A 115343-nucleotide genomic window follows, 5' to 3' on the forward strand; every position below is an offset into this window, starting at 1 on the left:
CATTTTTACTAGAAAACGCTTCATAAATTACATTTAATTGAAGAAATAAATCTGAGTTTTACGATAGAACAATTTGTAGTTGATTGGGCGGCTTCGAGGAAGCTCCATGCACATGGTTTATGTGAGATCAGTGTTTTATATAATCGATTATTTACGATGTTCTATTGTTTTATTTCAAAATCAAATTAAATAATTAAAATGAAGAATAGATTTTTAGTAACAGTAGTTTTTATCGCTCTGACAGCTACCACTTTTTTATCTTGTAATAACAATAAGCAACTAGATACTCCTGAAGAAGAGGTTATTGTTGTTGTTGAATCAGAATATGACAAAACTATTGAAGGTAAAGAATTAGGTACCTGGACAGAAGTATTTAGAGACGATTTTACCGATAGTAGTAGTTCTGGTATGCATTGGATTTTTGAAAATAATCGAGCAGATTATAATTCTACTCAAACTGCTGATTACCGTGCTAGTCAGGTAAATTATATGGATTGGGATAATCGAGAGGTAATAGCGCTCTCAGCAATAAGGAGCGGTGATAGATTCCAGGCGGGTCATATTAAATCGAAGATTAAATACGGCCCGGAGCAAAATGAGGAAATAAGGTTTAAAGCCAGCCTGAAGTTATTAGCCCGGGATGGTGAAAATTCTGACGGTTCACCTCGTTTTGTAAATTTTGATCAAACTTACGGATTATGGCCTGCCTTTTGGACGGTGGATGAAGATGGATGGCCAACAAAAGGTGAAATAGATATTATGGAAGGATACTCCTATGGCAATAGTGAAAAGTTCACAAGTAATATTTTTTATGGAACTACTGTAGGAGTAAGCAGTTTGTCTCATGACAATACAGTTTATGAGTATAATTTGGAAGGAGATTCTACAGATGGCTGGCACACCATAGAAATGCGTTGGATGAATGACAGTGGAACCAGATCAATTCATATTTTTGTTAACGACCAGCACGTAAAAACTTATAATAAAGAGACAGATCCAAATCTTGAATTACAGAATTTTACTCCTCATAACATTATTTTCAACCTAAATGTAGGCCATGATGGTGAAATTTTTAATAACAATTTAATAGATGGATTTACGAAGGCTTATTATTTTATTGATTGGGTTGAGGTTTCTAAAAGAGATATAAAAAACCAGTGATGAGCTTTATCATTTTAAGATTTATATCGAATCTAAAAATCAGATTATACGATGGGTTATGGTTTGTTGCTGACTTTCAGATACATATAGTAGATTCTCGTGTAATTGCCTAATAGGCTCTATTGAAGTATGAATTAGTTAATACTTTTATCGTTTAGTTATGATATATCCATTGAATAGAGGAAACCTTAAAGAGAATTATAGCTCACTTAATTTTTATCCAAAAGAGTTCATTAAGAAAATCATGATCGGTTATATAAATCAGAATAAATTATTTCAACTTAAACCGAATTAGCCTGTAATTTCGCAAATTATGAAGCGGGCGTATTTGTATAGTAAAATTAAAGATGTATAATTATTTTATGATAGATAAAAAGAGAGCCAAATATCTAATCGTCATATATCTATGTACCTTTAATCTATTATTTTCTCAGAGTAAATTTGAAAATTACCAATTTAGGAGCATTTCGGAAGCTACCTCAAAAAGAGCTATAACCTCCATTATAAAAGATGAAAATGAATTTATCTGGATTGGAACTGATGGTTCTGGACTATACAGGTACGATGGCCTCAATTATATAAGCTATAAATACGACTATAATAGTAGTAAGGGAATTAACAGTGATTTTGTTTATTCATTATTTATAGATAGTGATGGCAAATTATGGGTGGGGACAAAAGAGGGCCTATGTTTCTATGACCGCGATTTGGATGCTTTTATTCGTGTAAATATTAAAGAGGCAATTGAGAATGACTATGGTCAACCTGCTTCAGTTAATAGTATTATAGAAGACAACGAGGGTAATTTAATAATAGGGACTTATGGTTTCGGGTTATTTAAGCTGGATAGGGAAAAGCTTAAATTTACCAGAATTGCATTAGAGCTTCTTCAGAGAACTGATTTTCAGGTCTCAAGTTTATCTAAAGCTAATTCAGGCTTAGTTTATGTTGGTTCAAATTATGGTTTATTTGGATTGGATCATAATTACCAGGCTCATCAAATATTTAAAGATAAATTTAATAAATCTCCTATTACAGTTCCCATTGAAAGTATGCTATTAGACAAGCGTGGTTTTCTATGGATGGGGACTACATCAAATGGGTTAATGCGAATAAAGCCTGATATTGATAATTACCGGTTTGATGTTTTTCCGATTACGCAAAACAAAATTTTATCTTTAGTCGAAGTTTACCCCAATTTTATTTTTTGTGGAACAGAAAACGATGGCCTGATAATAGTTGATGAAAAGGGAGAAGTCTATCAAAAATATCTGCACAATAAACAAAAAGAGCGAAGTTTAAAATCTAACTCCATTTGGTCACTATATGAGGATGATGAAAATATTGTTTGGTTAGGCTATTATAATAAAGGTTTGGGTACTTTTTACGAATCTAATAACAAATTCAATTCAATTGAGGCATTATCTAATGAGGAAAACTCTTTACAAGCCAGCACAGTCACTTCAGTAATTAAGGATCAATCGGGAAGAATATTTATGAGCAGTGAGGGAGGAGGAATAGATATATTCGATCCTTCAGATAACACTATTATACATGTAAATGAGGAAAATCAGGATTATTATGCGGGGTTGGATGCAAAAGACATACAAACCATTTTCATAGATAGTAAAGAAAACATGTGGTTAGGCAGTTGGAGTCAGGGAATTTATTTGCTTAGGAAGGGGAGTAATTATTTTACGAATTTTAACACTTCCAATACTTCAGGCTTAAAGTCAAACAGAGTACTCAGCTTTTCTGAAGACTCTACTGGAAGAATTTGGATTGGTACCTCTACAAGAGGACTCCATTATTACAATCCGACAGCACAAGACTTTTTCCATTTTAAAGCCATAGCTCCAGATGGCTATGATTTTTATAGAGCTCACATAAGAAAAGTTCTCGTAGATTCTGATAACATTCTGTGGATAGGTACTATTTCCGGCTTATATCGATTAGCGCTAAACGATGAAGATACTCTTAGATTAACTTCTATGCGTGATCAGATGATGAAGGATGTAAAAAATCATAGTTCTATTAATCTGATCCTGTCGGTTTATGAGTCCAACGATAAAATAATTTGGGTAGGTACTGATGGTGCCGGGCTATTTAGTTTTGACAAAAAGAAAAAGACCTTCTTCAGTTATGATTCATTCCCTAATATGGAAGAAAAATCTGTAAGAGCCATCATTACAGATAATAATGAGAATATCTGGGTGAGCGGAGGAAACGGCATCACTAAATTAGATTTTAAGAACAAAAAGAGCACAAATTTCACGCGCGAAGATGGTTTGTTGTCAAATGAATTTAGAAATAACGCAGTTTTCAGAGATAACAGTGGAGATTTATATTTTGGAAACTATGAGGGGTTGAATTACTTTAATCCGGAAGAGGTTATTGAAGTTGAAAATGAACCACATCTGTATTTAATGGATTTTAAACTATTTAACAGATCTGTTAGTCCAAATGAAAAGAACTCTCCGCTATCGAAAGTAATTTCCCAAACAAAGCAGTTAACCTTAAACCATGATCAGTCAGTTTTTACAATTGAGTATGTCGGGATAGACTTTAAAGATTCAAGAAAAAATGAATATGCCTATTTTTTAGAAGGTTTTGATGATGACTGGAATTATGTAGGGAATAATACTTCAGCCACCTATACAAATTTGGAGCCTGGAAATTACCTGTTTAAACTAAAATCTGTCAGTAAGAATGAAGACTTAGACTCGGAAATTTTGACCTTACAGATTACCATTTTACCTCCATGGTGGAAAACATACTATGCTTACGCTCTCTACATTATATTACTTGGTCTATTTTTATTTTTTATAGCCAGGTTATACAGAAACAGGGTTAAATCCAAACAAACAGTGATTTTAGAGAGAGAGAAGGCAGTACAAATTGAAAAATTAAATAATAAAAAGCTGCAATTTTTTACTAACATTTCTCACGAATTCAGAACGCCATTAACACTCATTATCAATCCTTTGGAAGATATTTTGAGAAACAAACAGGAAGTGTTGCCTATTTCAATTTATAATAAGTTGAAAACCATTCACAAAAGTTCTGACAGATTGGCCAGGCTTATCAATGAGTTAATGGATTTTAATACACTTAAGTTTAATACGGTTTCTCTGCAAGTGTCAGAAATTGAGATAGTTGAATTTGTGAGGGATATAGTTAATTATTTTGCTGAAGAAGCCACTCTCAGGCAAATAAATATATCCATGGAAAGCACAAGTGAGGAGTTTACTGATTGGCTGGATCCTAAAATGTTTGAGAAAATCATGTTTAATCTCATTTCTAATGCATTTAAATTTACTCCTGATGGGGGAGCCATTAAAGTGATCATCGAAAAACAGGCGTACACAGCTGAAACAGGTTTATCAAAAGCAGGAATTAATACTGATGAATATTATACTATTTCTGTTGAAGACACAGGTGCAGGGCTGGATAAGAAAAACCTTAATAAAATTTTTGACAGATTTTATCAGGTAAATAATTTAAATAAAGCTTATTACGGAAGTACAGGTATTGGTCTGGAAGTTGTAAAGGAATTTGTAGAATTAAATAAAGGCAAAATAGATGTTGAAAGTACCTTAAATGTAGGCACTACTTTCACCATAACTTTTCCCAGAGGTAAGGATATGTTTGAGAAGGAAGATTTTAGCCTTAAACCATTTAAAAAGGAGCACTTTATTAAAAATTTTGAGCTTCCTTCCATTGAACAGGAAACAGCTGTTAGTGTAGAAAATGCCAAAAAAGAACAGACACTTTTAATCGTTGAGGATCATAATGAATTAAGAAATTATTTACAAAATGAGCTTAAAACGAATTATAAAGTAATAGTAGCTGAGAACGGCAAAAAAGGCTACGATATGGCTGTAGCTAAATTACCTGACATAATAATTACTGATGTAATTATGCCGGAAATGGATGGTCTGGAATTGTGTAAGAAAATAAAGTCTAATATTAAAATAAGCCATATCCCAATATTGATGTTATCCGCGAAAGCAATGGTATCAGACAGGTTACAGGGAATTGATTCTGGAGCAGATATTTATTTGAGTAAGCCTTTTGACATGAAAATCCTAAAATCTAGTTTATCTCAATTAATTAGAAGCAGGCAGATAATTTTTAAAAATTTATACACTGGCATTATAAAGGAAGGTACGCAAAATACCACAACCGTAGACTTAAAATTCATTCAAAAGATATTAGCCATTATTAATGATAATATTAGTAAACCTGAGTTGAATGTTGATTTTTTATCATCAAAAGTCTTTTTAAGCAGAAGCCAATTATATCGTAAGATAAAGTCCCTTACTGGTATATCCGTTAATGAATTTATACGAAATGTAAGATTAGAGAAAGCGAAGCATTTAATAGATGAAGGTGATGACAATATAAATGAAGTAAGTTATAAAGTCGGCTTTACATCTCCTTCCTATTTTACTAAATGTTATAAGTCCAAGTTTGGTCATGTCCCTACCAGGAGTAAAGAAAAAAAGTAATCAAAGCAAATCCTTTCAGAGCAAAGCCTATTTAACGCTTTATTTTGGGAGAGTAAAACAGTGATAATACTCTTCTGCAATTGTGAAGGAAATGACCTAAGATCACCCTGGCTAGTAAGAACTATCTATTTTCAAAAGGCAACATTTTTACCACTCTAGGCAAGTATCCTTATCGAATTAAGGTTTGAAGTAAGAGGGTTAGCCATTGAAATTTTTATGCCAATCGTTTTCATAAATATATAATTATCACTCGCTAATTTTTGCTGTTAGGGAGGTCCTGCAAGCAGGTTTATATAATTTTTTCATTTAATCTTTTTATTGAATTACAACTGTTGTTTAGCGCAAAATGCCTCTTTTATACATTATGAGGACGTTATTGATAAGTGAATGCATCAAATATTCTATAATATGCTTCATCTGTTCTATTTATTAATGTGCCCTTAAGCTACCTTTCGCAAACGTTTTCATGGTTTTGATTTACTGATTTAATTGTAAGCAAAAACTATGTGCAAATTTTAGGTGAATAGATACAATCATTAAACAAGAATAATTTGAAATTAATTTTAAAGGTCTAAATATTATGGGAAAGCATTTTTTACAAGTAATTATAACTGCAGTCATTTTAACGTTGGGGCATGTTGTTTCCGCTCAGGTTGTTGAAGGAAATGTCAAATATGGTGGATCACCCATTCCTGGAGTAAATGTGGTTGTAGAAGGAACAAGTTACGGTGTTATAACAGACGTGGATGGTAGTTTTACTTTGAATAATGTAGCAGAAGATGCAACTATCGTTTTCAGTTTTGTCGGTCTTAAAACCATTAAACTACCGGCAAAATTCGGTTCACCCATGAATGTAACAATGAAAGATGACACCGAAACACTAAAAGAGGTAGTTGTTATAGGTTTTGGTACGCAAAAAAGAGAAGATTTAACAGGAGCTATTTCATCTATTACAGTGGAAGAAATACAAGATCAACCTTTTACATCAATAGATCAGGCTTTAGTAGGTCAGGCCGCAGGTGTGAATGTAACTCAAAATTCAGGCACACCGGGAGGAGGAATTTCTGTTCAAATCAGAGGTATAACCTCAATTAATGGTAATGAACCTTTATATGTAATAGATGGAACTCCGGTATTTCCTGATAGAAACAATGAATCATTTTCTTTCGGACTATTTGGAGGAGGAGACGGTCAGACCAGAAATTCAGCATTAGCAGGCTTGAATATATCCGACATTGAATCCATTGACATATTAAAAGATGCTTCGGCCACTGCAATTTATGGTGCAAACGGAGCCAATGGTGTAGTACTTATTACTACCAAAAAGGGTAAGAGAGGCAAAGCCGTAATAGGATATGAATCTTATGTGGGTATTCAGGAAAACATCAATTTTGTGGATGTGTTGGACTTACCTGATTATGCAAGGTACCAGACAAAACTTTTAGAATTAAATGGAGAACCTATACCATTTCAATATCAAACTCCGGAGTTATTGGGAAGTGGTACAAACTGGCAAAAAGAAATTTTTAGAGCTGCTCCCATTCAAAATCATCAATTATCAGTATCAGGGGGAAATGAAGATACAAGATACTATACCTCCGTTGGCTATTTTGATCAGGAAGGTACCATTCTCAACTCTGATTTTAACAGATTATCGCTAAGAGTAAATGTTGATAGTAAAGTTAAGGAATGGTTGAAAATCGGAAATAATCTATCGATCAATAGATCTTTTCAAAGAGTGGTAAGGAATGATGACAGGGGCGGGTTAGTAATGAATTCATTAAGACAGTCGCCAGAATTGCCTGTAAGGTATTCAGATGGATCTTTTGCTGGTCCGGTAGGTAATTTAGGATCGGGCGGAAACGAAGCCACTAACCCTGTAGCCTTAGCTGAAATCAATAATGCCACAACACAAAGAAGTCAGCTTCTTGGTAATTTATTTGCGGAAATTAAATTTGTTGAAGGTTTAACCTTCAAAAGTGAGCTTGGATATGACTTGGGCTTTGGTAAAATTGCCTCTTTTGCTCCTGCATTTGAATTAGGCGCTATTACAGAAACCTTAAACAGATCTTTTAAACAACAAGAACAAAGTTATTATTGGAACATCAAAAACTACCTGACTTATAACAAGACTTTTGGTGAAAAGCATAACTTAACTGTATTAATAGGACAAGAAGCACAGGAAAGCAGATACGAGTATTTGAGTGGGTTTAGAACAGGTCAATTTTTAAGTAAAGATTTCCCCAATTTAGACCTTGGCGATATAGAAACGGCAGAAAATGGCAATGGGTCTGGCAGATGGGCCATGACTTCTTACATTTCCAGGGTAATTTATGGCTATGGGGATAAATATTCTTTATCAGCTTCTGTTAGAGCTGATGCTTCCTCAAATTTTGGACCTAATAACAGATGGGGATATTTTCCATCCGTTTCCGGTGGGTGGACTATTAGTAATGAGAAGTTTTTATCTGAGAATGGTTTCGTTGATAATTTGAGACTTAGAGCGGGCTATGGATCTGTGGGGAATCAAAATATTCCGGCCAATAGATTTCAAACCATACTATCTTTAGTACCCTCTCCATTTGGAGGAAATTCCCCTACAATTGATAATTTAGGGAATCCCGATATTAAATGGGAATCTTTAAATTCGTTTAACGTAGGTATTGATGCTGCAGTGTTAAATAATAAGATACAACTTACTGCAGATTATTATGTCAAAAATTCCTCGGATTTCCTGGCAAGACGGATTAACGATGAGTCTAACCAAAGTGCACAAGATTTCTTTATCAATACAGGGGTTATCGAAACTAAAGGCTTAGAATTATCACTGACTACCAATAATATTGCTACCCAGGACTTCTTTTGGAAAACCACTGCTATTTTTTCTACATACACTAACGAATTGACCAGTTTTCAAGGTCAGGGCCAGTCTTTGCTTGGAAGAGTACAGTTTGATCAGTTCACTATTACAAGAACAACCGAAGGTGAGCCAGTAGGCCAGTTCTATGGCTTCGTGACTGACGGTATTTACAGAAGTGAAGAGGAGTTAGCTGCTGGTCCTTTTCAGGAAGATGGTACAGCTGTGGGAGATATAAGGTTTAAAGACTTAAACAATGATAACGTAATTGATGGAAAAGATCAGGCACCCATTGGTAACGCCATTCCGGATTTTACCTATAGCCTGATTAATAATTTAGAATATAAAAATTTTAGTTTAGCTATCACGCTTCAGGGAAGTCAGGGTAATGACATCTACAATTTTACCCGACATTATATAGATGGCATTGTACCAGGTTTCGGAGACAGATTTTCAAATGTGACTCCACGAGCACTCAATGCGTTTGAATTAGGTGTAAATGAAGATACCAACGAGCCTAGATTAACCCTCACAGATCCTAATGGAAATGGTAGAATTTCTGACAGGTTTGTAGAAGATGGTTCTTACTTAAGAATACAAAATGTAATGTTAAGTTATAATGTGCCTTCCGGAATAATAGGAAATGGGTTCTTTTCAAGGATAAGGGTATACGCAAGTGTTCAGAACTTATACACTTTCACTAAGTATTCAGGATTTGATCCTTCATTAGGAAGTTTAGATCAAAATGTAACCTTAAATGGCATTGATCTCGGAAGATTTCCTGTGCCAAGGATATCCTCTGTTGGTTTAAATTTAGAGTTCTAAGAAAAATTCGTTGTTAGAAGTATTAATTTTTAAAATGTACAATATGAAAAAAATTATAAATAAATATCGATTAGTATCGCTGTTTACATTGTTGATTTTGTGTTCTTGTTCAGATGAGTTTCTGGATGCACCATCTGAAACTCAACTTACGCCAACTGATTTACCTGATGGTATTACAGCTTTTGATGGTATAGCAGAAACAATGTATTTTGAGCCTTGGTTTACATTTAACGATAAGTTTTTAATAGCTGTTGGTGACATGTATGCCGGTAATATTTACAGCTTCGATGGCGCCTATCAACAATTTAGAGATGCCCAGGTAACTTCTCAAAATCCTATACTTACTGAGGGCTATGTCTCCCTGTTTTCAGTAATTGACCAGGCAAATAATTTAATGAGTTTAGTAGAAGAGAGAAAGGATGAGCTACCCGAAGATGATTATAATAGTTTAATAGGGGTTGGCAGGTTCATGAGAGCAAATGCTTATTTTTATTTAGTCAGATCCTTTGGAGCAGTACCTATTGTGGATGGAATTAATACTGAACCTCAACCGAAAAGAAACCTGGTTGATGACGTATATAAGTTTATTAAATCAGATCTTGAATTTGCTGCTGAAAATTTACCAGAGTTTGCTGCTAAAAGAGGATTTGTAACGCAGGATGTGGCAAAAGGCATTTTAGCAAAAGTGCATCTTACACTTGGTGAATATTCGGAAAGTGCCAGCCTGACAGAAGAAATTATTGGAGGGCAGTATTCACTAATTCAACAGTTTGGTGACCTGTTTAATAGCCCTGAAAATAATAATAGTGCTGAAAGCATGTTCGCGCTACAATGGATATCGCTTGCTACAGTTTGGGGAACACAAAATACTAACCAGGCATATATTGTACCTTTTGGATCAGGTATAACTGGAGGACAAGATGGTTGGGGAGTATATTTACCCTCTATCTCACTTCAACAGGATTTTACTGATGAGGATGGAAGGAAAAAAGCTACGATTATGGAGGATGGTGATTTCTATCCTGAATTACTATCTTCTGAGGGTGGATTTACATATGAAAAGAGCCTTTCTGCCACGTCTGCCAATTTTAGAAAATACATTGTAGGTTCTGCCGCTGAGCGGACTGATGTTTTTTTTATGAAAACATCTCAGAACACCATCATACTAAGGTATGCAGACGTATTATTAATGCATGCTGAAGCTAAATTGGCAGGAGCTTCTTCAACTTCTGATCCTTCTGCATTAAATGCATATAATGAAGTAAGAAGGAGAGCAGGTTTACCCACTAAAACTGTTTTAACTAGAGAGGAATTGTTTACTGAAAGAAGGGTTGAGTTTGCTTTGGAGGGCCAATATTTCTTTGATCTAAAGCGAAGAGGAATTAGCGAGGCTATCTCTGTTATATCCCAACAGGAAGTTGGGTTTTATTCGGATGAGGCAAGGACTGAATTAGTGTCAATTAAGATCACACCTGGTGCTAATTACTTTGAGTTACCTATCCCTCAATCGGCAATCAATACAAACCCTTCTTTATTGGAAGAGCCTGTTCCTTACAACTTTAACTAAAATTACTATGTTAAATAAAATAAAAAATATCGCAATTTTATTGATGTTATTAGTAGCATTTTCTTCCTGTGAGGAGGATAATGCTGAAATAAAAGTAGATGCCATCGTTTCGGCATCCGGAGATTTATTAAATGCTTCTTTTCCGCTTCAGCAGGTTAGAGTAGAGGGAGAAGGGCTTTCAGGTTTAGAAAAGATTACTTTGGACAATACTATTGAGGTAGGCTTTAACCCAGCCTATAATTCTAATAGGGCATTTATTTTTACAGTTCCATTCGATATTTCTGAAGGCAGTAGATTTGGATTACAACCAATAACCTTTCAAACATCAGGTGGATCATTTACAACTGATTTTGAAATTATACAACCTGTTCCTGTTATTAGTAGTATTTCACCTGAAACACCATTAGTTGGAAACTTTGCTACTGTGGAAGGGGAATGGTTTTATGATGTGAGCAGTGTTACATTTGATGGAGAACCCATTGAGTATAGTGTTATTTCCGATGAATCGCTTACAATCCTTATACCTGAAACGGCAACTGGTGGGGCAGATTTAGAGATTACAACCCCGGGTGGTACTGTTACTCAATTTTTAAATGTTAGCTTAGGGTTTGTTATAATAAACATCTCTGATTTTGATGGTGGTGGAGTTAGGCAAGAATGGTTTTCTTTTGGAGATGTTGAATCTTTTGATGCAAATGTTTCAGGTGGACCTTCAGGAAATTATGCGCAATTCACTTGGGCAGGTTCTGATGCAAATGGATATAATGGTACCAGCGCTGGTGGCGGGAATAACTTTGTGGATGAAACTAATACTGACCCAACAGAAGTATATATTGAGATTGACATAAGTGCTAATGTTGTGGGGGCTCATGTAGCCATTCAACTGAACGAAATAGACGGAGCAAACTTTGCTTACAATATGAAAATTGAAGATACTGAATGGAATACGTACTCTATACCATTATCAGAATTTAAGAATAATTACGGTTTTGGTGAGGTGGTTGAAGGTAATCCGGATCCCTCTCAAGTGAATCAAATCAATGTTTCTATTGTGCAGAGTGATACGCCAAATCCTACAACAATTAGTTTTGATAATCTGAAAATCAAATACAGAAATTAATTATCAGAGTTTAATTTTTTTGATTCAATAACTATTTATGACATGATTTTCATAACAGCGAAGGCATAGCCCTCGCTGTTATGAAACTTAATCAAGACAGCTTGGTCATTTTCAAGCCGTTTTAAATATAAGTCATATCAAATCTATTAATTCAGGCATTGTTTCATCATGGAAATTTCTTGAATTCCTGTTCATTAAAAATTCTATTGTGAAATCTTAATTGCTTCTGCTTAGCTATAAAACTTCGCTTTATGTTTTTATAGAATTGATCAACTGTCTTAACAAAATATTTTAATGTGTAAACAACTACTAATGAAAAATCTGATTCTACTATTTTTAACAAGTATATTATTTCTGTTGACTGCTTGTGCCAGTGATGAAGGCGAGGTGGATCTACCTGCGCTTAAAGAACCGATTGCCAATCCTGCCACAGATGTTACTGACCTTAGTTTTACTGCAGGTTGGAACTTTGTATCAACAGCAAAAAGTTACTTGCTGGATGTATCACTTCAAAGTGATTTTTCCAGCTTCATTTCAGGTTATGAATCGTTAGAAGTTACGGGCTTAAGGGCTGAAGTTACAGGTTTAACTCCGGCAACGCAGTATTATTTTAGAGTTAAGGCAGTAAGAGAATCTGCCGAATCGGATTTTTCGAACGTTGTAATGGTCACTACAACAGGAACACTTATTGATACTGATGTTTTTCTAAAAGATAAAGCTGCCAACAACTTTTTTGTAGGTGCGGCTGTAAGCACTAACCGACTCTCAGGAAAGTATAATGAACTACTGACTACTGAATTTAACAGTATTACGGCTGAGAGTGAAATGAAAATGAGAACCATTTTTTTAGGGCCTGGCAATTACAACTGGACAGCACCAGATGCTTTAGTAAACTACGCTACAGAAAATAATTTAAATATTCATGGTCACGCATTGGTGTGGCATGTAGAAGTGCCTGACTGGATGACTACTTTTACAGGTACGGACGAGGAGTTTGAGCAGATTATAGAAGACTATATTAAGGCTGTTGTAACAAGATATGCAGGGAAGATAACATCCTGGGATGTAGTTAATGAAGCTATAAATGATGGTGGGGGTATAAGAAACAGCATATTTCTTGAAAAAATGGGATCCGATTATATTGCTAAATGTTTTCAGTGGGCCAGAGAAGCAGATCCGGATGCCTTGTTGTTTTATAACGATTACAATACTCCGGAAGACTTAACTAAGCAGAACGATGTTTATGCGATGATTGATGAGCTACAATCTAACAATATACCAATAGATGGGATTGGACTTCAGATGCATATAAGTATAGATAACCCAACCAGACAGCAGATACAGGTTGACGTTGACAAAGCTATAGAAAGGAATCTAATTGTGCACTTTTCAGAGCTAGACATCAGAGTTAATCCTGATGGAAGGCAAATTGTTAATTCACTAACAGAGGAACGTGATTTTGCTCAGAGATTAAAGTATAAAGAAGTTGTTGACTTATATAATAGCATCCCCGACTCTTTTAAATATGCAATTACTGTATGGGGTATACGTGATCCGGAATCCTGGATTATAGATCAATATAACAGACCTGACTGGCCATTACTGTTTGATGATTCATTTGATAGAAAATCTGCACATATAGGATTTCTTGAAGGATTAGAGTAACAAAAGAGACTGAATAGTTAGCTATTCAAAAACGTTTAAGTAGTAATTTGAGGAATTGACCTTTTGGTTTTATGCTAATTCCCACCGGTAGCAATAATAAGTTATATAAATTGATGGAATCGATAGTCTGTTTTAAAATAATACTTAATATGAATCCGATCGTCATTTAAATCTTGAAACTGAGGAGCTGACAAAGGAATGGAACCATAGAAAAATGACTATGGAATTCACTAAGTCTCCCAAAATCAAAGTGTTAGTTCTATAAATAATCCAGAGCATATACTTTTGTTGTTCATAAAAATCCTTACCTTTGCAATCCGTTCGAGTGAATGGTTTATCTGAAAGGGTAAGTATTTGTAAACCAAAACGATGGCAAATTAGGTCCGCTTTGCTCATCGAAAATAGAGGGCCCTGACAATTATGGCAGAAAATCAAGAAAACGTAAAGAACGAAGAGTTCGACTGGGAAGCATTTGAAACCAAAGGTTTTGGTGAAGGCTACTCAAAAGCAAAAAAAGATGAATTAGCTTCAATGTACGACAACGTAGCAACTGACTTGGCTGAACAAGAAGTTGTGAAAGGTGTGGTTGTAGCTATTAATGACCGTGACGTGGTTTTAAACGTTGGGTACAAATCAGATGGTTTAGTACCAACCAACGAATTCCGTGACCTTCCTGACTTGAAAGTTGGTGATGAGGTTGAGGTATACGTTGAAGAAAAAGAAGACAAAAACGGTGAGCTTGTTCTTTCAAGAAGAAAGGCTAAAATCGTTGGTGCATGGGAGAGAATCCAGGGTGCATTGGATAGTGATGAAATCATTGAAGGTATTGTTAAGAGAAGAACTAAAGGTGGATTAATTGTTGATGTTCACGGAGTAGAAGCTTTCTTACCAGGATCTCAAATTGATGTAAAACCTATTCGTGACTTCGATGTATTCGTTGGCAAGAAAATGGAAGTAAAAGTTGTGAAAATTAACTACAGCAATGATAACGTAGTAGTTTCTCACAAAGTGTTGATAGAGAAAGATCTTGAAAAACAAAAAGCTGAAATCCTTAATAACCTTGAAAAAGGTCAGGTATTAGAAGGTGTAATCAAAAATATGACCAACTTCGGTGTATTCATCGATTTAGGTGGTGTTGATGGTTTATTGCACATTACTGATATCTCATGGGGTAGAATCAACCATCCGGAAGAAGTATTGAATCTTGACGAAAAAGTGAAGATTGTAGTGCTTGATTTCGATGAGAACAAGAAAAGAATTTCTTTAGGTATGAAGCAATTGACTTCTCACCCTTGGGATTCTTTAGCTGGCGATTTGGAAATCGGATCTAAAGTAAAAGGTAAAATTGTTAACGTGGCGGACTATGGTGCATTCTTAGAAATCGCTCCTGGTGTTGAAGGTTTAATCCACGTTTCAGAAATGAGCTGGTCACAGCATTTGAGAAATCCTCAGGATTTCATCAATGTAGGTGATGAGCTAGAGGCAGTTGTTTTAACACTTGATAAAGACGAAAGAAAAATGTCTTTAGGTATTAAGCAATTGACTGAAGATCCTTGGAACAAGAAAGAAGTATTAACTAAATATGCTGTAGGAACACAGCATAAAGGTGTGGTTCGTAACATGACTAACTTCGGTTTATTCATTGAATTAGAAGAAGGAATTGACGGATTAGTACACGTTTCTGACTTAAGCTGGACTAAGAAAATCAAGCATCCATCTGAATTTGTAAAAGTAAATGAAGAATTGGATGTAGTTGTTTTAGAATTGGATGTTGAAAACAGAAGATTAGCTTTAGGACACAAACAATTGGAAGAAAATCCTTGGGATACCTTTGAATCAATCTTCACTGTAGGTTCAAACCACAAGTGTACTGTTTTAAGTAAGAACGATAAAGGCGCGATCATTGAATTACCATATGGTATTGAAGGATTCGTTGCTCTTAAAAATCTGAAAAAAGCGGATGATTCAATGGCTGAAGTAGGTGAGTCTTTAGAATTTAAAGTATTGGAATTCTCTAAAGAAGATAAAAGAATAGTTTTATCTCACTTACACGTTCATTCTGATATTGAAGAGGCTCCTAAGAAAAAAGCTACTCCGGCTGCTGGTGCAAAAGGCAAGAAAAAATCTGCGCCTAAGCAACAACAAGCTTCTGCTTCTACATTAGGTGATTTAGATGCACTTTCTGCTTTAAAAGAGCAAATGGAAGGTGATGCTAAGAAATCTACTGCTAAGAAAGCTGCAGCTAAGAAAGAAGAGCCAAAGGCTGAGAATGCTGAAAAATCTGAAGCTGAGACACCAACTCCAGCTCCTGATAAGGCTAAAGCTGAGGCTAAAAATGAGCAGGCTAAAGCAGAGAAAGAAGCTTCAAATGAAGACGATAAAGAAGATAAAGAGTAATCTTTGTTTTTAAATAATAGCTAAAGCCATTCCACAGATTGTGGAATGGCTTTTTTTATGGAAGATTTCCTGAGAGATTTGAACTAGCTATAGAGGCATCAGGAAATTTTTAGATAATATTTAAGTTTAGTGTTTGAAGAGCCGCGGAATATCCCTATTTTTGCAATCGCAAATATGAAACGGTCACGTGGCCGAGTGGCTAGGCAGTGGTCTGCAAAACCATTTACAGCGGTTCGAATCCGCTCGTGACCTCACTTTTTTTTAACCTCCTATTGTGTAAAATCAGTAGGGGGTTTTTTTGTGTATAAATTTTCTGAACGGATGAGAACCGCAGGTTCGAAAGCAAGTCTTTAAGACTTTGCTTCGCGAGGGGTTTTAAGTGCGGCATGCCTTTTTGCGGGTACGAGCAATCCGTGGCTGTTGCACAACTCGAATGTTGCGAATTAAAAATGATAGAAATACCTTATAATTTACATGTAATAATTTGATTATCAGTTTTTTATGTTATTTTATTTTGGTATATTATGCCATGCAAGGAAGAAAAAACTATCAAGAGAAATTGTTCACCTCGTTTCAATTATCTGACCGGGTTCCGGAGGAAAATATATACCGCCAGATATTAAAACTCATTGATTTTCATTTTTTATATCGGGCAACAGCACCTTATTATGGTAAGGAAGGGCAAGCAAGCGTTGACCCTGTTGTTTTCTTTAAATTGATGTTAGTTGGATATCTGGAAAACATCACTTCTGACCGGAAAATTATTCAATCAGCTTCCATGAGGATGGATGTATTATTTTTTATAGGTTATGATATTGATGAACCTCTTCCATGGCACAGTACTTTGAGCAGAACCAGAAAATTATATGGTGAAAATGTTTTTTTGAGTTTGTTCCAGGAAGTATTGAAGCAGTGTATCCATAAAGGAATGCTTTCAGGAAGACGACAAGCAGTAGATAGTGTACTTATCAAGGCCAATGCTTCTATGGAAAGCCTACTTGAAAAGGAAATTCTGGCCGATGCGGCCACATATAGCTCAGAACTAAAAGACAATGAAGATGATAATGATGGGAAAACTAGAACAATGCCCATTGTAAAATCAAAAGATGAACGTTTTGGTAAAAGGCAAAAGCGCAACAATAAAACCCATTACAGCCCCTCCGATCCCGATTCACGTATAGCAACCAAACCCGGCAAACCCTATCTATTAAGCTATTTAGGACAAGTTAGTGTTGATACGGGAAGTCATGTAATCACCCATGCCCAGGCATTTCATGCTGATAAGAGGGATAGCCAATGTTTAGGGGAAGTACTTGACCAGACTGTGGACAATCTTGGCAGGGAAGGCTTGATAATGGAAGAAGTTTTAGCAGATACAAACTATAGCAGTACCGAATCCCTCGAAAAAATGGAAAAGATGGAATTGAAGGGCTATATCCCCAATTTCGGAGGTTTTAAGCCAGAAAGGGAAGGGTTTATTTATAATGAAGAACACGACCATTATGTGTGTTCTCAAGGTAAGCAACTTAAATACAGAGGGATAAAAAAGAATCATTCAATAAGCAAGCAATACCTGAGCAAAGCATCCGACTGCAGAGATTGTCCAAAACGATTGTCCTGTATTGGAAAATCAAACCAGAAAATGATTACTGAAACGCTGTCAAGGCCACTGTTCATGCAAATGGAACATCGGGTTAAAAGTAGAAAAGGTCAAAGAATGAAAAAACTAAGGCATAGTACTGTCGAGCCTGTTATAATAGGTACCCTTGTCAATTACTTGAACATGAAAAAACTGAATACTAAGGGATTATCTAATGCCAATAAATGTCTACTTATGTCAGCGATTGCCTATAACCTTAAAAAACTTATCAAATTTAAACCACTACAGGCTCCTAATTGGTCAAGAAAGAGTTTAATTGACAGGATAAACAATAAAATAAGTCAATTCTCATCTGTTTTTTCAGTAATGAGAAGTCCCTACTTATAACAGGGTTCAAAAACGGAAATTATCCAGAAATGAGTTGTAGTTTTAACTTTTATAAAAGGTAGTTGTGCAACAGCCACAATCCGCTCGTGACCTCACTTTTTTTAACTTCCTGTTGTGAAAAATCAGTAGTGGTTTTTTTATACCTTCATCTCATATCTATTATTTAATTTAAATAATCTTCTTTTTCATGTGTAACTATTCTGGTTTTTGAGCGTCACCTTTTTAGTTTAAAATAATTAAGAAATGCGATCCTTACTTTTCCTTTCAGCTTTTATTAGCAGCTTGTTTTTAATTGATGCTGTACATTCTCAAGAAAAAAAGCAGTCCGAAATAACTTATACAATAGTGCCTGATTATCAGGATAACCAACAATTAAATGTTTCATTTATTTACAAAACCGATAAAAAGGGGAATCTGATTTTAAGATATGAAAACGAGTCATGGGGAGATACAGCTCTTTTCAGATGTATAAAGAGCCTGAGCGTAGAGCCTAAAGCAAGAATAATACATTTTTTGCCGGATAGTAGCCAGATAGTAATTAATGCCAAGCCTAATCAGCAACTTACTGTAAGGTATACTATACAGCAGGATTTTGATGATTCTGTAAAAAATTACCATCGCTACAGGCCAATCATCCAAAATACTTATTTCCATATTTTAGGGATGAGACTTTTTATTTATCCGGTACAAATTTTTCCAAATGATGAAAAGAAGGCTCATCTCCATATAAAATACATCAATCAATATGATGCTGAATTGTTTCATAGTAGCTTAGGAGAAAGTACTGAGATGGAGGCTCATCTTACCAGAGAAGAGCTTTATGGAACTTTCTTTTTGGGAGGAGACTTTCGGAGAAGAGAGTTTAAAACTGATGGAAAAAGCGTGTTTTTTATCACACGAGGTAAATGGTTAAATATCTCTGAAGATTCTATTTTTAATATGCTGGAAAAGACTGTTAAAGCTCAGCTTGCATTTTGGAATGAGAGTTTTGCATATGACTTTTCAGTTAGTTTGTTACCAACATATGAGGAATGGACGGAAACCTCTAAATCTTATTCAGTCGGTGGTAGTGGACTTACTAACTCATTTATATCATTTGCTTCCAACAATCCCGGCATAGAAATGGAACGAGTAAGCTGGTTATATAACCACGAATTTCTTCACAGATGGATAGGTCAGAAAATTAAAAATAAGTCTGAAGAAAAGCAATATTGGTTTAGTGAGGGATTTACAGAGTATTATGCCTACAAGTTAATGAACAAAAATGGATTATTAACATCTTCAGAATTGAAAAAACTAGTTATATCTGAGTTTATTATTCCTCATCAACTTTCTCCTGTGAATTCAATAACTAATAATGAAATTACTTACGATAAGTTCTGGAGTGATAGAAATTATCAAAAACTTCCTTACAGAAGAGGCTTTCTATATGCCCTTCTTTTAGATTACAAGATTAATGAGCAGTATAACAGTACAAAAAGCTTAGATAATCTCATGCTTGATTTATTGAATGAAGCTGAAAAGAATGGTTCCTTCCGTTTAGATACATCTACCTTTGCTGAAGTTCTTCTCGAATATTTAGATGCCAGTGCTTTAAACGATTTTAACGAGTTCATTGAACAAGGTAGTCCAATTGACTTTCCTAAAGCGCTACCACAATATTTTTCTAAAGAAAATGACGAAATTACCTTAAATCGATTACCTGGAGAAGGTTTATAAGCACATTTTTCCATCATCTGGTAGAATTATGTAATCACAAGATTATCAATTAGATGAAACCAACCTTTGAATAACTTCGTGCACATTTAAAAGCTTTAGGTGTACATGGATTTAATGTTGGTTATTTTTTTTATCAGCCTTTTTACTGTAGCAGCTGCAACTGTAGTTAAACCTATTCAAAATTTACTTCTTACACAGCCCTTGTTAGCAATGTTGGCTGGGGTACTTTTGGGTCCTCAGCTTTTAGATGTCTTTCATACTGTTTCTTCTGAAGAACGCAATCACATTCTGGAGTTAGCATGTAAAATTACAATTGCCATGGCATTAATGTCTACTGCATTACGAATACCAGTAGATTTTATTAGAAGAAAATTAAGAATGCTGTCTTCACTGGTTTTTTTTGGCATGGTTCTGATGTGGATTGCTAGCGCTGCTATTCTTTATTGGGTGGTTGGGGCTGACACTCTTTCTTTCACAGAGTGTATTATTATAGGGGCTGTTATTACTCCCACAGACCCTGTGATATCTTCCACTATATTAAGCGGAAAAATGGCTGAAAAATTTCTCCCTGAATCAGTTCGCCATACTATTTCTTTTGAATCAGGTGCTAATGATGGTTTAGCTTACCCTATCGTACTTTTTTCAGTATTCCTTTTTAAAGGAAATGATTTTCCTCTTTCCGAATGGCTAAGTCGATCAATTCTGTATGAAACAGTTCTTGCCGGTATTGTAGCATTTATAGTAGGTCATTTTGCGGGACTATTGATGCACAAAACACATGTAAAAGGATATATGACTAACAAATCTTTAATTTCTTTCTCTATAGGTTTGGCTTTACTACTACTTTCAGGGCTAGAGTCATTGCAGATGAATGGAATTATTGGTGTTTTTATAGGAGGCCTGGCCTTCTCCCGACATTTGGAGGAAAATGAAGACCTTAAAGAAGAGAGGGTTCAGGAATCACTGGAACGCCTAGTTACTATCCCCATATTTTTTCTATTTGGACTATTTATTCCCTGGCAGGAGTGGGGTGAATTGGGATGGTCTGCGGTTGTAATAGCCGCTTTAATTTTGTTGCTAAGAAGGGTGCCTGGTTTTCTGTTAATGAAGCCGTTTTTTTCCCAATACAAAGGTAAATTGTATGATATTTTAGTGATGGGTTGGTTTGGCCCAATAGGAGTAGCAGCATTGTTTTATGCTGTTTTTTCTGCCAAGCAGACTGGAATTGATGAAATATGGACTATCACCAGCTTAATAGTATTCTCTTCTACAATTGTCCATGGTATTACAAGCATACCTTTTGAAAAATTATATCATAATCTGAAGACAAACTGAATTTTTCTTAAACTGGGCATCAATTTTATATGAACAAAAGGTAGGTTAGTCTTTATAGATGATGGTCTCAATCATTTCTTCATGAACTTTGGGGTAAGTGATTTCGCCCTGAAGAAGATAAGAATGAATTTTAAGTAAATTCTCAAAAGAGGGTTCTTCTATATGCTTAGGGATTTTAAAAATACGTTCATCTCCTTTATCTAAAACCGTGTTGTCTTTATGAAAAAAATAAGGGATAAGCGTTTTATTAAGGCTCATGGCTATACTTTCTACCTCAAAATAGCTTAGCCAATCATTCATTTTCTCTATTATTTCATCGAAAAAATGTTCTGTATTACTTAACCTTACCCTTGAACCTGCTTTCGACTTTCCTTTCGTCTTTAAATATTTTAGCTGACTTTTTCCCTGCTTTTTCCTAACCATATAGGCTTTAAATACTTTATGTTCTATTATTTGCAGGCCTTCACAGTATGCCAGAGCAGCACTACCAGATTGGATAATAGCAATAATATACGTTAAATCTAAATCATCTAACTCAATTTCCTTACTCAATTTGGTAAGCGTAACAGGTAATGGTAAGCGTAAATAAAACTCATTGCTTTTATCTAATTGAAATATAAAACGATGCTTTTCAGTATCAAAATTAAATGAAAATGCCGTCTTCAGGTTGCTGGCAACCTGGGCTATATTTTGTAGGTCAATTAGTTTACTCGTAGGTGAGTTCATTATTGTGTATGTGCTTTTAAAATGGACTCATTAATTACTTTACATGCAATTTTAATTTCTTCATGACTAATAGTAAGGGGAGGGGCAATTCTGAAGCTATTAGGACAGGATAAAAACCAGAAGCATATAACTCCTTGTTTTAAACATTCTTCAACAATTTTCATTACTTCTTCTTCCGTTTCAAACTCAAACGCAAATAAAAGACCTTTTCTTCTTACCTCCTTAATAGAGGGGTGTTGGATTAAATTTTCAAATAGTGCACCTTTTTCTTCAACAGTTTCAAGCAATCCATCTTCAGTAAGTACTTGTAAAGTAGCAACCGCTGCAGCACAAGCAACGGGATTTCCTCCAAATGTAGTTATATGCCCTAACATGGGGTTAAAGGTGAAATGTCGCATTATTTCTCTTTCGGCAATGAAGGCACCTAGAGGTAAACCGCCTCCTAATGCTTTTGCAGTACATAAGATATCAGGAACAACATCAAAATGCTCAAATGCGAAGAGCTTGCCTGTGCGACCCATGCCAGATTGTATCTCGTCAAAAATAAGCATGGTGCCTGTGTCAGTACACTTTTTTCGTAGCGCCTGCATATAAGATTTGTCAGGTATTCGTACACCTGCATCCCCTTGTATCGTTTCCAGAATTACACAGGCCGTTCGTTCGGTAATTTCATTCAGATCATTCAGATCATTATGAGTAATAAATTTAATATCAGGAAGCAATGGCCTAAAGGCATACTTCTTTTTTTCATTTCCGGAAACACTCAGTGCACCATGTGTGCTTCCATGATAAGCACCTCGGAAAGAAATCATTTCTGTCCGTCCTGTATAGCGTTTAGCTAATTTTAAAGCTCCTTCAATGGATTCTGTTCCACTATTAGTAAAGTAAACACAGTTCAGGGTTTCTGGAAGATGCTTTACAAGTATTTCAGCCAGCTCGTTAGAAGCAGACTGTACAAACTCTCCATATACCATCACATGAAGATGATTGTCTACTTGCTTTTTGATAGCCTCAATAACTTTAGGGTGTTTATGGCCTAAAGCACTTACCCCCACACCGGATATTAAATCCATATAAGATTTGCCGGAAGGTTCATAAAGGTAAATGCCTTCCGCCTTTTCTATTTCAAGTAGAAAGGGAAAAGGAGTTGTCTGGCCGATATGGTCAAGAAATATTCTCTGAGCTGAAGAATGTGACACGATAAATGAATCTTAATTATTTCGAAGCTAATTTATTTACGAGGTCAATATATTCTCGCATAGCATCCTCTTTTGGTTTACCTTTTATTTCTTCCCAGGCATTATACTTTGCGATGGCTTTGAAGTCAAAACCTCCCGGTCTTTCTCCACTTACATCACCTTCGTCTGCTTGCTTGTATAACGCATAAAGCTTTAGTAAATCTTCATTTGATGGTCGTTCCTTTATGTCTGTTTTGGAACGTTCTGCTGCATTTTTAAATTCTTCCTGTAGTGTCATTTGCTTTAATGAATTCTTAAAAATAAAAAAGCCAACCTAATAGAATAGATTGACTTTTAAAATATTGTTTGAGATTTTTTTTATCTTTTGCTGGTTTCCTCGTAAGGTCGGTGATTGTAACCTGTGTAAACTTGTCGCGGACGGCCAATTGGCTCATTATTTTCTCTCATCTCTTTCCACTGAGCAATCCAACCTGGTAATCGGCCTATAGCGAACATAACAGTAAACATTTCTGTCGGAATTCCCATAGCTCTGTAGATAATTCCTGAATAGAAATCCACATTTGGATAAAGCTTTTTCTCTACGAAATATTCATCACTTAATGCGATTCTCTCCAGTTCTTTAGCGATGTCTAACAACGGATCGTTTACCCCTAATTGTTCTAACACATCATCAGCAGCTTTTTTGATAATTTTAGCTCTAGGATCAAAGTTCTTATAAACCCTATGGCCAAATCCCATTAATCTGAATGGATCATTCTTATCCTTGGCTTTCTCAATAAACTTTGCTGTATCTCCACCTGCCTCTTGAATTTCTTCCAGCATTTCTAATACTGCCTGATTGGCACCACCATGTAAAGGCCCCCATAGAGCATTAATACCAGCAGAGATTGAAGCGTATAAACTAGCCTGAGAGCTTCCTACAATTCGTACTGTAGATGTAGAACAGTTCTGCTCATGATCTGCATGAAGTATCAACAGCTGGTCTAGTGCACGTGCTACAACCGGATTAGCCTTATATCTTTCAGCCGGTAAGGCGAACATCATTTTAAGAAAGTTAGAGCAGTAATCTAACTCATTATCAGGATAGTTCACAGGATGTCCCACCTGATTTTTATAAGCCCAGGCAGCAAAAGTTGGCATTTTAGCCAATATTCTTATAATGCTTAAATCTACTGCTTCAGAAGATCTGTTAGGATCAAGAGATTCAGGATAAAAAGCAGTAAGTGAACAAACAAGAGAGGATAAAACTCCCATAGGATGGGCATTTGATGGGAAACCATCTAAAATAGTTTTGATATCCTCATGAACTAATGTATGAGTAGTAATTGTTTTTTGAAAATTTTCTAACTGATCAGATGAAGGTAATTCCCCGTAGATTAAAAGGTAAGAAACTTCAAGGAATGTTGATTTTTCGGCAAGGTCTTCTATTGAATAACCTCTGTAGCGTAAAATCCCTTCCTCACCATCCAAAAAAGTGATTGCACTCTTAGTAGAACCTGTGTTTTTGAAGCCGGGATCTATAGTGATAAGGCCACTCTCCGCTCTTAATTTGCTGATATCAACTGCTTTTTCCTTTTCAGTACCTTCAACTACAGATAAAGTGTATTCTTTTCCTCCGTACGTTAATTTTGCTTGATCTGACATGTATATTAAATTATATTATTTTGATGTTAGAAACATTTACTTTGATTTCTCGAAATTAAGTAAAAAATCGCTGTTTTGAAACAGAGTTTTGATTATGATCAATAAGTAATCTTATTTTTATCTTAACTCAAATTTCAGACAGTTGTTTTTACATTAATTAAATAATATAACGACTAATTACATTTTCAGTTATTACTTTTTTCAGATTGTAATGTAATTTCTTTTGGTATTTTTCTGATAATCCACTTAATAGGTTCAGAAGTTTAAATGGGTCAATCTACCAGCACTAATTTTTTCATGGAAATATTGCCTGTATGGTCTTTGAATACAATATAGTATACGCCTGTACTAAATCCATTCATTGAAAGGGAATGAGTTCTTTCATCTCTGTTGAGTGTATTATTTTTTACAATTTTGCCTGTATTATCTAAAACTAGGTAAGAGATTTCACCTGCATTACCGGACGGACTTTCCAGATAGAAGATGTCTTTGGATGGATTGGGGTATATCTTTATTTCCGAAATACTAAACTTTGAAAGGTTGCTCAATACTGCACCAGAAACTTTCGGCTCTTCTACAGTAGTATAAGCAGTTTGGAGTATTTCATTTGTATTAAGGTTTTGGACAAGTGTAACAATACCTAAATCACCCGTAAATATTGAATTTACGTTCCAGCTGTAATCTTTAATTAATGAGTTTTCAGTGCCTAAAAGCATTTCTCCGGAAATATCAGGTAGGGTCTGAACTGCCACATTTGTTAATTCTGTACCATTCAGACTCATTTGCTTCTCAACTATAAAATGATAAATAGCCAGGTCTTCTTTATTAGTAATGGAGGTATCTATGGTTATATCCGCATTGAATTTAACTGTATGTTCATTGGAGTTGAGAACATTTACTTTTATTTGTACTAATGAATCAACAAGGGAATAAAGTAATGACTGCTTAATTATTTGTTTCCTATTCTCACCAGAGGTAATTGTTCCCTCAATCACATTTCCATCTACTACTATTTGTGAAGATTCACTGATTCCATAAATATCGGTTCTGGAATCTAGTTGAGAACGATTATTCTTATTAACTTCATCAGGGAAAGGGTAGGAAGTGTGGAACTCCAGCTTTATTATATCCTGAGCGTATACAGCGGTATCGCATAAGGATTCTACCGTATTTATGGTTTGATTAAAGTCAGCACTATTGGTATTTGTAAATAACTCAAGTAATACATTTTTACTTCTCTCGCCCAAGTAGAAATTATCAATAGCCATTCCCCTGGAGCTTTCATTTGTAAAACCTAAGAAATTAAACCTTAATGATATACTTGATAAAGTTTTTAGCTCATCTAATGGATAGGCTACTCTTACCCATTGCCAATTCTCATTTTGGGAGGCCGACCAGGCATATTGCTGTTCATTGGATGCACCTCCAATTCTGGCAAAAGTGGTGATATTATTATACCAATTAATAGGATCATCAATTTTTCCAAGAGGCTTCCAACCTTCACTTCCTGATGAGTATTCTAAAATAGCACCAGATCTGTTTAGTTCCTCTATATCAAGATACATATCGAAGGAAAGCATTGGCTTATCAAGTGTATCAAGATTGAAATTGGCTATGTTCAGATATGAATTTTCATCTTTTTGGTAACCGGCCGAGTTTGCGTTAATCATAGTGCCCCAGTATTTTGAAGTGTTTTTCTCACTTTCAAAAGGGTTTCCAACTTCAATATAAGTCCATGAGGAGTTTTGTTCTATATCCGCAGCCTCGGTATTCCATCCTCCGGGCCCATTCTCAAAATCTTCAAAATAGGGATATCTTAAAACTGAATTAACAACATCAACATTTTTAACTATTGTATCATAGCATATTCCAACTATGGTATTGCCATCTTTAATTGCAGCGGTAATTATAAGGCTGACATTATATCGTCTGTCCTCTTCAAAATTATGTTGCGGATTTTGCAAATTAGAACTATTAAAGGAACCTGAGTTGGGATCGTCAAAATTCCAAAGATACTCTTGAATCTCAACATTCCCACTTAATTGTATTTCAGAGGTGAACTGAGTGCCATTTGAAGAACCAGTCTCACTAGTAATAGGTTCTGTAAAGCTAAAATCTGTACGATCAATATTTCCTACTTCAATATTTACTGTGCGTCTAAAGCTACAGCCTAAAGCGGTTACAACTTCAAGTGTGATTTCGTTTCTTCCAGCTTGTTTAAAAGTCACATTATTCCCCTCTATCAAACTGGTATTCCCAATAAGGTCCATCCATCTCACTTCAATAATGGAGTCATTGGCAGTCTTATAGCTGCTACCATCATAGTTAAAAATTATACGGTTTTTGACATCGCAATCATTTTCATATGTAAACTGAAGTGTAGGTGAAGGGATTACTGTAATTGTATCGGTATAAACAGAAATACAATTTAAAACAGGGTCTTCAACAGAGTAGGTAACCAACGTTTTTTCAGTCACTCCTGGTAATCTGGGATTGAATATCCATTGAGCACCTTGCTGTGATACACCGGAACCCGAAAAAGTGCCTCCTCCTGTATTAATGAAATTAAGATTAACAATATTTGATGCACAAATTATGTTGTTTCCTTGTTCTCTATCATCAATCCTGAACCTTTCTTCTGCTTTAACTATTACCCTAACGTCTTTTGAGGGGCCAATACATATTCCGTCATTTAAAGTAGGTGTTATTGTATAAATAACAGTATCTCTCTGTGGAAATGGTTTAGAGTTGGATAGCACACCACCTACTTCACTTCCCTGTCCGTTAACGGCTCCCGCTGAATTTGAAGATACAGTCCATTTATAGATTATATTTTGCAGATTATTCTGTGTAGAAAGAGGTATTGTAAAAGCTGAGCCTGTGCAAACAAGTACAGTATTAGGTATATCCGATGAAAAATTTATTTCAGGGTAGACTGTAATGCTCAAATTCCTTGAAGTGCCTTCACATCTCTCATTATAGGGTGTTATACGGTATACAATTGTTTTTGTAGTGGATGAGGTATTCGCTACTGAAACAAGATTAATATCCCCAGTTCCTAAAGCGGTGGCGCCTGATACAGAATCCGGAAGAGAAATTAACTCCCATTCAAAAACAGTATTGCTTAAATTTGCCTGAGGAGAGAAGTTGAAATTATCTCCTGAACAAATTGTGGGGTTATAATTAAGAGATGAAGATAGTACAGGTCTTGGTTTTACTCTAATCTCAAAGGTTTCAACGGGGCCTGCACATCCATCTTTTACAGCATATACTTCAAAAACAGCTACATTATCATTTAAAGGATCATTGTTGAGAACCTGAAAATCGTTAGGGGTTATTTTATCGTTTGTGCTGCCTGTTAGATTGTTGATACCTATAGTTGTGTTTCCACTGATGTTTGTCCAGTAATAAGTTTCATCTCCTGAAGTATTCGCAAAGAATTCATAATTAACAAAATCACCTGCACAGAAAACGGTGTCTTTTACTAAGCTTACAGGTGAAGGTTTCAATGTAATCTTAAAAGAGTCTGCTTCACTTAAGCATCCATTACTAGTACTGAAATACTTTATATATCCACTAATTTTCTCTCCGGTTAAATTCTCTGCTAAATGGAAACCAGGGAAATTACCTGAACCGGAAAGAGGAGTAGAGCTAACGAAAAGAGATGGTTCAGTAACCTGCCAGGTAAATGTTCCTGAGCCACTACTATGTGAAAAATTACGTTGACTAGTTTTAGTTCCTGCACATAGTTCTGCTTCATCTGATTGCGAATTTACCACAGGTTTGTTCTTCAGCGTTACTATAAAACTTTCAGTACCAACACAACCAGCTTTTGTAGATGACAATACGAATGTACCCGTTAAGTCTGAACCAGTAGTATTGATGGCAGTAGTAAACTCAATAGCGTTTCCATTAATTACAGGAGCATTAGTTACTATTGCAGAATTTGAATTAGAGATACTTAAAGTTGTACCTGATAAATCAATGTTGAATGGAATAGAAACAAATTCTTCTGAGCAGACTTCAAGATCAGCTATTGGTGAAATTTGTGGAGTTGGATTAACAGTAATTTTAAATACTTCTGAAGGACCAGTACATCCATTATTAAGAGCAACTACTGCTATATTAGCTTCAATGGGCACACCAGTAGTATTGGTAGCAGCAGAAAAATTTAAATTTCCAGTGCCCGAAGCAGCTAGACCAATGGCGGTATTATCATTTGTCCAGCTGTAACTTGAACTGGCTCCCAGACTATTGCTAAAAGTAGTCGTAATCATATCAGTACCACAAGCCACTTTATCAGCCACAGGATTCATCAACGGTGTAGGCTTCAAACGAATTCTGAAAATTAATTGGTCACTCTCACAACCTTCCCAGGTACTTGTTACTGTAACAACAGAAGTAATAGTATTTGTTGTATTGTTGGCAGCCATTGTAAATTGAGGGATACTTCCCGTGCCAGAATTAACGGATAACCCAATATTTGCTGAGTTAGTAGCTGTCCATGAAATAGTACTGTTGCCAGATGAGTTATCACTGAATTCAATTTCAGAAATTAGATCTCCCGCACAAGCATTAATGTCCGTAACAGTGGCTAAAATAGGTTTAGGCTTCACTGTTATTGTAAAAGTTTCTACATCCCCTTCGCATGAGTTGGCTGTACCTTTTACCTGAATGGTGCTAACCTGATCTACACCCGTTAAATTTTCTGCGGCATTAATATTTATATCTCCTGTTCCTGAGACTGCTATACCTGTATTTGTATTATCATTAGTCCAGCTGTAGGTTGTGCCTGCAACATTACTTGAGAAGTTTGTCTGAATAGGATCGAAAGAACAGACTTCCATGTCCGTTACAGGGTTTATAACCGGATCGGGGTTTAAAGTAACCTTGAATGTTTTTGTAATACTTGAGCAACCATCCAAAATAGCACTGTAGGTAAAGTTACTCTCTACAGGACTGCCGGAATTATTTGTGGCTGCAATAAAATTTAAATCTCCACTACCGCTTGAAAGCAGACCAACTCCAATTGTATTATTATCCGTGCTCCAGGAGAAAGTTTCTCCGGTAGTATTTGCGTTAAAGCTAACACTTACAGATTCGCCGGGGCAAATACTAACATCGCTTACATCATCAATAACAGGAGTTGGTTTTGTGAAAATAGTGAAGCTTTCACTGGCACTATTACAGTTATTTAGTTCATAATTAATAGTTACAACTGAAGCAACTGAAGTACCGCTAGTATTTGGTTGAGGCGTAAAAGAAGGAAAACTTCCTGTTCCGGAGCCTGAAGAAAGACCAAGTTGAGTAAAATTAGTTACTGACCAGCTAAAGCTTCCTCCGGATAAATCAGCGCTGAAAGTAATGCTACTTTCGCTTTCACCAGGACATAGATACATGTCGCTTATTGGAGAAATTACCGCAATTGGGTTTATTGTCAATTGCATTGCATCAGTAAAGTTTGAGCAGGTATTGCTGCTAATTCCTTCAAGCGTTAATGTAATAGGGCTGTTACTTAAATCATTCGGTCCGGGTGTATAAACTGGTTGTAGTTTGCTTGAGTCATCAAAAGTACCGTCTCCAGAGCTAGTCCATTGGTAGGTAGTAGTATTTTGTGCACTTGGAGTAACAGAGGATAAACTTAAGTCTAAATCTTCTCCATCACAAATTGCTTCATTGGATCCTGCATCAACAAATGATTGGGCATCAATTTGAAAGTCAACTGTAGAAACATTAGTACATCCTGTTGACTGAAATATTATTTGAGCATAGTAAGTAGCTCCATTACTTACTTCTTCAGATGTTTCGTCACTGACTAAAACAGTTAAACCGCTGTTTGTGTACCAGAAAATATCTACCGAACCTAGTGATTCAGAAGTAAGATCAGTATGCAAAGTAGTTAAATCTATTTCTGCTGTACCTGTATTTAAGAGATCTTCACAGTAAGTATAAGATCTGGATATAGCAGATGGTAGCGGATTAATTGTTAATAACTTTGTATCAGTTACAGTGGCACAAGACCCGTTTCCGGTTACAGTTAAAGTAAGCGTAACGGTATTACCCGCATCAGCAGGGTCAGGAGTATAAGTAGGGGCGTCCGTAGTTTCATTGGAAATTGAACCATTACCATTGTGAGTCCATGCAATAGTATTTTGATTGGTAACCGCTGCATCATTAACAGTAAAAGCAGTGTTCACGCATGTTTCGCCAGCTATTCCAGCATCTGCAGTAGGGGCTGATGTGATAGAAATAGCTTTTGTATCAGTTACAGTGGCACAAGACCCGTTTCCTGTTACAGTTAAAGTAAGCGTAACGGTATTACCTGCATCAGCAGGGTCAGGAGTATAAGTAGGGGCGTCTGTAGTTTCATTGGAAATTGAACCACTACCATTGTGAGTCCACGCAATAGTATTTTGATTAGTAACTGCTGCATCATTAACAGTAAAAGCAGTGTTCACGCATGTTTCACCAGCTATTCCAGCATCTGCAGTAGGTGCAGGGGTGATAGAAATAGCTTTTGTATCAGTTACAGTGGCACAAGACCCGTTTCCGGTTACAGTTAAAGTAAGCGTAACGGTATTACCTGCATCAGCAGGGTCAGGAGTATAAGTAGGGGCGTCTGTAGTTTCATTGGAAATTGAACCACTACCATTGTGAGTCCATGCAATAGTATTTTGATTGGTAACCGCTGCATCATTAACAGTAAAAGCAGTGTTCACGCATGTTTCGCCAGCTATTCCAGCATCTGCAGTAGGTGCAGGGGTGATAGAAATAGCTTTTGTATCAGTTACAGTGGCACAAGACCCGTTTCCGGTTACAGTTAAAGTAAGCGTAACGGTATTACCTGCATCAGCAGGGTCAGGAGTATAAGTAGGGGCATCCGTAGTTTCATTGGAAATTGAACCACTACCATTGTGAGTCCATGCAATAGTATTTTGATTAGTAACTGCTGCATCATTAACAGTAAAAGCAGTGTTCACACATGTTTCACCAGCTATTCCAGCATCTGCAGTAGGGGCTGATGTGATAGAAATAGCTTTTGTATCAGTTACAGTGGCACAAGACCCGTTTCCTGTTACAGTTAAAGTAAGCGTAACGGTATTACCTGCATCAGCAGGGTCAGGAGTATAAGTAGGGGTGTCTGTAGTTTCATTGGAAATTGAACCACTACCATTGTGAGTCCATGCAATAGTATTTTGATTGGTAACCGCTGCATCATTAACAGTAAAAGCAGTGTTCACACATGTTTCACCAGCTATTCCAGCATCTGCAGTAGGTGCAGGGGTGATAGAAATAGCTTTTGTATCAGTTACAGTGGCACAAGACCCGTTTCCGGTTACAGTCAAAGTGAGCGTAACGGTATTACCTGCATCAGCAGGGTCAGGAGTATAAGTAGGGGCGTCCGTAGTTTCATTTGAAATTGAACCATTACCATTGTGAGTCCACGCAATAGTATTTTGATTGGTAACCGCTGCATCATTAACAGTAAAAGCAGTGTTCACACATGTTTCACCAGCTATTCCAGCATCTGCCGTAGGTGCAGGAGTGATAGAAATAGCTTTTGTATCAGTTACGGTGGCACAAGATCCGTTTCCGGTTACAGTCAAAGTAAGCGTAACGGTATTACCCGCATCAGCAGGGTCAGGAGTATAAGTAGGGGCGTCCGTAGTTTCATTGGAAATTGAACCATTACCATTGTGAGTCCACGCAATAGTATTTTGATTGGTAACCGCTGCATCATTAACAGTAAAAGCAGTGTTCACGCATGTTTCGGCAGCTATTCCAGCATCTGCCGTAGGTGCAGGGGTGATAGAAATAGCTTTTGTATCAGTTACAGTGGCACAAGATCCGTTTCCGGTTACAGTTAAAGTAAGCGTAACGGTATTACCTGCATCAGCAGGGTCAGGAGTATAAGTAGGGGCGTCTGTAGTTTCATTGGAAATTGAACCACTACCATTGTGAGTCCATGCAATAGTATTTTGATTAGTAACCGCTGCATCATTAACAGTAAAAGCAGTGTTCACGCATGTTTCGCCAGCTATTCCAGCATCTGCCGTAGGTGCAGGGGTGATAGAAATAGCTTTTGTATCAGTTACAGTGGCACAAGATCCGTTTCCGGTTACAGTTAAAGTAAGCGTAACGGTACTACCTGCATCAGCGGGGTCAGGAGTATAAGTAGGGGCGTCTGTAGTTTCATTGGAAATTGAACCATTACCATTGTGAGTCCATGCAATAGTATTTTGATTAGTAACCGCTGCATCATTAACAGTAAAAGCAGTGTTCACGCATGTTTCGCCAGCTATTCCAGCATCTGCTGTAGGTGCAGGGGTGATAGAAAGAACCAGATTGTCAGAACTATCACTACAGGAAGCATTTCCTGTAGCTGTTATAGTTAAGGTTACTGTTCCGGATAGCCTGTCGTTACTACCTGGAGTATAAGTTGGTGTTAATAATGAAGTATCATTAAATGACCCGTCTCCAGAGGTAGACCATATAATTGCATCATTATTTGCAACAGCAGGAGAAGCATTAGAAAGATCATACGATCCATTAGAGCATATTTCTGCAGTTGGATCGACAGTAGCTGATGGAAGCTCAATCACTTCTACCAGGTTAATTGGTTTTACCAGTACGCATCCATCCGGGCTTTGATAGGTAACCGAAATTTCCTGCACCCCTAGTCCTGTTGCTGACGCATCAAAAATATCCCCTGTAACTCCGGAACCGGAATAAGTATAGGTACCACCTGCTGGAGAAGCATTCAAATCAATTGAGGTTAAATCAAAGTTAGTTTCGTCTTCACATACTAAAGCAGGAGTAAAAAAGGGAGGAATATCAGGTGTAGGCTTAATTGTAATAGTAAAAGAAGAGGTTACGGGAGTCGTACATCCCTGATTAACTGCTGATACAGTGATGGTAGTTACTATATCAGTTGATGTATTATTACTTGCAGTGATAAAATTAATATTATCTGTTCCATTATCCGGATTTCCTACATCTGTATTGTCGGATGTCCAGGTAATGTTATCAACTCCTGAAACTGTATTGAAATCAATGTTAATGAGCTCTCCTGAGCAAGCTATTACATTGGAGGGTACAGGACTAAATACCGGGGCATCAAGTATTTCAATATCTATTTCAAGATAAGGGCTTTCACAACTGTTGCCATCAGTTTGTGTAGCATATCTTTTAAATGTTCCGGAAGAACCAGTGCTAACTCCAAGTGAAGCTAGTGAAGGGGAATTACCTGTAGCCACTTGAGTTGATAAGGCATCATCTGAGTACCATTTTATAGTAGTCCCACTGACACTAATAGAGTTTGATGAATCATCATCCCCAACACAAAATGGATTGTAAGCCGTAGAGGTAGTAGGTGCCGAAGGCAATGAATTTACTGTGAAGTCTATTCTCGCTGTGCTTTCACATCCTGTAGAGTTATTGCTTATTTTAGCATAATATTCAGAACCTGATGAAACACTCTGATTAGAAGGTGTAAATACAGGATAATCTAGGGCAGCATCATTATACCACGCAACGCTTACATCAGAGGCACCTGCCGTAACATCATTTTCGTAATTTGATAGATTTACAGAACTTGCTCCAGATCCACTTGAGTTTTCACATATGTTGTAAGAATTATTTACAGCAGTAGGAAGTTGGTTGAGACTAAATGAGATTGAACCTACATTTTCGCAGAGGGTTAAATTATCTATAATCTTTGCGTAATAGGTTGCTCCATCAGTGATAGTGGGAGTTGAGGTAGAGGATGTACCAATTTGGTTACCCGCAGTAGGAGGACTATTATCATGCCAGGTAATGGTGGTGTTATTTGCGGTTGTTATGAATGAATTATACTGAGCTACCAAATCAATTGAAGTATTCTCTGTGGTTGATCCGACTCCATCATCACAGATTTCTTCATTCAAAATGTTTGCGTCAGGAAGAGCATTTACAGTAATCACCACTGCCTCTGATGAATTTGGGCAAGAGGTTCCAGACACTGTGTAAGTAAAAGTATAGTTCCCAGCTGCGTTTAAAGAAGGATTAAATGTATTACCAGAAAAACCGCTAGCTCCACTATCGTTGGTCCATGTCCCTCCAGTGTCATAGTCAGCTAAAGTAGTAAATAAATTAAAAGAAGTACTATTTATGCAAACTTGAGCATTAGTACCATTACCGGCACTTAATGTGTTTTCAATAGTAATAGCTACAGTTACAAAGTCAGAAACACATGTAGCTCCCGATACTGTGTAAGTGAAATTATAAGTTCCGGAACCTGCTGAGGAAGCATCCAGAGTATTTCCACTAAAGCCGGAAGCTCCGTCATCATTATTCCACGTACCACCCGTATCGTATCCTGTAAGCGTAGAAAATAAATCAAATGAAGTTTCTGACTCACAGATGGTGGTATTAGTAGCACTACCGGCTTCTGGTGATTTTTCTATTGTTATAGAAATGGTTTCACTATCTTCTACACAAGCCGTAGTTGCTGTGGTATAGGTAAAGTTATAAGTTCCTGGTGTGGTACTGCTTGCATCCAGGGTGCTTCCTGAGAAACCAGAGGCTCCGTCATCATTGCTCCAGGTTCCTCCTGCATCTTCACCGGATAGCATGGAGAAAAGATCGAAATTTGTTTCAGTATCACAAATTGAAACTGGTGATAGTGCAGTACCGGCATTATTCGTGTCTGTTATAGTAATTGTTACTGTTTCACTATCTGAACATGCTACTTTATTTACTGTATAAGTAAAGTTATAGCTTGATGCTACTGTCAAACCAGTAGCATCAAGCGTATTACCTAGTAAAGCTCCGGTTCCATCATCATCTGACCAGGTTCCTCCTGTTGAAAAGCCTGTCAATGTTGTAAATAAATTGAAATTATCGTTTGTGATACAAATATTCCTATTAGTAGCTGTTCCTGCAGATGCAGGAGCCTCAACTGTAATAGTCACAGTTTCATTATCGCTTGGGCAATTAGATGAAGTTACTGTATAAGTGAAATTATAAGTGCCGGGCACCACTCCACTAGCATCGAATAAATTTGCATTCAATTGACCTGTTGCATCGTCATCAGTCCAGACTCCACCACTTTGCTCTCCTGATAAAGCGTTGAACAGGTCATAAGCTGTTTCAGTTTGACAGATGGTAGTATTTTCTGCAGTACCGGCTACAGGTGCAGCAAAGCTTTGAAATGTAGCATGTTCTTGTATATCTGCAATTGCATTTCCTAGCTGATTAGCTGTTCCTCCTGTTCTTACCAGGTCAATCGGTCCGGTAGCTGTATTTATAGGCTTTACACGAATGTCAGAAATAGTAATAGATTCAAGTTGAGTTCCATTATTGCCTTCATCTACATAAATAACCCTTATCTGATTGGTTTGTACTGCGATATCAATAAAAGTTATATCATCACCACTATTTGAAACAGAGCCGAAATCAGGATCAAATTGGAAGTTGGAGGGAGCTGCAAGAATGTAGGTTTTAGGTGAGGTTGAATTATCCGCAAAATCTCCGCTCGCTGTTTCACTAATAACAATATTTGAAATAACGGTATAAGCATCATTAATACAGAAATTGTAATTTCCTGCAGATGTTACATTTACCTGGGCAAAACTATTGCTATTTGCTGCCAGCAATAGTATAAGAGGTAGTACTATTAAGTTAATATTTCTGTAAAAGTGTTTCGTACGCGAACAATTTAAATTACCGATAATTTTAAAACTCTATTTTAGTGAGCCCGATTGCTTTAGCATCATTCTCAAATAAAAGGCTTGATAATATTACTATTTTATCTTCATTATCAACCATAATTTTTTTCACATTATACAAATTACTACTTTGAAATTCAATATATTCATTATCTATTTCCACTCCGGCAGCAGAAAATTTTAGTAAAGAGGATAATCCATTTATTGTGGTGGAGTTACTATTCGTTGTGGCAATAACAATATCTTTATTACTCTTTTGAGCCATACTAACTACCTTGTGGCCTTCATCAATAAAAAATTGGTGAATAGACTGTGAATTTTTAATGCTACCAGGATTATCTGAAGAATTCAGAATATCCCGAATTATAAAGAGACTATCATTTGAAAGATAGTTGCCAGCATAAAAATAAGTGCTGGTACCTTTCTCTTTTAATGCTGCCCCTAAATTCACATCTCTTGCAGCATAGATTTTGATAGGATTTCCTGAGGGGCTTACTGTGTTTTTGAACACTTTCCTTCTTATGTTCATAGTGTGAGGTATTGAGCTTGAGGAGTCATTAGCTGCAAAATTCTGTCCAACTGTGGAAAATATCCCCCCTTCTTCTTCAGTAAATACCTTTAAAATGGAGGTGGTATCAAAAGTAAAATTATTTGGGAATTGCTTAATAGGGTTAATTTTATTTGTATTCTCATTACTGGTGCTTAATTGAGATTCCGTATAAATTTGAACAATCTCATTTATCCGTCCATCCTGTTCAACTATTCCTCCAAAAATGATCTGACTGTCATTCTCCAGAAATATGAAATCATTCATTTTCATCGCATAAGATGATGCATTAGTTAGTAATAAGGTAGAAATATTTTCTGCACTTATTATATCATTTTCACTGAGCAATTGATTACTGATTTTGAATAAAAAGCTTTCATAATTGTTGCTTTCAGCAGAAAGCCTTCGCGTTCCTAAAATATAGATCTGGTTATCCAAAATCTTTAAAGTAACACCCTTATCATAAAATTCAGGAATACTGATTAGAGTAGTATTTTCCTCATAACCATTTTCATCTGTACTAATCAGGTATAAATCGGAGTCGGTGCCTAGCTTACTATTAGCTAAGATAATGTAGCCAGAGCCTTCGCTTTTTGAAGAAAAATCTACTGCTTCCAAATCAGCTTCACCATAAAAAATCTTATAATATTCGGAACTCTGAGGATCTAAATTATCATCACTACAATCGGATAAACAGATTATTAGAAGTAAAAGAACGATATGTCGAATGAATTTATACACTATTACTTAAAGTTAAAGAAAGGCACGTTATAAGAAAGTGTCAATTGAAGTACGAGGTTGTTGTAATCATTATCAACAGTTTCTCCTGCATTACCAATAGTTCTCGAAAATCTATAAGAAGGGTTAGCATAGGTTGTATGGTTCAGAAAATACTTGGTAGCGCCTAATTTAACTTCTCCATAGTGCTCCCCCAGCTTAATCATTGTACCAACAAATAAATCGAATCCGAAATTATAGTTTCTCCTGAATTCATTCATCTCAATACGATCTATTATGGTGCTGTTTACGGAAGTTGAATTTTCTGACAAATACTCACTGAAAAAGCTGTTCAGGTTATAGCGTCCATTTATTCCATATTCTACAAAAGGCTTCCAGTAATAGTAATTTATTACATTTCTTGCTGAAAATTGAAGATTTATGCCACTATTATTTGAGAGATAGGTAATGTTAACTGTACTTGTATCTTTAAGATTTTTAGTTTCTTCAATGTATTTGAACCTTTGCTTTTGAAAGCCTACTTCTGCTTTTAGCCATAGTTTATCCAACAGAGGAAGAATAAATTGTGCGCCTGTCTGGTAAGAAAATAGCGGCTTATAATTAAAATTTAATGATCCTTCCACTGTTTCTGTAGTATATGTGTTAAGAATTTGTGTAGTATTATAATTTATTCCTGCATTAACCCCAATAAAATAAATGGGATCTGTATCAATTTTTTTATAAAGTGAATATAGTTCCGGGGGATCAACATTTTGGATTACCTGAAAGTCGGTCTTAATGTTTAATAATTTGATGATTGTCTCCCTGGCCTTTTCTAATTGATTGATATTAAGATAGGTTAGGGTGAGTAGTCTGTAAGCATCAACTTTTTCAGCTTTTGAAAAACCACTTTCAAGGCACTTAGTCAATTTACCTGGGATAGCGTACAAATTACCATTATTATAATCAGCTTTTGCCTCGGTCAAATTTTGATCGCAATTCTCCTGAGCAATGGCTATTAAAGCGCTTAATATAAATAATATGGTAAAGAGGTTCTTTTTCATCTTATATTATTCACAAAAACACTTTCTGTCATTATAGGATCGTAATCAATTTCGTCCCCTATATACCTGTCCCATTCTTCTCTGGTAATATCCCTTTTCATTTTTTCTTTTAGGGTTTGCGCCAATAACCTACTTTTTATAGGATAAAGCCTGAAAACCTGATCTTTACAGCCTGCAAATATATAAGATTCATTAAGTAAGGCTATAGCATTAACCCATGAGCCAGACTCACTAATAATCATTGGAAACTCTTCTACATTGTTGAGATTCCAGAGCCTTATGATTCCTTTCTTGCTAGCAGAAATGATTTGATTTTCAGTAACATTAAATGTTAAGTCTGTCATTATTTCACCATCACTACCTCTTAATATTGTTGGCTGCTGTGTTTCTAAATCTTTATTCAATTCATACAAAGTAACTATACCTGAATTATCTCCTGCTGCAATTTTATTGTTTCCTACTGCCAATGAATGAATGTATTTACCATTTGCTTTATTAATTTTTTTAAATAATCTCTTTTCCTGAAGATCCCACAACTCAATTTCCCCTTTATTATTACCAGACACCAACATGTTGTCAGTTAGCATTTCAATATCATAAATTCTACTATCCGTTTTAAGGTGAGGCTTAAGTTTATTGTTGGTGAATTGATAGATAATGCTGTCAGCAGCAGATAGATAAAAATCTGTACTATTAGCTTTAAATACAACATCGAAAGCATATGTTTGAGGTAAAAGATGTTTTTCTATTGTGCGAATCCTGCTTCCTACATGTATTACATAAAAATCCGGTCCATCGGTAAGTGCTACTAATATTTGATTTGCGTCATCTACAAATATTTTCTTTACAAAAACACCGGGCTCATCAAAAATAACCATGCTTCGGGTAGAAACTTTATCCTCTACATCCCATGCGTTAATTCTACCGGAAATGCCTGTTGTATATAAATATTTGCCTTGTACAAATTGCAATGATCTTACATCAGTTGAGTTACTTCTGAAAGCATTAAAGTAATTTGGATCAAAAGCTTTAACCGCATAGAATAGGCCGTTATATATATCATTATTACTGTCATAACCAGCGTTGATTTCATTAAACTTATAGCCGTAGTAGGCCAAAATAGCCTTTAAAGTGTCGTCTTCCTGCTGTTGTTGAGATTTTACTGCCAATTTTTGAGCCAGCTCTCTCATACGGAATGCCTGTGTTACTTTTTGAGACTCTAGCAGCAAATTGTTTTTACGAATGGTTTCTTCACTTGCCTCCTGAGCTTCTAACCTTGCTTTAAGTGCCTCTTCAAAATTCATTTGCGCTTCAAAACGTGCATCTGTGGCAATATTTCTTTCTTCTTGAGCTATAAGGTAGTTATAATCGGCTTGTCTTTTCTCTCTATTGGCTCTATCAGCTTCTTTGTTGGCTTCAACTTTCTGCTGCTGAGCTCTTAACTCATTTTCCTTGGCAATTCGAGCATTTAAAATAGCTTTTTCAGAACTTTCCAATGCTATTTCTTTTTGTCTTTCTGCAATAGTTCGTTGGTTGTAAGCAAAGAATAGCAATATTACAGAAAGAATAGCCGCTGTGCCCAAAACGTAAGCTACTATCCTTGAACGTTTTAATCGCTTTTTTTGTAGAAGCTCTTTCGTTCTGATTTCTCTTACATATGCACTTTCACTTCGGTCCAGAAATGTGATTACAGCTTCAAAGGCATTATCGTATTGCAAGGCCCACTTTAAAGTAGGTTTTGTTTTATTCCTCCATTCTGTGGCAAGCTGTAAATCGGGTGGTCTCCATAGAGTAGTACTTCCTTGCTGGTAGTCATTTGCTGCTTTAGCTAATCTTAAATAAATCTGTGCAGATTCGGACTCTTCCTGCACCCAGTTTCTTAGTCTGTACCATACCCTCATTAAAGCTTCATGGCTTATATCTATAACAGAAGCTGAATGAATAGCAAATTCTTCCCTGGGGGTTAAAAGTGCCCGGCCCTTTATCCTAAACTTATCAATAATTGGAATTAATGTAGCTTCTTCTTCGTCAACAATCTGAGCTATCTGGTGTAGTGGCGTAGGTCTTCTAATCCCATCATTATCACTTCTTTTCTCTGTAATTGTTTTAAAGAGTTTTTCACAGATAAGCTGTTGCTCTTCGTCTAATTCGTAGAAAGCTTCATCAGCATGCCTTGAAAGTGCTTCATTTACGCCACCTATGGCTTCATAATGAATAAAATCAATGGTTTCATCATTAGTTATGTTAGAAAGCTTCCAATAATCCCACGTACGCATAAGTGCATGCTGAAGTACAGGTAGCTGATCGGGTCTGTCGCCCATATCATTTAAGAGGCGCTGAACCAATCTGTTGGAAATTTTCCCTTCCCCAACAGCAACAGGACCTGTTATAACCAGTTTTTTTTGCTCGCGCGTCATTTGTGGTATCAGGTAATGGCTGTCATTTATCTTATTGGTTAGTGCCGGAAACTGCTCACAATCCCCCAGAAAATCTGATCTCATCGAGAGCGCCACATAAATAGGAACCTCTGTTTGCTCAACAGCTTCTAAAATCAGATTTACATAAGCAAGTGACTCATTTAGGTTTTTGACAGATCCTGATTTTCTGAACCTGAAAATTTCTTCAAACTGGTCAAGATAAATTAATAGGTTTTTGCCTTTCAGATATTGATTTAACTTATAAAGCTCTGAAATTCCTTTTGTACTTTTCTTTAATACAGCTTCAAAAAAATGATTATTAATTAAGGATTCAACGTGAGAAAAAGCCTTGTCTTTACTTTTAGATTCAAGATGAACTTTGAAGCCTTTAGCTAAATTTTTAAGTGGATCCAGGCCCGGCTTTGCAGTAATTATTTCCCAGTTATTGCCTGCCTTATTTATAAAACCGGCATATAGGGTAGGTATAACCCCGGAAAACATCAATGATGATTTGCCTGTACCCGAAGAACCTAAAATATTAACAAACCTGTTTTTTTCCAGAATTGAAAGCACCTCATCACTTTGTCCTTCTCTTCCGAAATATAGATAGCTTTCATCTACGCCAAAAGGGCGTAAACCCGGAAAAGGATTGAAAAAAGAATCTAAAGGTGTATTAGTCACTATCTGTTAAATTTCCTTTAAGTAATGTACTATTTCTTTTGGTTCTTTGATTTGTATAATGAAAAAATTTTCTTCAACGTAATTGTTGGGGAGAGAAGTATTATGCCCTAGTATATATTTTCTTTTGATTATTTTTTTTCTATTAAACCCCGGTGCTTTCCTAATTTCAGCAACCATAGATTTTAACCATTCTTGATTCTCATTTAAATGCAAAATAATGAAATAATCAGCATTTTTTAACAAATTGTAATGTTGTTCTCTATATTCTGTAACATTTTCTACATTATTCAGCAAATGAATATGAAATTTATCTTTTAAATCAAAATCCTCGTGAAGCTGACTTACCAGCTCTTTTTCCAATTTTACATCTGATAATATATAAACTGACTCTAAATTTTCCGGTGATTCCTCCTGATTTTGAGGATTACTTAAAAGCTTTTCTTTGAGAATAGATTTAAATTCTTCTATAGGTGATTCTACTGCTTCAATATTTTTATAAGGCTTTAGCTGAACTTTCAATTCATTGTATTTCGCTTTTTTCTCTGGCTTTAGAGCTTCCTGAGGGCTAAACCAAATAAATCTTTTTTGCTCTGCTAGCTTATTGAATGCCTTGTCTCTTGCTTCGTTATTAAGATCAAGGAACTCATCTGGAAAATGTAGTGATACATCACATTTTTTCATAAAGAAAAGTTCTGAATCATCCATGTAATTGGCTTCAATTGAGAAATCTTCGTCAGGGTAAATTTGTGCATTAAATGCTTTCAGTTCCCTTTTTATACTGTTTCTCTCATTAAAATACTCATCACTTTTATTAGAAATAAACACCTTGTGTTCAAATTCTTCTTTGTTTTGTTCAAATATTCTAAAAGTATCATTGATAATGTCAGCCATTATCATCCAATACTTACTATTCTCCTGAAATTCATTCCAGCCTTCATAGGTTTCATACTCTATTTCATTTCTATTATTTATGTCATAAAATCTATAGTAGGTAGGCGTTGATAAGGAAAGAGGCAGTTCTTCAATTTTTACAGGTGCTTTAAAAACTTTCTTTACCTTAAAATTAATATAGGGGATATCAAAATTAAATGAAGTTTCTAAGGTAGTGGCATCCTGGTTGATGTTTGAAGAAAAAACAAAGGCAGGGGAGAGGATATAGATAACTAAGTCAGAGGTATCAAAGTCTTCAGCGGTTATCAGTTCGGTTTCATTTTTATAAACTATTTGTATCTCTGAATTTATTTGGTAATTGAGTGCAGTTTTTAAAATTTTAGCAAAATAATCTACCCATCCTGAATCTTGTCCGGAAGTTGGGATGTTGTCATTTTGAGTGAATTTTATGATAATGCGATATGTATCTTTATATTTCAAAATTTAAAGCCAATTATTAGTATATCATCTGTTTGAGGATAATCTCCTTTCCAATTTTCCATTGTTTCATAAAGTTGGGATTTCTGCTCTAATATAGGTTCATCGTGGATTCTGGCGAGAAGCTCCTTAAAATTGCTTGTAAGGAATTTGAATCCTTTTTCACCTCCAAATTGATCCTGATAACCATCTGAAAAAAGGAAAAAGCTCCTTTTAATATTATCTGAACAGTCGATAACATGGGTTTGGAAATTCCTTTCATCCCCCCTTTGTTGTCCACCAATAGCATGTTTATCTCCTCTAATTCTAATAAGCTCCCCGTTTTCAACATACATTAAAGGGTTTTTGGCTCCTGCAAATTCAATCTGCCGAGTGTTTTTATTGATAGTTACAAGCGACATATCCATTCCATCATTCACTTGGGTTTCATTTTGCCTTAAGTTGCTGATGATATCTGCATTTAACTCATTTAAAATATCTCCTGGCTTATAAATTTTTTTAAGTTTCGTTATGTTGTTCAATAAATTTATACCTACCACACTAACAATTGCTCCCGGTACACCATGGCCTGTGCAATCTACAGCTGCAAGAATTAGAAGTTCTTCTCCTTTTTCATTGAATACTTTGTTAAACCAATAAAAATCACCACTTACAACATCCCTCGGCATAAAGTAAACAAAGCTCTCATCAATGGCTTTTTTAATTTCCACTTCAGTGCTCATAAGAGCATTCTGGATTCTCTGTGCATAGTTTATACTTGCTTTCAGCTTGCTACTTGTTTCTTCTAATAAATCTTTCTGTTTTTTAATTTGCTCATTTGTTAGAGAAAGCTCGTATTTTTGAGATTCTATCTGTTTGTTTTTCTTCTCAAGTTCACTTTTTTGGGAAGTGATCAAGTCATTCAACTGCTTTAATCTTTCAGACTTTAATATTTGCAAATGAGATTTTCGTTCAAGGTCTTCCAGTTCCTTATCTAATTTTTCATGAAGCTCTTTAGTTCTGCTATCTTTATAATTATTAATTGTTCGGAAGCCTATGAACCCCAATAGTATAACTGACAAAAATGCTGTGACATAAAACCAACCTCTTTGCCAGAATGGAGGATTAACAGTTATCTTAACCTTTTCAACCTTGTTGCTTCTTAAACCTGCTGCTGACACTGCCTGGATTTCTATCGTATTAGTTCCGGCTTTCAAATTTGATAAAATAATGCTACCCTCTTCATTGAGCTTTTTCCACTCATTACCCTCATTTATATTTCTGTATTCAACAAATGATTTTCTTGAAGGGGAGTGAGTAATTAAAAGAGTACTAATCCAAATTTCATTTTTGGAACTAAGATTTAAATTTTCGCTAAGCAGGTTTATCGTGTCTAATGGCGAACCGAAGTCATCATAAACCAGTGCTCGGGCTTTATCTATCATAATTCCTGGTGCTACAAATAAAGGATTATCCAGCAGAGGGTTGTATATGGTGATTTTTTCCTGACTATTAAACCAAATTTGCTCATTTTCTAATTCAATAGTATTAGAAAAATAGCTGCTGGCAATATGGTGATGCTCACCATAAAATTTAACTTCACCTGTAATTAATTTATTACCTTCCTTAGCTAATCGAATTTTAATGATAGCATTGCTGGCAGATAGCCAGAGGTTAAAATTGCTATCTTCATAAATATTAAAAATTAAAGAATTATTCAATTCTTTATCAAGGTTATTGTTTAAAGGTATCACCTGTCCATTTTTCTGTAATAGCTTTATATTGGTATCAGAGAAATACCATAAACCTAAGGATGATGATCTCAGGTTTTCTACTTGAAGAGTGTCAGCTAATTTAATCGCTGTTGGTTTAAGGGTAGCACTACTATCTACTACACTCACCTCGTTATTCTCATGAACTATGTAAACGTTGTTTTTAGAAGAGATAAGTGTTTTTACATGACTTTCCAGCGGGAAATTTTTAGAAATATTAAGATCTTTATCTAAGAGATGTAATCTTTTTTCTTTATCTAAAGCCAGAAATCCATTTCCATTGAGGTAGGTGAAATGTTGAAAATCAATACTTATAGTAGTTCTTTTAGCAGTATTATCTTTGCTATTCCATCGGTATAAATATTTATTGTTAATGATTATAAACCATTGATTGTCTGCATAAAATGATGAAGCACTTCTGATTTTATCACTTAAATTAAATCGATAGATAGTAGGAGTGAAGCTTAAACTATATTCTACAAATTCCCCCTGTTTTATTAAAAGAGCTGAGTTTTCTTTATTAAATAAAGCAAGTACATTTTGTTGATTTAATTGCAAAAACGGCTGGTTTTGCATAACCTTTGAAAGCCCGTTTCTACCCATTAGCCAAATATTTCCTTCAGCATCTTTTTGAATTTTATTAACATTATAAGGTTTAAGGCCATTGGCATTACTAATCTCATTAAGAAAGATACCATCAAATTGAAAAATTTTATTGTTCGCAGTGGCTATCCAGATGTTTCCTAAATCTGAATAAAAGAAATTTTTCGCCACATCATTTTTTAGGTCTACTCTTCTTACTACTACATTTTGATCATATAAATAAACTGCACTTTTATCGAGTATGAGAAGGGTGCTGTCATTTATTTGCTTCAAACTTTTTACATCAATAAATGAACCGTAACTGTCAGCCACTTCACCATTTTTAATAGTGTAAAGTCCTTTTTTTGTTCCAACTGTAATATCATTCTCACCAATAGAAAATGCTTGTAGTAAGTCGGAATCATTTTTATAAATTGTATGGAGGCTATTCTTCTCAATATTAAAACCATATAACTCTTTGCCCGATATAAAGTAAAGTGATTGATCAACTAGTTGAATCTCACTTACACTTTTCTTGAAAAGAGGAACTAAGGAGTCTTGTTGAATATAGTAGCGATTTATACCTTCATTATCTTGAAGAAGTAAACTTTCATTGTAATAGAATATAGCTTTGATTGAGGTATGGTCTATGTTTTTACTTATAAATAACTGCTTAAAGTTATCACCGTTATGTGTTATTATGCCTTCGTCAGTCGCAAAGTAAAGTACCAGGTTACTATCCTGAGCCATTCCATAAAATTCAGTTTTTCCCAGGCATTCCGCATTAGAGTAATTACTAATATCTAATACCTGAGCATTGCCCATCTTCGGACAACAGAAAGAGAATAAAACTACTATATAAATTAATATATTTTTCAAGCTACTTCTTCTTTGAAATTATTTTCTGAGGGTAATTTGCTATAAAAATCTGATTTTTCCCCTATTCTGTTTAGGATTATATTATGAGAGTCCTTTAAAATATTTAGGAGCACTATTTTTTCAATAATAAGAAACCTTGCAGGTTCATTCAATGAAAAATATACTTTTCCGGATTCATTTTTAATGGGTAGTACTTCAATAATATCTCTTTTAACAAAGCTACTGAAATCCGTACCATTGTCTGAAAATTGGACATGTCCGCTTTCTACCAGCCAAAAGCCAGAAAGATTTTCATCATTTATTGAAACAGTATGTTCTCCCGTACCTAATACTTTTGTTCTGAAAAAAGTCTCAAATGTATTTATCTCATTAATAGACAGCTTTTTTAAATAAGGTACGCTTATAAGAAACTGGACTTTATCATAAAGAAGTAAATTATCTTCTCTTAGGGACCTTGAATTCACAAAATCCACATTGGAACGGACAGCAAAATCCAGTTTTGTGGCTTCAGATTTATCTAACCTGTTAAGGAAAATGGTGTAAAACTCTGGAATATTCTTATATATGCAAATTGCTGCTGTTTCTTTTAGTAACTTGTCTTTATTCAAGAATTCCGCAGCTAATTCAAATGGAATATCTTCGGAATAAAGATATTGTAAAGTATTAATGGCACACGCACGAGTCCAGTTACTGAATCGATCGTAATCCATCTTTAAAAGGTTCCAGATTAAAGACTCCTCATCCATATGTTGTTTTCGAAACTCTATGTTCGGGAATTCTTCTTCCAGCAGCTCTATTAATCTCGGATCCTCAGGTGAAAATAATGCCTTGATCTTAAATAAAAGTGAATAATTATCTTCAAAAATTAAATCAATAAGATGATTGCTAAGGGCATGCCCGTATACATCTGAAGTTGGATAGTATGAGAAAATAGTATCTATTATTTTCTTATTATAGAAAAGCCTTAACAAACTTTTAATCAAATAAAGACTTTCTTTATTTTCACTTTTCAGCGCTTTTTTAAGTTGGTAGAATGTTTCATTCTTCTTTTCAATTTCTGTTAATATGTAGTTATTAATCAACTGGTTGATGATTAGTTCATCCAAAGAAGTATTGAAATATTTCTTTTGATCAATCGTAGGTTTTTGGAGCTGGTGAATCAGTTTTTTTACTGCAATCAATTGAATGTTTTTATTAGGATCATTTATTGCTTTCAGTAGAACTTCCTGTGCTTCCTTTACCTCACTTAGCACCTCAAAACAAGCTTCTACAAAAAATAGATTGGCTTTTCTTTTAGAAAATTCGATCTCCAGATATTTTACAGCTTTAAAGCCAATATTTTTGAGTGCAAATTGAGCCCAGATGCTAAGTGATGGGTCAGACAAATGTTCAATTAAAACGGAAATGAAGTTGATGTCATCACTATAGCCGGCCACTATACTGGCCGATTTCTTTATTGAGTTTCTATTATCATTTAATAACTTAATCACCAGGTTTTTATCTTTGTTGTTGATCTGATTCCTCAATAAACCTTTGATTAATATAATGTCATTAGATTGCTCTACCAGCTCATACTGATTTTTCACGGCTTCAACTTTGAACTTAACTTTCTCCAGGTATTCTATTGTGAGATTAAGCATGTTCTCAGATAAATCGTCAGTTTCATAATCTTCTTTAAACTCTTTTAAAAGTGGCAAAATATCAATTCCTACTATCTGTTTTATAGTATCCAGAATTCTTACCCTTTCTTCAGTATTACAAGAAATGAGATTTTCCTTAATGTTCTTTTCAAATTGATAGGGATTCAATTCATAGAAAACAGGGGGGGTATTATTATAGGCAGTAAAACTCTCTGTTTCTTCTTCACTTATTGATTTAAAAACCCACTCTATTTGAAAAGAATTAAATATAAAATTTAGCAGTCCAATTCCTATTAAGATAAATAGAGGAATCCATAGCAGATACTGTGCTTTGTTAGGAATGTAATCATAAATAATTCCAAAAAGAGCAATGGATAGTATCAGTACATAAGTTTCAATGGAGAAATATTTCTTAAGCGACTTATTTCCAGAGGCAATAACCGCCACTTTTTGATTGGTTATTTTTAAAGTTAACCAACTGTAAAAGCTAATAGGTATGCCCAAAATGAAAGTAATTGAACCAAATAGACCAAAGGAGGTGATTACTTCATTGTATGAAAAATTAATAAATGTTAGAAAAAGGCATATTGAGCTAAAGATAAGTACTACAATGTTGGTAAGATTCTGAAAGAGTCTCACACTTATTTTGGGGCGAACAAACCAGTAGAGATGCTGATATGTATTGTGTTTGTAAATAGTTAAAACAATTAGAGATCCAATAAGAAGAAAGTAAGCTGCTTTATTGGAGAAGAGAATGGATGCACCAAAGAAATATACAGAGGCCAGGCATAAAAAGGTGACTATGCTTAGAAAGGCCTGAACCGTGTATAGTTTAGCTAATTTAGCTGAGTATAAATTGCTGTGCGCCTGCTTGTTCACATTCATTTTTAAAGCTAAACTTAAATATTTATTTATACAAGAAAGCAGTTGTTATCGATTGAAATCTTTTACTTATCGAAAAGGATTTACATCATTTTTCAATTTTATAAGGAAAAGTGGTGATAATAGTTATTATTGTAATTTAATTTTGAACTAACAAGACCTAAACTACTTATGAGTGTATTGGAAATACCTGCCAAAGAAGCGGCACCTTATGTTAAATTTGATGAGGGTAATGCTTTATTAGTAATTAAAGGAAAGTCATATGATGATGATATAGTGATGCTTTTTAGCATGATTAGATCTAAGATAAAAGCTTTTGGAAAAACCTCCCCGTCAAAATTGGATGTGAACATTTTTTTAAAATACTTTAATACCTCTTCTTCAAAATGTTTATTTGATTTACTTTCTGATTTAAAAGATGTGCAGGAATCAGCTGGCCTAGATTTAAAAATGGTATGGAATTTTGTAGAGGGTGATGAGGAAATGGAAGAAGAAATCCTGGATTTCAGAGAGTCCCTAGATATGGATTTCGATATTATTCCTCTGGAAGATAGTTTAGCATAATATTATAAATTTGTTAATAACAGGGAGAGCTGTATCATGCCTCCCTGCTTTTAATTGTCTATTTCAAAAGCTTCAACTCGTCCAAATTATAAATTCCAAAAGCTCTTTTATTGGAAATGCTGCTGTAAATAGATTTGGAAGGAAAGCTTTTTGCACTTTCTTTGCGTGCAAGTGGTGATCCTGCCGTAATATAATTGATAGCCGCATTTAAAAGGAACTCTTCCTGATCTCCTAATTGCTTTACAACTAAATCATTATCTTTTAAAGCTATGTTGGGAATAAAGCCTTTATCATAATCAGAGTTATTTAAACTATTAAATGATTTTGTAATAATAGGCTGCATTCCCCAGGTGTTTTCAGGATTGTCTTCCTCATAAAATGTAGTAGATCCTACATTTTTACCAACTGTAGTGTCCCCAATAATATAAATATCCATAAATGGCAATAGCCCATTAATTAAAAGCTCAGAAGCTGAGGCTGTTCTTGATGATGTAAGCACTGTTAGTTCAGGGCCTTGAAGACTATTTCCTATATTGGCTGCTTTATCTATAAATTTTCTATTAAGAGAAGCGGCTCCTTCCTGATCTATAATTGCCTGCTTCAGGCCTTCATTGTAGTCTCTTTTTACAAAGATATTTTCTGAGCTAATGTTAGCGCCTACCAAACTGGCTAAATTGATAGTAGCAGACTCCGCACCACCACCATTGTATCTTAAATCCAGTATCAGGTGCTGAATACCTTCTCCTTTAAAATTCTGGAAAATTTCATCCATTTCTTGTAGATATTGAGTATTACTGGCGGTGGGGCCGGTAGCAAAGAAATTGTAAACATAATAGCCTATCTTTTTTCCATTCACAGTATAAACTGTGTCTAAATAATTTGGGTTTTCAGCAAATTCAAGTGTAGAAAACTGTTGCTGACCTAAGCTTTCAAATCTATTAGATGTTTCTTTGTAGCGGAATAGTGTCAGTGTATGTGTTTCACTGATAGCATCCAATAGATTAAGGTAATTGTCAATAGTTAAAGGAGTGCCATTTACTTCAGTAAATACATCGCCTCTTTTTAAATTGTTACCACTTGCCGGTGAGCCCTTTTTTACATATGAAATGTGTCCTAGCACACCGTTAGGCCTGTTACTATCTAAATACAGTATAAATTCATAACCTGCTTCTTTGTTAACTCCCTGTAAAGAATTGAGTAATTCAATGAAATTAGGCTGGATCCAGGAAAACCTGTCTTTATCAGAAAGTAAGCTTCTAAAATACTCACCAGGATCTTTACCTGTATTTTGTTTTCCGGGTAGTTCATTATTCCAATAATAGTAGAGACTCATTTCATCATAAATCCAATTATTTACATACTCATTAGAACCACTACCTGTTTCTGAATTAACATCATCCTCTTTGCAGCCAAGGAGATTAATTATTAATAATAAGGTTAAAAGTAATTGAAACTGTTTCATAGTTTAAAAATTTACAAATTACATTAAGAATGAACCTTCTACTGAACTATAAGTTTGCCCTGTTAAATGTACGAATTCATCATCTAACCCAGATTTAAAATAACCGCCTCTTGGACTCAGTTGTTTTGAGATCATTTGTTGTTTGTTTAGCTTTTCAGACCAGTAGGGGACAAGTAAAGCATGAGACGATCCAGTGGCATGATCTTCTAACTGTTGAACATGTGGTACAATTGTTCTGCTTACAAAATCTACCTCATTTGAGGGAGCTGTAACTGCATAGCCGAATGTGTCAATTTTTCTTAATGCAGCAAAATCAGGCTTCATTTCTTTTACTTGCTGTTCGCTTTCTAACACCACTATATGTTTATTATCATTCACCAAATAATGTATTATTTTATTTCCCAGCGCTTCTTCTAAACCTTTAGGAGCTTTCTTTTGCTCTTTGGATGCAATGCTATGAAGTGAGATTTCATATTCTTGTGCACTAACAGATCGTCCGGATATAATTTCAGTACCTGAGATCAGTTTAAATTCCCCTACAGTTTCTGAGCCTTTTGGTGATTGATTGCTAAGAAATGCAATGGAGGCTAATGATCCGTGTCCACACAATCCAATTTCTGCATCTGGTGCGTACCAGCGTACATTATAGACGTCAGGTTTATCTGTAGCCCATAAAAAGCTTGTGGCGGGCTGGTGTAAGTCTTTAGCTATAGCTTGCATTTTTTCCGAAGAAATAGGCTTATCTAACAGCATGACTGCACAAGGATTACCGAGGAAATCCTGCTTTAAGTTGGAAAATGCATTAATTATTGCAAAAGGGAAATGTTTAGGCATATGGTTGTCTTAAAATAATAAACTAATGAGAAAAATAATGACCAAAACTAAAGCAATGAGAGGTATCTTACTTTGCGCTTTTACAGGAAATTCATATTGACAAATAGGACAGGTGCCGGCCTTTTTATCAATCATCATTGCACATGAAGGACATTCTTTCTTCATAAATTTTAAAGCTATTTAAAATGAAACTGTTTTAGTATTAAATGGCATTAAACAGAAGTGATTCTCTAACCTTTCGTGGTTTGTAACTACTGAATTGCTAGTATAACAAATAAATGAAAAAATGATTGCTTTTTATATTTAATTTTAAGAAATTTAATTAGCGATTTAGGAGATAGAGATAGCTCCAAACGCTTATAAGAGGTATATAAATAATTATTACAATTATTTTAACCCCAAAGGCGAGTTTAAGCTCGCCTTTTGGATTTTCCAACTAATTGAATTCCTCTTGATTATTCTTTCCCTTAACAGTAATACCTCTTTTCAATTGGATAATAGTATATTCATTACTGTAAAATTTTAATTTCACTTTAATAAAATCCCTTGACTTAAATACCTCTGTTTAATTAAATCAAAACCTGACTGAAAACCTCTAAAATTATACTAATTTAGCTTCCGTAAATAATCAGGAAAATGAGTGAGAAAATTCAGAGACCCCAAACTTTGGAGGAAGAACTGGCAAACAGTTTAACACATGGAATAGGCGTACTTTTTAGTGTTGTGGCTATTTCTTTGCTTATTACTTTCTCTGTGCTCAATGGAAATGTTTTACACATTATCAGTAGTAGCTTTTTCGGTGGGGCTTTTCTTTTAATGTATACATTTTCAACCTTATATCATGCTATTCAACACTCAAAAACTAAAACACTTTTAAGAATATTTGACCATATAAGTATCTACATTCTTATAGCAGGCACCTACACGCCCTTTTTGCTTATTGGTTTAGGCGGAACAATAGGATGGGTAATGTTTGGGATTGTGTGGTTAATAGCGGTCTTAGGGATCTTCTTCAAGATTTTCTATAAGCATCGCTTCCCCCGAATGTCATTAATATTGTATCTCGGAATGGGTTGGATTGCTGTTTTTATTGCTTTCCCACTATATGAAAATTTACCATCGCATATTTTAGCCCTCCTGTTGGGTGGAGGTTTAAGCTACACTTTAGGAACTATCTTCTATGTGAATAAAAAGATGCTTTACTCACATGCTATATGGCATATATTCGTTCTTATTGGCACTATTACACATTTTATAGCAGTTATGTATCTGGTGTAATTCTGTACTCCAAAACCTATTACAGTTGAAATAACCACACCAGCTTAAATTACTATAGTTGTAATGCTTTATTCTTTGATATCCAATAGTTTTTTAATTGATTCAAACGTTTGGGTTTCTCTTTCATGAATAAGCCCATCTGCCAGGATAACTTCTTGTAAATCATTTACAATTCTGTCCGGGTGGATTGCTGTGTCTTTAAAAGTTAGGTAATTGTGATATATTAAATGATTGATATCACCATCATTTAGAGACTCATAAGCTTCCTGTATATTAACGAATTTACTTCTTAGTTTGTCAAGGTCTTCTATATCAGGAAAGTAATCTTCCATTTTAGAAATAATTACTTCAATTTCAGCTCCTTTAATAGTAAAATCTGAATTAGCAATATGCACAAGAAGAAAAATGATAAATTCCTGATATTGTTTGAATATATGCTGTTTGTCCATGAGTCGTTAATTATTTCGTAAATTTAATTTAATTTACGTTAAGAAAATAAAAAAGGCTTTGTCAATCGACAAAGCCTTGATTTTCTTCTAAGAACAGGGCATTTTACATCATGCCGCCCATTCCGCCCATGCCTCCAGGCATACCACCTGGCATTCCACCACCATTGTCTTCCTCTTCTTCATCAGAAACTACACATTCAGTAGTTAATAATAAACCAGAGATAGAAGCAGCGTTTTCAAGCGCTAAACGGGTTACTTTAGTAGGGTCAATTACACCTGCAGCAAACATGTTTTCAAATTTGTCTTCACGTGCATTGTAACCGTAATCTTCTTTTCCTTCTAAAACTTTGTTGATGATTACTGAAGCTTCGCCACCTGCATTTTCAACAATAGTTCTTAATGGAGATTCAAGCGCTAACCTGATGATGTTAACACCAGTTTTTTGGTCTGCATTTTCAGTCTCCACTTTTTCCAGAACAGATATAGCTCTAAGTAGGGCAATACCACCACCAGCAACTATACCTTCTTGTACAGCAGCTCTTGTAGCGTGCAATGCATCATCTACTCTGTCTTTCTTCTCTTTCATTTCTACTTCAGTAGCAGCACCTATGTAAAGGATTGCCACACCGCCTGAAAGCTTAGCTAATCTTTCTTGTAATTTTTCTTTGTCGTAATCAGATGTAGTATTTTCAATTTGAGATTTAATCTGATTAACTCTTGCTTCGATATCTGCTTTTTTACCACTACCATTAACAATTGTAGTATTGTCTTTATCGATAGTTACTTTTTCAGCTGTACCTAAATAATCTAAAGTAGCGCCATCTAATTTATAGCCTCTTTCTTCAGATATTAATGTACCTCCAGTTAAAACAGCAATGTCTTCTAACATAGCTTTTCTTCTGTCACCAAATCCTGGAGCTTTAACTGCAGCAATTTTTAATGAACCTCTAATTTTGTTCACTACTAAAGTAGCTAAAGCTTCGCCTTCTACTTCTTCAGAGATAATTAATAAAGGCTTTCCTGTTTGAGAAACTGCTTCCAAAATTGGTAACAACTCCTTCATGCTTGAAATCTTCTTATCGTAGATCAAGATGTAAGGGTTATCCAACTCAGCTTCCATTTTCTCAGTGTTAGTAACAAAGTATGGAGACTGGTAACCTCTGTCAAATTGCATACCTTCAACAGTTTTTACTTCAGTTTCAGTACCTCTTGCTTCTTCAACAGTAATTACACCGTCTTTTCCTACTTTATCCATAGCTTCAGAGATCATTTTACCGATTTCTCTGTCATTGTTGGCAGAAATAGTTCCAACTTGCTCTATTTCGTTGCTATTAGATATGTCTTTAGATTGTGTTCTAAGGTTTTCAACTACGGCTTTTACAGCTTTGTCAATTCCTCTTTTCAAATCCATTGGGTTAGCACCTGCAGTCACGTTTTTAATTCCGTGCTTATAGATAGCTTGTGCTAAAACAGTTGCAGTTGTAGTACCATCACCTGCTTCATCAGCAGTTTTAGAAGCTACTTCTTTCACTAATTGAGCACCCATGTTTTCGATAGGATCTTTCAACTCAATTTCTTTGGCTACAGAAACACCATCTTTAGTAACAGTAGGTGCGCCAAATTTTTTATCAATAATTACATTTCTTCCTTTAGGGCCTAATGTAACTTTTACTGCATTAGCCAGTTTGTCAACGCCTTTTCTCAGACCATCTCTGGCTTTCAAGTCGAATGATATGTTTTTTGCCATAATTGTTAAATTTTATGTTTTTAATAAATGGGTTTATACAATCGCGAAGATGTCAGACTCACGCATAATAAGGTATTCTTTACCTTCAACAGTAATCTCAGTACCTGCATATTTACCATATAAAACTGAATCACCAACTTTTACAGTAATTGGCTCATCAGGCTTACCAGTTCCAACAGCTACTACATTACCTCTTTGCGGCTTTTCTTTAGCAGTATCAGGAATAATAATACCTGAAGCTGTTTTTTCTTCTGCTGCAGCAGGCTCTACCAGAACCCGGTCTGCTAGTGGTTTAATGTTTACGTTTGACATTGTGTTATAATTAGTGTTTAAATTCATTTGATGTACTAGGGATAGCATTTTGTATGCCATAGAAAATTGTGTGTCAAAATTGCAGAGTTTTAGGAGAGAATATGACACGTAATATATCCTGTAAAATTGCTAATGCTTTTTTGTCAGTTTGTATTTATATTAGGAGGTGATTTTCGTCGTATTTTGGCATGGATCAGTGGCGTATCAATAATAATGAATTACTGAATTTATCGCTAAAAGCATTTTAAAAACTCATAAAATATGGAGAAACTTGACGATAACTGGATTACAAAAGGCACCCTGGACTTTGAGTACAAAAAGTATATTCTTCTGGCTTATTTGCAACATGTTGAGCAATCATTTGAACAAAAAAAACTTTACCCCAGTTTGGCAGATTTGATTAATCATTATAGAAATGCTTCAAGCTTGAAAGATGGTAAAACAAAGCTTTTTCATTCTTTTCCAAAAAGACTTTCGCGGGTTGATTTAGAAAGCTTTGAGTTGCTTTTTGAAACTGTAATTAAAGATGATGCCGGTAGCCAGCAACTGGAAGAGATTTTAAATTTTTCTTTAGCTGAGATGAAAAGCAAGTTGCATATTGGACAGAATATTTTTGATGCCGTAGAAAAGCAATTATTTATTGAACCGGTAGGAGTGAAGGCCTTAGAGGATAATGAGGGTTTACTCATGATTGACCCTGAATATGATAAGTACTATCATGTTTACAAATATAAAGTTTCAATTTTTGAAACAGCCCACGAAAAGATGAGGGGTTTACAAACTGATTTTATTGCAAGTATTAGAAAATCAATAGGCACTACGCTAGAGCAACTGAAAGTAAAGATTATTAGTAATATGAAATTGGTTTCTAATTATTCAACCTATAGAGTAATTTCTTTGGAAGCTTACCCTTATAATGAAACTTTGCTACCAATTGTGAAAAGGAGATTTTCTTCTTTTCTTGCGGAAAGCGCATAAAAAAGGGGATATGAAAATATCCCCTTTTTTAATATTAATAATGAGTTTTTAATTACTCTACAGAATCAGACTCTTCAGTTGCCTCAATAGTTGGTTGTTCTCCTTCGGTCTCAACACCAACTTCCGGCAATAATTGTTCGTTGTTTTGATCCATACCAGGAAGAATAGATTCATCCTGCACTTTTTCCATGTTAGGGCTTGTATAACCACCTGCACTTCTGTCTGACTTAATAACTATAGAAGAAGTAAGCGATAATACAACCAGGCTGATAGCTAAAACCCAGGTAATTTTCTCTAAAATATCCCCTGTTCTTTTAACACCTACAATTTGGCTGGCACCTGACCCTCCAAACTGACTTGTAAGCCCGCCACCTTTAGAGTTTTGCGCTAAAACAACCAAAACTAAAAGAATGGCTACTAAAATGATAAGGGTAATGATAAATGTTAACATGTATTTATTGTTCTTTTTTTAAATTCTCTATTTGTTCGGCAAAGTACGCCTTTTTTTGTGGAAATTTCCAAATTAATTTCTTGTAAATATCAATTGCTTTCTGGTTGTGCCCCTGTTTGATCATCAATTTTGCCAAAGTTTCTGAAACGACATCTTCTGATAGGTTGGTGCTAGATAAAGATAAGTCTTCAATTACTCTTTTGGCATCAGCATCATTAGTAGTAAATTTCTTACTTATGATGGGCTCATTTTCAATAAAGCTGTTGATTAAAGCAATTTGCTCTTTTTTTCTTTCATCGTCAATGGTCTTCTCCTCTTTCAGCTGAATCTCATCAATAAAACTATGATGGTTTTCGTGATCTGCTACTGCTTTTTTGAGTTTTTTTTTATCCTTCGGAGCTTCAAGCTTCTTTTTTGCCTTAGGTTTAGCCTTGGTTTTAGTAGTCTGCGGTTTGGATTCTTCCAACTTGGCTAATATTCTCCTGTATTGCTCTTTGGATTTTTGAAGAGATTCCATTTCATCAGATAATTCATTGAAGAACGATTGTGGTAAGTGTTCTTCCGTAACACTGATCTGAACCTGAACATCTTCATTTACTTTAACTACAGAAGTTTCAGTATCCTGCACTTTCTCTAAAGCCTGATGATCTTTTTGTTCTACTACGGGGTGTTTAATTATTTCAGTTGACTGTCCGTTGTGACTTGAAAGTAACTGCTTTAAGTGCTTTCTATCCAGTGAATAGATTGCAGCAGTTTGTAAATCACTTTTTTCAGCATACGGGTCAAATTCTTTATCAGCAAGCACTATTAAAGGAGTTAACGCCTGAAAATATGGGTATTCCTTTTTCAAATCCCGTAATGCCTTAGCATCCTCAGCTGTTAGCTGATTGGGGTCTTTAATAAGTGATGTTAGCCTGATTTTGTCCACTGATTCTACTTTGGTTCTATTTTATTCTTTAAAATTACGAAATTTTACCAATTTGCTACAGATGCATTGAAAATATCTATAATTATTTGGTCGGTTATTGTTTCTATTAGCTGATCTTCTACTGCTGTAAGTTGTGTTGTATTAGGGTCAAAATCATCGTAAAAAGAAAAACTTCTGTTTTCAAAATTGAATGCTTCGTCCTTTGTATTTACGTAAGTAACTTTTACAGTAATGGTAAGCCTTTGTACCCCGGCAATATCTGCAACATTATTGTTTCCTGATGAAGTAATGGCTACAGGTTTTACATTATAACCAGTAATGCTTCCTTCAAGTTGTAAGTCTCCTCCATTATCAACAAATTCCAAACTTGTATTTTGTTGATAATAATCTCTGATTTCCTCAGTGAAAGTCTGCTGCAAGCTTGGGGGGCCATTTCCTGCCTCATTATAAAAATATTGGATAGACATTGTTTGTATATCCGGGGAAATGGAAGCTCCTGTAAAAGAATATACTCCGCAACCGCTTGCACTTATTAAGAGAAATAGGCTGAAGAGTAATTTAATTCTGTAAGTCATACTGCTTTATTTTTCTATATAGCGTTCTCTCAGAGATCCCCAAATCCTGTGCCGCATATTTCCTTTTATTGTTATTTTTTGCCAAAGCGCGGTTTATCATCTCTTTTTCCTGCTTTTCTAATGAAAGAGATTCATCCTCAACTTCATGTTCAGCATCCTGTACTTCTTCTAAATCATAGTCATTTCCTGCTTCTTCTTCCTTCTTAGCACTTAAAAGATAAGGGGCATTGCTATCAGATGGGTCGTTTTTAAATTCGTTATGTCTTACCTCAAAAAGTCCTTCGTGGTCCTTAATAAGCTCATCCCCGTAATTTTCATTTTTAAGTACGCTGTGGACTAATTTTTTTAATTCTTCCACATCGTTTCGCATGTCGAAAAGGATTTTATATAAAATGTCCCTTTCGGAAAAATTCTCTTTATCAGAAGATTTGTCACTTTCGCTTCTGTATAAAGCCGGCATCATATTGCCTTCCTGAGGGAAATATTTCATTAATACTTCAGCATTAACCTCTCTTTCTATTTCCAGAAGGGAAATTTGTTCAGCAATATTTTTAAGCTGTCGAATATTTCCGGGGTACCGATAGCTTAAAAGAGCAGATTTAGCATCTTCTGAAAGCTTAATAGGACTCACATTATATCTTTCTGCAAAGTCACTACTGAATTTTCTAAAAAGTAATTCCACATCATTGCCTCTTTCCCGCAGAGGTGGTACAAAAATGGGAACAGTGTTTAAACGATAATAAAGGTCTTCTCTGAATTTTCCTTTTTCTACTGCTTTAATCAGGTTTACATTGGTGGCAGCCACCACTCTTACATCTGTTTTATTTACTTTAGAAGAACCTACACGGATAAATTCTCCATTTTCCAGCACCCTTAACAACCTGGACTGGGTGGGAAGCGGCATTTCACCTATTTCATCCAAAAAAATGGTGCCTCCATCAGTTACTTCGAAATATCCTTTTCTGGATTCGTAAGCACCTGTAAATGATCCCTTTTCATGTCCGAACAATTCAGAGTCAATTGTGCCTTCAGGTATAGCGCCACAGTTGACAGCAATAAATTGGCCATGCTTCCTTACGCTTAATTGATGAATAATTTTCGAAAATGATTCTTTTCCGACCCCGCTTTCACCAGTGATAAGCACAGTCATTTCAGTAGGGGCTACCTGCATAGCCACTTTAATAGCATGGTTCAGTTGAGTGGAATTACCAATAATTCCAAATCTATTTTTGATAGTTTGTATATCCAATGTTCTATTTTTTATCAACCACTTTTCCCAGTAAAGTCGCTCCTGTACATTCCTCAACAAACACATTAACGTAATCTCCCTTTTTATATCCTTCCTTAGGGAAAATAACTACCTTATTTGCTGAGTTTCTGCCAGATAAATGCTCTTCTGATCTCTTTGAAAAGCCTTCCACTAATACTTCGTGTACCTTATTCAGGTCTAACTGATTTCTTTGCAGGGAATGATCCCTTTGCTTGTCAATAATTTCCTGCAATCTTCTTTTTTTAGTTTCAAGAGGAATGTCGTCCTCATATTTTTTTTCTGCTAGCGTGCCTGGCCTTTCAGAGTAGAAAAACATATAAGAGAAATCATATTTTACATAATCCATTAGAGTTAATGTATCCTTATGTTCTTCTTCTGTTTCAGAGCAGAAGCCAGCAATCATATCAGATGATATACCACATTCCTCCCCCAAAATATTTCTAATTGCATCCACTCTGTTAATGTACCAATCCCTGTCATAGGTTCTGTTCATCATTTGTAGTATACGCGAATTACCACTTTGGGCAGGCAAATGAATGTACTTACATATGTTGTTGTACTTTTTCATTGTGTAAAGTACTTCATCCGTAATATCTTTGGGATGAGAAGTAGAAAATCTAATTCTTAACTCAGGATTAACCTGAGCTACCATTTCCAGAAGGTTAGCAAAATTGATTACTTCTATTGGCTTTTGATTCTCAATTTTTTCTAGCCTGGCTTTATTATTTACTTCTTCAGACCATTTGTAGGAATCTACATTCTGTCCTAATAAGGTTACTTCCCGGTAGCCTTTATCAAAAAGATCCTGCGCTTCTTTTACGATAGAATGAGGATCGCGGCTTCTTTCCCTTCCTCTGGTGAAAGGAACCACACAGAAAGAACACATATTATCGCAGCCTCTCATGATAGAAATCATTGCTGAAATACCATTGGTGTTCAGTCTTACAGGACTAATATCAGCATACGTTTCTTCTCTACTGAGGAAAGTGTTTACTGCTTTCTCTCCTGAATCAACGGTTTTCACCAAATTAGGTAAATCTCTGTAAGCATCCGGACCTGCAACCAAATCCACCATCTTTTCTTCTTCCAACAACTTGGTTTTAAGCCTTTCTGCCATGCAGCCCAACACGCCAATTTGAAGTTCTGGTTTGGCCGCCTTTGCTTTATTAAAATCAGTGAGTCGCTTACGAACTGTAAGTTCAGCTTTTTCTCTGATGGAACAGGTATTGAGAAAAATCACATCTGCGTTATTGAAATCATTGGTGGTGTCAAAACCATTTTCTTTCATGATGGAGGATACAATCTCACTATCTGAAAAATTCATTTGACAGCCATAGCTTTCTATATAGAGTTTCCGATTTTTTCCTGTGTTCTCCTCTTTTGAAATTTGAATGCCACAGCTTTCTTCGGTTTTATTATCTTCAACAAGTATGTCTAAATCCTTAATTAAATCACTCATTTGATGGATTGGAAATTTTAATTCTCTGAATTAGTTTGTAACACACAAAGTTAAGTAATTATTATCAGAAATGACATTATGGCAGTCTTTTTTACCTATAAATTAATGGTTTAAAACTTCCTCAATTGCTTGTGCTTTTAGCAGGCATTCTTCATATTCCTGTTCAGGGTCAGAGTCATGCGTAATGGCACTTCCAACCTGATAATTAAGCTTTCCTGAGTTTTTATCAAAAAATATAGACCGGATCACTACGTTGAAGTCGAATTTATTAGCTCCCTTGAAATAACCAATGCTTCCGGAAAAAGCACCTCTTTTAGAATTTTCATACTGCTCTATTAACTGCATTGCACGTATTTTGGGAGCCCCGGTCATGCTACCCATCGGAAAGGCATTTTTAATAATATCAACAGAATGAACTCCTTCTTTTGCCTCAGCCACTATTGTACTAATCATTTGATGCACTTTTGCGAAGCTATAAATACCAAACATTTCTTCCACTTTTACTGTGCCGGCTTTTGAAGACTTTGCTAAATCGTTTCGCACCAAATCAACAATCATCATATTCTCAGCTCTTTCTTTCTCACTATTTCTTAAAGCGTGTCTTAATTTCTCATCTTCTTCTATAATAGCGCTTCTTTTTGCTGTTCCTTTTATAGGCTGGCTGATAATTTTCCCTTCTTCTAATTTAGTAAATCGTTCTGGAGAGGCGCACAAAATATAACGAGCCTCAGCTTTCAGCAAGCAAGCAAAAGGGGTAGGAGATTTTTGGGATAGAGACAGGTATGATGTAATGGGATCAAAGTTGGAAGTTTCTGCTGTATAATTCATACAGTAATTTATTTCATAAATATCACCTTCTACAATGTGATTCTGCAGTTTTTTTACGGTATTGATGTATTCTGCCTTAGAAGTTTGTGGTGTTATGGTGAAAGAGGTTTTAGTTCCCTGAGAAGAATTGTCGGTTTCCAATTCCAAAATAGTGCGGATTTGAGCCTCGTAATATTCACTGTTATCTGTTTCGATTATGAGATGATCTTCTTTAAAGAACAGGGTACACTCTGCACGAAAAAATATCATTTGTGGCCAGTTAATCCAGGCATCATTCTCACTGGATAAGTGTTCCAGCTCATTTTTTAAGTCATATGAGAAATAACCAAATAGATGCTGATCAGAAGATTTTAGTAAGGATGTTTTAAGAGAGTCAAAATTACAACAAGGTGAAAGGTTGATTTTTTTACTGCTTAAAGCCAGTTGATGAGTAAAAGTGCCTTGAGGATAACCTTCAGTTTGCCGGGGGTTGAAGTAGCAAAAGTAGGGGAAGTTTTGTGCCCAGTTAAGAATAGCTTTAACTTGATTTTGGCTGATAGGGGTAGAAATTTTAGTTCTTTTCACATTTTTTTATTTAAAAGAGGAAATTGTGTATTAGTTGTAGTTGTACAAGAAAGACGACCTAACTAGCAAAATGTTAGTAGGAACCTCATTTTAATTGGCAAAAGTGCAAAAAAAAGCCCTGTTGGAGAACAGGGCTTAAAATTTCTTTGAATTTTGTTTTACATTGTTTTTGTATCTGCTTTTACGTTAAAGCCAACTCCAACATTATTGTAGATAAATTGATCTTTAGCTTTATCAACAGCTTTAGACTCATCACCATACATTAATCCCCATTGGGTTCTGTCGATGCTGAAATTAGTAAATGCTTCTACAGAATCATCTGTTACATTAATTTTAGCTGGAACAGTAATAGCCAAAGTTTTACCTCTCATAGTTAAGTTACCTGTAACCTCATGAGTAGCTCCATCTAATTCATAATCTTCCAATTCCATAATTTTCTCACCTTCAGCAGGTTGTTTCATGTCGTCCTGAAAAGAATCATAAGTGCTGGCGGTTGCGTCAGCAGATTCAAGAGGCTTAACAGAAACAATTTCGAAAGTAGCAGTTGGGTGGTTAGCTGCATCAAAGAAATCAGGTGAATGCAAGTGACCAACCAGCTTATCATGATTCTCTTTATCGTCTTGCAAATCAGTGATAGTAATGTTATTGATATCAAAAACTAATTTACCACCCGTAATCTGACCATCTTTGGTGGTAATAGTACCATTACTCAAGGCAATGTTTCCATAATGTCTTCCAGTAGGTTTTGTTCCTACAAATTCCAATGATGCTTCATCATTACTAATAGTAATATCCTTACCTTCGCTTTCGGTAACTTCCTCAGCTTCGCTTACCTTAGCTTCATCACCTTTTGGGTTAGATGTACAAGCTGCTGCAAGTAAAACTGCTAATACTAAAACAGTTGTAGATTTTAAAATTTTCATAGTTGTGTGATTTTATTTGAATGCAACTCTAACGATTTTAAATTTAATATGTTTATACTTTAGTTGTATTTTTAACTTTATTTAATGTTTTCTTAAAAAGAAGCTATTTATTATGGGAATAATAAAAAAATGTAATGGGGTTTCTCCTCAAATTGGGAAGGATGTATTTATAGCTGATACTGCAGTGCTGGTAGGTGATGTGGTTATTGGTGACTCTTGTAGTATATGGTGGGGTGCTGTTGTAAGAGGAGACGTAAATTCCATCAGGATAGGGGACCGGACTAATATTCAGGATGGAGCAGTGATTCACTGTACTTATCAAAAAGCTGCTACAAAATTAGGGAATGATGTTTCTATTGGGCATAAAGCCATCATCCATGGTTGCACTGTAGAAGATATGGCTTTGGTAGGAATGGGTGCTATTGTAATGGATCATGCTGTGGTACAATCTCACGCTATTGTAGCAGCAGGTGCGGTTGTTTTAGAAAATACTGTTGTTGAGTCCGGTTATATTTATGCAGGAGTACCTGCAAAGAAAGTGAAAAAGATTGAAGGGGATTTAGCAGAGGTTTTTGAACGTACTGCTAAAAATTACATGATGTATAAGGATTGGATTGAGGATTGAATGAAAGAAAACTTACTAATCTGAGTTCGATTCTTAATTTATTCAAAGTCATTGGGAGCTTACCTGCTATTTGTTGCGAGGTTAATTCCGTCATTGCGAGGAACGAAGCAATCTTAGTAATTAAGTATCACCTAAAATTAAATGGTTATTGCTAGCGCAGCGCGGTAATCTTGTCTATTACTCTATAAAATTCGGATATTGAAATTTCATTTCGTTGAAAAGATCCCTGATAATTTTTTCCGTTTCTCTCCAAAAATTTCGAGGATGAAGATAATTGCCTGCTCTTGTGGTGGTGACAAGCATTTAGTGCTTGCTTATTTAGGTCTTTTTTTTCCACTGGTCTGCGGCCTACAGTCCAGCAAAAAGGGGAAGGTCTGTGGCTCACAGACCTTGGTTTTTCTGTTCATTTGTGCAATAAGATAATTTTAATACACAAATTAACATTAGCTCCGTAATTCCTACAATAGTGGGAATCTGTTCATTCCAACAGCATGTTGGTGTAGTGTCTTTTTTATAGAACTGGCTTATGCTATAAACCTGAGTTCGATTCTTAATTTATTTCAAAGTCCTTCAGAGCGTTCCAGATTTGGTGGTGCAGGGATGCCATCTTATTAATCGAACTCAGGTTACTACTATTTCAAAACTTGTCTGTAAGTTATATAAAATGGATGCATTAAAAATATTTGAATCAATTGTCTGCATCCAGTTTTAATATTAATACATCAAAAGTTCTCACTCGCAAAAGCTTCCAATAGGGCTTCCAGGTGGTAAATCATTGCTTTCTTTTACCTCATACTCCATCGGCTGCTCTAAAAACAGATCAATTTGCGTTTTAAGATAGCTCCCATGAGCTCTTCTTCCGCTTTGTGAGAGGAAAGTGTTAGTAGTTGCATAATCAGCAATTTGCTTTAAGTGAGCCATTAACTCAGCCTGCACCAGTGGAGAATTTGCACTGTTTTGCAGGCTTTTCATCAGTTGCATCACATAAGCATGCTGCACTGTCATTTGAATAGCACCGTAGTAGTTTTGTTGTTGTTTACTTTTAAACAAGGTGCTGAATACTTTATTTAACACTTCGGCAACTCCCGGGTTTTCAGAATTTCTGCTGTTAAACTCAACAAGTCGGGCCATTCTTTGAGGGTGCAACAGTAATTCAAAAACCATAGCGGAAGCTTGCTCTGCTGCACCAATTGCATCAAAAGTAACACCAGTTCTTCCTTTTAACAATTCACGATTGTCGTAGTAGGAGAGTGGACGAGGGTGAATCTGCATCAGTAAATCTTCAGGTAAAGCCAGGTTTTCAGGAGCCACTGCTTTGAGAAGACTATTTACAGCCTCCATTTGCCATTGTGGTGCAATTATTTTCATGGTTTCCTGACTGTCTCCTTTCACTTTGTAATTATAGTCCATGCCACCTACCAGTTTAACTGCAGCTTCTGCCTGGTAGCGGTGTAAAAAGTAAATAGGAATTAGTACATCCTGAATTTTAGCTAAAGGCTCATCTTCTTTCACAACAGATTGCCCCATTTTATTAAGTACTTTCTCTCTAACAGTTAATAGGTGATTTAAAGCTACTACCGGGTCTTTACCATTATCCCACAGATGAGCAAAAGCATGTGCCCCACCAGTTGTTCTTGCGTCATAATCTGAAACAAACCGTAAACCTTCGTCACTGGCTTTATTAAGTAATTGATTGAGTGTCTCTTTCTTATTTTCACTATCAGTAAATTGTTTATAACCATAAGTTATCGCTACTTTATCCCATTCACCAATGCCTGAATCATATGCATTAGATAGATCAATATTTCCTTTGTCATCGATACTGATGTTAGGGTGGGGGTAATCCATTACTGAAGCATCATTGAAAGTGCTGGCAATATAATTATGGGCAAGGCCTAAAGTATGCCCCACCTCATGTGCAGATAGCTGCCTCAGTCTTGCTAATGCCATTTTCTCCATACCAGGATTGACTTCATTATTTTCATAGCCTGCCAATAATCCCAAAGCGATCAGGAAGTCCTGTCGAACTCGTAATGAGCCTAAAGTAACGTGGCCTTTTATGATTTCCCCTGTTCTTGGATCCACCACACTGGCACCATAACTCCATCCTCTTGTGGACCGATGTACCCACTGAATTACATTGTACCTGATATCGAGTGGATCAGCATCTTCAGGGAGCATTTCTACCTGGAAAGCATCGATATATCCTGCTGCTTCAAACGCCTGATTCCACCAACGGGCTCCATCAAGAAGTGCTGATTTAACTGGTTCAGGAGTGCCTGGATCTAAATAGTATACAATAGGTTCTATTGCCTTACTTTTAGCTGCCTCAGGGTCTGCTTTTTGTAACCTGTGTTTGTTAATGTATCTTCTATTGATGTCTTCTGAAATAGGAACGCTGTAGTCCTTATAACCAGTCCCGAAATATCCTGCTCTTACATCGAATTCCCGTGGTTCAAAGTTATCATCAGGTAATTCAACAAAGGAGTGGTGTTGCCTTACAGTAATGTGTTGCGGATCAGGTGTAACGGATCGTATTTCCCAATTGGAAGGTTCTCCTGCGAAGGAAATCCAAAAATCCAGCTCAGTATTTTTTGGGAAATTTCCTGAACCTTCACGATGGAAAGCAGAATAATCTTTTTTGAATTGATAATTGCCTTGTCTCTGATTTTTTAATGAGTTAGCCACTCCATGTGCATCTCTAAGAAAAAAATCTGTGGCATCTACCAATATTGACCAATCCTGTTGTGCTACTATATCAAATGCAAAAATAATCGATCTGGAAAATGCATCTTCCACTGATTTTTTTTCTGCTTCATTGTCAGTAGATGCTCTGTAGCCATAGTTAGGCTGAAATAGAAAAACTTTCTTTCCTATTTTCTCAAATTTCACTATTCTGGAATCACCGATTTGCCCTCTGTCTAATCCAATATCATTGGAACCTACTCCCGCAGAAAGATAATTAACGTATAAAAACTCCGTATTGAGCTTATCGATTTCCAGTAAAATCTTACCTGATTTTTCATCCCAATAGTAGTTAAAGTAACCACTGAATTTTTCCGCATCTGTAATATTCTTCTGCCATTCAGAAGTGGTGGTGGTAGTATTACTTACTTTTTGATTGGACTTGCAGGAGGCAAAAATTGCCAGAAATAAAAGAAAAAGATAGACTCTCATTGTAATTTTTTTTTCGGAATATAAGCAAAACTTCAGAAGCATGAAATTCAATTGTTTCTAATGGTATAAATTTCAGCCTTTAATGGTACATAATTTCGTTTTTGCATGTCAGATCATTTTTTTCAATTTATTTTCATTTCTGAGTAAGATTAACGAAATTGGAAAATAAATTGAAATATTTATATTATACCGATAAATTTTAATGTTATGTCTTTTAGTAAAGTGATTGAATATAAGTCTATAAAAATAGTATATACTAATATTGTTGGTACAGCCGGAAGTGAAGCCGTTCCTACTTTTGATAAGGTTCAAAAGTTAGTAGCAGAATTTCCTGATCACTCGGTGCTTTCCTGTGTAAATGCCACCAATGCTCGTTTTAACACAGAATTGCTCTCTAAAATTAAAGAGACTGTTAAAAAGAACAACCCTAAGGCAAAGGCAACAGTGGTTTGTGGGTTGAACAAATTATCTTCACTTATTTTAAATTCCATTATTGCTGCTACCGGCAGGCAAATGAAGTTATTTGACACGGAGGAAGAAGGATTTGAATGGCTCTACGAATACGAAATGAAGACTACAGGAGTGGTAGGGTAATTAAGTTGAAAAAACTTCAGCTATATCTGGTAAAGGAAATCATGCCAGAGAAAGTGTTAGAATTTTATTTACGTGATTAGTTAGGGATGACTTGTGAAGGATTGATTTATTCAATCTCTACTAAAAAGCTTTTAGCTTAATTTTCCATTCAGATCGGTGTATTCACCATATTTAATGTAATTTTACATCAGTCAAAATTTGAGTGAATGCCTGTTATCTTCAACAAAACCTATAAAAACCCTTTCTATGCTTTTAATCACCACATGGAAACAATTTTCCCGAGTGCTCTGAGAAAGGTGAAAGGAGTTAGTTATACCCGCGAGAGAATTAATACGCCTGATGATGATTTTCTGGATATTGACTGGCTTCGATCAGGAAATGAGCGCTTACTCATAGTATCTCATGGATTGGAAGGGAGTTCCACCAGACCCTACGTGAAAGGAATAGCCAAAATCTTTCATCAGAATGGGTGGGATGTTTTAGCATGGAATTGCAGAAGTTGCAGTGAAGAAATGAACAAGACGCAAATTCTGTATCATCACGGCTTTACGCAAGATTTGGAAACTATTGTTGAACGAGCAACTTCTGATGCTTACACCAATATTTGTATGGTAGGATTCAGCATGGGAGGAAGTCTGACACTGAAATATTTGGGAGAAAACGGTGCTGATTTGCCTTCAGAAATAAAAGGAGGTATGGCTGTAAGCGTGCCTTGCGATTTAGAGAGTAGTTCAAAAATGCTTTCATTAAAAGGAAACAAATTTTACCAAAATCGGTTTATGCGAAAGCTAACAAAAAAAATGATGTGGAAAAATGAGCAGTTTCCTGGGTTAATCGAGGTGAAACCATGGAAACTTTTTCGGAATTTCCATGAATTTGACACTCATTATTCTGCTAAAATGTTTGGTTTTAAAGATGCTGCTGATTTTTACACAAATGTTCAATGTCTGCCTTATCTGGAGCATATTAAAGTACCTTCTTTGATTTTAAATGCATTAAACGACCCTATGCTTTCCGATACATGTTTTCCTCAGGAAATCGCAGATAGAATGGATAATTTAACCCTGGAAATCTCGGATAAAGGAGGGCACGTAGGTTTTATGCAGGCAGGAAAGGAATTTACCTATGCAGAAGAACGTGCTTTGCAATTCTTTAGTGAACTGGTTTGAAATTATACAGTGAATGATTCAGAAAGAAGAAATAGTTGATAATATAGGAAGCTTTTTGCATGATTTCGTCTATTCCAAAATACCTGGAAAGGAAGTGTTTGAACAAGGTTTTGCAGAAGGAAGGAAGCTCATTTTGTTGAATGTTTCCCCGTATGCTGATGGCATGATGCTTGAAGTACTGCTGGGTATTTCAATGCTTGAAGTAGAAAATATTTTGCATGAATTTTCAAACAGGGTTTTTCATCCGCAAGATATTAGTCTGACCTACTGGAAATCATTGTCATCATTTTCAACCCACCTGCCTAAGAGATATTTTATTTCTTCAGTTTCAGAATTACATCAGATTTTGCCTGACATAGAAGATGTTCTGGTTAAAAAAGGTTTTTATTGGCTTGATGAATTCTCTGATCAACAAGCTTTGGCTTCTATGATGCATCAGTCAATTGTGTCTAAGGAAGAAGATAATAAGAATTTGTACCTGATGAGTCAGCGCAGTTTGATTTTACAAAAGTTGCTTAATAACGTGATTACAGATGCGCTATTTTATACTTATTATGAGACCCTCCAGCTTCATAAAGCACCGGAAAGCCAGTTGGAAGAATTTTTCAAATTCCGACAATATACGGAAGCTATAGACTTATAAGGAATCTAAAATTAGATTATATAATGGGTAACCATTTGTTGCAAACTTTCAGATACATATCATTGATTCTCTTGTAATTGCCTAATAGGCTCAATTAAATAGTAAGAGCTTTATTAAGTTTAACACTCATTCAAGCTATATTTCTATTTGATTGAGCTTATTTTTTTGCGAAGTGGTTAAGATTTTTCCTGCCAGATTCACTAATTCTAAATCCCTAATTTCCTGATAGATATCTTCTTTGTTTTCAATGCCATGAGGCAGCCAGCTTTGTGCTGTGGCAGCCATATATTCAATAGTAAGATCAGGCCATGCTTCATCAGGGTATTTGTCCTTCATATTTTTTATTGAGGCACAAAAGGAGAGAAACTCATCGCTGGCATAAATTAAATCTTCCGGATTTTCTCTGATGGCCTCAATAATAGCTTTTCTCTTTTCACGCGAATCAGGTTCTTCATCAATGGCAACTTTTTTCAAAATGATCTTTCCGATTCTTAAATCATTAGTCACTTCAAATTCATCTGCTTCAAAATCCCAACTAACTGATTTTATGTTTTTTACCAGAGGAGCCAAATCTTTTGGGTTTAAAGGAGCTGCTAAAAATATCTTCCCTAATCCTGCCCGTGCATCTATTGAAGCCACTGTAAGCCATGGCTCATCTGCCAGTTCATCTTTATGGCCAATGGCAGCAATAGCCCCGTTAGACAATTGAAATTGTGCATTATTCCCTCTTTTAGAGGAAGCAATTCTATCAGGATAGGCAAGAGCAAGCGTAAATCCGGTTGCATAAGGGTCAGATACAGAATTATCAGCTGCGATATTGAATAATTTTCTATACGAAGCTGCAATTTTTTCTATTTGCCTAAAAGGTTTCGTTAGGCGATCTTCTTTCCTAAAAGTCCTCAAACGATCTATTCTGTAGCTTATATCTGCACCTTCCTGCTTGTACAAAGGATCTCTTTCTTCCAGTATAGCTGCTAAGTCTGTTGCGAGTGAAAGATTACCTTTTTCTTCAGATTGGATCAACATGTGTGAAAGGCGGGGGTGGCAGGGGAGACTATGCATTTTTATTCCCGTTCCTGTAATTCCTTTTTCATCAATTGCTTCCAGGGTATTCAACAGATCGGTTGCCTTGATCATTTTGTCCAGGGGTGGGGGAGTCAACCAAAATAATTGGTAAGAATCTTGAATTTTTCTTGCAGCTAAATCAAGCGCAAGAGGGGCGAGGTCTTCATTCAATATTTCGGGTATTCTATGTTTGCTTCTGGATTGATTTTCTGCTTCGGACCACATCCTATAACAAACTCCGGCAGATACACGGCCAGCACGTCCGGATCTTTGGTCTGCTTCATCCTGTGAAATTGCCTGCGTAACTAATCTGCTTAAACCAGTATTGGCATCAAAGCGCGAGACCCTGCCAAAACCTGTGTCAATTACTACTTTTACGCCTTCTATGGTTAAACTGGTTTCTGCAATAGAAGTAGCTAAAACTACCTTTCGCTTCCCTTCCGGATGAGGCTGAATGGCTGCCCACTGTTTATTCCAGGGGAGCTGACCATATAAAGGGTAGATTGCCAGATCCTTTCTTAGCATTTTCAGCTCTTGTGTTACTGCATTAATTTCGCCTTGCCCGGGTAGAAAAACCAGAATATCTCCTTCATGTTGCTGTACAGATTTCCGAATGATGGAAGCTGTCATTTCAGCTAAAAGGTGATAGTCTGTTTCGCCAGCATAAAAAATTTCGACAGGATATTGTCTCCCTTTACTAATTATTGCTTCAGCTTCCAGTGCCTCGGAGAGCATTTTTTGATTAAGAGTAGCAGACATGATCAAGATTTTCAAATCGGGCCTGCTCTTTATTTGGGTATGTCTTGCCAGTGCCAAAGCTACATCAGCATGGATACTGCGCTCATGAAATTCATCAAAAATAAGAATTCCTACATCTTTTAATTCAGGATCAGAATCTAACATCCTGCCCAAAATACCTTCTGTTACTACTTCAATAAGTGTGGTCTCACTTATTACAGTTTCAAACCTAATCCGGTAGCCTACTGTTTTTCCGAGTGGTTCATCAAGAAGGTCAGCCATTCTTTTGGCAATAGATTTGGCTGCCAGCCTTCTTGGTTCAAGCATAATAATTTTCTTTCCTGCCCTTTTTGCTTCCTCTATTAATGCAAGCGGAATGATGGTACTTTTTCCGGCTCCTGCTTCAGCATTTATAATTAATGTTTGCTGTGTTTTTAAAGAAGATGTGATAGCAGGAATAATTTCAACAATAGGTAAATCAATTTTGCTTAACTGGAAAGGCATAGAGTGTATTTCAAATTATTTGCTGCGAATTTCGGTATTATTGTGTTGTTATTTAAATTATACCGCAACAATAACTTTCTGAGAGAAGCGATTGATTCAAAATAAAAAAGGAGCCAAATAAATTTGACCCCTTCTAACCTCCGTTTATTATTTTGAATGCTTTCTTACTATTTTCTATTCACTGTTCTTTAGCTACAAATCTTAAAATGATTGTCCTGCATCATCTCCACCCTTCTGATCTTCATTGGAGATTTTACTTCTTCTTTGGCGCGCTTTATAATCCAGCTTACCAAATTTGTAACCGAAAGTGATTCCAAATGAGCGGAATGGAATGGCAAAATTGCTTCTTTGATATAAGTTTTCGCTTTCAATTTCGCTTTCAAATGATTTTCTTTCCATAAAAGGCTCAATAATAGATACACCTATAGATCCTCTTTCATCCCAAATGGTTTTTTTAGCACCTAAGCCAAATATTGAAAATGAAGGGTTAAAGCCCTGTAAAGTCTGTTGTCTTGGTCTGGCAAAACCAAACATATCTATTACCCAGTCGCCTTTGAGTTTGATTGATGAATTAATATTTCCACTTAATAAAAGTGCTGTATTAGAAACATTATTACCTTCAATTACCCCATCAGCCATGAAATAATTAGCATTTATTCCACCTCTTATCGTCCATATTTTAAATAATTGTGTAGAAATAAAAAGGTTAGCGCCTACATTTTCCTGCTGGCCAACGTTGTCGAAAGTTGTTCCTACGGTGTCAGTACTTATAGGGATAACAACAGATTGAATAACCTGATTTATTTGGTTATAGAAAACAGATAGGTTTATGGATGTTCCTTTTACAAAAGTGTTGTAACCTAACTCGAAGTTGTCAGAAAGCTCAGGATTCAGGGTTGGATTACCAAAGCTTACGTTTCCAATATTTCCGATTTGTTCGTATGGGTTTACATTTCTTAAACTAGGCCTTTGAATTCTTCTATTGTAAGAAGCTTTTACAGAGCTTACTTTACCAAATTTTTGACTTACAATTACACTTGGCAACCAGTTTTCATAACTCTGACGGTCAAAATTTTGCTCTGTAGCATCCCTGAAACTTCCGTTCAGGCCGGTATATTCATATCTAACGCCCGCAATTAACCCCAGTTTTTTAGTGATATTATATTGAGAAGAAATATAACCTGCATATACATCCTGATCATAATAGAAGATATCAGTTCTGTTATCTACTATCACGAATTCATTAGCACCTTCAGGTTTTGTTTCATATTCAAAATCACTTTCAATATCTCTTAAAATACTTTTAAATCCACTTTCTAATTTGAAGGTTTCTCCAAAGGGATGGACATAATCAATTTGTATAGTGTTTTCCCTGTTGTTACCGTCATTATTGTTATTGGCTACTTCGTAATTTGGTGCGGCCGCTAATTGCTCAATTTCAAATTGTGTATTGTTGATGTTACCATCTATTTTGTAAGATGCAGATAACTCTCTTCCGGGTTGGTCAGGAAACTTCATGATATAATCTAATGACCATTCATAACCCGCATTTTGTGAGCTATTATCTGTGTATCTGTCAAATGTGATTACTTCTGATGGAGAAGTATTTTCTACAATGTTTGTTCCGTCTGAATTGCTGTTGAATCCTCTTAATCTCAGTGCGGTGGATAAACTGTGGAATGCGTTGAAATCGTAAAAGGCTCCAATATTTCCAAAGTAGCCCAGTCTGTTGCTTTCGTTTTCACCATTTTGCTCACGAATAAACTCTTCACCCTGAGCGTTAGTGGTTCTCTGGTAAAATTCATTAATAGCGGTTTGAGGCCATGAATAGAAGGTACTTGCATTAGCATTAAAACCAAACCTTCCTGCCCCGGCATTTAAACCTACTACACCACGATTAATTCGTGTTCCAGCCGTAACATCCACGTTGCCGGCAAAACCCTGTGGAGTTTGTTTTTTGGTGATAATATTAATAATTCCTGCGGTTCCTTCTCCGTCATACTTAGCCGATGGAGAGGTGATTACTTCAACATTTTTTATTTGATCTGCCGGAATCATTTTTAATGCATCTCCCGGGCTGCTACCAAACATGCTACTAGGCTTGCCATTAATCAATATCTGAATATTTTGGCTACCTCTTAGCGAAACATTACCATCCTGGTCTACAGATAAGAGCGGAGCTCTTCTAAGTACATCAGAAGCGTCACCACCAGTATTGGCAACATCCTGCTCTGCATTGTACACTATTCTGTCAATTTTATTCTCGATCACTTCACGCTGACCTGCAACTACCACTTCATCTAAAACATCTGTATCAGTTTTTAAAGCGATGTTTTCTATATTTACATCAGGAGATTTTGGCGTAAGTTCAATAGTTTGTTGCAAGCTTGTGTAACCTACAAATGAAACCTGCAATTGGTATTGACCTAATTTTACATTTAATATTTTAAAAGAACCGTCAGCTTCTGTTATTACTCCATTAATAGTTTCACCATTTTTTAATGATTTAATCACCACTGTGGCGTAAGGAATAGCTTCTTTAGTAGCTTCATCTACAACAGTTCCTGTTACCTTTCCTGTAATTTGAGAGTTAGCAGCGCCATAATCGCCTCTTTGTTGAGCATTTAGCTGAAGGCTTAATGCCATTGTTATTAGTAATAATAAATTCTTCATATTATAAGTTATTTCACAAAGGTAGACTCTTTCCTTTAGAGTATGTTTTTTATACTACATAAATGGTTAAACTAATCGGTAAGCAAGGTATTAATGAGGATAAGCGGATTGTAAATTAATTACTTGGAATAGCACTTTTCCCTTTTATATGTAATCTAAAATCAGATTGTATAATCGGTAATCATTTGTTGCTCATTTTCAGATACATACCATTGATTCTCGTTGAATTACCTAATTAGGCTCTGTTTATTAAAATACGCTTATTATCATAAAAAAGATATGCCATGCAGACAAGAGCTGCTGAGACATCTGCAATTGGAAAGGCTATCCATAGTCCTTTCAATCCAATAAAATTTGGTAAAATAAGTAAAAGAGGAATCAGGAAAAAGCCTTGTTTGGTTAAGGTAAGGAGTAGAGCAGGAATAGATTTACCAATTGCCTGATAATAAGCAGAACTAATTAACTGTAATGCGATAAGTGGTGTGGCTAAAAAGGTAATTCGCAATGCTGGAACAGTTTCTTTAATCAATTCAGGATCGGAAGAAAAAATTCTAATTATTTGAGGGGTAAAAATCATGATCAACGCAAAAATACAAGAGGAAATAATAGTGCCTGAAAGCATTGAATTTTTCATGGTTAATTTTACTCTTCTCCATGCTTTTGCACCATAATTGTAGCCCACAATAGGCATAGAGCCCTGTGTAATTCCTAAAGCAGGAACATTTACCACCATCATCATCCTGTTGATTATTCCATATACTGCAATACTTGACTCTCCACCATACTTGTAAAGAGAATTATTTAATACTAAGTAAAGCAAACTTACCACTCCTTGCCTGGCAAAAGTCACAGAACCAATAGAAAAGATTTCTCCTGTAATTTTCCAATTCGGAATGAAATCACTTGCCTTGAGCTTAATACCTGTTTTACCCTGAATAAAAAAAACAGCCACATAACTAGCGCTTCCCAGATAGGAGAGGGTGGTGGCCCACGCAGCTCCTTTTATACCCATATCGAAAGTAATGATAAAGAGTGGGTCTAGTATGATATTCACCACCGCAGGTACTATCATCACATACATGGCTACTCTGGGATAGCCGACTGCTCTGATAATACTGTTGGACATCATTGTATAAGCCAAAACAGGAATTCCTAAAAGAATTATACTGAAATAATCTACTGTTGGCTTTAATATATCTCCTTTTGCGCCAAAAGCTGATAGTAAGGGTTCTATGAAAACATAACCCAATATACAAAATGTAACACCTAAAAATAAAGTGAGAGAAAGTTGATTCCCTAATGTTTTGCCTGCCTTTTCAGGTGTTTTAGCGCCTAAAGCACGAGAAATGATGGAGGCACCACCTATACCTATCCCCATTCCTATGGACGAGATGAGAAAAGTAATAGGAAGTACCACAGTAATGGCAGCTATACCCAATGAACCAACAAAGTTCCCAACAAAAATGGTATCAACTATGCCATATACAGATAAAACCAAAATACCAATGGAGGCAGGTATAGCTTGTTTTCTTAATAATAAATTGATTGGCTTATTACCAAATTCGTCAGATGTGCTCATTAAGTATTTGTAAAAACAACTAGTGTAACGCCAGCCTATCAGATAAGTTCTTTGCTGCTATTATAAAAGCTTAGCAAGAATACAATTGACCATAAGATGGTTCGAAGCCAGTTTACCTGAACCAATTTTATGATGTTCTCGGATAAGTCTTTTCCCACTGCTATTTGGTTGTGCAGAGGAACTGCTTGTAAAAACGTTGAAAACCAGATGATTAATATAAGTATAAGCTGTATAGAATTAACCCAGTTGAATTCATGATAGGTTAAATAACATGAGCTAAATAGTTGAGTAGCCATTAAAGGAAGTACTATGAAGGTGATCAGGTGAGTATATTTTTCATGCCAAATAAGAAGTTCTGATGATGAATAATAACTAAATGAGGGGTAAACAATTGTTTGGATTATCCATATTAATATGAGAAGCCCAAAATCACTTAATAGCTTTATAAGTTGAATCATGTTTTTAAATTAAAATTGATTAACATTATTTCTTTTCAGGTGTTTAAAAAAGATGACAAAAAACAGGTTGTATTCGGAAACTTATATGGTTGGGCCTCATAGTGAATGGATTGTGTTTTTGCATGGGGCAGGAGGAAGCACAGCTACATGGAAATATCAGGTAGAACAGTTTAAAGGTAATTATAATCTACTATTAATTGACCTTAGGGATCATGGTCAGTCCAAACAAATAGAACCGTCACATACTAATTATACTTTCGATGTGATTACGGAGGATGTGATGGACGTATTGCAAATGCATTATATCAAAAAAGCGCATTTTATTACGCTATCATTTGGCAGCGTTTTATTACAGGATTTAAGTATAAAATATCCTTCGTTAGTGGCCTCTGCAATATTTGCCGGAGGCATCTTTAAAGCAAATGTATGGATAAAATCGTTTGTGCAAATGGCAAGGTTTTTAAATGTGGTTTTGCCTTACAGCTGGATGTACAATATATTTTCATATCTCTTAATGCCAAAGAAGAGACATCAGCGATCGAGGAAGATTTATAAAATACAAGCACAAAAGCTTACAGCACAAGAGTATATGAAGTGGGTAGGTCTTTATGGAGAATTTTTTGCTTTGCTAAATAGGTTTTTCTATCAAAAAATTAGTTTTCCGGGTTTAGTAATCATGGGTAAGGAAGATTACATTTTTCTAAATGCTGCTCAATCTTTTGTTTGCAACCAAAACCATGTGAACATAGTGGTTATTGATCATGCAGGTCATATTTGTAATATTGATAGTCCTGAAGAATTTAATCAGATAGGGTATAATTTTATCCGGAAGCATTCTTATTTATCAGCTGATTTCCCCACCATTAATGCCCAATAAATAAGCAGTGGATGTATAACTAATAATCGTGCCCACCCAATCCATTCAGCCACACATAATCCACTTTGAATGCAGGAACCTTCCTGTATAAAATATATGTGGGAAGGAATAAAAGCAACCAGCATTAGGATGAGCAGATAGGCAGTTACTTTTCTTATTGCCCGAAAATGAATTGCTATAGCTAAAATTATTTCTGCAATACCACTTATAATATTAATTGTTGGATGATAGGGTAAATAATCAGGTATTAAAGGAAGATAGAAAGATGGGTTGATGAAATGATTAACACCTGCTGCTAAATAAAAGAAAAAAAGAATATAAACCGAACACTTACTTTTAAGCAATCTGGTAAGTTTTAAATTGATGTGCTTCATAAGTCAGGGCAGAGCTGTTTTCTCACCATTTCAGGAGAATGGTTTTATTTGAATCAAAATTAAAGGTAATTATATGTTTTTTTTACCTTTGTTTCGTTAAACTTGCATTTGTCAGGAACTAATACTGATATTTTAGCGATAAAATTTATTGACTTTAATAATTAGGGTTATTTATATCAATATTAAATGAAAAGCTACGTTTGCTAAAATTGGCTATTCAGAACTTATGCGAGTGTATTATAGGCGGGTAGTCGATATAAACACTTTTTTAAGATTGATGGTCAAATTGAAATTCAAAGAACAACTAAAAACTAAATATACATTCATGAAATGAGTATAATCGATAGTCACCACCTGAGGGTGAATATTAATTTTGCGAATTACATGCCATAACTAAAGAACAAATATAGACACATGAATAAAATGAAAAGATTAGCTATTATTTTTTCAGGAGCTTTTTTCCTGTCATCGTTTTCTTTGCTTGCACAATCTGAAGCAGAGGCACAGGAAAGTAATTTAAAAAGCGATTATAGAGGGCTAATAGAGAATAGTGAGACTTTTAAACAATATAAGGTTATTCCTATTGCTGAATTGAACAGTTTTGAAGGTAAACTTTCTGACACTTTGAGCAGGTATCAGAATGAAATTGCCGTAGCTGAAAATGAAGAAAGAGCGGCAAAGAAAACAGCAGATAGCTTGAGAAGTGAAGTTCAGGAGTTAACAACTAATCTGGAGGAAACTCAAAAGTTGGTGGATGGGATTTTTTTCCTGGGTATCCCTATGACTAAGTCAGGTTATAATGCACTTGTTTGGTCAATAGTAGCAATATTGGTGATAGCTCTAGGTGTGGTTTATTACTTATTTTACAATAGCCATAAAGTTACCAGGCAGACAAAGATTGATAAAGCAAGGGTTGATAATGAGTTGGAAGAACTAAGAAAAACCTCACATGAGAAACAAGTGAAGATAAAAAGAGAGTTACAAACAGCCTTAAATAAGCTGGAAGAGCATAATAGATAATTTTTAAAATTTATTTTTAGGAATAAAAAAGCCAGATAATTTATTAAAATATCTGGCTTTTTTTATTATATAAATGTGACAATTATTAGTGTAGCAACAAGAATTCCGATGATTATTAAAAAATTTCTTTTCATAGCTAAAAGTGGTTAAAGTTGATACTCAAAGTTAAGAAATTTTGTTTAATAAATCACAACAATAGTTAAACAGTTTTTTTTAATATTCTGATCTTTTTTCAGGTGCATACTTTACAAAAATATTTATATAGGCACTTCTGGAAAGGCGAAAGGTAATTGGGATAAGTAAAATGGAGGCAGAAATGGATAAAGTTAAAATGAGCCAAAGCTTTGCTATGCCCAAAATGTTAAGGGCTGTAAAAACAGTAATAATCAAAGCTACCTGCATAGCATAACTGATATACATAGCCCCATCGAAAAAAGATGGCTCCGACATGTATCGTAGTCCACAATGACTACAATGCTTAGGCATTTTCTGAAACTTTTTTAAATTATATGCTGGCGATTCAAAGAGATCTCCCTCGTGACATCGGGGGCATTTAAATTTAAAAATACTATATAACTTATTTCCTTTTTTCAATTTGTTTTATGTTTTTATGTGTTTAGCCACCTCCAAAATTTCCCCAAAAGTGTGGTAGGCTGAGGTTTAACTTGTTTTTTATTTACTTCTGTATTAGAGGTTCTCGCTTTTTTAGGCTTATTTTTTTTCTGCTTTTCCTGGGTAGGTTTCAGTATTTTTTCTTTGTAGTAAGCCTCTTTTTTCTTTTTTCTAAGCCTTTCGGCTTCTTCCTGCTTTCTGGCTTCTCTCTTTTTTTCTCTTTCTCTTATCTGTTGAGGAGTAAGTTCTCGCTTTTTCCCTCTTGAGTTATCTTTCAGCCTTCTGTGAGCTTTCTTTTTATTAATATTTGATGACTTGTCCTTTTCGGCAGAGTGTTTTTGCTTTTCCTCTTTGGGTTTAGGCTCAGGTAAATCAATTTTACCCAGCACGTTTAATCCCTTTAATGATATTTTAGGAGCCTTTATTACTATGTCCTCTTCAGTAGAACTAGTGGTTTCAGAGTCTAAAATGTCAGCAACAGTTTTATACCTTTTAGAAGAGGGCTGTACTTCTGAGGTCAACTCATCAATTTTTTCCTTATCATTTTCATCAACTTTTCCTTCAACATGAATGTGTGCTACATCCATGTTGTTTTCTTCTGCAGGTTTATTGTCTTCCTGAGTTTCAGCAGGCTCAAATGATGAATCTTTGCTATTACTGTTTTTATCTTCTGAATGAAGCTCTGAGTGCTCTTGTGTTACAACTGATTGATCTTTCGGTAAAACTTTTTCAACTGATTCATTTGATTCATTTGATTCATTACTTTTTAAAGCTACGTAATCTTTCCCGTTATTTGTTTCATCGTGAGTGGTTGGCTCAACTTCAGCTTTGCCTTTATTGTCTATGTCAGCGTTTTTTTTGGCAGCTTCTTTTTCTTCAACAGGTTTAGTATCAAAATAATCAAAAAGAAGTGAAACAGACTCTTCATCCAGTTTAGTATTTGAATCTTTCTCTACTTCAATTCCTTTTTTACTTAAGAAAGCAATAATATCATCAGTAGTAATTGATAAATTTCTTGCTGCTTGGGCTAATCTCATGGTTTGGTAGGCTATAAATTAATTCAGTAAAAAACAAAGGGAGTATCTTCTGTTAACCCCCTTTGTAAGTGTTTATTCTCCCTGGCCTAATGAAAAGCCTATTTTTCCGTCAAAAGTATATAGGTTCTCTGTTTTTATCACATCAAAGCCACTTTTAACCAGTTGGGACTGAATATCTATTACTTCTTGTGCAGTAATATTTTTATATTCATACTGCCCATTTACTTTTTCAGCAGATTTCGAAATAAATCTTAACCTCCAGTGGTCAGTACAGAAAGTAGATTTCATACCTCCCGGATATACTTTTACACCACGGTTGGTAATCATTTTAAGTTTTAAAACTTCTTTTGAAGCATCAACCAGGCTGTTTCCTAAAGCTTCTGCATCTCTGTTTTTATCATCAATAAACACATCCACGCCCACTAATTCTTTTTTTCGTGGAGCATGCTCAGTATCTTTAATAACAATTCTGGTATCGTCACTATTGAACTCTATTTTAGCGAAGTGCTCAGGATTTTGACCTAATCTTTCAATTACCGCATCAGCAAATTCGCTGGTGTTAAGCTTTTTCTTGCTGATTGAGTCATTATAAATATCGCCCGTGTGCATTCCGTCTTCTATGGTTCTCAACCATGCATTTTGAATGTAGGCAGCTTTTTCAGCTTCACCGAAATACTGGAGCATTTGAATAGCACCATGTAATAAACCTGAAGGGTTAGCAATTCCTTTACCTGCAATATCAGGAGCGGAACCATGAATGGCTTCAAACATAGCATATTCCTGACCAATATTTGAAGAACCTGCCAGGCCTACAGAACCCGAAATTTCTGCAGTAATGTCTGAAACAATATCACCATATAAGTTTGACGTTACTAATACATCATAATCCTGAGGCCTGTTAGCTATTCTTGCAGAAGCTATATCAATAATCTGGCTTTCGGCTTCAATATCAGGGTACTCTTTAGATATTTCTTTAAAAATACTATGGAACAATCCATCAGTAATTTTCATAATATTATCCTTCACTAAGCAAGTAACCTTTTTGCGGTTAAACTTTCTAGCATACTCAAAAGCGTATCTAACGATTTTTTCAGTACCAGGTCTGGATATTAACTTTAAACACTGAGTTACCTCATCAGTCTGCTGATGCTCTATACCTGCATAAAGGTCTTCTTCATTTTCTCTAATCATTACAATATCCATCACCTCATGATTGGTTTTAACATATGGGTGATAGGAAACTGCAGGCCTGACATTCGCAAACAAGCCCAATGATTTTCTGATAGTTACATTTAAACTTTTATAACCTTTTCCCTGAGGCGTGGTAATTGGTGCTTTTAAGATCACCTTTTTTTGATGAATAGCATCCCAAGCATCTTCTGTAATTCCTGAAGTATTGCCGGCTAAAAAGGCTTTTTCTCCAATTTCGATGTGTGTAGCATCAATCTGAACATTGGCAGCTTCCAGTATTTTGAGCGTGGCGTCCATTATTTCAGGACCTATACCATCACCTTTGGCAATTACTATACTCAAAGGTTTTGTAGTACTTGCAGATTCTTTCATGTTATATTATTTGTTTTAGTGATCGCAATTCATGATGTTAAAACTAAATAAATAGCCTCAACTATCTTTTATAAGCCTAAGCAATTAACATTGGATGAAATTATTAATTAGTGTAACAACATTCAACTATCTATCTACGCTTAAATACAGTTTTGGTTCTTCAGTTTACTGGTGCAAAAATACTGTTTAAGGGGTTTGAATCAAAGCTTAAGTTTGAGTATATTATTACAGCTTAATCGATAAGTTTTGCTTGTATGTAAGGTGATTTGAGGCCTATTTTACATTTGATAGCTTACTTCTTTATTTGATAAGAGATTAGAGGGATTTTAACACAAAATTAAATCACATTAAATAAGCTATCACCAGCTAAATTTATATTAAACTAATTCCGGCTCATTTTTATCTTTAGGAAGACATACTCCCGGTGGTAAATCCAAAACAGGATCGTCCGTTCCATTTGACGAGCCACCACCTCCGCCACCTTCATCGTCATCAGAATTATTATTGTTTCTGAAGACCCAGCGAATAAAATAAGATACTAAAAAGGCGGAGCTACATGCTAAAATAATGTAGTCAGGATTTTCGGCAATATATTGGAAGAAAGCTTTCAAGTTATGATTAAAACAATTATGATCTCTGATTAATTCAACTTATACTTTTGTTGTACTAAGTACAACCTATGAAGGTTTGAAATAGCAGAAGGTTTTTTTTATTTCAGTAAACAATTTAAGTAATAGATCGGTATCCATCAATAGTTTTATAAAATAATCCATTATCTAAGTAGATAGGTATATTATTATTTTCCATCAAAATAGATACGTTGGGTAGGATATGCTAAACTTATGTCCTCTTCTTGGTTAAATCTTTCCAGAATCTCTTCCCAAATTATATGTTCTGTTCTTCTTCTTTGCTTGGGTAATGATAGATACCTGATTGTTAACTGAACGCCACTTTCCTTTACTGAAGTATAAATTATTGGTGTAAGATTGCTATAAAAGATCATGAACTTCTTAGAAGCTTCCACTAGTTTTCTTTTGGCAGAAAAGCTTAATTCTTCCGCATGCTTATTCACTATTTCATTCAGTATGGATTTAGCTTTTTTCCAATTGCTTTCAAAGGTTATATTAACAGCTATTTCATTCCATACATGGCTAAACCCCTGGTTATAATTGGCCTGACTTTGGCTAAAAACTTTTCCGTTGGGAATATGGATAATCCTTCCTGTGCTTTGGTCAGAATCTACCCAATTACCTATTTCATTTATGGTGAATTGAAAAAACCGGATATCTATTACATCTCCTGAATTGTCGTCAATTTCTATTCTGTCGCCTACTTCAAAAGGCTTGCGAATCATGATAAACAACCAACCGGCCAGGTTTACAATAGGAACCTGCAAAGCAATGGCTAAACCCGCACTTACAAGTCCTAAAAATGTACCTAATGAGTCAATTCTATCTATCCAAATATTAAGGATAATGAGAATCAGGAGGATGTAGTAAGTGTTTTTTATACTGTTTTTCCACAGATATCGATGTTTCGCATCGTGAAATCTTTTGAAAACAAACTGCAAAGCAAAATACCTGACCAATAGTAAAATCAAAATTGCTACCAGGCTGTAGAAGATTTTGTGTTGAATCGCAGGGCTGATTTGCCAATGGGTTTCTATGTATTCTGAAATATCTTTAATCATGAGAATTTATCAGGTCAATATAAAGATAACCTTTCATTAAATACTGATTTCCTCTTAGAAAGATGTCAGAACCGCTTCAAAACCAATTTACTAACATGGTCTCCAATGGATAGGGAAGAGGTGGCTGCCGGAGAAGGCGCATTACAAACATTAATTGCATTTTCTTCCTCAAGAATTAAAAAATCATCAATTAGCCCACCATTTCTGTCGCATGCCTGAGCTCTTACACCGGCACCTCCGGGAGTTAGGTCGTCTTCGGTAATGTCAGGAAGTAATTTTTGTAAAGCTTTGGTGAAAGCACCTTTAGAAAATGAACGATACATTTCTCCAAATCCTGTTTTCCAATACTTAGAAGCTACTTTTTGAAAGCCTGGCCAAGCCAGAGATTCTCCAAGTTCTACCAGGTTGAAGAGTGTTTTTCTGTATCCTTCCCTTTTAAAAGCTAAAACTGCGTTAGGTCCGGCTTCAATTCCTCCATTGATCATTCTTGTAAAGTGCACGCCCAGAAAAGGAAAATTTGGATCAGGCACCGGATAAACCAAATTCTTAATTAAATATTGCTTCTCAGGCTTGATCATAAAGTATTCACCCCGAAAAGGAATGATTTTCAGGTCTAATTTTTTGGAAGTTAGTCTTGCAATTTTATCTGAATATAAGCCCGCGCAATTCACTATCAGGTCTGCATCAAAACTTGCATTGTGAGTGATGACAGTGCTTACCCCATTTTTTAGCTGTATATCTTCTACCTTTTCCCCAAGTTTAATTTCTCCTCCCAGTTCCTGAAATTTTTCAGCATATTTTAATGAGACAGCAGTATAATCAATAATGCCTGTTTGAGGTACATGTATTCCTGCAATTCCATTAATATAAGGCTCATGTTCGTTGACTTCTTCTCCCGTTAATCTTTTGAGGTTAGTTAATCCATTCTGATTACCTCTTTCTTCAATCATTGTTAGGGTGGGAAGCTCACTTTTATCTGTAGCCACAATTACTTTACCGCATAATTCATAAGGAACGCCTTCATCATCACAGAATTTTAATAATTGGTTATACCCATCAATACAATTTTTAGCTTTTAAACTACCCGGCTTATAATAAACACCAGAATGAATAACTCCACTATTATTACCAGTTTGGTGCTGCGCCAGTTTGCTTTCCTTCTCTAGTAAAAGCACAGATAGCTGAGCGTTTTTCTGCTTAATTTTTAAAGCTGTAGCAAGGCCAACAATCCCTCCGCCAATAATGATGATGTTATGTTTACTCATGGTTGTTAATATTAGTTATTAGGTACTGGTAAATCCGGAGTTATTTTCTGCGATTAGATTATTTCTTAGTTCAGAATTATTTTAGATCTGATGTCTATTGGTTTTGTTGCAAATTCATAATACACTGTCTCACATTTCTGTACTCAATACGCTATATTTCGCACTAATCCACAATTACCAAATAGTAATTTTTCTTTCCTCTCTGTACTAATATATATTTTCCCTGCAATAATTCTAATGCCGGAGTTGCATTTCCATCCTCTACTTTTTCTTTATTGATGCTTACACCGCCACCTTGTATCATTTTTCTTGCTTCACCTTTGGAAGGAAAAATAACCGACTGAGTAGTTTCAGATAGAAAATCAATGAGAGTAGCAGTGTCTTTCAACTCTTTAGAAGAAATAGTTACCTGGGGGACTCCCTCAAAAACAGATAATAAGGTGTCTTCATCAATACTTTGCAATTCTTCAGTAGTTGACTTTCCAAAAAGAATAGAAGATGCTTTCAAAGCCATATCCAAAGCTTCCTGAGAATGTACTCTGATAGTGAGTTCTTCAGCTAAAGCTTTTTGTAAAGTTCTTAGGTGAGGAGCTTCCTTATGTTCAGCCTCCAATGCTTCAATTTCCTCTTTTCCTTTTGTACTAAAAATCCTGATGAAATTACTCATATCCTCATCTGAAGCATTAAGCCAAAATTGATAGAACTTGTAAGGGGATGTCTTTTTAGGATCTAACCATATATTTCCTGACTCAGTCTTGCCAAATTTGGTGCCATCTGCTTTTTTAATAAGTGGGCAGGTTACTGCAAAAGCTTCTCCCTGCTCCATTTTCCTGATCATTTCAGTACCAGTGGTAATATTGCCCCACTGATCCGAACCTCCCATTTGCAGTTTACAGTTTTTAGCTTTGTATAAGTGTAAGAAATCATAGCCTTGCACCAGCTGGTAAGTGAACTCTGTAAAACTCATTCCTTCACTTGATTCTGCTGATAATCTTTTCTTTACAGAATCCTTTGCCATCATGTAGTTAACAGTGATATGCTTTCCAACATCACGGATAAAGCCCAGGAAGCTAAAGTCTTTCATCCAGTCGTAGTTGTTTACCACTTCAGCACTGTTTTTATCAGTAGCATCAAAATTCAGGAAATTCATCACCTGGTTTTTAATAGCCTCTTCATTATGTCTTAAAGTAGCTTCATCCAGCAGGTTCCTCTCCTGTGATTTTCCTGAAGGGTCACCAATCATTCCTGTAGCCCCACCTAGTAATACTATAGGTTTATGGCCGGCATCCTGGAAATGCTTTAGCATCATTATCCCTACTAAATGGCCAATGTGCAATGAATCAGCGGTAGGGTCAATGCCTACATAGGCACTGCTCATTTCTTTTTCAAGTTGTTTTTCTACTCCGGGCATCATATCATGTATCATGCCTCTCCACTGTAATTCTTCAATAAAATTCTTTTGCATATTGGTATCTACTTAATTGTACTGATTAGATTAGGAATGCAAATATAGAAGGCTTGGGAGGATTTTAGTAATAAATTGGTAAGGATTATAATTTTCAAACCTTGCTTTTAATATCGAATCGAACATTATGACTATTAAATTAATAAATGTTTTAAATAGGTATATTGTTTTATATGTTTATAAAGGTTACATTACATTATAATTTCACCAAACCCTACAATATGACACGGACAAAATTTATAAATGAGTGAGGAAAAGAGGCTGAAGCAGCCAAAATCTCCAAGCCCTACACAACTGGCTTAATTGGTTGAAAATTATTTTTAAATTTTAATGTATAAGATTATGAAAAAGTTAATTATTTTTTGGTTCTTTTAGCATTTTTAACGATGTTAAATCTCAATATCCTTCACCGTGTTCTAATCAAAGTAGCACCTACTCTGCTCTTTTATATACAACAGGAGGGACTAAAATATCGCCTTCAAATGCTCAACCAAATACCCAATATGATATTAGAATTATTTATTCTGGTACTTATGCTTCTCCTCTTAATGCAGCGTATTGCATAGTGTTTAGCAATGGATTTACCTCTCAAGCATGTAGGGATGCCGGTGCTGGAAATGCGACAATTCGTATCACAACATCTTCTTCCTTACCTCCATTTGGTATCATAGGAGCTGTTGGTCCAACTGACAATAGTGGAAGTAGCAGTTCCGCTTTAAATTGTACTTGTGCCCAACAACTTATAATTTAATTATCTTAATTTAAAGGGACAAAATGTCCCTTTAAATTATTTACAGAATTTGAAAAATGCAGTGGTTTATTTTCGAAAAATAATGAATTATAAATATCAAATTATATTTATTTTTATTTTCATTTTGCCTAACATGTTACAATGTCAAAAGACTACCAAAAATTGGTTGTTTTTCAACCAATTGCGTTTTGAATTTATTGAAGGAACTGCAAAATTTAATTTTAATAGCCCTTCACTTGCAGAAGATGATAGAACTACTGTTTTTTCTCATCCTCAAACAGGGGAATTGCTACTGTATTTTGACGGTATCAATCTTTGGTCAGGAAATGAATTAAATTTGGTAAAAGAGAATATTAAAATAGGTAGTGGGTTAAGACAAACCAGTCTGATATTGCCATTGAATGAATCTTTTGATAGTTTCTATCTATTTACATGTCAAACTAATTTTGATGATAATGGACTATTAATTTCATCAGATATAACTTACTCTTATATTTCAAGGACTGATGATTCCTATTCAATTGATAGTTTAAACTTAGAACTTGAGTCAAACGTGTCCCCAAATGTTACAGCTTATCCTATCACAAGTGGCAATGGGTTTTGGTTGTTGTTGCATTCTTTTTCAGGTAATGATTTTATAATTTATCAGGTAAATAGTGATGGAGTGTTTTTTCATGATAAGCAATCTAAAGGTTTTTCAATTCCAGATTCAACTCAAAACAGAACAGGTACATTAAATTTCTCGCCTAATGGTAAATATATTGTGAATACACATTGGTCAAGTGATAATTCTTACCGCCCTCCTATAGACTTATTATCTTTTAATGCAGAAGAGGGAAGTTTAGGAACTTATTATCCTCTTAATAAATTCCTGTTTCAATATGTAGCTACTTTCTCCCCAGACAGCAAAAAATTATATGTTTCTGTTTTTGACTCATCTGCAAATAAAGAATTACATTTTATTCAATACAGTTTAGAAGATATTTTAACCAAAGAAAGTTATACTTTTAATCAAGTTGAAGTGAGTACTATTGATGGATACGTTCCCTTTTTTGTTAATAAACATCTTCAAACAGGTTTAGATGGTCGTTTGTATTTTAGTGGGAATAATACAAATAGGCTTTACCGTATTGATAACCCTAACGAATCTATTGAAAATTTAAGGTTTTCTTATATTACTTATCCAGATAACGGATTTAATTTCAAAGCATTTCCTAACTTTATGCAGTATGAATTTGAAGGGTTGACAACTAGCGATAATCCTATTTTAAACTGTAGTGAAGCTAGTATGTACATTATATACCCAAACCCTACAAGTGGAGTTGTAAATATTAAGATTTCAGAGACCTGTTTTAAACCATTTAATCTAACCCTAGTAAGTGCCAACGGGCAAGTGATTTTTAAAGATATGAAATTCCAAACTTCACAAAGTTTCTTGAAACTACCAGATAATGCTTCAGGTGTTTATTTTCTAATTTTTAATAATGGTGTCAAAGTAATTACTAAGAAAATAGTTATAATTTGAAATTTCAAATTATATTGTTTTTTGACAACACTTATTTCTATCTCTTCTAAATATCGTAAGCTAAACTCTTTGCCATTTTAAAGCGTTCATTTTGGAAATGATTTGATAATTCGGCTATATTTGGCAGCTTTTGTGATGAAAACACTGATTTTCATCATTCAATCTGATGCTTTAAAGAAGAATTTTATGCAATATTCGAAAATTATAGGTTTAGGTCATGCAGTGCCGCAAACGATTGTAACCAACGATGATTTATCTAAAATACTGGACACTTCAGATGAGTGGATTACTGAAAGAACAGGTATAAAAGAGAGACGGTTTTTTGATCCTGAAATAGAAGGCTCATTGGCGAAAATGGCTAAAAAAGCTGCTGATATGGCCTTAGAAAGAGCTGGTAAAACTAAAGATGACATAGACTTTGTAATCTTTGCAAGTATTACTCCGGATTATTTCTTCCCAGGTTCCAGCGTACTATTACAACGTGAACTGGAAATGGATACCATTGGCTGTTTGGATATTAGAAATGCTTGCTCTGGTTTTATATACAGCCTTTCAGTAGCAGATCAGTTCATCAAAACCGGAATGTATAAAAATATAATGGTTGTAGGTGGAGAAATCCAGTCCACGGCAATAGATTTAACTGATAGAGGACGTTCTACAGCAGTAATTTTCGGAGATGGAGTAGGGGTGGCTATATTAAGTGCCAGTGAAGAGCAGGGCATTTTATCTACGCATCTGCATGCAGAAGGGAAATATGCAGAGGAGTTATATGTGAAGGATCCCGGAAGTAGCAGAACGAAGGAGGAAAGACAGCCTGAACAGATTTTAGATACTTCTGGGTTTAAAGTTTACATGAATGGAAACATGGTTTTTAAACATGCGGTAGTGCGTTTTCAGGAAGTAATTGAAGAAGCATTGAACCAGAACAACCTTAGTGCTTCAGATATAGATATGTTAATTCCTCATCAAGCCAACCTGAGAATTTCTAAATTCATACAGAGTAAATTAGGCTTGCCAGATGAAAATGTATTCAACAATATTCAGAAATATGGGAATACAACTGCGGCCTCTATACCTATTGCTTTAAGTGAAGCATGGGGGGAGGGAAAAATTAAGGAGGGAGACTTAGTTTGTCTTGCTGCTTTTGGTAGTGGGTTTACCTGGGGATCTGCTTTAATTAGGTGGTAAAATCCAATTTCTCCGGTGAAAGCAATGATTTTACCAGATTTTCTTTAGATTTAAAAAAAACAAACACATAACTATGATTACTAAACAGTATAATCCCAGCCAATTGGAAGTAGAAATTGCACAGGCAATAATGGAATTAGCCCCTCAAATTGAAGCAAAATTGAACTCATGCAAAATTAGTGCGATTGAAGATAGGATTAAAGAAGATAACCCTATGCTTAAAATTAAGTTGGTAGATTCTGATCAGGACGAACACGAAGTGGTTCTTAAGATTATTCAAAAGCCTGATGCAGGTTAATTTTTAACTTTATAAAGTGTGTAACAGGCATTTCTCTATGGCATTATTTTCATTGCAGGAATTAGATATAGCGGAAAATCCTTACATTTTGTTAATTAAGAACAGAATTATGGAGAAAGTGAATGGCTTAATGGGGGAATTGGAGCATGCTATTCACCATGAACTCAATTTAAATAACCATTCGCTTCCAAAAGAGATTAATCTTAATAATGGCAAAATTTCGAGGGGGGAGAATTATAAATATCTTCCCTATGTAATTTTAGATTTCCCTGCATTTTTCACAAGGTACCATATCTTTGCTTTTCGCACAATGTTTTATTGGGGTCATTTTATTTCTTTTACTATTCATCTGCAAGGTAAATACTGTGATTTATTCGGTGATAAGTTAATTAAACAATTCGCTCAGGATCCGGATACTTATTTTAATATCAATTCAACTCCATGGGAATATACCTATGATGATAAAAACTACAAACCTATTACAGCCCTGAGCTTGCAAGAGATAAATTCTCAAATAGAAGAAAATAGTTTTATAAAATTGAGTAAGCAACTTCCCGTTGCGCAACTGGCTGAAGCTGAGCAAACATTAATTCCTTTCCTACATAGCGTTTTAGATAGTATAAAGTAAAACAATTATAATGTGGATGTGTTATTTATGCTAACCTCAAAACGCTATAATTATGTTTAATATATTTAAAGGAAAATCGGAACGTCAAAAATTGAATGATCAATATAAAAGGGCGATGGAAGAATACCATCAACTGAGTACTGTCGACAGAAGAAAGGCAGATGAAAAAATGGCCAGAGCCGATGAAATTTCTAAACAACTGGATGCTTTGGATAAGAAAGAAGGTAAATAGTTATTTCATTTTAGAAAAAATGATAATTTTGAAGGGGTTTTTTAAATCCCTTTTTTTATTTAATAATTTTATATTTTGCGTTAAATAATGCTCTTTTGGTCATTCAATTTAACCATTAAAAACTGATTGTATATATAATGAATTTAGTCCATGCGCCTTTTTATAATAAGTACGTAAATACTATCAAAGGATCAATCCATCAAGTTTTAGAAGACCAATTAACCCATGTAGATAAATTTCTCAACACATTAACGGAGGATAATTTAAATTATAGATATGCAGAGGGTAAGTGGACTTTAAAAGAAGTATTACTCCATTGTCTTGATGTGGAAAGGATTATGGCAGTTCGCGCATTAATGATTAGCAGAGGCGAGCAAACTAATCTTCCGGGATTTAATGAAAATGTATATGTAGAAAATACCCGGTCTCAACATATTTCACTAAATCATATTATAACTGACTTCAGGCTAGTGAGAGAAAGTAACTTGTCGTTCTATAGCATGCTGCATGAAACCCTGCATAATCTTAACGGAAAAATGGATAATCATACAGTCTCTGTAGCAAGCTTGTGGTATATTATTGCAGGTCATTGGAACCATCATCTTACAATTATTAAAGAACGATATCTAACTGAAGCTAAAGATCAATAAAATTGATATAGAGGCTTTTTTTAGTCACAAAATTTGCTTTTTAAAATTTCTATCCCGTATATTTCCTTTTTTGAAAGCTGTATTACAGATAGATAAAATTCCAATGTAAAAAAAGGAGAGTGAATGTATTTACAGTCAGTTATTTATCCAGTTTTTATTTCAAACACTAAAAGTTCACTTTTATGAATTTTATCATAAAACTAATATTATCGGCACTTTCAGTTATTGTCGCTTCTTACTTATTGCCGGGTGCACATATTGAAAATTTCTTTGCTGCTTTACTGGTTTCACTTTTTCTAGCGCTTTTTAGTGCAACACTCAAGCCTGTTCTCACGATATTAACTATTCCTATAACAGTATTTACTTTAGGACTATTTTTATTAGTGATTAATGCACTAATGATTTTACTTGCTGATTATTTCGTTCCTGGTTTTCAGGTGGATGGGTTCTGGTGGGCTCTGCTATTTGGTGTAATACTGGCTCTGGTCAATGGAATTTTTGAAGCAATCAGCAGAAAACCTGAATAAATTTTTATTGCGAGCTAATTTATTCAATTTTTTATTGTAAATTATTTTAGCTTATTAACCTTAACAAGATGAATACTTTAAACCCGGGCTTTAACCCAGAAGAAATAAAACAACTGAAGCAGCAAATTGCTGAAAGCAAAAACGATTTTGTACTTATAGATTCAGAAGACAATAATGAAGAGTATAAAAATTTCCGATTTATAGGAGAGTACGAAGGAAAAGAAGCCATTTTTGATGCTGTAATCTATTCTTTAAGACTGCATCATGCCAGTGAAGTTTATGAAATGGCAGAACATAAAGCTGCACAAAAATTCCCCAATTTTAAGCCCATTCGTTTTCAGGAAGACGAAAATGGAGATTTGAGAGCGCTCAATGATGTGGAGGAGGAAATTGGTCTTTTTATAGCTGAAATGATAGATGAGTTGGAGGATGAGGAGGCTGTAAAAGTACAGGAACATGTGGACATGGACGATTGTGGTGACTATGGTATTGGTCTGGATATAGGGCTTAATGTTGAAGAAGTAACAGATCAGGTAATCAACAACTTTATCAGAGACTTTAAGAATGACACTATTCAGTTAGATGATACACTATATTCTTTTCAGTCTGACGAAGAGGAATATGATGAAAATTAATTGTAAGATTCTCTAACAAGTCTCAAATTTAGGTGTTATTGTTCGATAACACTTTTTTTATGTTAAAAATTGCCTACAGAAAAGAATACACTCATCCATTACCTGAAAATCATCGGTTTCCAATGGAGAAGTATAACTTATTGCCGGAACAACTTTTATATGAAGGTACTATAAGCAACGACAACCTTTTTGCGCCCGGTTTTCTTACTGAAGGTAACATATTGTCTACACATGATGCAGTGTATTGGCAAAAACTAAAAACGCTATCACTTAGCAGACAGGAAGAACGGAAAACAGGATTTCCACTTAGTCAGGCTCTGGTGGATAGGGAGCGCATAATTAACCAGGGAACCATTGAAGCTGCAGATTATGCTTTAAAACATGGTGTAGCTATGAATATTGCCGGAGGAACACATCATGCTTTTACTGATAGGGGCGAAGGTTTTTGTTTACTAAATGATATTGCTATAGCATCTAACTATTTGCTAAATAGTAATAAGGCCAAGAAAATTTTAGTAGTAGATCTGGACGTGCACCAGGGAAATGGTACAGCTCAGATTTTCCGGGATGAGCCGCGTGTATTTACTTTCAGTATGCATGGAAAAAGCAATTATCCTATGCATAAAGAGCTCTCTGATTTGGACATAGCATTGGAAGATGGCTGCGATGATAAGACTTATCTTACTCTTTTAGAAAATCATTTGCCTCAATTAATTGATGAAGTTGAACCTGATTTCATCTTTTTTCAGTCAGGAGTCGATGTATTAGAAACAGATAAGCTCGGAAGATTAGGTATGACAATCCATGGGTGCAAAAGAAGAGATAAGGTAGTGTTTGAATTATGTTATAAAAATAAAATACCAGTAGTTGCAAGTATGGGAGGTGGGTATTCTGCGAAAATATCTCACATACTTGAAGCCCATGCTAATACCTATAGAATAGCTCAAGAAATATTTTTCTAAAAACTTCAGCATTTGTAGTCTAATTTTCGTAACTTATGTAACATTTAAATTCATGCTGATTATTTAGCTTTACAAATTAATATCATTACTAATTGTGTTAAAGCTTTAATGAAGCATAACAAGTAGAGATGTCCAAAGAAAGATCACTTTTTAGACAAAGCGTAGTTTTTTCCAGCTACATCATCCTTTTGCTTTGGTTGGTGAAATCAATAGAATGGGCATTTTCTGCAAATTTTGCACATTTCGGCATTTATCCACGCCATCTGTTAGGTACAATAGGAATATTCACCTCACCTTTTATTCATGGTGATTTTCTGCATTTGCTTTCAAACAGCTTCTCATTGATGCTGTTAGTAATTATACTTTTCTTTTTTTACGATAAAATAGCCTTAAAAGCACTTTTGCTTGTGTACATTCTAACGGGGGTAAGCGTGTGGTTTATAGCCAGAGAGGCATACCACATTGGAGCCAGCGGTGTTATTTACGGTATAGCATCATTTATTTTATTTAGCGGATTATTAAGGAAAAACCAATCATCTTTAGCATTGTCTTTCGTTGTTCTTTTGTTATACGGAGGTATGTTTTATGGAGTACTTCCTCAGGAAGGCCATATATCTTGGGAATCACATTTAATGGGGCTGCTTTCAGGTTTAATAGTAGCAGTTTATTTAAAAGATGAGTTTGCAGGTCAGGCTGAATTGCAGCTTCATTTTGAAAAAGCTGAAGAGGAAGAGGAGGAAGGAATACAGCAAATTACTGAAATTACTTTTACCTTACCCGACCAGAATTTTCAATACCATTATGCGCCCAAGCTTCCTCACAATAAACCTCCATTGCTGAAGGTAGCACCCCAACAGCTTTCTTTAGAAAACGCTGAAGATAAAAAAGAGGACGGCTTGAAGGATGATTCTTATTTATAATAACTAATGAATTCCACTAAGATTAACCTGAAGAGGGAAAGATTATTTCCTCTTCAATTTCAGTTCCTTGCGTACACCTTATTGTTTTTGAGTGCTATTTTGTTCATTGTAAACGTAGCAGTAGCCATTTTTATACTCTTGGTAGCCTGTTTCATGCTAACGGGCTATTCAGGTTGTGAATTTGACCTTACAAGTAACAGTTACAGAGAGTACAATTCCTTTTTCAGGATTCGTTTTGGAAAATGGAAAGATATTCAAGGAGTAGATAAAATATATGTGAATAAAATTAAATCCAGTCAGAAGATGTATTCCAGGGCGAATGTGTCCACTACTTTAAAAGAATATGTTTATAAATGCTTTATAAAGTTTTCGGATGGTGAGAAGTTGTTGCTGACACAAAACAAAAGAAAGAATAATGTGCTGAAAGAAGTTCAGCCGATTGCTAAAAGTTATGGTTTAGAAGTAATAGATAATACAATTTAGCCCTATAATGCCATTTCATCAATTTTACCAAAGGTGGTTTGGTAATTTATTAATTTCAGTCCTGCCAAAGTTTGTTTGCACTTTCATATGTTTCATTATATTTGTGGTCGTTTTACAAAATCATAAAAAACAATACTGTGAAAAACTTATCAATAATTTTAAACGTAGTCTTACTTGTTGCGGTAGCTTATCTTTACGTAGCTCATTTTAGTAATTCAGTAGAGATTAAATCAGCTGAAGCAGGGGATGTGAATTCAGAAGCCTTTCAGAATGTTTCTATCGCCTATATTAACTCAGACTCTCTTTTAACTAATTATAAATTAACTGAGGAAATTGAGCAAAAGTTAGCTGAAAAACAGCAGAAATTTGAGAAAGAATACCAAAACAGAGCACAAGGTTTACAGCAGGAAATTAATGATTTTCAAAGAACTGCAGCCAATTTAACAGTAGCTCAGGGAAAAGCTTTAGAAGAAAGCTTAATGCAAAAGCAGCAGAACTTAATGCGTTATCAGGAAAGCTTAACTCAGCAACTCAGACAGGAGGAGGCTAAATTAAACGAGGAGCTTTACGATAAAGTGAGTGATTATTTGAAAGAATATGGCAAAAAGAACAACCTGGAATTGGTTTTAACCTATTCAAGAGGAAGTGGTGTTTTATATGCCAACGACCAGTTAGATATTAGTAAGCAGGTAATTGAAGGCTTAAATGAAGCATACGCTTCTGACTCAACTAAAACTGAGACTGAAGAGAAAACTGCCGAATAATATTGACTTAGAAGTTACTTTTAAGCCTGGTTCCTAACGAACCGGGCTTTTTATTTTATAATATATTTACAAGATTTAGATTATTCTTAATAGTTTATCATATTAAATTTGAAATAAGCACTAATTACGATTATTTTTGACAATCAATTAATACAAAACGACTTTTATGGCTGAAGTAATAAAAATGCCCAAAATGAGCGATACCATGGAGGAAGGTGTAATCTCTTCCTGGTTAGTGAAAGAGGGAGATAAAGTATCATCCGGTGATATCCTGGCAGAAGTAGAAACTGATAAAGCAACAATGGAGCTTGAATCTTATGAAGATGGCACCATTCTGTATATCGGTATAAAAGAAGGAGACGCGGTACCTGTTGACGGTGTAATCGCTATTATAGGAGAAAAAGGAGAAGATTATAAAGATCTCCTGAAAGAAATTGAAAATGGAAGTAGTTCTTCTTCGGATAAAAAAGAAGAAAAAAAGGAAGCATCTAAATCGGAAGAATCAAAAGAAGACTCTTCTGAGGCTATAGATACCTCTAAAATTAACGCTTCCGTTATTACTATGCCTAAAATGAGCGATACTATGGAGGAAGGCACCATTGCCTCATGGTTGAAGAAAGAAGGCGATAAAGTAGAGTCAGGAGATATTCTGGCAGAAGTAGAAACTGATAAAGCCACCATGGAGCTTGAAGCTTATGAAGATGGTATTTTACTTCATATAGGTGTTGCAGAGGGAGATGCTGTTCCTGTGGATGGCGTAATAGCTGTTGTTGGTGAAAAAGGAGCTGATTATGAGGCTTTACTTAAAGCTCATAAACAAAAGGCATCAGGCAAGTCTGAAGATTCCTCATCGGAAAAAGAAGAAAGTGCTGCTGCAAAAACTGAGAAAGCAGACGCAGCTCCTCAGAATGTAGCTAATGCTACTTCAGGAAGTTCTAATGGAAGTAGTTCAAAAACTTCTTCAGGTGGTAGAATATTTGCCAGTCCTTTAGCCAAAAAAATAGCGGAAGACAAAGGAATTGATCTTTCACAAGTAAATGGTTCCGGAGATAACGGCAGAATAATTAAATCTGATGTAGAAAACTTTACTCCATCTAAAGCTGCCGCCTCATCAAGTGAAGCTACTAAATCAGCAGCTTCTTCAGAGTCAAAAATGTCTATCCCTCAAGTGGTAGGCGAAGAAAGCTATGAGGAGGTGAAAGTTTCACAGATGCGCAAAACCGTTGGTAAACGATTATCGGAAAGCAAGTTTACAGCGCCACACTTCTACCTTACCATGGAAATCAACATGGATAAAGCGATGGAAGCCAGAAAAAGCATCAATGAAATCTCTCCAGTGAAGATTTCTTTTAATGACATGGTAATTAAGGCTACCGCTGCGGCTCTGAGACAGCATCCTAAAGTGAATAGCGCCTGGATGGGAGACAAAATAAGGAAAAATCACCATATTCATATTGGGATGGCAGTGGCAGTAGAGGAAGGTTTATTGGTACCTGTTATTCGTTTTGCAGATAATAAAACTTTATCGCACATTGCAACAGAAGCGAAGGATTTTGCACAAAAAGCTAAAAATAAAGAATTACAGCCTAAAGATTGGGAAGGTAATACCTTTACAATTTCTAATCTTGGAATGTTCGGTATAGAAGAATTTACGGCCATTATTAATCCGCCTGACGCTTGTATTTTAGCTGTAGGGGGTATTAAACAAACTGCAATTGTTAAGGATGGAGAGCTTACTGTAGGAAACGTAATGAAGGTAACAATGTCATGCGACCACAGGGTAGTAGATGGTGCAGTTGGTTCGGCTTTCTTACAAACTTTGAAAGGTTTACTTGAAGACCCTGTAAGAATCCTCATTTAAGTATTTTTCCAACAAGCTTATAAAAGTCTCGTTTATAAAACGAGACTTTTTTTATACACTCCAGGGTGTGAAAATTAATTATTAAATAAAGATATGACAAAAATAAGATCAACTACCGTTTGTGCGGTGATCCATAATGGAGAGGTGGCAATTGGTGCCGATGGACAGGCTACAATGGGAAATACGGTAGCAAAAAGTAACGTAAAGAAAATCAGAAAGCTTCAGGATGGTAAAATTGTTACAGGTTTTGCCGGCTCAACAGCTGATGCATTTACTTTGTTAGAGAAATTTGATGAGAAGTTAAATGCTTTTGGTGGCAGTATGAAACGGGCAGCCATAGAATTGGCTAAAGAATGGCGAACTGATAGGTATTTGAGAAAACTGGAAGCCATGATGATAGTTGCTGATAAGGAGGAGGTTCTTGTAATTTCAGGAACAGGCGATGTACTTGAGCCGGACAATCAAATAGCTACTATTGGTTCAGGAAGCATGTATGCACAATCTGCAGCTTTGGCTCTTAAAAAGCATGCAGGAGATAAGCTATCTGCTGAAGATATAGTGCGTGAGAGCCTGAATATAGCAGCTGATATCTGTATCTATACAAATCATAATTTAGTTATTGAAAAAGTTAAGTGATATGAAAATACTGCATAACCCCAGATGTGCAAAGAGTAGGGAAGCTCTTAAAATTCTTGTTGATAAAGAAGTAAATGTAGATATTGTTGAATACTTGAAAAATGTGCCTACTAAAGCTGAGATGAAAGAAATAATTGCTAAGCTGGGTATAAAAGCAGAGGATTTAATAAGAAAGAATGAAGCTGTTTATAAAGAAAATTACAAAGGTAAAGAACTTAGTGAGTCTGAATGGGTCGATGCTATGATTTCAGAACCTAAATTAATCGAGCGGCCAATAGTTATTGAAGGTGATAAAGCTATTATTGGCAGGCCACCTGAGAAGGTACTATCCCTATTATGAAATTGGTAGTTTCATTAACTCTTTAAATATAAAAAGGTGCTTTTGAGCACCTTTTTAGTTATTTCTTCTTTTTCTTGAGTTCTTCCAGCTCCAGCTGCAATGATTTTATTTCGGTAATATCCCTTGCAAAGATGGAAATAGCTATAATATTGCCCTCTTGATCTTTTATCGGTGAATGCTGTACATTATAATAATTTTTTATTCCAATATTTTCCAATTGATCATCTATGTAGATAGTTTCCCCTTTAAACACTTTATTATAAAGTGACTTTTTTTCTTCATGTATTTCTTCCGGAAAGATGCTCAAAATATCAAACCCTTCACTTATATCTATATTTTGCTCTTCAAAAGCAACGTTAAAAGCCTTATTGAAACTTATTATTCTATAATTTTTATCAATTGTTACTATTGAATCATTTGATGCATTCAATAGTTCATTATTGTAATGGCTTTTATTTTCAACCTCATTTAGCACTCGTCTCACCTCTTCTTCGGTGGCAGAAAGTTCTTCCATATTTTGCTTCAGTTCTTCTTCCTGAGCTCTTAATTCTTCTGCCTGATTTTGTGATTCTTTAAATAATTCTAATTGTTTCTTTTTTGCTACTTCTACTTCTGTTGTGTTTTTAGCAAAAATAGCAACCGCTACAATCTCATTTTCATCGTTTTTAATAGGGCTGTATATTACATTGAAGTGATTTATTTCTCCGCCAATTAACTTTTCAACATCAATTTGAATTAATTCTCCTTTTAATGATTTGTCAATCAGTTGCATATGGCCTTTTATTTCCGATTCATCAAAAATTTTACTGATGGGCATTCCTCTTTTTACGTCCAAACCCTGTCCATGCCACACGTCTTGAAAAGCCTTATTGAAAATTAACAAATTATAATTTTTATCTACTGTGAAGATATTGTCGCTAGTGGCATCTATTAAATCAGACATAAATCGCTCATTGTCCTGAACTTCTTTCATTACCCGCTCCATTTCCTCCTGAGTAGCAGAAAGTTCTTCCATGTTCTGTTTAAGCTCTTCTTCCTGAGCCCGTAATTCCTCTGATTGTTGTTGAGACTCCTTTAATAGTCTCTCAGTTTCCATTTTAGCTTCAGTGGATTCAGTAATGTCTTTTCCAAAAACAACGCAACCGTTTATCTCTCCATTTTCATTTCTTAAAGGACTATAATTGACAATGAAAAATTGTTCCTTTCCATTGTATTTGTAGCTTTCACTTACCTCAAATTTTTCTCCGGAAAGTGCTCTGTCATAATATCCTTTATATATTTCTTTTTGCTCTTCTTCAAATAATCTTAATATATTAAACCCCTTCCCAACCTGAAGGCCTGATGCGCTGTAAGTTTCGGTAGTAGTCTTATTACATACAATGATGTTGTAATTTTTATCAATGCTTATGATAGAGTCGTCAGTAGCATTGATTAAATTATTCATAAATGCCTCATTACCCTGTACTTCTTTTAAAACCCTACTCATTTCTTCTTGCGTGGCAGAAAGCTCTTCCATATTTTGCCTTACTTCTTCCTCTTGAGCGCGCAATTCTTCAGTTTGAGACTGGGATTCTTGTAAAAGCACTTTAGTTTTCTGATTTACTTTTACTGAAGATATAGTAGATGCTATACTTTCCCCTAATCTTTCCACAAAAGCAATTTGATAGGGGAAAATATCATGGAAAGAGGCCAATTCTACTACACCATATATTTCATCATTCATTTTTAGAGGAACAAGAAGGATAGTTCTTGGAGGAGCATCACCAAGTCCTGAAGTAATGTTTATATAGTTTGTAGGAATTTCTGTAAGATATATTGTATCTTTTTCCAATACAGTTTGTCCAACAAGTCCTTCTCCTATGCTTATTTTCCTTTGAGCATGCTTTTTTCTATTGTAAGCATAACACGCTGTAAGTTCTAAGAAGACCTCTGAAGGGTTGTCGTTATTTAATATAAATAAAGCACCCTGGTTAGCATCAAGGTATTTAATTAAGTTTTTAATGATGTCTTCACATAAAGATTTTATATCATCATTATTTGACCGGAGTATGTCCACGAACTTAGAAAGACCTTCAGTAGCCCAGTTTCGCTCTTTTTCCGCAATTGCAAAACTCTTCATTTGGTCTCGCATACTGATTATTGCGTTTCCAAGCTCGTCATCCCCGGCTTCATTTACTTCAAAGTCAAGATTACCTTTTTCAATTTCTTTAATTAAACCACTGGCGTGGCTGATTGTACGCTCCTTTTTATTTAATATTTCTTCTAGTGAAGCTAAATGTGTTTTCCTTACAAACTTGAATGGAAGTATATTCATATTTATTATATAATTTGAAGTAAAACTAAAGGTTCTACTTCAAATTATTTGAGGTTTTTTGTTTCAGAACATCACTCATGTAACATTCTCAAGACATAATAATAAAGAAACTAATAAATAAAGGGAAAAATCGAATTTTAAAAAGGTAATTTAGTTTTAAGTATGCTGATTAATCCTTTAAAATACTTTTGAATTTTTCAGCTACCTTTTCAATTTTAGGCCTGGAAACATTTACAATATACCTATCATTAGGATTCTTTTCTTCATAATCCTGATGATACTCTTCAGCTTTGTAGAAAGTACTAAAAGGGGTTAATTCTGTCACTATTTTGTCTTTATAGTTACCAGCTAGAGCTTCCATCTTCCGCTGTGCTTTCTGTTTTTCCATTTCATTAGTATAAAATATTGCAGACCTGTATTGTTTACCTACGTCCGGGCCTTGCCTGTTGAGCTGAGTAGGATCGTGAGCGGTGAAGAATATATCCAGTAAGGTATCGTAACTGATAACTGCCGGATCATAAATTACCATCACAGCTTCCGCATGATTAGTTTTTCCATAACTTACTTCTTTGTAAGTTGGGTTCTTCTCAGCACCCCCTGAATAACCTGAAATTGCTTCTTTTACACCTTTTATTTGATCAAAGGACGCTTCTACACACCAAAAACATCCTCCGGCAAAATAAGCTGTGTCGGTATTTTCGAAAGATTGGGCTGCTTCAACTATAGGGGTTTCATTTGAACTTTCCTGATTTTCTGTTTTGGCAGAGCAGGAAAAAATGATAATTGATGATAATAGTAAGAAATAATATTTAGACATAATTTTAAATTTAATCCAGTAACGATAGGAGTTTATTTTTGGTTTGCCACGGAAACAGAGTTTTGCCTCTTTGTCGCCCGGCAGGCATATTATTTAATAATAATGCTATTCTCTTTCTCGTATGCTATTAATTCATCCTTTAACCACTGAGGCATAGCAATTGTTTTTCTGGCTTTTGTATCAAACATTACCTGTGTAGAAGTGCCCAAAGTATGGATTTCCGTTCCGTTGGTGGTAATCATATACTCCAGAATAAAACTTTTATTTCCCATTTCTTTTGTTCTCACCCAGCATCTGGTATCGGGAGTAGCAATTTTTAACTCCTTCAGGTAATTACAATTGATGTTAGCCAAAAGAAACATGTCCTTTTGCCAGTCCCAGGTTGGGGCTGCCTCCAGCATGTATCTGCCTCTGGCTATCTCAAAATATTGAATATATATTGAGTTGTTTACATGGTATAATGGATCTAAATCAGTCCATCTTACTTGTATTTGTTCCGAAAATTTAAATTGATTGGGGTCAGTTGTTAGAGTCATGATAAGAAATATTGTCCGGCTAATTTAACAGATTGAAATTAATACGGAGCGTAAAAATTTATTAAGAGATTTTTAATGTGTCAAAACCCTCTCGGTGGGTTAAAAATAATTGCTTTAGAAATCCAGTTTTACCCAAGCCTGCTTATCGCTGGATTCAATGGCTTTATCAATAAATAACATTCCTCTTACACCATCTTCTATTAAAGGCAAACTAAATGTATTAGCAAAAGTCTCCTCCGTAGCTTGTCCTTTACTTTCTATTGCCTGAAAAAATGCATTATAGATGTTCTGAAAGCCTTCTGTAAAATAAGGAGAATGGCCGGGTATATTAACTTCGGATGTAGTTTCTTCATTTTTCTCTTCCAATTGAATAATATCTTCTGTAAAATCCGGATATTTTATATGTAATTGATAAGGAATAGTATGTCTCCAAACCAATCCGGCTTTATCCCCATAAATGTGCAGGCTAAAATCATTGTCTTCACCTGTGCTAATTTGACTAACTGATAATGTTCCTTTGGCGCCATTTTCCATTTTGACAAGAATATTAGCATCATCATCAATCGCTCTTCCTTTAACCAGGGCAGATACATCAGCGCATAAGCTATCTACTTTCATTCCTGTTACGCTCTCTAAAAGATTAAAAGCATGAGTACCTATATCCGCAATTGTTCCACCATTACCTGATTTCTTTGGGTCAGTTCTCCACAATGCCTGCTTATGTCCTTCCTTTTCAATTAACTGACTTAACCATCCCTGGGAATAGTCAACTCTTACTTTTCTGATTTCGCCTAGCTGCTTGTTGGCTATAAGCCCCGCTGCTTTTTTAAGAAGTGGATAGCCGCGATAAGTATAAGTCATAGCAAAAATACCTGCTGATTGACTAACCACTTTTTGTAAGGCAAGTGCTTCTTCCAGATCAAAACTTAATGGTTTATCGCACATTACATGAAAACCGGCATTCAGTGCCAATGTACAGATTTCTGCATGTAAATAATTGGGAGTGGTTACAGCTACAAAATCCATTCTTTCATCTTCAGGTAAGTTAGCTTCCTTCATTATCATCTCCTCAAAGGAATCATAAATTCTATCCTCACTAAGGCCAAGTGATTTACCTTTTTCTGCACTTTTTTGAGGATCGGAGCTAAATGCGCCACAAACCAATTTAGCTTTTCCCGTTGCTGTAGCAGTAATTCTATGGATATCCCCAATCATGGACCCCGGACCGCCACCGATTATCCCCATTTTTAATGTGCTCATATAAGTTTATTTTTATTACCTTGTGTTTTTTTGAAACACTATCGTTTCTTCTTTAATATTATTTTATAAAGTAAACAAATTACCTTGATGAATAGAAGAGAAGCTATTAAAAAAACCGGTTTGTTACTCGGTTTTGCTGTTAGTTCACCTGTTTTAATGCAGGTTTTGCAAGGATGCGGTTCAGAGAAAACATTAAACTGGAAGCCTCAATTTTTCTCTAAGGATCAGGCTCAGTTAGTCTCAGATTTGGTCAATGAAATTTTACCTAAGACAGATACCCCAGGTGCCCTGGATGTAGGAGTTGATGCTTTCATTGATAAAATGGTAGGGGAGGTATATTCAAGCAGTGAGCAAGAGCAATTTATTAGAGGTTTGGATGCTATTAATGAGAAGAGCAAAACTTCCAGCGGGGAATTATTCTCAGATCTCAATTCTCAGGAAAAATATGACTTACTTTTTCAGATGGATAGCGAGATAAAGCAATTTGATTATGAAGCAGATCCTACGAAAAAGCCCTTTTTCATGATGTTAAAAGAACTTACACTTCTAGGATACTTCACCTCAGAAGAGATTATGACCAATCACCTTGAATATATGCCGGTACCTATGAAGCTGGCAGGATGCGAACCAATGAAGGCAGATCAAAAATTAAGAGTGGGGAATTATTTTTAAAATGAGTAAAGAAATAACAATTTATGATGCAATAGTTGTCGGTTCCGGCATATCCGGAGGATGGGCAGCTAAAGAATTATGTGAAAAGGGATTAAAAACATTAGTGCTGGAAAGAGGCCGAAATGTTGAACATATTCGTGACTACCCAACCATGAATAAAGCCCCATGGGAATTTGATCACCGTGGAAAGGAGTCTCAGGAAGTGCAGGAAGATTATTACGTGCAAAGCAAAACCTACGCTTTTGATGAGGCTACGAAGCACTTTTGGGTGAATGATAAAGAAAACCCTTACAGCACCCCGGAAGACAAAGAATTTAGATGGATAAGAGGAAATCATGTAGGTGGCAGATCGCTTACATGGGGCAGGCAGAGTTATAGGTTATCTGAAATGGATTTCGAAGCCAATTTGAAAGATGGTATTGCTGTCGATTGGCCTATTAGGTACAAGGATTTGGCTCCCTGGTACGATCACGTAGAGAAATTTATTGGAGTAAGTGGTAAGAACGAAGGCTTTGATCAGCTGCCAGATGGACAGTTTCTTCCTCCCATGGATATGTACTGTGTGGAAGAAAAGGTAAAAGGAGCTATAGAAAAAAACTGGACTGATAGAAAAATGACTATCGGAAGAACAGCTAATCTCACTCAAAATCATAATGGAAGGTCAGCCTGTCAGTACAGAAATTTATGCAGCAGGGGATGCCCCTATGGAGCTTATTTTAGCAGTAATGCCTCTACTTTGCCAGCTGCCGCCAATACTGGAAATCTAACTTTAAGGCCTAACTCAATTGTTGAGTCAGTAATTCTTGATAAGGATTCAAGTAAGGCAAAAGGTGTCCGCGTAATTGATGCTGAAACTAATGAAATTCATGAGTTTTATGCAAAGGTCGTTTTTCTGTGTGCTTCTACGCTGGGCTCAACCTGGATCATGCTCAACTCTACCAGTGATCGCTTTCCTAATGGCTTAGGCAATACCAGCGATACACTTGGAAGAAATTTAATGGACCATCATTTTGAAGTGTACGTAAAAGCTCAATTTGATGATTTTAATGATAAATATCATACTGGCTATCGTGCTAATGGTATTTATATACCCAGGTTTCAAAATATTAAAGATAAACATCCGGATTTTATCAGAGGTTATGGCTTCCAGGGAGGTGGTAACAGATTAGGCTGGGGTTATGGTAACAGATTAGCTGGTTTTGGAGGTAAATTTAAAGATGATTTAATGAAACCGGGACCCTGGGAAATGTCATTTATGCCTTTTGGAGAATGCCTGCCTTACGAAGATAACAGGGTGACTCTAAATGGTAATATTAGAGATAAATGGGGCTTGCCTACTTTACATATTGACTGTGAGTTTAAAGAAAATGAACTGCAAATGAGGAAGGATATGTTGAAGACCGGCAGGGAAATGCTGGAAGTGGCTGGCGGTAAAAATATTGAAGCAGTGAATTTAAAACCAGTTCCCGGCTTTGGAATTCATGAAATGGGTACAGCAAGGATGGGACGAGATCCTAAAACATCTATGCTTAATGGAAACAACCAGTTGCATGAAGTACCTAATGTATTTGTGACAGATGGTTCCGCGATGACCTCCTCAGCATGTCAGAACCCAAGTTTAACCTATATGGCTTTAACTGCCAGAGCCGTGGATTTTGCAGTAAATGAATTAAAAAGAATGAATTTATAACATTTTCTGATTTTAGTTGAGATGAAGCATCCTTTAACAGCTATTTTTAACGAAAATTATTAACTTAGATAAATTAAAATATTAATACTATGGACAGACGGAAATTTTTATACCAAAGCGGAGCCATTGCCGCAGGATCAATTATAGCACCTTCCTTATTTGGTTTTTCAAAGGCCCCCAGAAGAGTTAAAAATGCTGGCTTGCAGGTTTACACACTTCGGGAGGAATTAGCAAAGGATTTTGCAGGCACTATGAAAAAGGTAGCTGATTTAGGTTATAAGAATATTGAGTTGTTCAATTATAGTGATGGTAAGTACTTTGGCAATAGTATTACTGAAGTAAAAAAGCTCATGAAGGATTTAGGCATGAAAGTAAGAAGCAGTCATGTACTAACAGGTATCAGCATGCCAGATAATATTGGTACCCTCACTAATAGCTGGGAACGCACAGTTGAAGATGCAGCTAAACTTGGCCAGGATTACATTGTTTGCGCCTATTTACCGGACTCTGAAAGAAGAAATCTTGATGATTATAAGAAGGTAGCCGACCTGCTAAATAAATCTGGAGAGATAGCTAAAAAGGCAGGAGTTCAGTTAGCGTATCACAACCATGCTTTTGAGTTTGAAAACATGGAAGGTGAAATTCCTTACCACATCTTTTTGGATAGCTGTGATAAAGAGCTGGTAAAATATGAGCTTGATCTTTATTGGGCAAAGAGAGCTGGAATTAGCCCGGTGGAATATTTTAAGAAATATCCTGGAATGTTTCCGCTTTGGCATGTTAAAGATATGGAAGCAGGAGAGGAGCAGTTTTTTGCCCCTGTAGGCGAAGGTGTTATTAATTGGCAGGAAATCTTTAACCATGCCAGCACAGCAGGTCTCGATTATTATTTTGTGGAGCAAGATGCAACAAGGGATAATAAGCCATTTGCCAGTATTGAGAAGAGTATTAACTATCTGAAAGGGATAGAGAGAAAGTAATTTTTAACTAATTTTGTATGAGGCCCATTAGAATCTGATGGGCTTTTTTATTTCATTTCTTTTATAGATGTCCAGGCGCTTTCATCATTTTTATTTAGTTGAAATTCAGTACTTAGGCTACAGATTACATGGCTGGCAATTTCAACATGGCTTAAAAACCGTTCAGGGATTTTTGGAGTTAACGGTTAAATTTGTTTTGGGAGAAGAGCAACCATTCAAAATTATGGGATCGGGTAGGACTGATGCAATGGTTTCTGCAAGTTCCTCTTACTTCGAGCTTTTCCTGGAAAATGGTATTGATGAGAATACATTCTTTGCTGACCTCAATCAAAATTTACCAAGCGACTTGAAAGTTTTGAGTTGGCAAGCCGTAGATGAAAATTTTAATATTCTTCAGAATGTGAGCTCTAAGGAGTATAGGTATTATTTTGGCTATGGAGAAAAACAACATCCATTTTCCGCACCTTTTATGGCTTGCATTCCTGAGAACCTGGACATCATATTAATGCAGCAAGGTGCAAAATTGTATGAAGGAACACATGATTTTGTTCATTTTTGCCATAAGCCCAAGCCGGAAAAAGATACTGTGAGGGAAATTAAAATTTCAGAAATATTTGATAATAAGGAATTTACGGCAAGTTTTTTTCCTAAAAACTCATTCGTTTTTAGGGTTGTAGGTAAGGGGTTTATGCGGTATCAAATAAGAATGATGATGGGTGCTTTGTTTTTATTGGGTAAACATGAAATCACTCTTTCGGATTTAGAGAATTCACTGATAAATAAAGAGTTGACTTTTGAGAAACATTCAGCCCCTGCTTCGGGGCTGATGGTTTATCAGGTTAATTATGATTTTAATTAGCATTCTTACCTTCCCAAACGTCTCTAATGTTATCATTCTTTTCGAAAACAGCTTCAGCAAATGGACATGCCGGAATTATTTGCAAGTCGTTATTTCTTGCATAATCAACAGAGGCCATTACCAGTTTTTTTCCCAGACCCTGACCTCTTTTTTCCTTATCTACTTCGGTGCTTTCAATTACGATTTCCTTTCCGTTTCTCACTGAATAGATCATTTCAGCAGTTTCAGTTCCATTTTCCTGTATAAAAAATCTTCCTTTATTATTTTCTTCTCTTCTTTGAATATCCATATCGTTTTATTTTTATCTATATAAACCTTATACAAATAGTTACGACAGGTATTTGCACATGTTAAGCAAAAGCTGCATTCATTCAAGCAACAAAGTATGAAAATACATAGATGTAGAATAAACGATATAACACCAATACCATTATGTGAAAAGTTTAATATTTCAATCGTAAGACTGGGAAGCTAATTATAAAAAAATTCAGGTGAGAAGTCTGAGCTAGATGGTGTTTGAAATGGGTTACTAATTAGTTTTCTGGAAAACAGTATTTATAAAGTTATGGAAATGGACTCCATTACTTTGTAGAATAAATATAACCCCTTAATCAAGAGAAAGGCTTCAAAATATTTATAAATTTTATTAAATTGTAAAGAAGAAATGAAATTATCTAATGAAATATGAAAACTGATCACAATAAATTGGCTAAGACCAGCGGAATAATTTTTGGAATGATCGGAATGATTTTTGGTTTAGTGATATCGGATGGTAAGGATATTGGAAACTGGTTGTTTGTAGGAATTATTAGCGGAATGTTTTGGGGGTATTTAATCGGACTAGTAATTCAGAAAATTGCGAACTCAAAGCTAGTTAAAACTGCTTTGAAGAAAATCGATAAAATAAAAGTAGAGCGACACTCAAGGCAAGATATAAAGAAAAAGATGGTCGAATTTGCCCATTCAAAAGAAAAGTTTAAATATTTATCAGATGAAACTTTAAAAGAAAAATATAGAAACAAACAGGTTACCAGTCATATATCACTTCTAGCTTTAGAAGAAGAACTTGTAAATAGAGATATAATTGAATATTCACCAATGCATGAGAAATTAGATAAAATAGGGACTTATCTACAGAATGTAGGTAAGTCTAGTAATGATAGAGAGATCAGCCTAAAGTTATTAGCTAAAAAATTAGAATGTCCTATAAGTGAGGTTAAGACAAGTTATCTCAAGCATCTATTAGCAGATAACTTCTCAACTGAGGAACTACATGATCTCCAAATGAGCTGGCATAATAAGAAAGATGATGAATCAAAAAAACTTGGAATTAATCCAGATGATACACCTGCGGCTTTTTTAACTAAATGGACCAAAGAGTTTTCTGAAAATAGATTTAGATCAAATATTAGAAGTTAAAAGTAATAGACTTTTATACTAATATTGTTTTATTAGATCAATAACTTAAAGTATTCAGCTTAAAATGCTGAATGCTACTTAACTTAGAATCCAAGCTAGAAGAGAAGCCTGAGCTATATTTTATAAGAAGTTATTGAAAAAGATCTGAGCTTAGATAACGATCTCCACGATCGCAGGTAATACATACTATCAATCCCGACTCAATATTTTTGGCTACTTCCAAAGCGGCAACAAGGGCTCCTCCGCTACTCATTCCGGCTAAAATACCTTCTTCTTTTGCCAATCTCTGTGTCATATGTTTGGCATTTTCTTCACTTACATCTATAGTTTGATCAACTCTTTCCGGTTCAAAAATTTTGGGTAAAAATTCGGGGGACCACCTTCTGATTCCGGGTATTTTAGAACCATCTGTGGGCTGTGTACCCACAATTTGAATATTTGGATTTTGTTCTTTTAAATACCTGGAAACCCCCATTATAGTGCCTGTTGTACCCATAGCAGATACAAAATGTGTTATCTTACCTTCTGTGTCTTTCCAAATTTCAGGGCCGGTAGTTTTATAATGCATCATGTAATTGTCAGGATTACCAAATTGGTTTAGCATAAAATATTCTCCTGTAGCAGCCATCTCTTCAGCCACAGTTCTGCTATATTCGATTGTACCTTCCGCTTTGGTTAAGATTACTTTGGCGCCATAAGCTTCCATGGTTTGAATGCGCTCAGCTGTAGAATTTTCAGGCATAATTAAGGTCATGTGTAAACCTTTCAATTTGGCAATCATTGCCAGTGCTATGCCAGTATTTCCACTGGTTGCTTCTACCAATTTGTCTCCTGCCTTTATTTCACCGCGCTCTAAGGCAGCACCAATCATACCCAAAGCAGCCCGATCTTTCACGCTGCCTCCAGGGTTCTGCCCTTCCAGTTTGCAATAAATTTTCACATTTTTATTAACAGGAATGTTTTTTAATTCAACGATAGGCGTGTTGCCCACTAAATCTTCTAGAAACATAATTTACTTTATTGAATTCTCCTGGAGATGTTTATTTTTAGAGTCATAATACAACTTAGTATTGGCAGCTACACTTTTCGTAATCCAGCTGTTGCCACCAATAATACAATTGTCACCAATCGCTGTATTGCCTCCTAATATCGTAGCATTGGCATAAATTACCACGTGGTTACCAATAGTAGGGTGCCTTTTAGTGGTAGCATCTTCTTTTTTAACGCTGGTTGCACCGAGAGTAACTCCCTGGTAAATTTTTACATAGTCGCCAATTACTGTTGTTTCACCTACAACTATGCCTGTACCATGGTCTATGCAAAAGTAAGAGCCTATTTTAGCACCCGGATGAATGTCAATCCCGGTTTTGCCATGAGCATATTCTGATATAAACCTTGCTATCAAATGAAATCCATTTTGATAGATATGGTGAGCAATTCTGTGCGCTGCAATAGCTTTAAATCCTAAATAAGTTTTAATTACTTCTACTCTGCTTTTTGCAGCAGGATCTCCTTCATACATGGCGTCCACATCTTTTTCCAGTTGTTGCTTAATTTTTTCTAAAGCCTGAAACAGATCGGAAGCTTTTGCTTCTTCAGGATGCTGCATGCGCTTACAGCGTTGATTCAAAATTGCTCTCCATTCATTTTGCAAAGAATCATATTTTTCCTGCAATTGCTCTCCATCACTGATTTTCTCATTCCCATAGTCAGGAAAAATAAAGCTAAGTAAAGCCTCATAAAAAGAAGTGATTTTTTCAGGAGAAGGGCAGTCCATTGCATTTTTGTGCTCTGCCAATAATTGCTTTAAAAATAATTCTTGCATAAATTAATTTAATCAGTCTTTTACTTCCTCACGTCCATCTGCGTGGATTGCAAACCTGCCTCTCTCTTTGGCATGAGTATGCTCATGACTTGGCCATGGCCATCCACCAAATTCATTTTTTTGAAACTCTAAAATGGTTTCTCGTATTTCAGCAGGATAATTTACTACAAAAGGTCCATGTTGCACTACAGGCTCATTAATTGGTTTACCCTGTAATAATAACAAATGACTTTCAGCATTACCATTTTGAATAACGGCTTTGCCGGTAGAAATTAAATCAGCTCCGTGGTATAACGGTAATTCCGTGGTATTGATTTGTAAATTTTCCCCTTTAAAGAAATAAAGATTCCTGTTTACTTCCGATTTAGAAGCAGGTATTTCCCAGGTGGCATTAGGCTCCATTTTTATGTGCCAGATAGCTACTTCATTTTCAGGGTCTTTAGCCCATGAATCAGGGGCCGGTTCAGGAGCTTTGGAATCTCCAATATCTCCTGCTATCACCTCAATAGAGGTTTTATTACCTTTATCGTCCGTATGGGTATGTATAGGAATGTTTTCACTCCATAACATAGCAAAATGAGGCTCCACGTTTTTACTTTTTCTTGGCAGATTGAGCCAAATTTGAAATAATTCTAATGGGTTTTCCTCATTTTCTTTCAGCAAAGGAAACATTTCAGAATGTTGAACTCCTTTTCCTGCAGTCATCCATTGCACATCACCATTGCCGAATCTCCCGGCAGCGCCCAAAGAATCAGAATGATCTACCAAACCTTTTCTCACAACGGTTACTGTTTCAAACCCTCTGTGTGGATGTGCTGGAAAGCCAGGCACTCTTGAGCCATGGTACATTCGCCAGCTACCATTTGGATTAAAATCCTGTCCAATCATTCTTCCTTTTAATTCTGAAGGATCAGGCCCCAGGTGCTTATTTCCTTTAGGAAAGAAATCTTCATGGTGAACACAGAATAGAAATGGGTCCTGCGTTTGCCAGGGAGACCCCAGTTTATTGATATTTTTTATTATTGAATTTTCCATGTAGCTACAACGATTATTTTGAAGAAAATGTTAATGCCATTTTTTTAAAAATTACATAGGTTTAGTTTCTGAAAATATGAATGAGTAAATATCATATCTAAGTCATTTCTTCACCACAAAAATGGCAATACCTTGCCTCTTCCAAATGCTGCTTAATACCACAATTGGGGCAAGGTTTATTAGTTTCTTTTATTCTTTGCTGATTCATTTCAGAAGTGACTATTCCTGTAGGAACAGCAATTATTCCATATCCTAAAATCATCACAAAAGAGGCAATTGACTGACCTAAAGGAGTAATAGGAGCAATATCTCCATAACCTACTGTAGTTAAAGTAACAATGGCCCAATAAATCCCTTTCGGTATATTAGTAAAGCCGCTTTCCGGAGGTTCCACAAGGTACATTACAGCACCTAAGATAGATACCAGAATAACTACAGTACCCATAAATATAATGATCTTGTTTTTACTTGCAATTAATGCTCTGGAAAGGTGAGAAGCCTCTCCCAGGTAATGCGTAAGTTTAAATATTCGGAAAACCCTCAGTAACCTCAGGCTTCTCACTATCATGAAAGAATGAGCTCCCACAAGGAAAAAACCGATTATTGAAGGTAGTATTGAAATCAAATCCACAATGCCAAAAAAGCTTTTGATATATGTTAGTGGCTTTTCCACCACAATTATTCTCATAATGTATTCTATAAGAAAGATAATGGTGAAAGTGATTTCTAAAATAAGAAAAACCCTTCCGTATTCACTTCTAATTGCAACAACTGTCTCTAATATTACTGCTAAAACACTAAAGAAAATAGCTATAAGTAGGCCTACATCAAAAAATTTACCCCAAAAGGTATCAGCTTCAAAAATTATTTTATAGGCCTTTAGCTTCCAATGTGCGGATCTGTCAGGTATATCAGTATAATTATTTGCCATTGTTTAAAATCTTCTTAATTCTTTGGTTAAAGCTATGGCTATAATCAGCTCTAACACTCCATTAAACTATAAATTTACGTATTAGAAAATGGTATTCCACTTTTTACAGGTAGAATAAATGTTGAATGAAATTAGTCTATCTTATTTTTGTTATAAGGATTTAAGATTAAATTTAATTATATTGACATAATGTTTCTAAATCCTCGCAACTTTGAAAAAATTAATTATTGGTATTCTTTTAATTTATTGTTTCAAAAGCTCCGCTCAAATTAGGAGTAATGGGGAGATTGTGAACTCTCCGGATACTATCATTTATGGCATTGATTCAAGTTATGAACCTTACGAATTTGTGGATGAGGATGGCAATGCTGCAGGATTTAATGTAGAGCTGATCAGGGCAATAAGTGCCGAGCTGGGGAAGGAGGTAGTAATTCTTCCTGATAGTTGGAAGAATACGAGAAAAGCACTTGAACAGACGGGAATTGTAAATGTTGCTGCTTATTTCAAATCTGCTGAAAGGGGAAGCGTGGTATCTTTCTCCCAACCTATAAGCCTGGTTTATTACTCAATATTTTCCAGGTCGGACAAAATACCAATAGAGGATTTATTTACTCTGGCTGGTAAAAGAGTGGCTATTCAGGAATATACTATTGTGGATGATTATTTTCTTCAGTTGGCCTTTCTTGATACTGCAAATATTAAAAGGTACTCTTCAGAATTTGAAGCAATTGAAGCAGTTATTGCAGGTGAAGCAGATTGTGCCATCACTTCCTATATGAGCACTAACTACAAAATGAATTTGTCAGATATTGATGAAATCCAATCTTCAAGCGATCCTGTTTTCATTTCCGAATACTCTTTTGTAGTTAACAAAAAAGATTCTGCTTTGCTAGATTCTTTGAATTGGGGCTTGCGATTAGTGAAGGCCTCAGGCGAGTATGACCGAATTTATCAAAAGTGGCTATTGCCTGAAAAAAGTTGGTGGGTACAATACAAGCAATATTTTATATTAAGCCTGGCATTAATTTTAGCGGGCCTGGCGCTCGTTTTATCATACATTTTGATGCTGAAAAGGCAAGTGCGTAAGAAAACCTTACGAATAAAGCAGGAGGTAGAAAGCAGAAGAGGAAAAGAAAAAGAGTTGGGAGAGAGTGAATTTCTAAGGAGAAAGGTGGAGTCATTTTCATCGGTTATGATTATTGAGCAAAACCTTAATCATAAGATTATAAAGGCCCCTAAGTTATTTCATTCTCTATTGGAATACTCTGATGGAGAATTGATCGATACCACAATTACAGAGCTAATGGAAGCGGATTTTGCTAGCAGCGATTTAAAGTTAAAGACTGCCTTGTTGAACTGCGAATTTAACTTTCTGGACAGCGAGATAGAATTTATTACCAAATCTCAAAGAAAAGTATGGATGGAGTGCAGTACCTCAATTCTGTTTAATGATAATAGAAAGCCTATAGGTTTCCTTCAGTTTATGCTGGACGTAACACCACTGAAACAATCTAACCTTAGTCTTAAAGATATGAACGCAGAGTTGGCAAATTTTATGTATAAAACCTCGCATGATGTTCGAGGGCCTATAGCCAATATATTAGGTTTAGCCAGCATAGGAAAAATGACCGCTACTAATAATGATATATTACAATATTTTACTTTAGTGGAGCAAAGCACCCAAAAACTGGAGCATATCTTCAACGATTTTAAAGAAGTAAGCTTCATTTTAAACAATGAAATCCGGATTACAACATTCGATTTAAAAGAACTTATTTGTGAACTACTGGAATCTATTTTTTTTAACAAGGGTAAGGATATTAAAATGGCAAAGGTGAAGGTTCAAATAAACCTACCCTCTAATTTTATAAGTACTGATAAAGCGTTGCTAAAAAAGCTGATTTTC

Annotated in this window: 86 protein-coding genes and 1 tRNA gene (1 of these 87 cut by a window edge); 41 read left to right on the forward strand and 46 right to left on the reverse strand. The window is 35.5% G+C overall.

The features are described from left to right. Window positions 1-198 precede the first annotated feature (198 nt). The 11 genes from IEV85_RS07640 to IEV85_RS07690 all read left to right on the forward strand — a co-directional run bounded on the left by IEV85_RS07640 (window position 199) and on the right by IEV85_RS07690 (window position 21144). Window positions 199-1161: a glycoside hydrolase family 16 protein gene (locus IEV85_RS07640; RefSeq protein ID WP_188461900.1), complete on the forward strand. Its 963-nt coding sequence runs from the start codon at window positions 199-201 to the stop codon at window positions 1159-1161. Between the two features lie 362 nt (window positions 1162-1523). Further along, on the forward strand, window positions 1524-5672 hold the full coding sequence (locus IEV85_RS07645; RefSeq protein ID WP_188461902.1) for a two-component regulator propeller domain-containing protein: 4149 nt from the start codon (window positions 1524-1526) through the stop codon (window positions 5670-5672). Between the two features lie 580 nt (window positions 5673-6252). Then, window positions 6253-9354, forward strand: a complete 3102-nt coding sequence (locus tag IEV85_RS07650; RefSeq protein WP_188461904.1) for a SusC/RagA family TonB-linked outer membrane protein — start codon at window positions 6253-6255, stop codon at window positions 9352-9354. A gap of 43 nt (window positions 9355-9397) precedes the next feature. After that, a complete protein-coding gene (locus IEV85_RS07655) occupies window positions 9398-10921 on the forward strand; it encodes a RagB/SusD family nutrient uptake outer membrane protein (protein ID WP_188461906.1) in 1524 nt (507 codons plus the stop codon). Between the two features lie 7 nt (window positions 10922-10928). Then, complete coding sequence (locus tag IEV85_RS07660; RefSeq protein ID WP_188461908.1) at window positions 10929-12041, forward strand: IPT/TIG domain-containing protein; 1113 nt, start codon at window positions 10929-10931, stop codon at window positions 12039-12041. A gap of 312 nt (window positions 12042-12353) precedes the next feature. After that, window positions 12354-13706 carry an endo-1,4-beta-xylanase gene (locus tag IEV85_RS07665; protein WP_188461910.1) on the forward strand — a complete coding sequence of 451 codons (1353 nt, stop codon included), beginning with the start codon at window positions 12354-12356 and terminating at the stop codon, window positions 13704-13706. 420 nt (window positions 13707-14126) lie between these two features. Continuing rightward, complete coding sequence (gene rpsA / locus IEV85_RS07670) at window positions 14127-16103, forward strand: 30S ribosomal protein S1 (RefSeq protein ID WP_188461912.1); 1977 nt, start codon at window positions 14127-14129, stop codon at window positions 16101-16103. 181 nt (window positions 16104-16284) lie between these two features. After that, window positions 16285-16355 (forward strand) — tRNA-Cys (locus IEV85_RS07675). 277 nt (window positions 16356-16632) lie between these two features. Further along, a complete protein-coding gene (locus IEV85_RS07680) occupies window positions 16633-18090 on the forward strand; it encodes an IS1182 family transposase (RefSeq protein WP_188461914.1) in 1458 nt (485 codons plus the stop codon). 243 nt (window positions 18091-18333) lie between these two features. Further along, window positions 18334-19809 (forward strand): M61 family metallopeptidase, encoded by a 1476-nt coding sequence (locus IEV85_RS07685; protein ID WP_188461916.1) that lies wholly within the window; start codon window positions 18334-18336, stop codon window positions 19807-19809. A gap of 105 nt (window positions 19810-19914) precedes the next feature. Continuing rightward, entirely contained in the window at window positions 19915-21144 is a 1230-nt protein-coding gene (locus tag IEV85_RS07690) for a cation:proton antiporter (protein ID WP_188461918.1), read from the forward strand. Window positions 21145-21189: 45 nt separating this feature from the next. On the opposite strand, the gene IEV85_RS07695 is transcribed toward IEV85_RS07690, so the two are convergent. The 11 genes from IEV85_RS07695 to IEV85_RS07745 form a co-directional block, all read right to left on the reverse strand. Then, window positions 21190-21870 (reverse strand): hypothetical protein, encoded by a 681-nt coding sequence (locus IEV85_RS07695; RefSeq protein WP_188461920.1) that lies wholly within the window; start codon window positions 21868-21870, stop codon window positions 21190-21192. Continuing rightward, window positions 21870-23069 (reverse strand): aspartate aminotransferase family protein, encoded by a 1200-nt coding sequence (locus IEV85_RS07700; protein ID WP_188461922.1) that lies wholly within the window; start codon window positions 23067-23069, stop codon window positions 21870-21872. Before IEV85_RS07700 ends, IEV85_RS07695 begins: the two co-directional genes overlap by 1 nt. A gap of 16 nt (window positions 23070-23085) precedes the next feature. Further along, window positions 23086-23346: an acyl-CoA-binding protein gene (locus IEV85_RS07705; protein ID WP_188461925.1), complete on the reverse strand. Its 261-nt coding sequence runs from the start codon at window positions 23344-23346 to the stop codon at window positions 23086-23088. A gap of 80 nt (window positions 23347-23426) precedes the next feature. Continuing rightward, on the reverse strand, window positions 23427-24713 hold the full coding sequence (locus IEV85_RS07710; RefSeq protein ID WP_188461927.1) for a citrate synthase: 1287 nt from the start codon (window positions 24711-24713) through the stop codon (window positions 23427-23429). A gap of 272 nt (window positions 24714-24985) precedes the next feature. Then, a complete protein-coding gene (locus IEV85_RS07715; RefSeq protein ID WP_188461930.1) occupies window positions 24986-36349 on the reverse strand; it encodes a PKD-like domain-containing protein in 11364 nt (3787 codons plus the stop codon). Between the two features lie 79 nt (window positions 36350-36428). Continuing rightward, window positions 36429-37709: a globin family protein gene (locus IEV85_RS07720; protein WP_188461932.1), complete on the reverse strand. Its 1281-nt coding sequence runs from the start codon at window positions 37707-37709 to the stop codon at window positions 36429-36431. A 2-nt stretch (window positions 37710-37711) separates the two neighbouring features. Further along, window positions 37712-38749, reverse strand: coding sequence for a porin family protein (locus IEV85_RS07725; protein WP_188461934.1), 1038 nt, complete (start codon window positions 38747-38749; stop codon window positions 37712-37714). After that, the gene (locus IEV85_RS07730; protein ID WP_188461936.1) at window positions 38746-41847 is read right to left on the reverse strand and encodes an nSTAND1 domain-containing NTPase; all 3102 of its coding nucleotides are present in this window, start codon (window positions 41845-41847) and stop codon (window positions 38746-38748) included. The genes IEV85_RS07725 and IEV85_RS07730 overlap by 4 nt, the downstream gene beginning before the upstream one ends. 6 nt (window positions 41848-41853) lie before the next feature. Then, window positions 41854-43218, reverse strand: coding sequence for a hypothetical protein (locus tag IEV85_RS07735; protein ID WP_188461938.1), 1365 nt, complete (start codon window positions 43216-43218; stop codon window positions 41854-41856). Next, entirely contained in the window at window positions 43215-46427 is a 3213-nt protein-coding gene (locus IEV85_RS07740) for a SpoIIE family protein phosphatase (protein ID WP_188461940.1), read from the reverse strand. Before IEV85_RS07740 ends, IEV85_RS07735 begins: the two co-directional genes overlap by 4 nt. Next, a complete protein-coding gene (locus IEV85_RS07745) occupies window positions 46424-48952 on the reverse strand; it encodes an MFS transporter (protein ID WP_188461942.1) in 2529 nt (842 codons plus the stop codon). Before IEV85_RS07745 ends, IEV85_RS07740 begins: the two co-directional genes overlap by 4 nt. A gap of 168 nt (window positions 48953-49120) precedes the next feature. Between IEV85_RS07745 and IEV85_RS07750 the strand changes: the two genes are divergently transcribed. After that, entirely contained in the window at window positions 49121-49513 is a 393-nt protein-coding gene (locus tag IEV85_RS07750) for a SiaC family regulatory phosphoprotein (RefSeq protein WP_188461944.1), read from the forward strand. A gap of 58 nt (window positions 49514-49571) precedes the next feature. Here IEV85_RS07750 and IEV85_RS07755 read toward each other — a convergent pair whose 3' ends face one another. The 3 genes from IEV85_RS07755 to IEV85_RS24830 are packed head-to-tail and all read right to left on the reverse strand — an operon-like array spanning window position 49572 to window position 51974. Beyond that, window positions 49572-50975, reverse strand: a complete 1404-nt coding sequence (locus IEV85_RS07755; protein WP_188461946.1) for a S41 family peptidase — start codon at window positions 50973-50975, stop codon at window positions 49572-49574. Between the two features lie 18 nt (window positions 50976-50993). Further along, window positions 50994-51809, reverse strand: a complete 816-nt coding sequence (locus IEV85_RS07760) for a PhzF family phenazine biosynthesis protein (protein WP_188461948.1) — start codon at window positions 51807-51809, stop codon at window positions 50994-50996. A 9-nt stretch (window positions 51810-51818) separates the two neighbouring features. Beyond that, window positions 51819-51974 (reverse strand): hypothetical protein, encoded by a 156-nt coding sequence (locus IEV85_RS24830; RefSeq protein WP_229712529.1) that lies wholly within the window; start codon window positions 51972-51974, stop codon window positions 51819-51821. Window positions 51975-52445: 471 nt separating this feature from the next. On the opposite strand from IEV85_RS24830, the gene trhA reads away from it, so the two are divergent. Continuing rightward, on the forward strand, window positions 52446-53087 hold the full coding sequence (gene trhA, locus IEV85_RS07765; RefSeq protein ID WP_229712530.1) for a PAQR family membrane homeostasis protein TrhA: 642 nt from the start codon (window positions 52446-52448) through the stop codon (window positions 53085-53087). 68 nt (window positions 53088-53155) lie between these two features. On the opposite strand, the gene IEV85_RS07770 is transcribed toward trhA, so the two are convergent. The 3 genes from IEV85_RS07770 to IEV85_RS07780 all read right to left on the reverse strand — a co-directional run bounded on the left by IEV85_RS07770 (window position 53156) and on the right by IEV85_RS07780 (window position 55595). Continuing rightward, window positions 53156-53536 carry a TerB family tellurite resistance protein gene (locus tag IEV85_RS07770; RefSeq protein ID WP_188461950.1) on the reverse strand — a complete coding sequence of 127 codons (381 nt, stop codon included), beginning with the start codon at window positions 53534-53536 and terminating at the stop codon, window positions 53156-53158. A gap of 103 nt (window positions 53537-53639) precedes the next feature. Beyond that, window positions 53640-55283, reverse strand: coding sequence for a chaperonin GroEL (gene groL / locus IEV85_RS07775; RefSeq protein WP_188461952.1), 1644 nt, complete (start codon window positions 55281-55283; stop codon window positions 53640-53642). 33 nt (window positions 55284-55316) lie between these two features. After that, window positions 55317-55595 carry a co-chaperone GroES gene (locus IEV85_RS07780; RefSeq protein WP_188461955.1) on the reverse strand — a complete coding sequence of 93 codons (279 nt, stop codon included), beginning with the start codon at window positions 55593-55595 and terminating at the stop codon, window positions 55317-55319. Between the two features lie 261 nt (window positions 55596-55856). Between IEV85_RS07780 and IEV85_RS07785 the strand changes: the two genes are divergently transcribed. After that, a complete protein-coding gene (locus IEV85_RS07785; protein ID WP_188461957.1) occupies window positions 55857-56573 on the forward strand; it encodes a hypothetical protein in 717 nt (238 codons plus the stop codon). Between the two features lie 52 nt (window positions 56574-56625). On the opposite strand, the gene secG is transcribed toward IEV85_RS07785, so the two are convergent. The 7 genes from secG to IEV85_RS07820 all read right to left on the reverse strand — a co-directional run bounded on the left by secG (window position 56626) and on the right by IEV85_RS07820 (window position 63571). Continuing rightward, the gene (secG, locus tag IEV85_RS07790) at window positions 56626-57024 is read right to left on the reverse strand and encodes a preprotein translocase subunit SecG (RefSeq protein WP_188461959.1); all 399 of its coding nucleotides are present in this window, start codon (window positions 57022-57024) and stop codon (window positions 56626-56628) included. A gap of 4 nt (window positions 57025-57028) precedes the next feature. Beyond that, entirely contained in the window at window positions 57029-57952 is a 924-nt protein-coding gene (locus IEV85_RS07795) for a hypothetical protein (RefSeq protein WP_188461961.1), read from the reverse strand. A gap of 44 nt (window positions 57953-57996) precedes the next feature. Then, a complete protein-coding gene (locus tag IEV85_RS07800; RefSeq protein ID WP_188461963.1) occupies window positions 57997-58527 on the reverse strand; it encodes an LptE family protein in 531 nt (176 codons plus the stop codon). Then, window positions 58511-59776 carry a sigma-54 interaction domain-containing protein gene (locus IEV85_RS07805; RefSeq protein ID WP_229712531.1) on the reverse strand — a complete coding sequence of 422 codons (1266 nt, stop codon included), beginning with the start codon at window positions 59774-59776 and terminating at the stop codon, window positions 58511-58513. The genes IEV85_RS07800 and IEV85_RS07805 overlap by 17 nt, the downstream gene beginning before the upstream one ends. Window positions 59777-59780: 4 nt before the next feature. Further along, window positions 59781-61256 (reverse strand): tRNA (N6-isopentenyl adenosine(37)-C2)-methylthiotransferase MiaB, encoded by a 1476-nt coding sequence (gene miaB, locus IEV85_RS07810; RefSeq protein ID WP_188461966.1) that lies wholly within the window; start codon window positions 61254-61256, stop codon window positions 59781-59783. 102 nt (window positions 61257-61358) lie between these two features. Then, window positions 61359-62648 (reverse strand): anthranilate synthase component I family protein, encoded by a 1290-nt coding sequence (locus IEV85_RS07815; protein ID WP_188461968.1) that lies wholly within the window; start codon window positions 62646-62648, stop codon window positions 61359-61361. Between the two features lie 158 nt (window positions 62649-62806). Beyond that, complete coding sequence (locus IEV85_RS07820) at window positions 62807-63571, reverse strand: YceI family protein (protein WP_188461970.1); 765 nt, start codon at window positions 63569-63571, stop codon at window positions 62807-62809. A gap of 112 nt (window positions 63572-63683) precedes the next feature. On the opposite strand from IEV85_RS07820, the gene IEV85_RS07825 reads away from it, so the two are divergent. Continuing rightward, complete coding sequence (locus IEV85_RS07825; RefSeq protein ID WP_188461972.1) at window positions 63684-64196, forward strand: gamma carbonic anhydrase family protein; 513 nt, start codon at window positions 63684-63686, stop codon at window positions 64194-64196. A gap of 732 nt (window positions 64197-64928) precedes the next feature. Here IEV85_RS07825 and IEV85_RS07830 read toward each other — a convergent pair. Beyond that, the gene (locus IEV85_RS07830) at window positions 64929-67373 is read right to left on the reverse strand and encodes a zinc-dependent metalloprotease (protein ID WP_188461974.1); all 2445 of its coding nucleotides are present in this window, start codon (window positions 67371-67373) and stop codon (window positions 64929-64931) included. A gap of 207 nt (window positions 67374-67580) precedes the next feature. Between IEV85_RS07830 and IEV85_RS07835 the strand changes: the two genes are divergently transcribed. From IEV85_RS07835 to IEV85_RS07845, 3 genes are all read left to right on the forward strand, one after another. Next, window positions 67581-67967: a hypothetical protein gene (locus IEV85_RS07835; RefSeq protein ID WP_188461976.1), complete on the forward strand. Its 387-nt coding sequence runs from the start codon at window positions 67581-67583 to the stop codon at window positions 67965-67967. A gap of 206 nt (window positions 67968-68173) precedes the next feature. Beyond that, window positions 68174-69136, forward strand: a complete 963-nt coding sequence (locus IEV85_RS07840) for a YheT family hydrolase (protein WP_188461978.1) — start codon at window positions 68174-68176, stop codon at window positions 69134-69136. A 13-nt stretch (window positions 69137-69149) separates the two neighbouring features. Beyond that, window positions 69150-69779 (forward strand): hypothetical protein, encoded by a 630-nt coding sequence (locus tag IEV85_RS07845; RefSeq protein WP_188461980.1) that lies wholly within the window; start codon window positions 69150-69152, stop codon window positions 69777-69779. A 135-nt stretch (window positions 69780-69914) separates the two neighbouring features. On the opposite strand, the gene hrpB is transcribed toward IEV85_RS07845, so the two are convergent. The 4 genes from hrpB to IEV85_RS07865 form a co-directional block, all read right to left on the reverse strand. Further along, window positions 69915-72086 (reverse strand): ATP-dependent helicase HrpB, encoded by a 2172-nt coding sequence (gene hrpB / locus IEV85_RS07850; protein ID WP_188461982.1) that lies wholly within the window; start codon window positions 72084-72086, stop codon window positions 69915-69917. 201 nt (window positions 72087-72287) lie between these two features. Continuing rightward, window positions 72288-74759 (reverse strand): TonB-dependent receptor domain-containing protein, encoded by a 2472-nt coding sequence (locus IEV85_RS07855; RefSeq protein ID WP_188461984.1) that lies wholly within the window; start codon window positions 74757-74759, stop codon window positions 72288-72290. A 235-nt stretch (window positions 74760-74994) separates the two neighbouring features. Further along, window positions 74995-76338 (reverse strand): MATE family efflux transporter, encoded by a 1344-nt coding sequence (locus tag IEV85_RS07860; RefSeq protein ID WP_188461986.1) that lies wholly within the window; start codon window positions 76336-76338, stop codon window positions 74995-74997. 38 nt (window positions 76339-76376) lie between these two features. After that, window positions 76377-76796: a hypothetical protein gene (locus tag IEV85_RS07865; protein WP_188461988.1), complete on the reverse strand. Its 420-nt coding sequence runs from the start codon at window positions 76794-76796 to the stop codon at window positions 76377-76379. A 52-nt stretch (window positions 76797-76848) separates the two neighbouring features. On the opposite strand from IEV85_RS07865, the gene IEV85_RS07870 reads away from it, so the two are divergent. Continuing rightward, window positions 76849-77673 carry an alpha/beta fold hydrolase gene (locus IEV85_RS07870; RefSeq protein WP_188461990.1) on the forward strand — a complete coding sequence of 275 codons (825 nt, stop codon included), beginning with the start codon at window positions 76849-76851 and terminating at the stop codon, window positions 77671-77673. On the opposite strand, the gene IEV85_RS07875 is transcribed toward IEV85_RS07870, so the two are convergent. Beyond that, window positions 77634-78017: a DoxX family protein gene (locus tag IEV85_RS07875; RefSeq protein ID WP_229712532.1), complete on the reverse strand. Its 384-nt coding sequence runs from the start codon at window positions 78015-78017 to the stop codon at window positions 77634-77636. The genes IEV85_RS07870 and IEV85_RS07875 overlap by 40 nt on opposite strands. A 444-nt stretch (window positions 78018-78461) precedes the next feature. Here IEV85_RS07875 and IEV85_RS07880 point away from each other — a divergent pair, with 444 nt between their 5' ends. Further along, the gene (locus tag IEV85_RS07880) at window positions 78462-79067 is read left to right on the forward strand and encodes a hypothetical protein (RefSeq protein ID WP_188461992.1); all 606 of its coding nucleotides are present in this window, start codon (window positions 78462-78464) and stop codon (window positions 79065-79067) included. Between the two features lie 213 nt (window positions 79068-79280). On the opposite strand, the gene IEV85_RS07885 is transcribed toward IEV85_RS07880, so the two are convergent. From IEV85_RS07885 to tyrS, 7 genes are all read right to left on the reverse strand, one after another. Next, window positions 79281-79661, reverse strand: a complete 381-nt coding sequence (locus IEV85_RS07885) for a DUF983 domain-containing protein (RefSeq protein WP_188461995.1) — start codon at window positions 79659-79661, stop codon at window positions 79281-79283. 14 nt (window positions 79662-79675) lie between these two features. Continuing rightward, window positions 79676-80716 carry a translation initiation factor IF-2 N-terminal domain-containing protein gene (locus IEV85_RS07890; RefSeq protein WP_188461997.1) on the reverse strand — a complete coding sequence of 347 codons (1041 nt, stop codon included), beginning with the start codon at window positions 80714-80716 and terminating at the stop codon, window positions 79676-79678. A 72-nt stretch (window positions 80717-80788) separates the two neighbouring features. Beyond that, the gene (locus IEV85_RS07895; protein ID WP_188461999.1) at window positions 80789-82279 is read right to left on the reverse strand and encodes an NADP-dependent isocitrate dehydrogenase; all 1491 of its coding nucleotides are present in this window, start codon (window positions 82277-82279) and stop codon (window positions 80789-80791) included. Window positions 82280-82656: 377 nt separating this feature from the next. After that, on the reverse strand, window positions 82657-82890 hold the full coding sequence (locus tag IEV85_RS07900; protein ID WP_188462001.1) for a hypothetical protein: 234 nt from the start codon (window positions 82888-82890) through the stop codon (window positions 82657-82659). Window positions 82891-83075: 185 nt separating this feature from the next. Then, window positions 83076-83969 (reverse strand): mechanosensitive ion channel family protein, encoded by an 894-nt coding sequence (locus tag IEV85_RS07905; RefSeq protein WP_188462003.1) that lies wholly within the window; start codon window positions 83967-83969, stop codon window positions 83076-83078. A 65-nt stretch (window positions 83970-84034) separates the two neighbouring features. Beyond that, window positions 84035-85234, reverse strand: coding sequence for an L-2-hydroxyglutarate oxidase (lhgO, locus tag IEV85_RS07910; RefSeq protein WP_188462005.1), 1200 nt, complete (start codon window positions 85232-85234; stop codon window positions 84035-84037). Window positions 85235-85397: 163 nt separating this feature from the next. After that, window positions 85398-86699, reverse strand: coding sequence for a tyrosine--tRNA ligase (tyrS, locus tag IEV85_RS07915; RefSeq protein ID WP_188462007.1), 1302 nt, complete (start codon window positions 86697-86699; stop codon window positions 85398-85400). Between the two features lie 833 nt (window positions 86700-87532). Between tyrS and IEV85_RS07920 the strand changes: the two genes are divergently transcribed. The 15 genes from IEV85_RS07920 to arsC all read left to right on the forward strand — a co-directional run bounded on the left by IEV85_RS07920 (window position 87533) and on the right by arsC (window position 99099). Next, entirely contained in the window at window positions 87533-88975 is a 1443-nt protein-coding gene (locus tag IEV85_RS07920) for a T9SS type A sorting domain-containing protein (protein ID WP_229712534.1), read from the forward strand. 186 nt (window positions 88976-89161) lie between these two features. Next, window positions 89162-90163 carry a beta-ketoacyl-ACP synthase 3 gene (locus IEV85_RS07925; protein WP_188462011.1) on the forward strand — a complete coding sequence of 334 codons (1002 nt, stop codon included), beginning with the start codon at window positions 89162-89164 and terminating at the stop codon, window positions 90161-90163. Between the two features lie 73 nt (window positions 90164-90236). Next, a complete protein-coding gene (locus IEV85_RS07930) occupies window positions 90237-90461 on the forward strand; it encodes a hypothetical protein (RefSeq protein ID WP_188462013.1) in 225 nt (74 codons plus the stop codon). Between the two features lie 37 nt (window positions 90462-90498). Then, window positions 90499-91089 (forward strand): hypothetical protein, encoded by a 591-nt coding sequence (locus IEV85_RS07935; RefSeq protein WP_188462015.1) that lies wholly within the window; start codon window positions 90499-90501, stop codon window positions 91087-91089. Window positions 91090-91141: 52 nt separating this feature from the next. After that, complete coding sequence (locus IEV85_RS07940) at window positions 91142-91321, forward strand: Lacal_2735 family protein (RefSeq protein WP_188462017.1); 180 nt, start codon at window positions 91142-91144, stop codon at window positions 91319-91321. A 137-nt stretch (window positions 91322-91458) separates the two neighbouring features. After that, window positions 91459-91971, forward strand: coding sequence for a DinB family protein (locus IEV85_RS07945; protein WP_188462019.1), 513 nt, complete (start codon window positions 91459-91461; stop codon window positions 91969-91971). 182 nt (window positions 91972-92153) lie between these two features. Then, a complete protein-coding gene (locus IEV85_RS07950) occupies window positions 92154-92498 on the forward strand; it encodes a phage holin family protein (protein ID WP_188462021.1) in 345 nt (114 codons plus the stop codon). A gap of 68 nt (window positions 92499-92566) precedes the next feature. After that, window positions 92567-93133, forward strand: a complete 567-nt coding sequence (locus IEV85_RS07955; RefSeq protein WP_188462023.1) for a hypothetical protein — start codon at window positions 92567-92569, stop codon at window positions 93131-93133. A 59-nt stretch (window positions 93134-93192) separates the two neighbouring features. Then, a complete protein-coding gene (locus tag IEV85_RS07960) occupies window positions 93193-94095 on the forward strand; it encodes a histone deacetylase family protein (protein WP_188462026.1) in 903 nt (300 codons plus the stop codon). Between the two features lie 128 nt (window positions 94096-94223). Beyond that, window positions 94224-95015, forward strand: a complete 792-nt coding sequence (locus tag IEV85_RS07965; RefSeq protein ID WP_188462028.1) for a rhomboid family intramembrane serine protease — start codon at window positions 94224-94226, stop codon at window positions 95013-95015. Window positions 95016-95021: 6 nt separating this feature from the next. Beyond that, entirely contained in the window at window positions 95022-95498 is a 477-nt protein-coding gene (locus tag IEV85_RS07970) for a hypothetical protein (RefSeq protein ID WP_188462030.1), read from the forward strand. 137 nt (window positions 95499-95635) lie between these two features. Continuing rightward, window positions 95636-96262, forward strand: a complete 627-nt coding sequence (locus tag IEV85_RS07975; RefSeq protein ID WP_188462032.1) for an OmpH/Skp family outer membrane protein — start codon at window positions 95636-95638, stop codon at window positions 96260-96262. 166 nt (window positions 96263-96428) lie between these two features. After that, window positions 96429-98123, forward strand: coding sequence for a pyruvate dehydrogenase complex dihydrolipoamide acetyltransferase (locus IEV85_RS07980; RefSeq protein WP_188462034.1), 1695 nt, complete (start codon window positions 96429-96431; stop codon window positions 98121-98123). Window positions 98124-98216: 93 nt separating this feature from the next. Further along, window positions 98217-98759 (forward strand): ATP-dependent protease subunit HslV, encoded by a 543-nt coding sequence (hslV, locus tag IEV85_RS07985; RefSeq protein WP_188462036.1) that lies wholly within the window; start codon window positions 98217-98219, stop codon window positions 98757-98759. A gap of 1 nt (window position 98760) precedes the next feature. Then, window positions 98761-99099, forward strand: a complete 339-nt coding sequence (gene arsC / locus IEV85_RS07990) for an arsenate reductase (glutaredoxin) (RefSeq protein WP_188462038.1) — start codon at window positions 98761-98763, stop codon at window positions 99097-99099. 58 nt (window positions 99100-99157) lie between these two features. Here the strand turns inward: arsC and IEV85_RS07995 are convergent, their stop codons facing one another. From IEV85_RS07995 to IEV85_RS08010, 4 genes are all read right to left on the reverse strand, one after another. After that, window positions 99158-101413, reverse strand: a complete 2256-nt coding sequence (locus IEV85_RS07995) for a PAS domain-containing protein (protein ID WP_188462041.1) — start codon at window positions 101411-101413, stop codon at window positions 99158-99160. Window positions 101414-101582: 169 nt separating this feature from the next. Then, the gene (msrA, locus tag IEV85_RS08000) at window positions 101583-102230 is read right to left on the reverse strand and encodes a peptide-methionine (S)-S-oxide reductase MsrA (protein ID WP_188462043.1); all 648 of its coding nucleotides are present in this window, start codon (window positions 102228-102230) and stop codon (window positions 101583-101585) included. A gap of 89 nt (window positions 102231-102319) precedes the next feature. Then, window positions 102320-102766 carry an acyl-CoA thioesterase gene (locus IEV85_RS08005; protein ID WP_188462045.1) on the reverse strand — a complete coding sequence of 149 codons (447 nt, stop codon included), beginning with the start codon at window positions 102764-102766 and terminating at the stop codon, window positions 102320-102322. A gap of 114 nt (window positions 102767-102880) precedes the next feature. After that, entirely contained in the window at window positions 102881-104026 is a 1146-nt protein-coding gene (locus tag IEV85_RS08010) for a Gfo/Idh/MocA family protein (protein WP_188462047.1), read from the reverse strand. 87 nt (window positions 104027-104113) lie between these two features. On the opposite strand from IEV85_RS08010, the gene IEV85_RS08015 reads away from it, so the two are divergent. From IEV85_RS08015 to truA, 4 genes are all read left to right on the forward strand, one after another. Further along, window positions 104114-104698 carry a gluconate 2-dehydrogenase subunit 3 family protein gene (locus IEV85_RS08015; RefSeq protein WP_188462049.1) on the forward strand — a complete coding sequence of 195 codons (585 nt, stop codon included), beginning with the start codon at window positions 104114-104116 and terminating at the stop codon, window positions 104696-104698. 1 nt (window position 104699) lies between these two features. After that, window positions 104700-106388 (forward strand): GMC oxidoreductase, encoded by a 1689-nt coding sequence (locus IEV85_RS08020; RefSeq protein WP_188462051.1) that lies wholly within the window; start codon window positions 104700-104702, stop codon window positions 106386-106388. 89 nt (window positions 106389-106477) lie between these two features. Further along, the gene (locus IEV85_RS08025; protein ID WP_188462053.1) at window positions 106478-107368 is read left to right on the forward strand and encodes a sugar phosphate isomerase/epimerase family protein; all 891 of its coding nucleotides are present in this window, start codon (window positions 106478-106480) and stop codon (window positions 107366-107368) included. A gap of 67 nt (window positions 107369-107435) precedes the next feature. Continuing rightward, complete coding sequence (gene truA / locus IEV85_RS08030; RefSeq protein WP_188462055.1) at window positions 107436-108227, forward strand: tRNA pseudouridine(38-40) synthase TruA; 792 nt, start codon at window positions 107436-107438, stop codon at window positions 108225-108227. On the opposite strand, the gene IEV85_RS08035 is transcribed toward truA, so the two are convergent. Next, the gene (locus IEV85_RS08035) at window positions 108220-108516 is read right to left on the reverse strand and encodes a GNAT family N-acetyltransferase (RefSeq protein ID WP_188462057.1); all 297 of its coding nucleotides are present in this window, start codon (window positions 108514-108516) and stop codon (window positions 108220-108222) included. The genes truA and IEV85_RS08035 overlap by 8 nt on opposite strands. Before the next feature lie 395 nt (window positions 108517-108911). On the opposite strand from IEV85_RS08035, the gene IEV85_RS08040 reads away from it, so the two are divergent. Continuing rightward, complete coding sequence (locus tag IEV85_RS08040; protein ID WP_188462059.1) at window positions 108912-109646, forward strand: hypothetical protein; 735 nt, start codon at window positions 108912-108914, stop codon at window positions 109644-109646. 130 nt (window positions 109647-109776) lie between these two features. On the opposite strand, the gene cysM is transcribed toward IEV85_RS08040, so the two are convergent. From cysM to IEV85_RS08060, 4 genes are all read right to left on the reverse strand, one after another. Further along, a complete protein-coding gene (gene cysM / locus IEV85_RS08045) occupies window positions 109777-110655 on the reverse strand; it encodes a cysteine synthase CysM (RefSeq protein ID WP_188462061.1) in 879 nt (292 codons plus the stop codon). Window positions 110656-110658: 3 nt separating this feature from the next. Continuing rightward, window positions 110659-111471 (reverse strand): serine O-acetyltransferase EpsC, encoded by an 813-nt coding sequence (epsC, locus tag IEV85_RS08050; protein ID WP_188462063.1) that lies wholly within the window; start codon window positions 111469-111471, stop codon window positions 110659-110661. A gap of 12 nt (window positions 111472-111483) precedes the next feature. Further along, on the reverse strand, window positions 111484-112506 hold the full coding sequence (locus tag IEV85_RS08055) for a pirin family protein (protein ID WP_188462065.1): 1023 nt from the start codon (window positions 112504-112506) through the stop codon (window positions 111484-111486). Between the two features lie 97 nt (window positions 112507-112603). After that, the gene (locus IEV85_RS08060) at window positions 112604-113437 is read right to left on the reverse strand and encodes an ion transporter (RefSeq protein WP_188462067.1); all 834 of its coding nucleotides are present in this window, start codon (window positions 113435-113437) and stop codon (window positions 112604-112606) included. A gap of 211 nt (window positions 113438-113648) precedes the next feature. On the opposite strand from IEV85_RS08060, the gene IEV85_RS08065 reads away from it, so the two are divergent. After that, a protein-coding gene (locus IEV85_RS08065) for a transporter substrate-binding domain-containing protein (protein ID WP_188462069.1) crosses the window boundary here: on the forward strand, window positions 113649-115343 show its 5' portion. 327 nt of this gene lie beyond the right edge of the window; only the first 1695 of its 2022 coding nucleotides appear in the window; the start codon lies at window positions 113649-113651; the stop codon falls past the right edge of the window.

It is taken from the genome of Marivirga lumbricoides, from assembly GCF_014636295.1.
Classification (GTDB): Bacteria; Bacteroidota; Bacteroidia; order Cytophagales; family Cyclobacteriaceae; genus Marivirga; species Marivirga lumbricoides.

Excerpts from the sequence above, each read along its gene's own strand:
- IEV85_RS07745 (WP_188461942.1), bottom strand. The coding sequence starts at position 48,952 with ATGAATGTGAACAAGCAGGCGCACAGCAATTTATACTCAGCTAAATTA.
- IEV85_RS07960 (WP_188462026.1), top strand. The coding sequence starts at position 93,193 with ATGTTAAAAATTGCCTACAGAAAAGAATACACTCATCCATTACCTGAA.
- IEV85_RS07770 (WP_188461950.1), bottom strand. The coding sequence starts at position 53,536 with ATGGACAAACAGCATATATTCAAACAATATCAGGAATTTATCATTTTT.
- IEV85_RS07940 (WP_188462017.1), top strand. The coding sequence starts at position 91,142 with ATGTTTAATATATTTAAAGGAAAATCGGAACGTCAAAAATTGAATGAT.
- IEV85_RS08055 (WP_188462065.1), bottom strand. The coding sequence starts at position 112,506 with ATGGAAAATTCAATAATAAAAAATATCAATAAACTGGGGTCTCCCTGG.
- IEV85_RS07655 (WP_188461906.1), top strand. The coding sequence starts at position 9,398 with ATGAAAAAAATTATAAATAAATATCGATTAGTATCGCTGTTTACATTG.
- IEV85_RS07840 (WP_188461978.1), top strand. The coding sequence starts at position 68,174 with ATGCCTGTTATCTTCAACAAAACCTATAAAAACCCTTTCTATGCTTTT.
- IEV85_RS07930 (WP_188462013.1), top strand. The coding sequence starts at position 90,237 with ATGATTACTAAACAGTATAATCCCAGCCAATTGGAAGTAGAAATTGCA.
- IEV85_RS07880 (WP_188461992.1), top strand. The coding sequence starts at position 78,462 with ATGAATAAAATGAAAAGATTAGCTATTATTTTTTCAGGAGCTTTTTTC.
- IEV85_RS07780 (WP_188461955.1), bottom strand. The coding sequence starts at position 55,595 with ATGTCAAACGTAAACATTAAACCACTAGCAGACCGGGTTCTGGTAGAG.
- IEV85_RS07710 (WP_188461927.1), bottom strand. The coding sequence starts at position 24,713 with ATGTCAGATCAAGCAAAATTAACGTACGGAGGAAAAGAATACACTTTA.
- msrA (WP_188462043.1), bottom strand. The coding sequence starts at position 102,230 with ATGTCTAAATATTATTTCTTACTATTATCATCAATTATCATTTTTTCC.
- lhgO (WP_188462005.1), bottom strand. The coding sequence starts at position 85,234 with ATGAGTAAACATAACATCATCATTATTGGCGGAGGGATTGTTGGCCTT.
- IEV85_RS08025 (WP_188462053.1), top strand. The coding sequence starts at position 106,478 with ATGGACAGACGGAAATTTTTATACCAAAGCGGAGCCATTGCCGCAGGA.
- IEV85_RS07750 (WP_188461944.1), top strand. The coding sequence starts at position 49,121 with ATGAGTGTATTGGAAATACCTGCCAAAGAAGCGGCACCTTATGTTAAA.
- IEV85_RS07860 (WP_188461986.1), bottom strand. The coding sequence starts at position 76,338 with ATGAGCACATCTGACGAATTTGGTAATAAGCCAATCAATTTATTATTA.
- IEV85_RS07995 (WP_188462041.1), bottom strand. The coding sequence starts at position 101,413 with ATGAATATACTTCCATTCAAGTTTGTAAGGAAAACACATTTAGCTTCA.
- IEV85_RS07705 (WP_188461925.1), bottom strand. The coding sequence starts at position 23,346 with ATGACACTACAGGAAGAATTTAAAAATGCAGCAGAACGTTCCAAAACA.
- IEV85_RS07660 (WP_188461908.1), top strand. The coding sequence starts at position 10,929 with ATGTTAAATAAAATAAAAAATATCGCAATTTTATTGATGTTATTAGTA.
- IEV85_RS07695 (WP_188461920.1), bottom strand. The coding sequence starts at position 21,870 with ATGAACTCACCTACGAGTAAACTAATTGACCTACAAAATATAGCCCAG.
- IEV85_RS07945 (WP_188462019.1), top strand. The coding sequence starts at position 91,459 with ATGAATTTAGTCCATGCGCCTTTTTATAATAAGTACGTAAATACTATC.
- IEV85_RS07725 (WP_188461934.1), bottom strand. The coding sequence starts at position 38,749 with ATGAAAAAGAACCTCTTTACCATATTATTTATATTAAGCGCTTTAATA.
- cysM (WP_188462061.1), bottom strand. The coding sequence starts at position 110,655 with ATGTTTCTAGAAGATTTAGTGGGCAACACGCCTATCGTTGAATTAAAA.
- IEV85_RS07865 (WP_188461988.1), bottom strand. The coding sequence starts at position 76,796 with ATGATTCAACTTATAAAGCTATTAAGTGATTTTGGGCTTCTCATATTA.
- IEV85_RS07935 (WP_188462015.1), top strand. The coding sequence starts at position 90,499 with ATGGCATTATTTTCATTGCAGGAATTAGATATAGCGGAAAATCCTTAC.
- rpsA (WP_188461912.1), top strand. The coding sequence starts at position 14,127 with ATGGCAGAAAATCAAGAAAACGTAAAGAACGAAGAGTTCGACTGGGAA.
- IEV85_RS08035 (WP_188462057.1), bottom strand. The coding sequence starts at position 108,516 with ATGGATATTCAAAGAAGAGAAGAAAATAATAAAGGAAGATTTTTTATA.
- IEV85_RS08040 (WP_188462059.1), top strand. The coding sequence starts at position 108,912 with ATGAAAACTGATCACAATAAATTGGCTAAGACCAGCGGAATAATTTTT.
- IEV85_RS07835 (WP_188461976.1), top strand. The coding sequence starts at position 67,581 with ATGTCTTTTAGTAAAGTGATTGAATATAAGTCTATAAAAATAGTATAT.
- IEV85_RS08010 (WP_188462047.1), bottom strand. The coding sequence starts at position 104,026 with ATGAGCACATTAAAAATGGGGATAATCGGTGGCGGTCCGGGGTCCATG.
- IEV85_RS07665 (WP_188461910.1), top strand. The coding sequence starts at position 12,354 with ATGAAAAATCTGATTCTACTATTTTTAACAAGTATATTATTTCTGTTG.
- hrpB (WP_188461982.1), bottom strand. The coding sequence starts at position 72,086 with ATGCCTTTCCAGTTAAGCAAAATTGATTTACCTATTGTTGAAATTATT.
- IEV85_RS24830 (WP_229712529.1), bottom strand. The coding sequence starts at position 51,974 with ATGAAGAAAGAATGTCCTTCATGTGCAATGATGATTGATAAAAAGGCC.
- IEV85_RS08015 (WP_188462049.1), top strand. The coding sequence starts at position 104,114 with ATGAATAGAAGAGAAGCTATTAAAAAAACCGGTTTGTTACTCGGTTTT.
- IEV85_RS07980 (WP_188462034.1), top strand. The coding sequence starts at position 96,429 with ATGGCTGAAGTAATAAAAATGCCCAAAATGAGCGATACCATGGAGGAA.
- IEV85_RS07645 (WP_188461902.1), top strand. The coding sequence starts at position 1,524 with ATGATAGATAAAAAGAGAGCCAAATATCTAATCGTCATATATCTATGT.
- IEV85_RS07825 (WP_188461972.1), top strand. The coding sequence starts at position 63,684 with ATGGGAATAATAAAAAAATGTAATGGGGTTTCTCCTCAAATTGGGAAG.
- IEV85_RS07820 (WP_188461970.1), bottom strand. The coding sequence starts at position 63,571 with ATGAAAATTTTAAAATCTACAACTGTTTTAGTATTAGCAGTTTTACTT.
- IEV85_RS07685 (WP_188461916.1), top strand. The coding sequence starts at position 18,334 with ATGCGATCCTTACTTTTCCTTTCAGCTTTTATTAGCAGCTTGTTTTTA.
- IEV85_RS07970 (WP_188462030.1), top strand. The coding sequence starts at position 95,022 with ATGAATTCCACTAAGATTAACCTGAAGAGGGAAAGATTATTTCCTCTT.
- IEV85_RS07680 (WP_188461914.1), top strand. The coding sequence starts at position 16,633 with ATGCAAGGAAGAAAAAACTATCAAGAGAAATTGTTCACCTCGTTTCAA.
- IEV85_RS07920 (WP_229712534.1), top strand. The coding sequence starts at position 87,533 with ATGAATTATAAATATCAAATTATATTTATTTTTATTTTCATTTTGCCT.
- IEV85_RS07905 (WP_188462003.1), bottom strand. The coding sequence starts at position 83,969 with ATGATTAAAGATATTTCAGAATACATAGAAACCCATTGGCAAATCAGC.
- IEV85_RS07925 (WP_188462011.1), top strand. The coding sequence starts at position 89,162 with ATGCAATATTCGAAAATTATAGGTTTAGGTCATGCAGTGCCGCAAACG.
- IEV85_RS07895 (WP_188461999.1), bottom strand. The coding sequence starts at position 82,279 with ATGAAAGAATCTGCAAGTACTACAAAACCTTTGAGTATAGTAATTGCC.
- IEV85_RS07690 (WP_188461918.1), top strand. The coding sequence starts at position 19,915 with ATGGATTTAATGTTGGTTATTTTTTTTATCAGCCTTTTTACTGTAGCA.
- IEV85_RS07870 (WP_188461990.1), top strand. The coding sequence starts at position 76,849 with ATGACAAAAAACAGGTTGTATTCGGAAACTTATATGGTTGGGCCTCAT.
- IEV85_RS07640 (WP_188461900.1), top strand. The coding sequence starts at position 199 with ATGAAGAATAGATTTTTAGTAACAGTAGTTTTTATCGCTCTGACAGCT.
- IEV85_RS08020 (WP_188462051.1), top strand. The coding sequence starts at position 104,700 with ATGAGTAAAGAAATAACAATTTATGATGCAATAGTTGTCGGTTCCGGC.
- IEV85_RS07800 (WP_188461963.1), bottom strand. The coding sequence starts at position 58,527 with ATGACTTACAGAATTAAATTACTCTTCAGCCTATTTCTCTTAATAAGT.
- arsC (WP_188462038.1), top strand. The coding sequence starts at position 98,761 with ATGAAAATACTGCATAACCCCAGATGTGCAAAGAGTAGGGAAGCTCTT.
- IEV85_RS07855 (WP_188461984.1), bottom strand. The coding sequence starts at position 74,759 with ATGAAGAATTTATTATTACTAATAACAATGGCATTAAGCCTTCAGCTA.
- IEV85_RS07755 (WP_188461946.1), bottom strand. The coding sequence starts at position 50,975 with ATGAAACAGTTTCAATTACTTTTAACCTTATTATTAATAATTAATCTC.
- IEV85_RS07760 (WP_188461948.1), bottom strand. The coding sequence starts at position 51,809 with ATGCCTAAACATTTCCCTTTTGCAATAATTAATGCATTTTCCAACTTA.
- IEV85_RS07950 (WP_188462021.1), top strand. The coding sequence starts at position 92,154 with ATGAATTTTATCATAAAACTAATATTATCGGCACTTTCAGTTATTGTC.
- IEV85_RS07650 (WP_188461904.1), top strand. The coding sequence starts at position 6,253 with ATGGGAAAGCATTTTTTACAAGTAATTATAACTGCAGTCATTTTAACG.
- IEV85_RS07890 (WP_188461997.1), bottom strand. The coding sequence starts at position 80,716 with ATGAGATTAGCCCAAGCAGCAAGAAATTTATCAATTACTACTGATGAT.
- truA (WP_188462055.1), top strand. The coding sequence starts at position 107,436 with ATGTCCAGGCGCTTTCATCATTTTTATTTAGTTGAAATTCAGTACTTA.
- groL (WP_188461952.1), bottom strand. The coding sequence starts at position 55,283 with ATGGCAAAAAACATATCATTCGACTTGAAAGCCAGAGATGGTCTGAGA.
- IEV85_RS07965 (WP_188462028.1), top strand. The coding sequence starts at position 94,224 with ATGTCCAAAGAAAGATCACTTTTTAGACAAAGCGTAGTTTTTTCCAGC.
- epsC (WP_188462063.1), bottom strand. The coding sequence starts at position 111,471 with ATGCAAGAATTATTTTTAAAGCAATTATTGGCAGAGCACAAAAATGCA.
- IEV85_RS08005 (WP_188462045.1), bottom strand. The coding sequence starts at position 102,766 with ATGACTCTAACAACTGACCCCAATCAATTTAAATTTTCGGAACAAATA.
- tyrS (WP_188462007.1), bottom strand. The coding sequence starts at position 86,699 with ATGCAAAAGAATTTTATTGAAGAATTACAGTGGAGAGGCATGATACAT.
- hslV (WP_188462036.1), top strand. The coding sequence starts at position 98,217 with ATGACAAAAATAAGATCAACTACCGTTTGTGCGGTGATCCATAATGGA.
- IEV85_RS07785 (WP_188461957.1), top strand. The coding sequence starts at position 55,857 with ATGGAGAAACTTGACGATAACTGGATTACAAAAGGCACCCTGGACTTT.
- IEV85_RS08060 (WP_188462067.1), bottom strand. The coding sequence starts at position 113,437 with ATGGCAAATAATTATACTGATATACCTGACAGATCCGCACATTGGAAG.
- miaB (WP_188461966.1), bottom strand. The coding sequence starts at position 61,256 with ATGAGTGATTTAATTAAGGATTTAGACATACTTGTTGAAGATAATAAA.
- trhA (WP_229712530.1), top strand. The coding sequence starts at position 52,446 with ATGAGTGAGAAAATTCAGAGACCCCAAACTTTGGAGGAAGAACTGGCA.
- IEV85_RS07955 (WP_188462023.1), top strand. The coding sequence starts at position 92,567 with ATGAATACTTTAAACCCGGGCTTTAACCCAGAAGAAATAAAACAACTG.
- IEV85_RS07830 (WP_188461974.1), bottom strand. The coding sequence starts at position 67,373 with ATGAGAGTCTATCTTTTTCTTTTATTTCTGGCAATTTTTGCCTCCTGC.
- secG (WP_188461959.1), bottom strand. The coding sequence starts at position 57,024 with ATGTTAACATTTATCATTACCCTTATCATTTTAGTAGCCATTCTTTTA.
- IEV85_RS07845 (WP_188461980.1), top strand. The coding sequence starts at position 69,150 with ATGATTCAGAAAGAAGAAATAGTTGATAATATAGGAAGCTTTTTGCAT.